The sequence below is a fragment of the Dehalococcoidia bacterium genome (assembly GCA_025054935.1).
Taxonomy (GTDB): Bacteria; Chloroflexota; Dehalococcoidia; order SpSt-223; family SpSt-223; genus JANWZD01.
Map to the genome: position 1 here is coordinate 245,408 of JANWZD010000002.1, position 115,343 is coordinate 360,750.

Here is a 115,343-nt window from a genome sequence, read left to right on the forward strand (position 1 = left end):
CGTCCGAGAGCTCGCCGCCCTCGCCGAGCGGCATGGGCTATGCCTGATCGACGACCTCGGCAGCGGCTGCCTGATCGACACGCGGCGGTACGGCCTTGCCGCTGAGCCGACCGTCCAGGAGAGTGTGGCGGCTGGCGCCGGGATCGTCTGCTTTTCCGGGGACAAGCTGCTCGGCGGGCCGCAGGCGGGGCTGATCGTCGGCCGGAAGGTCTGGGTCGAGCGGCTGCGGCGTCATCCCCTTGCCCGGGCGGTGCGCATCGACAAGATCACGCTCGCCGCACTCCTCGCGACCCTGCGCCACTATGTGCGCGGCGATGCGGAGGAGACGATCCCGGTGTGGCAAATGATCGCGGCTCCTCTCGAGACGCTCACTGAGCGGGCGCAGCGCCTCGCTGCCGCACTAGGGGGAAGCGTTGTGCCCGGGCGCTCGGCCGTGGGCGGCGGCAGCTTGCCGGGCCAGACGCTCGAAACACGGCTGGTCGCGCTGCCCGACCCTGACCCGCACGCGCTCGCAGCGCGGCTGCGCGCCGGCCGCCCCCCGGTCATCGGGCGCATCGAGGACGACCGTCTTCTCCTCGATCTTCGGACGGTGCTCAGTGCGCAAGAGCCCGCCCTGATTGCTGCAGTCCGCGCAGCGCGTCAGTCGTAGAGCCCCGCTGAGACAGCCCGCCGGCTGTCGGGCGGCTCGAGGGTTCCCTCTTCCTCGAGGGCGTCGAGAAGGCGCGCGGCGCGGTTGTAGCCGATCCGCAGGCGGCGTTGCAGAAAAGAAGCGGAAACGCGCCCGTGCTCTTCGACAAGACGGCGCGCCTCCTCAAGCAGCGGGTCGCGCTCTCCCTCGTCGAGCAGTTCCTCCGGCAGATTGACCAATTCGTCCACGTACTGGGGCGGGCGGGCTGCTTTCCACCAGGCGACGATCCGGTCGACCTCCGCGTCGGAGACATACACCCCTTGGAGGCGGACCGGCTTAAGCGCATCCGGCGGCGCGTAGAGCATATCTCCCCGGCCGAGCAGCTTTTCCGCGCCCACTTGGTCGAGGATCGTGCGCGAGTCGATTGAGGAGCTGACGGCGAAGGCGATCCGCGTCGGCACATTCGCCTTGATCAAGCCGGTGACAACATCGACCGAAGGACGCTGGGTCGCGATGATCAAGTGGATGCCGGTTGCGCGCGCGAGCTGCGCCAGCCGAACGATGATCCGCTCCACCTCTTCCGAGGCGACCATCATCAGGTCGGCGAGCTCGTCGATGATGACAACAAGATAGGGAATTGGCTGGGCCCCTTCCTTCACGCGCCGTTGGTTATAGCTTTCGATGTTCCGCGCGCCGGCGTCGGCGAACGCTTTGTAGCGTTCCTCCATCTCCTTCAGCACCCAGCGCAGAGCGCCCACTACCTTGGCCGGCTCGACAATCACGGGGGCGAGGAGGTGGGGGATGTCGTTGTAGCCGACCATCTCGACCCGCTTCGGGTCGACCATGATCATCCGCACCTCTTCCGGCGTAGCATGCATCAGCAGCGAGGCGATCATGGCGTTGACGCAGACCGACTTCCCGCTTCCGGTCGCCCCCGCGATCAGACAGTGCGGCATGCGGGTCAGGTCGGCGACGACCGGCTTGCCCGCGACATCCTGCCCAAGCGCAATTGCCAGCTTGGTCTTCATTCGCAGCCGCTGGAATTGCGGCGACTCAATAACGCGGCGCAGCGAAACGAGGGTCGAGGAGACATTCGGCACTTCGAGCCCGACGTAGGGCTTGCCGGGCACTGGCGCTTCGATCCGGACACTCGGGACAGCAAGCGCCAACGCGAGGTCGTTGGCAAGTCCGAGGATCCGGCTCACCTTCACCCGGACCCGGGAAACCTCCTCAATCCGCACTTTCGGGGCGCCGTTTTTGTCGTAGATCGGCCGTCCCTCCGCGTCGCGCTCCCGCACTTCGCGGGTACGGACTTCCCAGCCGGGTTCGACGGCGAACTGCGTCACGCTGGGGCCTTGGTTCACTTCGACCACCTTAGCGTCGACGCCGTACTCGGCGAGGGTAGTTTCGATCTGTTTCACCCGGCTTTCGATGTCCACAGGCGTGAAGTCAGTCTGCACAGGGGGGTCGAGCAGATCGAGCGGCGGCAGGGAGCCGGCGGGAGCAAACGCTGCTTCTATCTTTTGCGAAGACGGCTTTAGCGGCGGCGCAGGGACGATGGCCGCGGCTGGCGCGCGGGCAGGGAGCGGGGAAACACCGCTCTCCTCAGCAGGAGCGAGGGGAGGCGGCGCAGCTTGGGAGGAGGACGGCAGCCGCTGCCGCATCCGGCGCCACGCCTCCCCGCTGAGGTGTCTGCCGCGACGGAGGAGCGCCGGCGCGCGCTGGGCGAGCGCGCGCAGCCGCGAGCCGGCCGCCGTTACTGCTCCCCAAGCGCGTGCTGGCCAGCAGGCAGCCCAGGCGAGAACAAGCAGCGCCCCGAGGCGGAGGACAACGCCCAAATCGACGTCGCCGCCGCCGGCGAGCCAGCGCCCGACATGCCCCCCGCCGCTCACGGTGTCGAGGCGAACCGCGCCGAGCTGAAGAGCGGGGCGGGTGAGCCCCAGCACGCTATACGCCGCCACCCACAGCGCTATCGCGGCAATGCCAAAGCGAACCGGAAATGGAAACGGCCACACCGTTCCCGTCCAGAGGGCATAGGCGGCGAGCCCGAGGACACCGGCGACCAGCGGCAGGCCGAGGCCGAAGGCGGCGAAGAGCGCCTGCTGAAAGCGCGTCCCGACATCCGGCAGATACTGGCCGAAGAGGAACAGCACCGCGGTCGCCGTGAGGACGAGCGCTCCGCCGACCCAGCGGCGGAGCGGACCGAGCCGCAGCCGAAAACGAGGACGGGAGACGCGGGGCGGCGCGCGCCTTCCCTTACGCCGCGCGATCGCTTCCTCCCTTTGCCATCACACCTCGACCACGATGGGCAGGATCATCGGCCGCTGCCGCGTTTGCTCCCAGATAAAGCGCCCCAGCACCTCGCGCGCGCGCGACGTCACCGTCTTCCATTCCGAGCGATGCGGTTCGAACTCGTGCCGCAGTTCCTCGGCCACGACCTCGCGCGCTTTTTCGATCAGATTGGCGAGATTGCCGGGATAGACAAAGCCCCGCGACAGAATGTCAGGCTCGTCGACGAGACGCGATGTCTGGCGGTCAATCTCGAAGACGACGACGAGGATCCCGTCGGAGGCCAGCTGGCGCCGGTCGCGCAGGATTACGTTTGTCACGTCGCCGACCCCGAGGCCATCGACATACACCTCATTGATCGGCAGCCGGTCGACAACGGTCGCTCCCCGCTCGTCAATCTCCAGCACTTCTCCATCCTCGAGGATGAAGATCTGCTCGTCTTGGAGCCCGACCGCCTGCGCGAGCTTCGCGTGCTGTACCAGCATCCGATACTCGCCGTGGATAGGAACGAAGTACTTCGGGCGGGTCAGATTGAGCATCATCTTCAGCTCTTCCTGACTGGCATGGCCCTGGACGTGGATCTCACTGACCCGACTATAGAGAACTTCGGCCCCCTGCTTGAAGAGGTTATCGATCGTCCGGTTGATCAGGGTCTCGTTGCCGGGAATGGGGGTCGCCGAGATGATGACCGTATCCCCGGGCACGATCGTGATCAGCCGATGCTCGCGCGTTGCCATCCGCGCAAGGGAGGACATCGGCTCGCCTTGGCTGCCGGTCGTAATGATCGCCAGCTCGCGGCCGTGGTAGCGGCTGAGGTCTTCCGGCCGGATGAGGGTGCCGGGCGGCGCAGAGAGGTAGCCGAGCTCGAGCGCCATCTGAACATTCTGCTCCATGCTCCGGCCGATAACGGCGACCTTGCGGTTGGTCCGGACGGCGGCGTCGATCACCTGCTGGATGCGCGCGATAAGGGAGGCGAAGGTGGCGACGATGATCCGGCCGGGCGCTTCGTGAAACACGTTCAGGAGCGCGCGCGACACCACCTGCTCGGAAGGCGTATAGCCCGGCCGCTCGGCGTAGGTGGAGTCGGAGCACAGCACGAGCACCCCTTCGTCGCCGAGACGGGCGATCCGCGCAAAGTCTGCCGGCATGCCGTCGACCGGCGTATGGTCAAATTTGAAGTCGCCGGTGTGGACAATCAGGCCGAGCGGCGTCCGGATCGCTAGGCCGACCGAATCCGGAATGCTGTGGTTGACGCGGAACGGCTCGACTTGGCACTCGCCGAAGGTGATGCGGTCGCCGGGCCCATACTCGAACACCTGCACGTCGTCCTGGAGCCGGTGCTCGCGCAGCCTGACACGGATAAGGCCGGCCGCCAGCCGCGTCGCCCAGATTGGCGTGCCTCTGAGCCGCGGCAGCACGTAGGGGATCGCGCCGATGTGATCTTCGTGGCCGTGCGTGATCAGGATCGCCCGGAGGCGGTCGCGGTGCTCCTGCAGGTAGGCGGTGTCGGGGATGACGAGATCAATGCCGAGCATCTCCTCTTCGGGGAATTGCAGGCCGCAATCGACCACCAGGAGGTCGGTGCCGGTGTCGATCGCCATCATGTTCTTGCCAATCTCGCCGAGCCCGCCGAGGGGGATGAGTCGTAGCGCCCTCACTGTCTCTCTGCCTCCAGCTAGATACTGCGGAGTATAGCCCCGCTTGCCGTTTCATCAGCCGCGCCGTATCGTTCTGGTGTATCCAATTGCGGGAGAGCGGCGTGCGCATCGACTTGCACGTCCACACTGTTCGCGGCAGCTCGGACAGCGCGCTTCGGCTTGAGGAGTTGATCGAGCATGCGCGGCGGGCTGGGCTCGACGGCGTGGGGATCACCGAGCATAACACCTATTGGCGCGACCCGAGCTGGGATGAACAGGCGGCTCGGGCGGGGCTGACAATCTTCCACGGCATGGAGATCTCAACCGACTGCGGCCACATTCTCGCCTTCGGAATTGAGGGCTATGTCTCGGGCATTCACAAGGCGGCTGTGCTCCGCGAGGTTGCCGACCGCTGCGGAGCGGTCTTGATTGCGGCGCATCCCTTTCGCCGAATTTTCGAGCGAGGACCGCACGTCCACAACCTGCTGAAACTGCGCAATCCGACGATCGCCGAGGCGGCGGCGCATCCGGTCTTCCGGCTTGTCGACGCGATCGAGGTCGCCAATGGGGGAACGCTAGAAGAGGAGAATGCGTTCGCTGTCGAAGTTGCCCGCTATCTCGGCTTGCCGGTAACGGGCGGCAGTGATTCGCATTCGGCAAACAGCCTCGGCCATAAGGCAACCCTCTTTGATGACCCAATCCGGAGCATGCGAGACTTGATCGCGGCGATTAAGGAGGGACGTGGACGTCCCGTCGACCGGCTGCTGCTCGTGGGGGCGTAGCAGGGCACAAGATGGAGATCTTCGAGAGGCTGCTCGCCATCTTTCGGCCGCGCATGCCCGGGCCGGATGAGGTTGCTATCCGCTACACCCAAGCAATGCTGAACGGCGATGCCGAGACAGTGCTTCGGATGAGCGAAGGCGCAGGGCTTCAGTTGAGCCGCGAGACTGTCGCCAAATTTGCTGAGGCCAAGCTCGCGCGCTGGTTCGGCCGGCTGCGGGCGCTCGATGCGCCGCCCGCCGCTGTGCCGCCTCCGATCCCGCCGGTGCGCCGCTATGTGGTGGGGCGTGTCGCGCTGCCGGAGAACGCCACCCAAGACTTCCCGATCCTTGCTGTCGGACTCGTTCGCACCAAGCGGCGATGGGCGGTCGTCTCGGTGCGCCCCAATGCCGCCCTGTTCGACGACGGAACTGCCGACCCGCCTCTCCCCAGCGAGGTCATCCAGCTCGACGACGAACTCCTCACCGAGCGCGGCTAAAAGGACGCCGCCTCGAGAAGGCGAGGCGAGGGGGCGCATGGGCGCGTCGCCAGTTCACGCCAAGGTCGCCCCGGGTGCGGTTTGCTCGTGCTACGCCCTTGGGTGCCTGCGTGAGGGTCGCGCGCTGACTGCCCCGCCGGTGAGGGCGCGGCTCGCGTCCGAGACGCGCCGCGCTACCGGATCAGCCGCCGCCGCATCAGCACTATCGCAATGATGCTGAAACTGACAGCGGCAACGCCCAAGAAGGCGAGGTCGATGACCGCCTCCCCGCCGAGGCTCCCGCGGTTGAGCGAGCGGGAGAGGTTGGTCACATGCGTCATCGGGATGAACCAAGCGAGGATGCGCACCCAGTCGGGAAGGCGATCGAGGGGGAAGAAAACACCGCCGAAGAACAAGCTGGGCGTGAAGTAGAGGCTGAAAAAGTAGTTAAAGGCGTTGACCGACGGCGCGACCGCAGTAAAGCACAGCCCGATGGCGGCGAAAACAGCGCCTCCGAGGAACGCTACTGGGATCATGCCGAGCGCTGCCGGCGATTGGGCGAGCCCGAACGCGCCGACGGCGATCAGGAGGGCAGTCGCCGAGATCACGCCTCGCGTCGCTCCCCAGAGGATCTCGCCGACGACAATATCGTCGACAGAGAGCGGCGTCGCGAGGATGGCGTCGAACGTTTTCTGGGAGTCGAGCCGGAAGAAGGAGCCGAACGTCGTCTCAAACGTTGCGCCGAAGAACGCCGACTGGGCGATCAGGCCGGGAGCGAGAAAGACGATGTACTCTTCGCCTCCAAGGGCCACATACGCGCCCATGCCGAAGCCGAAGGCGAGGAGGGTGATGAACGCCTCGAGGAAGGGGGGCCAGCTTTCGGTGCGCCAGAGGCGGAGAAAGACGTCCCGGTTGCGCTGCCAGACACGCACGGCGCTGAGGGAGAGATCGAATTTGGAGATCATTCCTGCAAGCTCCGTCCTGCCAGCCGCAGAAAGACATCTTCAAGCGTCGCCGGCCGGCGGATTGCTTCCCGAACTGTGCCGCGAGGGTGCGGGAAGGGACCGTCCCGCTCGAAGACGTAGACAGCGTCGTCGGTCGCCTCATAGTCGGCTCCCCAGCCGGCGAGCTCCTCGAGAAGCGGGGGCTGCTCCTCGCGGTCGATCCGAAGCTCGAGAACGCTCTGGCCGACGTAGGTCTCGACGAGCGCGGTTGGTGTCCCTTCAGCGAGGATCGCGCCGCGATCCATGATGATCACGCGGTCAGCCAGCCGCGCCGCCTCCTCCATATAGTGCGTGGTCAGGATCATTGTCGCGCCGCTCTCCTTCAGTTGGCGGAGCTTTGTCCAGACGAGGTGGCGTGCCTGGGGGTCAAGCCCGGTCGTCGGCTCATCGAGGAGCAGCAGCCGGGGACGGTTGATCAGGGCGCGCGCGATCGTGAGGCGGCGCTGCATCCCGCCGGAGAGAGTTGCGACCGAGGCGTTCGCTTTTTCCGTCAACTGGAAAAGCGCGAGCGCCTCGTCCGCGCGCTGCTCCGCCACCTTTTTCGGGAGGTTGTAGTAGCGGGCGTAGGCAAGCAGGTTCTGGCGAACGGAAAGGTCGGGGTCGAGGTTGCTCTCCTGCGGCACGACCCCGATCCGCGACTTCACGTGGCGCGGGTGCGTCCGGACATCAAACCCGTCGACGATCAGTTCTCCCGCCGTGACCGGCGACGCGCAGGCGATCATCCGGATCGTGCTCGACTTGCCGGCGCCGTTGGGACCAAGAAACGCAACACACGCTCCCTCGTACACCGTGAAGTCGATGCCGTTGACGGCGATGAAGTCGCCAAACTGCTTGGTCAGGCGCCGCGCAATCACCATCGGCTTGCCCATGGAAACGGAGAGCACGCTCTGACTATAGCTGACCGCGGCGCGGGCGACCGGCAGCGTTCGCCTCGGTCGGCGGCGCTTCTGGCCGGAGAGACGGCGTGGAGAGCGCCTCCTGGGCGCAGCCCATCGGCTCCGCAGCGGAGGCTGCGGCCCGGCGCTGTTCGGCGAGAGGCTATACTTGGCCAAGAAGTGGAATGGAGACCTTAATGATTTCAGACCGTGATCAGGCGTTCATTCGTGAACGGTTTGCGAACGAACTGGTCGACCCCGTGCAGATCGACCTGTTCATTCGACCGGAGACCGGCCTGTATATTCCCGGGCGGCAGCCGACGACGTCGCGCGAAACGCGTCAGCTCCTCGAAGAAGTGGCCGCCCTGTCAGATAAGATCACCCTCAACGTGATCGACGTCACGACCGACCCTGCTGCAGCTGCTGCCGCCGACGTGACCGGCGTGCCCGCAATTATCATTCGTGGCCCGGCCGACGGTCGCGTGCGGATGCTCGGTCTTCCTGCCGGCTACGAATTTGCCACCCTCCTTGAGACCATCATCACGGTCTCATCGGGCAAGACCGGCATCGACGAGAAGGTGATTGAGATCCTCGACGAGATTGCAGACCCAGTCGATATTCAGGTCTTTGTCACCCCGACCTGACCGCACTGCCCGCGCACAGCGTCGTTGGCGCTGAAACTGGCGGCTTCCTCGTCGAAGGTCCGAGCGAGCGTGATCGAGGCAAACGAGTTTCCTGACCTTTCGCGCAAATACCGCGTTTCGGCCGTGCCGCAGACGGTCTTCACCTCGTCTGCCTCACCTGAGCCGCGCATTCTGATCGGCGGCGGCCCGCCGGAGCGGTTCCTCGGCGAACTGTTTGTCGCTGCGCGCGTCCCCCCGGAAAAGCTGGCGGTCGATGAGACCCCGTCTGCAGAGGGGCCGGCCTAAGCGGTGAGGAGGAGAGCGCTCGCTCCTAGTGCGCGCTCGGCCGCCGCGCATTCGGAGCGGAGCGCCGGGATTAGGCGATAATCCGAAAGTTTTGGAAGTCGCCGCGATACGGCTCCCAAAGCACCTGGACGTCTTCGACGCGGGCAGCGGGCGGCCCGTGCTTGCACCACTCGATCATGCGGAGGACAGCGGCCCGGTCTCCCTCGAAAATCGCCTCGACCCGCCCGTCGGGGATGTTCCGCACCATCCCCGTTACTCCTGCTTTGATCGCTTCCTGCCGGGTCGACTCCCGGAACATCACCCCTTGGACCCGGCCGGAGATGAGAACGTAGGCGCGGGCTGGGCTCATCACTCCAACCCATAGCGGCGGAGGTCGTCGTCGGTCAGGCCAAAGTGATGCGCAAGCTCGTGGATCACCGTCGTCTGCACCTCAGCGCGAATCGCCCAGTCGGAGGCGCACGCCGCTTCGAGAGGCCCTTGATAGATGGTGATTTTGTCCGGCACGGTCAGCCCGTAGTCGCTTGTTCGGCATGTCAGCGGCGTCCCTTGGTAAAGGCCGAAGAGCATGTCGTCCGGACCGAGGCCCGCGGCCTCGAGGTCTTCCGGGCTCGGCCAATCCTCGATGGTGATCGCGACGTTGTTGAGACGCTCGCGGATTGTCGGCGGGAGTTCGCGCACCGCCCGCGAGACGAGCCGCTCGAACCGGCGGCGAGACATCTTCCGGGGCATAGCAAAAGTATAGCCAGCTCTATCCGCGCTTGCGGAAGACGACCTCGTAGCTGAAATGGTTCGCGGAGTTGCGCAGCTGGCCGTTGCAGTAGAGCGACTGGCGCTCCTCTTCTGTCTGCGCGAAGAGGACGGTTTCCATGTTGACGGCATAGTCCGACGTCGTGTCTCGGCCGTGCTCATCTTTGATGACCCACGCCGTCCAGTTGCCGCGGTAGAAGTAGGCTTCCACTTTTCCGGGGCCCTTTTCGCCTGTTCGGTAGGTGATGGTCGTCGGTCCGGAGTCGGTACGGATGGTCACCCCGCTGATCGGCGCGCCGCTCGCGTCCAGCGTCGTGAAGTAGCCGATCCCATTGCCGGAGTTCTCGCAGGCGGTCAACTGATGCAGTTTGACAAGGATCCACTGCGCGCCGGGCGTCTCCCGGAGGTACGCCGGGGTCATCCGCGTCACCGGGTCGAGCTGACGCGGATACGGCGAGCTGCTGGTCGCGGCAGCGGTAGGGGTGGCTGCTGCCGGGGCAGGGGTAGGCGAACGCGCCGGAGCCGCTGCCGGGGGGCTGGTCGGCGTGGCGGTCGGGCTGGCTGGCGCGGCGAGAACCGGCGGGCCGCCAGTCGAACCGGGCGGCTCGGGCTGCAGCGCCGCTTCCGGGAATAGCCCGGCATCCTTAGCCACATCGCCTCCGTTGGCAACGAGCACCTCGCCCCGGCGCGCCCAAGGGACGTCTTCCTTCCACTGCTGGATGACGACGCGTTGAGCGCGCAGGACATATGCATTGCCGACGTCTTCGATCTTCGAGGTCGGCAAGCCGTTCATCATGATGGGATCGCCCGGGACGGCGAAATAGCGGGCTCGGATCGCCGGGTTTTCGTCAAGCAGCGCGAGGCGCCCGCGCACGATCTCGTCCCACGACTTGCCCGTTTCGTCCAGACGGATCGGGTTGGGCACTGTCTTGACCGTCCGCAGCCACGGGTCCTTCCCCGCGTCCGACATTTTGTCGAAGACGTTGACGAACAGCACCGCGTTCTGCTCGGGCCGCCATTGAAAGACGACCTTCTGCATCGCCTGGCTGACAAAGCCATCCCAGATGAAGCGGCGCGAAATGGGGTAGCCGAGCGCGTTGGGTCCGCCGAGCCGGCGATACTCCGACCAGAATGGGATGTTGTCATTGTCAGTGATCGAGAAGCCGGTGCCGCCGGCCCCAGCGCGGCCGTTGGCTTGGGTATAGAAGTGACCGTTAGGAATGGGGTAGTCGAGAGGGGCTTGCCCCGCAGCAGGAAGCGTGGCGAGCGCTCCCACCATTAGAGCGACAAGGAAGGCGATTACCCCTGCGGAGACGCGACGCATAGCCCCTCACCGCCGGCGGCGCCGTGATGATCGCTGGGCGTGAGCCGGCGCAGCGCCGGGGATGGTAGGAAACCAGGCGGCCGAATTCAAGCAGCTTGACGCGCGCTCCCGGCCGGGCATCGAACATGACGCGTGCGGGCAGGCGGCGCTCGAGTAGGAAGCGCCGTTCCTGCCGACCCGTTCTGCGGTCGGCGAGCTTCCGCGTTGTGCTCGCAGTAGGCGGCGAAGGCGCGCCGACGGAGGACCGGCGTCCCCTTGCTTGGCCGAAGGGAGGCGCCGGCCTCGCGACGATGGCGGCTCGCTGCGCTCGCTAATCCTCGCCTTGTGCCTTCGTCCAGCCCGGCTCGCCGTCGATCTCCTCAAGTTTCTCGATATGCATCCACCGATGCTTGGAGCCGACCCGAGTGATGAGGTCGAGGATGTCGGCGTCGCCGACTGTCAGCCCGTCCTTGGCAAGGAAGCGGCACCGCCAGTGATCGACGGCGTCTGTGATTGCGCCCATGGCGGGATAGACCTTGGTGCCGCGGTTGGAAATCATCTTGAGGAAGAAGGAAGTTCCCTGCGCGAGGTCCTCGATACTGCGGCCGAGCTCTTCGGCGTGCAGCGGGCTCTCGACGAAGATATCAACCCCGGCGAGCCGCCGGTGCTGGGGCCGCACCATCACCGGGTCTTTCGTCACCTCGGGCAGTTTGATCGGCTTGTATTCCCGGACTTTCCAATTCTTCGGCTTGCGCCCGAGGTTGCGGATGATTTCGTCGGTGTACTCGGTCGTTGTCGCCATCAGCTCATCGCCGACGACGTCGCGCGGCATCTTCTTGCCGTCTTCAAGCGTGACCAGCACGGCGTTCTCGATAAGCGCCGCCGCCTCAAACTCGCCGATGTGGCGCAGCATCATCACCGCCGAAAGGATGACGGCGGTTGGGTTGATGACGTTCTTCCCCGCGTATTTCGGCGCTGAGCCGTGCACCGCCTCGAAGATAGCGACGTCATTGCCGATGTTCGCTGACGGCGCGAACCCGAGGCCGCCGATCAGGGCGGAGGAGAGGTCGCTGATAATGTCGCCGTTCATGTTCGTCGTCACAATGACGTCGAACTGCTCAGGCTTCCTCACCAGCTGATGCGCGGTGTTGTCGATGATGAGGTGCCACGCCTCGATATCGGGATACTCCTTTGCGACCTCCTCGTGCACCCGCTTGAGCATCCCTTCCGTCATCTTCATGATGTTTGATTTCGTCGCCGCAACGACCGATTTGCGTCCCTCGGCGCGGGCGAACTCAAAAGCGAAGCGGACGACTTTCTCGCAGCCCTTGCGCGAAATCAGCTTCAGGCATTGGGCAACGCCGGGGGTCTGCATGTGCTCAATCCCGGCGTAGAGATCTTCGATATTCTCGCGAATAACGACGAGGTCGATGCCGCGGCCGGAATAGGGCGTGCGCACGCCCGGCAGCTCGCGCGCCGGCCGGATGTTGGCGTAGGTCTCGTACAGTTTCCGCAGCGTGACGTTCGCACTCTTCTCGCCATAGCCGACCGGGGTGCTGAGGGGCCCCTTGAGGACAACGCGGGTCTTCGCGATCGACTCCATCGTGTCCGGGCGCACGCCGGAGGCAAGCCCTTCCTTGAAGACCCGCTCGCCGGCATGGCGCTCTTCCCACTCGATCGGCGCGCCGGTCGCCTCAATGATCCGAATGGCGGAGTTGATGCATTCCGGGCCGATCCCGTCGCCCGGGATCACGGTCACCAGCTTTTTCCCCGAAGGAGTGATAAAGACCACCGTCGCTCTCCTTGCTGTGATTGTGGCGCCTATCGTACCGCCGGCGGGCGCCCTCCCGGCGCGATCGCCAACTTCAGCTCTCCGGCATCGAAGCGCCGCATTGCTTCCGCGGTCTCTTCAAGCGGCAGCCGGTCGCTCACGAGGGGAGCGACGCGGATCGCCCCGCTCGTCAGCAGCTGGAGCGCCTGACGCACTGTGCGCGGCGTGTGATGGAAAACCCCCCGGACGGTAAGAGCATCATAATGAACTCGGGCGAGGTCGAGCGCTGCCGTTGCGCCCGCGGGAGAGCCGCCAAAGAGCACAACCCGGCCGCCCGGCTGGGCGATCGCGACCGCCTGCTCGATCAGCGCGGGGATGCCCGTGATCTCGATCACGACGTCTGGCCGGCCAACTTCTGTGAGGAGACGGCGCACCCAGTCCTCCTCCGCCGCTTGAAGCGTCTCCGTCGCGCCGAGCTCCTTAGCGAGGGCAAGCCGGTGCGGCTTGCGGCCGACAGCGACCACTCTGCCTGCGCCGCGATGGCGCAGTAGCTGAACGAAGAGCAGGCCGATCGGTCCGGTCCCGCCAATGATGGCGACAGTCTCGCCCGGGGCGACCGCCGCTTCATCCGCCCCGTGGACGACGCAGGCGAGCGGTTCGAGGAAGGCGAGCGTCTCATCAGGAACGCCCGGCGGAGCGCGGAAGAAGTTGTGGCGGACGATCGGTGAAGAGAGCAGCACATAGTCGGCAAAGGCGCCGCGAAGGAGCAGGTCCGGCAGCTTGCGGCAGAGCGGGGTTCGGCCGGCGCGGCAGAACTCGCACTGGTCGCAGGGCGCCGAGTTCGCCGCCACCACCCGCTCGCCAAGAGCGACGCTCGTCACCCCCTCGCCGAGCGCGGCGACATAGCCGACGAACTCGTGGCCGAGTGGCCATGGCGGCCGGAAAAGGCGATGCCCCTGCCGATACGATTTCAGTTCTGTGCCGCAGGTGAGGGCGGTCGTCACCTCGACCACTACCTCCCCCGGCCCAGGGCGGGGCACGGGCAAGGTTTGAATGGCAACGCGCCGGGGCGCCAGCAGCACGGCCGCCCGCATCGTCTCCGGGAGCGTCATGAGCGCATCTCGATCACCGCCTTCAGCCCGGGGCCTGGGTGGGCGGTCATTTGGAAGGCGGCAAGCGCCTGCTCCATCGGAAAACGATGCGTGATCAGCTCCGGACCCCGCACGCGCCCGCTCCGCAGATACTCAAACGCGATCCGTGTCTCGTGCGGGCCGGCGGAGTAGCTCGCGCCGATGGTGTGCTCGTTGAACCAGAGCCGATGCGGCTCGATGGGCAGCTGAACTCCCGGGGCGCAAGGCGCGAAAAGCATGAGGTACCCGCCCGGCTCCAACAGTTCTAAACCTGCGAGTGCGGGGCCAAGACCGGAGGGGCCGACGAAGACGATGTCGGCGAGCCGGCCGTCGTTCACCGCTGCCAGCTGCTCCGGCGCGGGGCCGGCCGAAGGGTCGATAACGGCGTCGGCGCCGTAGGCAGGCATCCGCTCGCGCCGCACCGCAATCGGGTCGGAGACGACGATGCGGCTCGCGCCAGCAAGCCGGCACAGCTGGGTGAGCAGGATGCCGTTCACCCCTGCTCCGATAATCGCGACGCGGTCGCCGGGGCGGACATTGGCGCGCGCAACGGCGCGGATGGCGCAGGCGACCGGTTCGATGAGGACGGCGCTCTCAGAGGGCATGTCGTCGGGCAGGGGGAGAACGTCGAGCTCGACATTCGGCGCAGGCACGCGCACGTATTCGGCCATCCCGCCCGGATAGAGGCGGGTCTGTTTGAAGCGCGGGCAGCTCGACCAGTTGCCGCGCCGGCAGCGCGGACAGACCATGCACGGCACATGGTGATGGATGAACACGCGGTCGCCGGGGCGGAAGCGGTCAACGCCGGCGCCGACTTCGACGACCTCCCCCACCGGCTCATGCCCCGGCGTGAGGGGCGCGCGCGGCGTGAGATACCACTCCATCACGTCGGAGCCGCAGACCCCGCACAATTCGATCTTGACGATGATCTCACCGGGACCGGGCACCGGCTCCGGCATGTCGATCACGGTGATATCACTGTTCGACCGGTATTGAACCGCTCGCACGGGCTCCCCAGACGCGAAAGCGGGGCGCCGGGCGCGCCCCGTTGGAAGAGTATACCGATCTTGTCGACGGCGCGGACGCTATTCGATGCGGTAGGCGCTGTCGAGATTGATCTGGTTCTGCTGGTTGTCCGGAATGCCTTTGATCTTCGGCGAATGGACATGGTACGAAGCGCCGTTATAGGTGAACAGCAACCAGAGGTCCTCGCGTTCGATCTGGGCAGCCCGGCGATACAGTTCAGCGCGCTTGACCGGGTCGCGCTCGACGAGAGCGGCGTCAAACGTTTGGTCCCAGAGCGGGTTGCAGTAGAAATATTGGTCGCGGGCGATCCCCGGCGGTCGGTTGCAGCCGACCGTTCCCCGGTAGGCGCTGAACCAGCCGTTCCGGTCGCCCACCCCAGCAGAGACAATGTCTCCCTTCGGCTGGCGGCCGTTCACCTTGTCGGTGAAGACACCCAGTTCGAGGCTGTTGATCTCGATCTCAACCCCGATCTCGCGGAGGAACCCTTGGACGGCGAGCGGCACCTCGGCAGGCTGCGCCGCTGGCGTGAAATCGAGCCCGCCGGTCAGCCGGAACCCGTTGGGATAGCCTGCCTCGGCGAGGAGCCGCCGTGCCTTGGCCGGGTCGTAGGGCCAGGGGGGCAGATCGGGGTTCCAGTATTGGCTGTCCGGCGTTCCGCCTTGCCCGGTCGGCTTGTTGAAGCCCTTGAAGATCTGCTGGGTCATCGCCTCGCGGTTGATGGCGTAGTTGAGCGCTTCACGCACCCGCTTATCCGCAAGCGGCGAGCCCTTCGCCTCGGCGACGCCTTGGGGGATCTTCATCGACGCGTTCGTGTTCAGGTAGGCAATCACGACCATGCCGGCGTTGCGCAGCTGCTCTGCCTGTTCGCCGGTGAAGTTGCGGAGCAGCCCGCCATCAAGCTCGCCAGTGCGCAGGCCGTTGATCAGCTGGGAGTTCTCGACGATATTGCGGAAGATCAGCTCGCGGTTTTCAACCTTCCGAAAGGCATGAGGCGTTGACCGGACCCGATAGTGGACGACCGCACCCGGCTGGAATTGGACCACCTCGTACGGTCCGGAGCCCATCGGCCGCGTCGCGTAGCCGGTGTCGCCGATCTCTTGATGCACTTTCTTCGACATGGCGTAGGCGAGCGGGCCAGCGGCGGGGATGCTGAGGTCGATCGAGCGGGTCGTAATTTGGAGGGTGGTGGGGTTGAGCGCTTGGACGCCGCTAACCGCCGTCAGGAGGGTGCGCAGGGTCCATCCCTGCTGCTTGAGCGCAAGGTCAATGGTGTACGCCAGGTCCTCTGCCGTAACGGGGTCGCCGTTCCAGAAGCGGACATCGTCGCGCAGGGTGAACGTCCAGACGGTGCCGTCGGCGTTCAATTCCCACTTTGTCGCCAACCAGGGGCGCACCTCGAAGTTCGGGCCAAAGGCGGTGAGAGAGTCATAAATCGGAAGATAGAACCACGGGTTCGACGAGAAGCCGGCGGGAGAGAGAGTATCGCTGAAGCGGTTAATCCCGAACGTCAGGACCTGATTTTCGGATCGGCGCTCGGTTGGCGCTGTCGTGGCGGGGGCAGTGCCGGCGGTGGGAGCGGCCGGCGTACAGGCCGCAACCATCACGAGGAGGAGCGCGAGCGACGCGGCGCGGTGAAGCATCTGGTGCCCTCCGTTTCGACGAGAATGATGAGAAGAGCCTAAACAAACGCTGCGGAAGGATCCAGATTTCTTCCGCAGCGTCGCAATTTCTGCCGAAACGGCAGCTGCCTAGCGGTTTTCCTCCTTCGGCCGCATCGGCTTGCGAGCGGTGACCAGCATATTGGCGCCGGCGCGAACGTGGCGCGTCACCTCTTCGAGGCCAATATCTTTGAGATACTGCTCGAAGTTCAGGTCGAGATAGCTGAGCATAAACGGCTCGCTGTTGCGCTTGACAGCGTTCTGCCGACGGATGAGATCCCCTTCGCTCTCTGCCGGCGGCCAGTCGAACCAGCTGATGAGGTGCCCGGGCTTGGAGAGGCGGACCATCTCGGCGATAAACGCCTTCGCGTGGTAGTTCGGCATCTCGTGGAGGCAGTAGCTCTCGTTGACGACGTCGAAGCTCTCATCCGCGAAGTAGCGCATGTCGCCGCCGTCCATGTGGTAGAAGAAGATGTTCTTCATCCCCAGCTGTTCGGCCTTGCGGCGCGCCCAGCGGAGCATTGAGGGCGACAGGTCGACGCCGATCACCTCTGCTTCCGGCCACAGTTCGGCCATGACGAAGGTGGTGGTTCCCGTGCCGCAGCCCACATCGAGCGCCCGCTGCGGCTTGATGTCGCCGTAGACGCGCTTCAGCCAGAACTTCACCGTCTCTGGCTCGGTGAAGTAGAACTTCGTCTTCGATCCCCAATGCGTAATCCACGACGCAAACGCCGGGTGGAGCGTCGCCGGCTGCGGATAGGTGTGGACCGGCTTCATGAAGTAGTAGGCCGGGTACTTTGCCGGTTCGGTCGCCCCGGGCGGCATCAGGTCGGTTGCGTCGAAGGGCCCATCGAGCTTTTCGTAGAACTCGAGCTCAATCCGCTTCTTCCAAGCGGAGAGGGTGGGGAAATATTTCGAGAGCCAGAGCCCGAAGGTCATTGGCGGGCCGGCATAGCCCGGGGTGCCCTCGGGCGGACGGCCGATCACCTCAAGCGAGCTTGGCCGGCGTGGACGTGATTGGGTCTGCGTCATCGTCTTCCTCCTAGACTTTCCAGCCCCACGTGATCCAGGGGGTCGGGCTTCCACCGCGGTTCTTTCGTTCCCGACTCGGCTCTTCCACGCGCCCAAACCCCGCTTCGCGGCACATGGCGACGAGGTCGCGCAGCGCGGCTTGACGCCAGTACGGCTCGCCGTTGTGCTCGGTCTGCCAGTCGGAGGTGAAGGCGCGGTACAGTTCGTGCTCGCGGTACGGCGGGGTATCGGCGATCTGGAAGAGGCCGCCCGGCTTCAGGATCCGGTAGCCCTCGCGGATGATCGCCATTGCCGCCTCATCGGGAACTTCATGGAACAGGATCGTCGAGGTCACGACATCGAAGAAGTTGTCGGGGAAGTCGGTGTGCTCGGCGGCCTGCTGGCTGAGATGGAGCGCGATCCCGCGCGCTTCTGCCTGCTTGTGGGCGTATTTCAGCAGCGGCGCCGAGAGATCGATGCCGTACACCTCGGCGTCGGGGAAGCGCTCCTTGATGGGGTAGGTCGAATGGCCGACCCCGCAGCCGAGGTCGAGGATGCGCTCATACTTCCCTTCTGGGATCGCCATCGCCGCGCCCACCTTCAGTTCGGAGCGCGCGTCTCGCTCGCCGTGATAGGCAACTTGCCCAATCTCGAGAACAAAGGGAATGAGCGGCTCGCGGTGCTGGCCGCCCGGCTGGATGTGGTAGTCAATCTCGTAGTAGGGAGGAGGGACGAGGTCGGGATTGAGCCGCAGCGTCCCGCGGGGATTGGGAACCGGCTCATCGAGCCAGGCGAGCAGCTCTTTTTCGTGCGGCAGGACCGCCTCGAAGAGCCGGGTCCACATCAGCTCTTGGGTTTGGCGGGCGATAAACTTCTCGGCGCGGTATTCGAAGAGCGGCGAGACGATCGCGGCGACGTCAGCGAAGGTCTTCGGCTCAGGGGCGCCGCTCGCTTTGCGCTCTTCGACGACTTGGCGGTAGTACTTCGCGACCTTCCCGCCGATCGCCTGCTGCGAATAGGTCTTCGCATTCCGAATGAAATCCAGCGTTGCGCGGTCGGGCTGGTCGAGGAGAACGCCATCCTTGGCAATCGTCAGCATTGTGCACGCTCCCACTCGGATCCTGGGATCCGATGTATTGTACGACAGAGTTCTGGCCGGTCTTGGCGCGCCATCTCAGACGACTACCCCTGGTCCCGGCACGGCCGCGAGCCGGGCAGCCGCTGCAGCAGCGTCGCTTCCTGAGCGGATCGCATCGACAACCCCTCGCCCTTTGTAAGAGGTGCCGGCGAGGACGATGCCGGGGAGAGCAGCGGCGCGCTGCGCTGCCTTCGCAACGCGCTCAAGATGGCCGAGGGTGTAGCGCGGCAGCGCAGGCGACCAGCGTCGGCCGGCGACAAAGAGCGGCTCGGCTTGGATTTTCAGCACCGTCCGGATTTCGTCGAGACCGAGCGCAATCAATTCGTCGTCGCTGCACTGTTCGACAACCCGGTCGTCGCTAATGAAGGCGCGCAGCAGCGCATAGCCTTCGGGGGCGTGCCCTTCCCACCGGATCGAGTCCCACGTCATCGAGTTGACGGGGCCGCGCTCGCGGCTGTGCTTGACGTAGCCGGTGCCGGCCAAGATTTTGGGCGCTTCTTCCGCCCGGAAGGCGTAGGAGAAGGTCGCCATCGAGCGGAAACTGACGCTCGCGAGCGTCTCGGCAAGCTCGCGGTCGAGGGGGCGCACGCTGTCGGCTGCTTGAAACGCCGGCGCGGTGATCACGACGACGTCTGCCGGCAGACGCTCCACGCCCTCCGCGCCGCGGGCGATCACCTCGTAGCCTGCTGGCCGCCGTTCGACCGCCTCGACCGCCATCCCAGTCCGTAGGGTGACAGCCGGGCGCTCGCGCAGGCGGGCGACAAGGCGGTCGATGATGGCGTCCATCCCTTGCCGCGGCGCGACAAGGGTGACATCGGCTTTGCCGAGGTCATCGAGCAGCGCTTTCTGCTTCCGTGCGCCGATACTGACGCTGCCGTACTTGCGCTCGAAGGCGACGAGCGCGGGCGCCGCTGCCGGCGCAGAGAGGCTCTCTCCTTCACCTCCTGCGATCCCTCCCATCAGCGGCTCGAGCACATTCCACCACGCTTCATCGCCGAAGCGCCGCCGGAGGAAGGCGGCCATCGACTCTTCGGGGCCATCAGTTCGGGGGGGGATGAACGGCTCCAGCATCGCCCGCAGCGCACCGAGCGGGGAGAGCACCCCCTCAGCAAGCAGCAATCCCGGGCGCAGGGGAAGGATGTCGGTCACCCCCTGAGTGATGGGATGCAGCTTCCCCTTGTAGAAGATTGAGCTTCCGCCATGCGCGCGCCCCGGCGACTGCAGATCTCCTGCCAGTCCCAGCTCGGCGCACAGCTGATACCCTTCGGGCGCCGCGCCGACGAAACCTTCGGGGCCGGCCTCGATAATGAATCCGTCACGCCGGATCGTGAAAAACTTGCCTCCGAGCCGATCCTCCCGCTCGAGAACGGTGATGGACGCCGCCACCGCCTCGCGGCGGAGCGCCTCTTCCAGCCGGTACGCGGTCGTCAGCCCGGTGAGCCCTCCGCCAATAACGACAATCCGACGCGCCTCGCTGGGAAGGGTCAACTGCATGCACCTCCGAGGAAGTCACCGGTATAAATACTTGATCGCCGAAATAGTTGCACATGTCAAGGGCTGAATGGCCAGGCCATCCGGCCCCAGCCGGGCCGGCCAGCAGCCACCGATGGTCCTGACTGTTGCTCGCCGGGAAGAGCCAACCGCCGCGGCATCAGAGCGGGAGCCGGGAGTCGAGCGCTTCTTGGAGGCCTTCGCCGACGAGATTGACGGCGACGACGGTGGCGAAGATAAGCACTCCCGGCAAGATGGCAACATGGGGAGCGACAAAGAAGAACTGCCGTCCTGTCGCGAGCATCGCGCCCCAGTCGGGCTGCGGCGGCTGCGTGCCGAGGCCGAGGAAGGAAAGGCTCGCTGTCGCAATCAGCTTCGCCCCGATGTCGAGCGTGCCAGCCACGATAATGAGGGCAAGGCAGTTCGGCAGAACGTGGCGGAACACGATCCGGGGTGTGCTCAGCCCCAGCGCTTCGGCGGCCTGAATGAACTCTCGTTCTCGCAGAGAGAGAACATGCCCGCGGACGAGCCGAGCGTAGAGGGGGATACCGACGATGGCGACGGCGATCATGGCGTTGGTCAGGCCAGGACCTGCGGCCGCGACGATCGCGATCGCGAGGAGGACGCCGGGAAACGCCATCACGATGTCGATCAGGTGGGTGGCGATCGAATCGACCCAGCCGCCAAAGTAGCCCGCCGCCAGCCCGATCAGCACTCCCGGCACGAGGGAGAGGAGCGCTGCTCCCACGCCGGCCATGAGCGAGGTCCGGCCGCCCCAGATCAACCGGCTGAGGACGTCTCGCCCCAGTTCGTCGCTCCCGAGGAGGTATCCCGGTGATCCAATCGGGCGGAGCCGGTTGATCGTCTGCAGCTCGGTCGGGATCGGGTTGGCAAGCGGGAGCAGCGGCGCGGCCAGCGCGGCGAGCGCGATGACAAGAAGCAGCGCCGCGCCGGCAAGGGCAAGGGGGTGGCGCCGGAAGCGCCGCCAGACGCGCGAGCGCTCGCGTCCCGGCCTTGCGAGCGCCCCGGCGGGCTCAAACTGGACCGGAGTGACGAGCGGCTTAGCGTCCGCCATACCGGATCCGCGGGTCGATCCGCGCGTAGAGCAGGTCGACCAGAAAGTTGATCAGGACGAAGATCAAGGCGGTGAAGACGATCCCTCCTTGAACGAGAGGGTAATCGCGGCTGTTGATGCCGTTGACGATGAGCAGGCCGAGCCCGGGCCACGCGAAGACATACTCAACCAGCACGGCGCCGCCCAGCAAATAACCGGCCTGCGCGCCGACGATTGTGACGACGGGGATCAGCGCGTTCTTGAGGGCGTGCCGGATCAGCACCGCATATTCCGACAGCCCCTTCGCCCGGGCAGTGCGAATGTAGTCCTGCTGCAGGACCTCGACCATGCTCATGCGTGTGACCCGCGCGATAAAGGCGAGCGAGGGCAAGGCGAGCGTCACTGCTGGCAAAACAAGGAAGGGAAGGATGTCAAACGGCCCCTGCCGAACCGGCGGCGCCATGCCCTGCGGCGGAAACCAGCGGAGCTGGACGGCAAAGATGACGATCAGCACCAGGCCGGTCCAGAAGACCGGCAAGCCGACGCCGCAGAGCGCGAAGAACATCACGAGCCGATCGAGCAGCGACCGCGGGCGCGTTGCCGCGAGAATGCCGGCAAGAACTCCCACCGTCGTCGCGAGGGTGAGGCTGGCGGCCGCCAAGATCAGGGTATTGCCGAAGCGGTTCAGCACCTCGCTCAAAACAGGGCGCCGCAGGAAGATCGACTCGCCAAGGTCGCCTTGCACAAGGCGGCCGAGCCAGCGGACGTACTGAACGACGAGCGGGTCATCCAGTCCGTAGTAGGCCCGGATCGATCGCAGCACGTCCTCTGTCGCGTTCGGCCCGGCGAGCAGGGCTGCGGGGTCGCCCGGCACGAAACGCATCACCACGAACACAATCGTGGCGACGCCGAGCGCGACCGGCACGACCGCCAACAGCCGACGGATGACAAATGCTGATGCCACGCACGCCCTTAGGCGAGATAGAGGAGGTTCCAGTCGACCTCGACGTTATCTCGCATGACGAAGCCGTTTACCTCCGCCGCATGATACCAGAGCGCAATTTCGTGGTCGACGAAGACCCACGGCATATCGTTCATCAAGATGCGCTGCGCTTCGTGGCAGGCATTGCGGCGAACGGTCGGGTTGCTCTCTCGGCGGACCGTCGTCGCCAGTTCGTCGAACCGCTCATTGCGGTAGAACGCGGTGTTCAGCCCCTGCGGCGGGAAGTTGATCGAATTGAAGAGGCTGTTCAGGTAATTGTCGGGGTCGAACGTGACCGAGGAGATCCCCCGCGCGCTCATCTGGTAGTCGCCGGCGTTCCAGCGCTGGACATAGGCGGCGAATTCCTGGACTTCGAGCGTCACGCGAATCCCCACCGCCGCCAGCTTGCTTTGGATGAACTCGGCCATCGGCACTGGCTGCTGCATGCCGGTGCCTCCGGACGGAATAAGGAACCGCACCTCGAGGGTGTCGTACCCCGCCTGCCGGAGCAGCTGCCGCGCCCGGTCTGGGTCGTTGTCGTTCGCCGGCAGGTCAGGAGCGACCCATTCGCCGAAGGCCGGAGAGAAGGGGCCCCGCGCAGGCTGCCCCGTTCCCCGAAGCACATCGCGGGTGAGGGCCGTCCGGTCAAGGGCGAGGCTGACCGCGAGGCGAACGCGCGGGTCGGTAAATGGCTGAAACCGTTGGTTCAGCTGTATCGCCCAGTGCTGGCGGCTTACCCGCTGCTGCACCCGCAGCCGGCTATCGCCTCGGACGAGGTCCACTGAGTCCGGCGGCAGGTCGACGGTGAAGTTGACCTGCCCGGTCTGCAGGGCGAGCAGCCGCGCTTGGGCATCGGGGATGGCGCGCACAATCAGCTGGTCGGCATAGGCGGTCTGCCCCCAGTATTCGGGGTTCCGCTCGAGCGTCACCTGCTGTCCTTTCTGCCAAGAGACAAATCGGAACGGGCCCGTGCCGACCGGCCGGTCCGCCACTCCTCGGCCAAGCTCCTGCAGCGCCTTCGGGCTGATCATGTAGCTGGGGTTCGTTGTCAGATAGTTCATCAGCGGCGCGTAGCGCTGCCGGAGGTTGAGCCGGATCGTGTACTCGTCGACGATGTCGACGCTCGCGATCGGCGTGAGGAAAAGCCGGTAGAACAGCCAGTTGCCATCCCGGTTGTTCGGATGGTTGGGGTCGATCTGGCGGTCGAGGTTGAACTTCGCCGCTTCTGCGTTGAAGGGGGTTCCGTCATGGAACTTGACGCCCCGACGGAGCGAGAGGGTCCAGCTCATGCCGTCGGCTGCCTGTTCCCACCGCTCGGCGAGCGCGGGGAGGATCTCCGTCTTATCGGGAGACTCGCGGACGAGGGGGTCGTAGATCGCGTAGGCGATCCGGCGGGTGTAGTTGTCAGCGACCGCATGGGCGTCGAGGGTCAGCGGATCGATCGGGCTACCGTAGACGATCACGCCGCCGCGGCGCGGGCCCGCAGGAGCTTGCGTGGTGCCCGGCTGCCCCGTGGGCGCCCCGGCGCAGGCAGCAAGCAGGCCGGAGCCTGCCATTGCGGCTGACGCTGCCAAAAAGGTTCGACGCGAAATCGCTTCCATCCGAACCCCTCCTCGTTGGTAAGCAGTGACGATCGTGCGCAAGGGCAGACCGCTTGTCAAATATTCTGTGCATCCCCCCAGCGCGGCGGACGCCGCTCAGGATACCGCTGCTGCCTGACTGACAGGCGGAAGCCCGCTCGCGTTCCCGCGGTGAACGGCGTCAATCACCTCTTGGCAGCGGAGCGAATCGACGAGGTTCGGATGCTGGTCGCTGCCGTTCTCGATCGCGTCGATCAGCTTATGGACGAGCAGTCCGAAGCGGGGAACTGCCGAGCGCGCCGCCATCTCCGGGAAGACCGGCTCGGGCGTTTTAACCGGCTGAAGCGCGCGGTCGTGAGGTCCAGCGATGTGCACGTTCAGGTCGTTGTCGACCATGATCGAGCTGTCGCTGCCATAGATCTGGAGCCGGAACCCCGAGCCGGCGCGGTTGCCAAAGCCGAGCTGGATCGTGACGACGGCGCCGTTCTCGAGCGTGCCGAGGAGCGCGAAGGCGTCGTCGGCCGTCGCCTTCTTGATTCCTCCCTGCTCGTCGAGGCAGTCGGGGTTCCAGGTGCGCAGTTGGCCGGTCGCCGTTGCCCACTCTCCGAACCAGTAGCGAACAAGGTCGATGTAGTGGCTGCCCATTGCGCCGAGGTAGCCGCCGCCGAGCGCTGCGTCGTTCAGCCAGGTCCACGGGCGCGGCGGCATCCCTGCCGGCCAGCCGGCCCACTGCTCGATAGAGATGTGGCGGACCTGCCCGAGAAATCCCTCATCGACGAGCTGCTTGATGTACATCGTGTGGGGGAAGAACCGCATCGTAAACGCGGAGATGTGGGCGACGCCGTGGCGCTCAGCGGCGTCGAGCATCTCGCGCGCTTGCTGGGCGTTGACCGCTGCCGGCTTCTCGCAGAGGATATGTTTCCCTGCCTCGGCGGCGGCGACGGTCATGGGGTGGTGGAGGTAGACGGGCGCGCCGATATAGACGATATCGATCTCGGGAAGCGCCACCATCGCGCGGTAGTCGTCGAAGGCGAGCGGAGCGCCGAACTGGGCGGCCGCAGCCTTGGCCCGTTCCAGCCGAGCGCTGCAGATTGCGTACAGCTCGACATCCGGGTAGCTTGCGAAGGTGGGAAGCGGGCTTTGGGCGGCCCAAGCGGTGCCGATCGCGCCGACTTTATAGCGCTTCTTCGCCACGATGCCTCCTTAGAGAGAAAGAACGCCGGAAGCGGCGGCTCCCGGCGTCGAGCGCGTGACGGGGGATGGTTAGGACGCGGCCGCCGGCTCTTGCGGTGCCGCCTTGCGGGCGGGCTTGCGGGCGACGACAAGCATGTTCGCCCCGGCGCGCACCGGCCGGTGGACATCCTCAAGGCCGAGTTCGACGAGGTACTGCTCCAGCCGCAGGTCCAGATACTGCAGCATAAACGGCTCCGACCCGCGCTTCGCGATCTCCTCGCGGCGGGCGAGGTCGCCCGGCGTTTCCGCGGGCGGCCAGTCGAAGAAGGTGATGAGATGGCCGGGTTTTGCGAGCCGGATCATCTCTTTGACGACGGCGCGGCTGTGGTACGTCGGCATCTCGTGGAGACAGTAGCTCTCATTGACGACGTCGAAGTAGTCGTCCGGGTAGTAAGAGCAGTCGCCGGCGTCCATGTGATAGAAGAAGATGTTGTTGACGCCCCGCTCTTGGGCGAGTTTGCGCGCATAGCGGATGTTCGAGGGCGAGAGGTCGATCCCGATGACTTCGCATTCCGGCCACAGTTCGGCCATGACGAACGTCGTCGCGCCGATGCCGCAGGCGAGATCAATCGCGCGCTGCGGCTTGAGGTCGCCATACACCTTCTTCAGCCAGTACTTGATCGTCTCGGGCTGGGTGAAGTAGAAGGTCGTCCGCTTTTGAAACTCGCCGTGGTACGGCCCGAAGGCGGGGTCGAGACCGCCCGGTGTCGGGAAGGTGTGGACCGGCTTCATGAAGAAGTAGGCAGGGTACTTCGCCGGCTGGGTCGCGCCCGGAGGCATCAGGTCGGTCGCGTCGAACGGTCCGTCCATCTGCTCGAGCATGCGGAACTTGATCTTCTGCTTGATCTTGTGAATGGCCGGGAAGTACTTGGAAAGCCACAGTTCGAAAGTCATCGGCGGGCCGGCATACGCTGGGGCGCCGGGAGGGGGCGAGCCGATTACCGCCATCTTCTCTTCAAGGGTCGGTTTCTGGGTTGTGGTCACGCTCCGCTCCTCCGATAGTATCCGGGACATTGTACAACCTGCTGAAAGGAACGGGAAGGCCCGCGCCATTCCGGCGACGGGCCGGTTTCAGAAGGCGGGAAGGCTTACTTGATCTTGTAGGCGCTGTCGAAGTTGTAGATGACGAAATTGACGGGCTTCCAGCCCTTCACCTTGGGCGTCGTGACGTGGAAGGTCGGCTGGATGAGCAGATAGAGCATCGGCACGTCTTCCTTCCAGATCCGGTTCGCTTGGAGGAAGAGCTGGCGGCGCTTAGCAGGGTCGACCTCGGTGACAGCCTGGGCCATCAGCCGGTCCCATTCCGGGTTGCAGTACCACTGGCCGTTCGGGATCGGCTTGCCGCACCCCCAGAAAGAGCGGATGCCGCTGGCGAAGCCGGTGCTGTCGGTGTTCCCCTGCGCCCACAGGTCGGGGATCAGCCCGCCTTGGCCGCGCACTTTCGCAAGGATGACTGACCACTCCTGGGAGTGGATCTCGAACTCGACCCCGACATCCCGCAAGTAGCTCTGGACGGCAAGCAGCGGCTCGACGGGAGATTGCGCCGGAGCGTTGTCGATGCCGTAGGGGAGCCGGAAGCCGTTCGGGTAGCCCGCTTCGGCGAGCAGGCGCCGCGCCATCGCCGGATCATAGGGAATGACGGTGTTCGTCGGGTCCCAATAGGGGCTGGACGGGATGGAATACTGCTGCGGTGACGGCTTCGCGTAGCCGCGGAACAGGTTGTCGGCCATCGCCTGCTTATCGACGGCGTAGTTGAAGGCGAGTCGCACGCGCTTGTCTTTCAGCGGCGTGTCGCGCTGCTCGTAGGCGACCTGCGGGAAGGTGATCGACCAGTTCGTCGACTCGTCGGCGAAGATGACCATGTTCAGCCGCTTCAGCTGGTCGATCTGCTCGGCGGTGAAGCTAGTGAAGGTAATGATGTCGAACTCGCCGGTGCGCAGACCGTTGATCTTCTGCGAGTTTTCAATGATCGCCTTGAAGTAGAGCTCATCCGCCACCGGGGCGCGGAAGGCGTGCTTGACTGGGCGCTTCTTGTAGCGGATCGTATCGCCCGGCACCCATTCGACCAGTTCATAGGGACCGCTGCCCATCGGACGCTGCGAGAAGCCCTCAAAGCCGACGCGCTCGTAGTAATGTTTCGGGATGACGTAAGCGTAGGCCGACCCTGCCACCACGCTCGCGTCCGGCGCCGATAGCTCCAGCTCGACGGTCGTCGCGTTCAGCGCGGTTGCCCGGACGACCGTGTTGAAGAACGACACCTTCGCCGGCCAGCGTTGCTCTGTGTACAGGTTGTAGCTGAACGCCACATCCTCCGCAGTCAGTTTGGCGCCATCCGGCCAGTTCATGTCGTCACGGACAGTGAGCGTCCATTTCCGGCCGTCAGGCGCGAGGTCCCACTTTGTCAGCACAGCCGGCTTCACTTCGAAGTTGTCGCCGAACACTACCATCGAGTCGTAGAGCGGCGAGTAATACCAGTAGCCCGAGCTTCCCGCTGCGGGGGTGAGGTTTGAGACGAGGCTTCCTAGGATGATGTTCAGCCGCTGCTGCTCGGCGCGCTCCTCGCCAGTGGCAGGGGAAGCCGGAGCCCCAGTCGGCGCTGGCGCGCATGCTGAAATGACCAAGACCGCAATAAAGCCGAGGCGCGAAACGAGCGAACGCAATGGACCCCCCATCTGACGCGTCTTCGAGCACGCGGTCTCATCGACCCCGTTGATGAATGTGCAGTCTATCTATCTGCGATCGTGCCGTCAAGATTTTACTTGGCGTCCTGTATACAGTTTCTGACGGAATGCTTCCTCTCGGTGCACGGGAGCCGCCAGTCTCTTCGTACTGCGGCGCAGGGGAGCGCTCAGTCGGTGAACTGCTGCACGACGAGGATTCCCGACGGTCCGGCAGCGACCCCGAAGCCGGCTCGGCGGTAGCGCGGGGAGAGGATGTTCGCGCGGTGAGAGGGGCTCGCCATCAGCACCTCGTGCGCGCTGCGCGCGGTCGGCGCGAAGGCGAGGTTTTCGCCGCTCGTCCCAACGCGGACCCCAGCACGCTGCAGCCGCTCGGCCGGTGTTGAGCCGTCGGGACCGGTGTGCGAGAGGAGGCCCGCTGCGTAGAGCGTCTGGGCGTAGGCGCGCGCCAAGTCGCGCAGGCGCGCGTCAGGAATAAGGGGAGCGAGCGCGTGTTTCTGCCGCTCGGCATTCACGAGGGCGAGGAGCTCCTCTTCGGCCTGGGGGTCGATCGTGGCGCGGGCCGGGAAGAGAAGCGGGAGTGCTCCATCGGTCACCCCCACCGGCGCGGGGATGCCAAGCCGGCTGACCAGCCCGGCGGCCCAGGGCTCAACTTGCCGGACCCACGGCAGGACGAGCTTGCCCGCCTGCGACGCCTCGATCGCAGCGCGGGCAGGAGGAAAGATCGGCCAGATGCCGAGGGCAATGAGCACGATCGCGACGAGGAGCAGTCCCTTGACGGCGCCGGGGATGACGCCGGCTGCGATGTCGAGCCAAGTGAGGAAGAACGTCGAGGTGACGAGGCGACGAACCCGAGCGAGCCAGGGGAGGAGGATCAGCCCATAGCCCAGTTGAAAGGAGATAACGAGCGCTCCGAAGGTGAGCAGATTCACGACCCACGCTGGCTGTCCGAGGGGGGCTGCCGCCAGCGCTGCAAGCGGCGCAAACAGCAGAGCCGCCAGCCAGACCGATCCGGCAAGCCCGAGCAAGTCGCAGAGGCCGAGAAGAAACCCGCGGCGTAACCCCGTGAGCGCGCCGAGCGAGAGCGGGATGAGCAGTTGGAGGTCGACGAGGGTCACCGGCCGGGGATCTTCTCGAGCTTCGCGATGCTCTGCAAGAGCTTCCGGATGCCGACCTTCGGGTTGCGGAAGGCGACCGTCACTTCGAGGTCATCGCGGAGCGGTGCGAGCTGGATGACGGTTCCCTCGCCGAGCAGTGCTTGACGGACGCGGTCGCCCGGCTTGAAGGGCGGGGAACTGGCCGCCTTGCCGCGCCCCTGCGTCAGGCTGCCGGCGCGCACCAGCGGCAGACTGAACGCTGCGTGGCGGATGACGATCGTCTCCGGCTCGCGGGTCTCGGGCGGGATGTCGTCGAGAAAGCGCGACGGCGGCTGCGGGTCGTTTCGCCCCCAGAGGTTGCGCCGATAGGCGCGGAAGAGGTAGAGCCGCTCTTGGGCACGGGTGACGCCGACGTAGAGCAGCCGCCGTTCCTCCTCGATCTCCTCGAGGCTCTCCTGCTCAGCCTGGATCGCGCGGCTGTGGGGCAGGAGCCCCTCCTCGAGCCCGATGATGAAAACAACGGGAAATTCCAGCCCCTTGGCAGCGTGGAGCGTGATCAGCGTCACGGCGTCGGCAGAGCTGTCGGTCTGGTCGACCGCAGTCAGGAGGGCAACCTTCTCGAGGAAGGCAGTGAGCGCTTGGCGCGGCGGGAAGGACGCAAACTCGGAGGAAGCGGCGGCCAACTGGCGGATGTTTTCGAGCCGATCTGATCCTTCAGCGGTGGCCGGCGCGAGAAACTCGTAGTAGCCTGTGCGGCGTACCACCTCCTCGATCAGCTCGGGCAGGGGGCGCTCCTCACTCTCGGAGCGGAGCTCCTCGATCAGGGCGACAAAAGCGGCGATCGCGCCGCGCGCGCGTCCGCCGAGGTCATGGTCGCCCCGCTGGACTGCGGTGAGCGTTGTCCAGAGCGGCTGGCTGGCTGCCCGCGAGAGCCGCACGAGGTCATCGACCGTCTTCTGGCCGATCCCGCGCGGCGGCACATTGAGGATGCGGGTCAGCGACACGGCGTCGAGCGGGTTCTGGAGGATCCGCAAGTAGGCGAGGACGTCTTTCACCTCTTTGCGTTCGTAGAAGCGCGTTCCGCCCACCAGGCGATACGGGATGGCGTAGGCGTTGAAGCGCTCTTCAAGCGGCCGCGACTGTCCATTCGTCCGATACATCACCGCGAAATCGCGATACGACCGCTGCTCCTCGCGCATGAGGCGTTCGATCTCCCGCGCGACTTCGGTTGCCTCCTCTTCCTCGTTCGCCAGCTCCCGAACGACGATCTTTCGTCCTCTTCCCCGGTCCGCGACCAGCTCTTTCGGCTTGCGCTGCGTGTTGGCCGCGATGATTCCTGCGGCCGCGTCGAGGATGTATTGCGTCGAGCGATAGTTCTTTGTCAGGACGACAACTTTGGCATCGGGAAAGTCACGCTCAAAGTTGAGAATGTTGCGAATATCGGCGGAGCGGAACCGATAGATCGACTGATCGGGGTCGCCGACGACGGCGAGATTGCGATGTTTCGCGGCGAGGATCTTCACCAGTTCATATTGGGCGATGTTCGTATCTTGGAACTCATCCACCATCACGTGGAGGTAGCGTTCTTGATAGCGCTCGGCGACGGCAGGCACCAGACAGAAGAGGCGAACCGTCTCGGCGATCAGGTCGTCGAAATCAAGCCCGCGGCTCTCCCGAAGCCGCTCTTGGTAGAGGGCGTAAGCGCGATGAACAATTTCCTCGAAATAGGTGCGGGCGTAGCGCGCTGTCTCCTGGTCGGGCGGGAGAAGCTCCGCCTTCAGCCGGCTGATGGCGTTGAGCACCGCTTTTGGGTTGATCTGCCGCTCATCGAGCCGCAGCTCGGCGAGCACCCATTTCATGACGCGGAGCTGATCGTCATCGTCGAAGATATGAAAGTGCGGGTCGATCCCGATTGCTTTGCCCTCCGCGCGCAGGATCTGGGCGCAGAGCGCATGAAAGGTGCCCGCCGCCAGTTGGTCGGCGCGGTTGCCGACGAGGCGCTCGATCCGGTCGATCAGTTCGCGCGCCGCCTTGTTGGTAAAAGTGACCGCCATGATGCGGCGCGGGGAGACACCGATCGTTCGGATGAGATAGGCGACGCGGTGGCTGATGACCCGCGTCTTGCCGCTCCCGGGTCCGGCGAGGATGAGCAGCGGGCCACGGATAGTTGTGGTGGCGTCGCGCTGGTCGTCGTTCAGGCCGCGGAGGATCGGGTCCTCCCCGCTTGTCAGCGGCAGCGGGCGCTCTTCGGCACGGGGGCAGGCATCGCTCACAGTCGAACTGTAGTTCTCCCCTCGCTGCCCGTCAAGTTCTTGAGCGGGGGAGATCGAGGAGGGTGAAGTAGTTTGTTCTGCCTCGCGGTCCCGTCGGGGTGCCGCCGACGACAATGACGGAGTCGCCGGGCGAAGCGAGCCCTTCGGCCAGCAGCCGTTCCTGCAGTGCGGAAAGCGTCTCGTCCATCGTCGGCTTGAACGGCTGATAGATGGCGGTCACCCCCCACCACAGCGCCAGCGAACGGCGCACCTCCTCGCTCTCGGTCACGGCGATGATCGGGGTCGTTGGCCGGAAACTGGAGATCAGCCGCGCCGTGAAGCCGCTCCGGGTCATGGCGACGAGCGCGCGGGCGTGGATTCCGCTCGCGAGGACACACGCTGCCTGCGCGATCGCTTCAGAGCGCCCGCCGTGCGGCTCCAGTTGGGTCGGGCGCGTCACCTCGGCGGCCTCCGCGCTCGTGGCGATGCGGCTCATGGTCTCAACGGCGAGCACTGGATAGCGCCCGGTGGCAGTCTCGGCCGACAGCATGACGGCATCTGCGGAGTCGAAAATCGCGTTCGCGACGTCAGACACCTCGGCGCGCGTCGGGCGTTCCTGCACTGTCATCGATTCGAGCATCTGGGTGGCAACGATCACTGGCCGGCGGTGCGCGCGCGCTTGCCGCGTAATCCGCTTCTGGATCGCCGGCACCTGTTCCAACGGCACTTCGACGCCGAGGTCCCCGCGCGCCACCATCACGCCGTCGGAAACAGAGAGAATGCGGTCGAGGTGGTCGACCGCCTGCGGCTTCTCGATCTTGGCGATGACCGGCGTCTTGGCGCCGAGGGAACTGATGAACTGCTTCGCCTCGCGAACATCATCAGGACGCCGGACAAACGAGAGCGCAACGTAATCCACCCCGATCCGAAGCCCGTGCTGCAGGTCGTCGCGATCTTTCTGCGTCAACGCATGGGCCGACACTGTCACTCCCGGCAGATTGATCCCTTGGCGCTCCCGAAGGACACCGCCAGTGACGACCTGGGTCCGGACGGAGTCGTAGTCCACGTCGAGCACGACGAGGCTGATAGCGCCGTCGGAAAGGAGAATGCGGTCGCCCGGACGGACATCGGTGGGGAGGCTGAGATAGTTCGTCGAAATCATCTCCGGCGTGCCGAGCACCGGACGGGTCGTGATGATCAGCTCCTGCCCCGCGTGGAGCTCGATGGGCTGGCCGTCGACGTTGCGGCCGGTGCGGATCTTCGGTCCCTGCAGGTCGAGCAGGACCGCAACGTTGCGGCGGGCACGCGCGGCCGCCTCGCGGACGAGTTTCGTCAGCCGTTCACGCTCGCTCGGTGTGCTGTGCGAGCAGTTGAGCCGGGCGACGTCCATCCCGGCGATAACGAGCTGCTCGATCGTCGACGGCTCGCACGACGCCGGCCCGAGCGTCGCGACGATCTTGGTGCGGCGTGCCACGCGAGGCTACGATGACGCGCCGGCAGGGGCGCGGATCAAAGCAAGATCGAGATGCGCCGCAACGAGGTCGGCGACGAGCGGGACATTCGCTGGAACGCTGAAGCGCGACGTCGGGAACAGCTCTTCGAGTTGCTCCATGACAGCAAGGGTATCCTGCTTGACCATGATAAGCGGGACATCTTCTTCTTCGGCGCGTGCTAGCACGATCGGATTTGGCACGATATTGCCGGCCAGCACGAGACAGCGCGTATCGGTCTCGAGCGCCGCGAGGTGAATATCCGGCCGGCTGCCGTGAGCGATGACTGCTTTCCGGCGGAAGCGCTGGAAGTACTCCGACGCTTTGCCCAGGACGACCGTTCCGACCATGAAATGCTCGACGACCTCGCCGGCCCGGTGGTGACTGTTCATGATCTGGCCGCCAAGGTGGTCAGCGAGCTGCTGCACGGTCACCGCTGACAGCGTCTCCTCGAACGGGATCGCCCCGAGGAAACGCCCCCCGCGCGCCTGAAAGAACCGGCGGAAGCGCTCCTCGGCGCCGCTCCACCGCTGTCGGGGCACCGCGTTGATCACCACGCCGAGCAGCCGTTCGCCGACAGCCTCATGGGCGGCGAGCGCCTCGTCGACGACGGCATCGCTCTCGTAGCGCGCCACGACGATCACCGACGCCTCTAAGGCGTCGGCCAGTTCCCGCGCCGAGAGACCGAGCGCGCGCCCTTGGGCGGGGGCGGCGCCGCCCTCGACGATCACAACCTCCTTTCCCGCTCCGGCGTCGCGTGCGGCAGCGATCACTGCCTCGCGGTCGAACGGCTGGCCATCGAGCAGCTTGCCGAGTGCGGCGCCGCCGAGCGAGGCCCCTGCTGCCGGGTTGGCCACGCCGAGCAGTGTGCCGAGGAAGCGGGCATCCGGCGACGAGGCGGGCGGCGTGTCATCCGCCTCAAATGCTTTGAAGTAGCCGACACTGCGGCCGTCGCGCCGGAGGAGCTCCGCGAGCGCCGCTGCCAGCATGGTCTTGCCCGCCCGAGGGCGCGTGGAAACGATCACTAGTGAGTGCAAGTTGTGCCTCCGTACCGAACTCCGCGCTCGGGACGCTCAACGCGCGTCTAGCGCGGCGAACCGCGCCCGCTTCGATTATAGGACTACCGCGCTTCTGAGACGACGGCCGCGCCACGGCATTCCCCGCTCAGCGCGCTCTCCGTCATCCGGCAGGGAACGGGGCGTCGGCCGCGCCCGCTGCTTAGCGCAGGCCTTGGCGGCGGAGGAACGGTGGGATATCGATATCCTGAACGCCGGGGTCGATTGTGGGCAAGCTCGGCAATGTCCGCGGACGGTCGGCCGCCGGCTGGGGCTGGGAAACCGGCCGCCCCTGCGGCTGGTAGAGCGGCGGTTGCGCTTCGGCTTGGCGCGTCTGCAGGCGGGCATCGAACCCGGTGGCGACGACCGTGATCCGAACCGTCTGATCGAGCGTCGGGTCGAAGGTCATACCGAAAATGATGTTCGCGTCCGGGTCTGCCGCTTTGCTGATGATCTCCGCCGCTTCGTCCACCTCGTAGAGCGTGAGATCTTCTCCACCTGAGACAACGAACAGTACGCCCTTCGCGCCGTCGATCGACTGGTCGAGCAGCGGGCTATTGATCGCCATGCGGGCGGCGTCGGCGGCGCGGGTGTCGCCGTGCCCTTCCCCAATCCCCATTAGCGCCGAGCCCGCGTCTTTCATGATTGAGCGCACGTCAGCGAAGTCGACGTTGATCTCGCCGGGAACGGTGATCAGCTCCGAGATCCCTTGGATGCCTTGGCGCAGGACGTCATCCGCATATTTGAATGCGTCGCGGGCGCGCGCCTTCTTGTCGAGCACGGCTTTGAGCCGATCGTTCGGGATGACAATGATGGTATCGACCTTCTCCTTCAGGCGGAGAATGCCCTCCTCGGCGTACATCCGGCGCTTGTTGCCCTCCCAGCTGAAGGGACGGGTCACGACCGCAACCGTGAGGGCGCCGGCTTCGCGGGCGAGCTCGGCGACAACGGGAGCGGCGCCGGTTCCCGTGCCTCCGCCCATGCCCGCGGTAATGAACACCATGTCGGCGCCGCTGATGACCGAGAGGATCTCGTCGCGGCTTTCCTCAGCTGCCTTCATGCCCTGCTCCGGGTTGCCCCCGCAGCCAAGACCCTTCGTCAGCCGGTCGCCGATGCGGACCCGCGTTGGGGCTTCGGAGCGAATGAGGGCTTGGGCATCGGTGTTGATAGCGATGAATTCCACCCCCCGAATGCCCTCTTGAATCATGTGATCGACCGCGTTGCTGCCGGCGCCGCCCACGCCGATGACTTTGATGACGGCGACGTTTTCGTGCTCGGCCGAGTCGTACATGGACCCGTTCCTTTCTCTCCGGTACCCGGCCCCGTCAATTTCGCCCTCGGAGGGCCGGCTCGGATTGTGACATAGGCTCCTCGCCCATGCAAGCAAGAAAGCCAGCGATGGCTCCCTCGTTTGCTCGCTTCGGCGCAGGTTAGGAGGGGAGCAGTTCGCGTGCCCAGCCGATCAAGCGGCGGGCAAGCGCTGCTCCTCCTGACCGCCGCTTTGCCGGGTGAGCGGTCCGCGAGTCGACCTCGCTTGCTCGCAGCCCCCACAGCAGCAGCCCGACGCTCGTCGCGTAGGCAGGGTCGGAGACGGTATCAGTCAGCCCGCGAAGGCGGCGCGGCCGGCCCACGCGGACCGGCATCCGATAGGCCTCGCGCGCGAAGGCGTCGATCCCAACCAGATTGGCGCTTCCGCCCGTCAGGACGATGCCGGCCGGCAGCAAGCCGTCGTAGCCCGAGCGCTTCACGTCGGCGATGATCATCTGGAGGATGTCGTCAACGCGCGCTTCGACGATCTCGCAGAGGTGGCGGCGCGACTCCTGCCGTTTCTCCTCGGCGCCAAACGCCGGCAGATCGATCAGGTCATTGGGGGGAACGAGCCGGGGCTGTGCTTGGGCGTAGCGCGCTTTCAGCTCCTCCGCCACTTGGAACGAGGTGCGCAGCGTCACTGCGATGTCATTCGAGAGGTGCCAGCCGCCGACCGGAAGACAGGACGTATGCCATACCGCGCCGTCGACGAAGAGCGCTACGTCCGTCGTGCCGCCGCCGATATCGGCAAGGAGGACCCCCATCTCCTTCTCTTCCTCGCTCAGCACTGCCTCCGCCGAGGCGAGCGGCTGGAGCACGAGGTCGTCCACATCGACGCCGGCCAAGTTGACGCACTTTGTCAGGTTCTGGATCGATGTCGTCGCGCCAGAGATAAGGTGGGTCTCAACTTCGAGCCGAAACCCGTGCATGCCGATCGGGTTCTTCACCCCTTCTTGGCCGTCGACCGTATAGGAGCGCGGGATGATGTGGATCAGCTCGCGGTTGGAGGGGATCGGGATCGCGCGCGCCGACTCGATCACCCGCGTCGAGTCGTCCAGCGTGATCACCCGGTCGGGATGGGTGATGGCGATCACGCCGCGGTTGTTTTGCGAGCGGATGTGGTCGCCCGAGATGCCGACGTAGGCGGAGACGATCTTAAAACCGCTTGTTCGCTCCGCTTTCTCGATTGAGGCAACCACAGACCCCACGGTCGCGTCGAGGTCGACAATCGAACCTTTCTTCAGCCCCCGAGCCGGAGCAACCCCGACGCCCAGGATCTCTGTTTCCCCGCCGCGGCCCCGGCCACCAACAAGGGTACAGATTTTTGTCGTTCCGATGTCGATCGCCGCGATTACTCGGTCGTTTCCCACTGCCGCCTACCGGATGAATGGCCGGGCGCCGAAGCGGAGATCGACTGCGGTGAACGAGATCTTGCGGGCGCGGGCCGTCTCGACAATCGCTTTCAGCGTCGCGAGTTTGTACTCAAGGTCTTCGCCGTCCCCAAACCGGGCTTGCCAGCCTCCGTCGGTGATGACGAGCAGCCCTCCTCTCTCACTATACTCGAACCGCTTCGCTTTCACCCCCACCAGCGGCGGCAGCGCGCGGTCGAGCGCTACCGCCAGCTTGACGGGCTCAGGCGGGACGCGGGCGCCCGGCTTCAGCGGAGCACTGCTCCCAGAGATCACGACCGGAAGCGTCGGCGCTGCTTGGGGGATCACCTCAAGCACGACCCCTTCCTCGTCAATGAGATAGCGTGTGCTCCCTGCCTGCCAGATCGCCCACGGCGTCCGTTCTTCGAGCGTCAGTTCGATTTCCCCCGGCAGGCGGCGCGTTACGGTGACGCTCTTGATCCGCGGAAGAGCGGTCAGCGACTCGGCGATCGCGCGGTCCGACACTTCGAGCACATGCCGCCCCTCCAGGCGCGCTGCCGCGATCACGTCGCCGGGGGAGATCGTTTGAAGACCGCGAACGTGCACCTGAGAGACCCGGAACATCGGCTGATTATAGAGAGTAACGAGACCTGCAGCCACGAGAGGCGCCGCCAGCAGGGGGAGGACGCGTTGCCATGAGGGGAGGGGGATCGCCGCGAGCCGAAGGTATACCCGCCGCCAGAGCGCCCGCCGAGGAGAACGGCCGGCGACCCGACGGCGGCCGAAGGCCCAGCTGATACTGCTCTGGCGCACAGCGAAGTTCACCGCTCCGCCTCGCCCACAATCTGGATCTCCAACTCGAGGAAGACACCCCACTGCGCGAAGACCCGCTCACGGACGAGGTCAACGAGCGCAAGCACGTCGGCTGCGGTGGCACCGCCCAAGTTGAGCATGAAGTTCCCATGCAAGTCGGAGACGCGCACCGCCCCGACCTGCGCACCTTTCAGATTCGCCCGCTCGATCAGCCAGCCCGCCGCGGCTTCCGGCGGGTTCTTGAAAATTGAGCCCGCCCCGGCGCCGACGGGCTGCGTTCGGCGGCGGTACTGCGAGTATTGCGCGACGGCAGCGCGCAACGTAAGAGGATCGCCGCGGCGGAGCGCGAACTTGGCGGCAAGGACGACCGGCCGCGGACAGGAGGGGGCTGCCTCCTTGAGTAGGCTGGCGCGGTACGTCAGCCCCAGTTCCGCTGCCGGCCGCCACACCGGCACGTCGCTCGCCGGGTGGAGAAGAAGGGCGGCGGTCATGCTGCTCGCCATCTCACCGCCGTGCGCGCCGGCGTTGTTGACGACTGCGCCGCCGACAGTGCCGGGAATATCCACCGCCCATTCGAGCCCTGCCCAGCCCGCCAGCGCCGTTCGCCTCGCCAATGCCGCAAGCGGCATCCCCGCCTCGACCGTCAGCTCGAGCGTCTCAGCAGCCGGCTGTTCGTTAGCAAGAGCAAGCGCTTCCTCCAGCGAACGTTGGCGCGGCGGCCGACTGCCGGACGGCTCGCCCATCACTTGCCGAGCACGGCTCTCAATGACGACGCCCCGGACCCCGCCGTCGAGCACGAGGAGGTTGCTCCCTCCTCCGATCACGAGGACGGGGAGGTCCTCTTCCCACGCCGCCCGCACCGCGGCAATCAGCTGGGGGAGTGTCCGCGCTTGGACATAGGCGTCTGCCGGACCGCCGATGCGGAAGGTCGTGTGCTTCGCGAGCGGCTCGTCGAACCGCACCGGGACAACCCCGCGCAGCCGCGCCGCGAACGCAGTTCGCCGCTCGTTCATCTGGTGAGCCGTTCGAGCACAAGCCCGGCTGCCCGGGAGATATCGCCGGCGCCGATGAGCGCGAGCACATCGCCCGGCCGCAGTTCTGCCGCTACGGCTGCGGCCGACTCTTCGACTGACCCGGTTGCGCGCACGTCAGGATGCTGAATCGCCGCAGCGAGGTCCGCAGCGCGGATGCCCCACACATCGCGCTCGCGAGCGGGGTAGATATCGGCGATACGGACGAGGTCGGCCTCGCCGAAGGCGGTCGCAAACTCCGGCAAGAGCAGCTTCGTCCGGCTGAAGGTATGGGGCTGATGGAGGCAGACAATCCGCCGCCGCGGATAGGCCACGCGCAGCGCCGCGAGCGCAACCCGGATCTCCGTCGGATGATGGCTGTAATCATCGATCACGAGCACGCCGTTCGCTTCCCCCACCGGCTCCAGCCGCCGCTTGGCTCCTCGGAAGCGTTCCAGCGCCGCGGCCGCCGTCTCGACCGCAACCCCCGCTGCGCTTGTCGCCGCGAGCGCGCCGAGCGCGTTTTGCACATTATGCCGCCCCGGCACCGCGAGCCGAACCGTGAGCGCATGGTCGCCGGCAAGCCGAAACTGGCTGCTGCTCCCCTCGAGCGTAATCGCCTCTGCCCGCCACGTTCCCCCCGCGAGGCCATAGGTGTCGACGGCGCAGCCCGTCTCCTCCCAATGCCACCCGCGCAGCCACGGGTCATCCCAGCAGAGGATCAAGCGCGAGCGCACCTGGCGGGCGAACTGGCGGAAGGCGGCGCGGATTTCGGCAAGATCACGGTAGAGGTCGAGGTGGTCTGCTTCGACGTTCGTAATCACCGCGATCTCCGGAGCGAGATGGAGAAAGCTCCGGTCGTACTCGTCAGCCTCGGCGACCAGCCAGGGGCCGGCGCCTCTCCTCGCGTTCGTGTCGAGGCCGCGGATCACTCCTCCGACGAGGAAGGTCGGGTCCTCTCCCGCCTCAAGGAGAATGTGGGCGATCATCGCGCTGGTCGTCGTCTTGCCGTGCGTGCCGGCGACCGCAATCCCGCGCCGTCCTGCCATCAGCTGGCCGAGCAGCGCTCCCCGCTTGATAATCGGGATCCCAGCAGCGCGCGCCGCCTCGAGTTCCGGGTTGTCCGCCGGGATTGCGGCGCTCACCACTACCAGCTGGGCATCGCCGATATTGGCTGCCGCATGGCCTTCGTACAGCTGCGCGCCTCGCGCGGCGAGCCGTTTCGCAAGGGGCCCTAACGACAAATCTGACCCGCTGATGCGATGGCCATCCTCCTGCAGCACCGTTGCGAGGGCGCTCATCCCGATGCCCCCGATGCCGACAAAATGGATCCGGTCTGGCAGTTTCATTGCTTCCCCAGCTCAAGAACGAGACCCCCGAGCGCGGCGGCAGCATCGGGGCGGGCAAGCGCGCGGGCAGCGGTCGCCATCCTCGCGAGGCAGTCCGGCATCGCTGCCAGCGCGAGGACCGTAGCAGGGAGTTCGTCCGCCCGCTCATTGGGCAGAAGCACGCTTGCTCCTTTTCGCGCCAAGTATTCGGCGTTCTTGATCTGCGACGAGAACGGACCGGGCACGAGCAGGCTCCCCCGGCCGACGGCGGGATATTCGCCGAGGACTGAGGCACCAGCCCGCGAGACGATCAGGTCGGCGGCGGCGAGCGCGGCCGGCATCTCTGCCTCAAGATACGCCGCGGGATGGTAGCGAGTCTGCCAGTGGGGCGGGAGCGTCTTACGGGCGGCTGCCACGCGGTCGTAGTCCGCCTGGCCGGTAAGGTGGATGACCTGTCCTCGCTCGAGAAGTTGCTCCAAGCCGGCCAGCACCGCCTCGTTCAGCCGCCGCGCCCCAAGTGAGCCGCCGACGACCGTCACCGTGAAACCGTCTGGCGCGAGCCCCAACTCCCTGCGCGCGGCGGCCGCCTCGCGCGGCCGGAACCCTGGCCGAACAGGATAGCCGGTGACGACGACTTCTCTCGCAAGGAAAGCGCGCGCCTCGGGTGTCGAAGCGGCGACGACGGTGGCGACCCGGCTGAGGAAACGCACCGCCCAGCCCGGCACGACATCCGGCAGGTAGACAAGCGACGGGATGGCACGCAGCCGCGCTGCCAGCACCGCCGGCGCAGAAACATAGCCGCCGGTCGCCAGCACGACCGCAGGGCGAAACGATTCGAGCAGCCGGAGCGCTGCGCGAACCCCTGCCATGGTTGCGAAGAGACCGCGCGCCATTCCGACCGGGCTGCGCCCGCGCAGGGCGCCGACGGGCAAGGAGACGTAGCGCACCCCCGCGCGCTCGACGATCTCGCGCTCGAGGCTGCGTCCGCTGCCGGCCCACAGGGGCTCGATAGGGGCTCCTGCTGCACGCAGCCAGTCGAGGACGACGAGCGCGGGATAGAGATGTCCGCCCGTGCCCCCGCCGGTGAGGAGAAGCCGCATCGCGCTACCGCTCGACAGCAGGATGGCGCGGGCGTCCGGCCACGCGGGGAGGGGGAGGCGCGTCGGGCATCGGCAGCGCGGCCGCTTCTTCTGGTTCGGGTGGCGACGCTGTCCGCGAGATGTTAAGAAGGATGCCGACCGCGCAGAATGTCGCCATCAGCGCTGACCCGCCGTAGGAGATAAACGGCAGCGGGATCCCCGTGAATGGAATGGTGCGGGTGATCCCGCCGATATTAATGAAGGCCTGCAGACAGAGCCATGTCGTAATGCCGGCTGCAAGCAGGGCGCCAAACCGGTCGGGACAGCGGGCGGCGGTCCGGAAGCCGCGGATGCCGAAGAGGACGAAGAGCGAGATCACGACGACGGTTCCGATGAAGCCGAGTTCCTCAGCGATGATCGCGAAGATCGCGTCCGAGTGCGAACCGAAGACATAGAAAAATTTCTGCCGGCTCGAACCGAAGCCGAGCCCGGTCAGCCCGCCGCTGCCGATCGCGATCAGCGACTGGATGATATGGAAGCCGTTTCCAAGGGGGTCTTTCCAGGGGTCGAGGAACGCTTCGAGGCGGCTGCTACGGTAGCTTGCGGCGAGCAGGAGCGGCGTGAGGGCCGCGATCCCGCCGAAGATGGCGATCATGAAGGTAGACGGAGCGCCGGCGAGATAGAACAGGACAATCGCGGTTGCCACGATGACGACGGTCGTGCCGAGGTCCGGCTGCAGCAGGATTGGGACGACCATCGCTCCGACGATCAGGCCGAAGGGGATGAAGCCGCTGCCGAGGCGCTTGATCCGCTCAGGGTGGTCGGCCAGCCAGGCCGCGAGATAGAGGATCAGCGCCAGCTTGACAAACTCGCTCGGCTGCACCGCGGGAAGCGGTCCGACCTGGATCCAGCGTTGGGCGCCGTAGACATTCACTCCCACGCCCGGGATCAAGACGAGGAGGAGCGCCGCGATGCCGCTCAAGGCGATCGGGAACGCCAGCCGTCTCCAGAAGGTGAATGGAATGCGCCAGCAGACCACCATCAAGATCGCCCCCGGCACTGCGAAGATCAGCTGGCGCGCGATGAAGTAGGTAGGGTCGTTGTACTCTGCCATCGCGAGAGCGAAGGAGGCCGAGTACAGCGCCTGCAGGCCGACCATCACTAAGATTGCAACGACGCCGAGCAGCAGGTAATCGGCGCGCTGGCGGGTCATCGTTCCCTCGCCAGCCGCCAGACGAGCTGTCGGAACGCGTCGCCGCGCGCTTCGTAGTCGCGGAACTGGTCGAAGCTGGCGCAGGCGGGAGAGAGGAGCACGACATCGCCCGCCTGCGCGACAGCGACTGCTCGCTCCATCGCCTCCTCGAGCGTGGCGCGCTCATCGACCGCGGCGAGCCCAGCAGCGGCAAGCTGAGCGGAAAGCGCCGGACCGATTTCGCCGAACACGATCGCGCGCTTCACGCGCTGGGCAGCGACGGCGACCAGTTCGTCGAAGGGAAGGTTCTTCGAGCGTCCCCCGGCAAGCCAGATGATCGGGCGGTCGAACGTGCGAAGCGCCGCCACGGCGCGCGCCGGCGAGGTCGCGATGCTGTCATTGACGAACAGCACACCGCCGCGCTCGGCGACCGGTTCGAGCCGGTGCGGCACGCCGCTGAAGGCCCGCAGCGCCTCGCGGATGGCATCGTCAGGCGCTCCGGCGGCACGCGCGGCTGCTGCCGCGGCTAGCGCATTCGAGATATTATGTCGACCAGGCAGCCGCAGCTCCCCCGCCGCGACAATCTTCCGCGTCGTGCCGTCGGCGAGCCACAGCGCGCCGTCGGCAAGGAAGGCGCCCCGTTCCACGGGCTGCTCCAGCGAGAACCAGTGGACCTCGCTTGCTAGCCCCTCGGCAAACCGGACGACGTTTGGGTCGTCACGATTGAGGATCGCCACGTCGCCGGCGCGCTGGTAGCGGACAATGTTTCGCTTCGCCTCGTAGTACTCCTCGAGCGAGGCGTGTCGGTCGAGATGGTCGGGCGATAGCACCGTCACCACCGCGACAGCGGGGCTGCGGTCAAAGATTGCGAGCTGAAAGCTGGACAGTTCCATTACGACCACGTCTTCCGGCGCGATGTCGGGCAGGGCGCTGATGAGCGGAAGGCCGATGTTGCCGCCGACCCAGACCCGCTTCGGCCCCCGACGCAGAATTTCCCCGATCAAGGTCGTCGTCGTGGTCTTGCCGCTCGAGCCGGTCACCCCGATGATGGGAGCGGGGCACCGCTCCACCACCAGCAGCGGTTCCGACCGGAGCGGGATGCCGGCAGCCCGCGCCGCGGCCACCATCGGCGTCGTGAGGGGCACCCCCGGCGAAAGAAACAGGGCATCCGCCGTCAGCGCATCTTCGACCCGGTTCGCGCCGAGGACCAGCCGCACGGGCAAGTCGCCGACCTGACGGAGAGCGGCGCCGAGCGCAGCCGGACGGCGCAGGTCGCTGACAGTCACGCGCGCGCCGAGGCTCGCGAGGTAGCGGGTCAGCGCGGCGCCTTCGCGGCCGAGGCCGACGATGGTCACCGTTGCGCCTGCATACGGGTCGGTCATGAGGGCACCGTCAGCGCCAGAGCGATCCCGATCATTGCGCACAGCATGCCAACCAGCCAGTAGCGTGTCACGATTCGGGTTTCCGGCCACCCCAGCAGTTCGAAGTGATGGTGGAGCGGCGCCATTCTGAACAGCCGCTTGCCCTTCGTCAGCTTGAAGTAGCTGACTTGGAAGATGACCGAGAGGGTGGTGACGACGAAGGGCAGCCCAACGACCGGGAGCAGGAGCCACTGCCCGGTCATCAGAGCGACAACACCAAGCGTGCCGCCGAGCGCGAGCGAGCCGGTATCCCCCATGAACACCTGGGCGGGATGAGCGTTGAACCACAGAAAGGCCAAGATCGCTCCGGCAACGGTAAAGCAGAACGTGACGAGGTAGGACTGTCCCTGCAGGTACGCGATCACCCCGTAGGCAGCGAACGATTGCGCTGCGAGGCCGCCCGCCAGCCCGTCGAGCCCATCGGTCAGGTTGACGGCGTGGCTCGTTCCCATGATCACGAAGGCTGCTATCGGCAGATAGAGCAGCCCCAGCGAATAGCCGCCGACAAACGGGATGTTGATCTTGTCGAGCCGCAGCCCGAAGTGAAGCATCAGGGCCGCCGTCACCGAAATCAGCAACAGCCAGACAAATTTGAAGCGCGCTGTCAGCCCCGTCTTCTCTCCTCCTGCCAAATTGAGCAGGTCGTCGATCGCTCCGAGGATGCCGGAAGCGACGAGCACGCCGAGCGGCACCAGCATCGAGAGTCGGCCGATGAGGTTGAGCGGAACTGTCACGATGAAGACGGTAATGAAGATCAGCAGGCCGCCCATGGTGGGGGTGCCGGCCTTGACCGAGTGCGTCTTCGGCCCCTCGAGGCGGATCTGCTTGCCGATGCGGTGGCGGACTAAAAACCGGATCAGCGGCCGGCCCCACGCAAGCCCGATCAGGAATGCTAATGCCGCCACCGTCAGCGCGTAGGCCATGACGAGCGCCGTAACATCGCCGACCGGCACGAACTGCTCTGCTTCGAGCAGGGTCGCCTCGTGGAGCGGGAGATCAGCGCGCATCGCAGCGATCATCCATGACGACGGGTGAGCAGGACATCCCCTCGCCGACCAAGCGCACGCTGTGCCCGCCGCGGCGCCGTTCGGGGCCAGCGGGGGGCCTGAGCGGGAACGTGCCGGAAGAAGGCTGCCTCCCCGCTGGGATCATCCGAGCCCTCCGAGCTTGGGGTCGTCCGGCGGGATCCGATAATAGGCGAGGAGCCGCTCGACGATCGTCCTCGCCATCGGGGCCGCCACTTGCCCGCCCCACTGGCTGTCCTTCGGCCGGTCGACGCGGGTGAGAACGACGAACGGCGGGTTCTCTGCTGGAAAGACGACAAAGCTGGCAATCGTCTGGTCATCGGAATAGGCGCGCCCGGTGACGACCTGCGTCGTGCCGGTCTTTCCGGCCAGCCGGTAACCGGGGATGACCGCGCGGGTGGTGCCTTCGTTGACAACGTCGACCATCATCGTCCGGAGGGTTTTGGATGTCTCCTCTGAGATCACCCGCCGCACGACGACCGGCTCAAAGGTCCGGGTGCCGCTCGGGCCGACGATCTGCTTCACGACGTGGGGCTGCATCAGCTTCCCCCCATTCGCGATAGCGCTGACCGCCGTAATCAACTGGATCGGCGTGACATTAATCCCCTGACCGAAGCTGTTTGTCGCGAGGTCGAACGGCGACCAACCGGGGTCTTTCTGCGTCCGCGCCTGGCCGGACGCCTCGCCGCTGAGGTCGATGTTGGTCGGGCGGCCGAACCCGAAGTCATAGACGTAGCGGTAGAACCGCTCGCTCCCCAGCAGGTCAGAAAGCCACACCGCGCCGACATTGGCGCTTTTCACCAGCAGCCGCGTCATCGTCGTGGTGCCGTTCGCGGCGCCATCCCAGTTGACGATATCGCGGTCCCACTTGCGAACCCATCCGCGATCGACATAGGTCGTGGTCGGGGTGACCAGCTTCTCCTCGAGCGCCATCGCCATGGTGATGATTTTGAACACGGAACCGGGCTCGTACATGTCGGTAATCGCCCGGTTGCGGATGAGTTCGTGGATTTTGGGGTCGTTTAGGTTCGGTTTCGTCAGGTCGAAGCTCGGCCGCGTCGTCATCGCCAGGATTTCCCCTGTTTGCGGGTTCATGACGATGATTGTCACCCCCTCGGCTTTGTGCCGCGCCATTGCCGCGTCTGCCTCCTGCTCAATCAGCCGCTGGATGTACCGGTCGAGGGTGAGAACGACGTCGGACCCGTCGATCGCCTGCGTCATGCCGCGCATGCCGAGCGGAATTTCGGCGCCGGTCGTATCTCGCTCGTAGAGCACGCGGCCGGTTTCGCCGGCGAGAAAGCGGTTATAGTCGGCTTCGACGCCGGCAAGCCCGCGCTGGTCGCGCCCGACAATCCCGATCACCTGTGCCGCAAGGTTCCCCTCAGGGTAGACGCGAACGCTCTGCCGCTCGAGTTCGATCCCGCTGAAGCCGAGCGCCTCGATCTTCGGCCCGGTTGAATACGGGACCCCCTCGGCGAGCACGACTTTCCGGGGAGGAAGCTTCCTAGTCTGATCCTGCCGGTCTGCGGGGTCGGCAGGGAGCGGCGGGGCAGTGAGGGCGGCAACCAGCTTGTCGGCAGACTGGTTGACCAGCGGCGCAAGCGTATTGGCGATCCGGCCGATCTGCTCCGGCTTTACCTTCGATGGGTCGGCGAGCACACGCCAATTCGTCACGCTAGCGGCAAGAAGGTTGCCGTGGCGGTCGCGGATCGCGCCGCGATGCGGCTCGAGCTTCATCACGCCCCAGTGCTCGGCATTGGCCATGGCGCGGTAGCGCTCGTGCTCGACCAACTGGAGGTACCCGATCCGCGCTGTCAAAATAAGGGTGAGGACCGCGAACACCCCGCCGACCGTCATGAGGCGCCCGAGAGAGAGCCCGTTCATCGTGGGGCAAGCTCCCCTTGGCTGAGCGCGGCCAGCCAAGCGAGGAATCCTTGGATCCCCTCCGGCCGCTGAACTCGGACCGTTGGCGTCGGGGCTGGCGCCGGCGACCACGCGGCGAGATCTTTTGAGAGCGGCTTCACATCGACCGCGACGAAGATCGGCTTCTCGGCCGGCTGCATCTTCAGCGTCGTCCGCGCCTCCCGTTCAATCCGGTCAAGGGACTTGAGGCTCGCGATCTCCTGCTCCAGCTGCCAGTTGCTCTGCCGCCAGTGGTCGCGGATCTCCTCGAGACGCTGGATGTCATAGCCCACTGAGGCGACGCCGCTGGTCTGGATCAGCAAGAGGACACTCACGATCGAAACGAGCGCGGCCGCCATCATCAGGAGGCCCGGTAACCGGTTGAGCCGCAGCCGCTCCGCGTGGTGCGGCCGAAGCGCGCCGAGCAGCGAACTCATGCCGCCTCCAAGCGCTCCACGGCACGCAGCTTCGCGCTTCTAGCACGGGGATTGTGCGCGACTTCCGTCGCGCTCGGCGTCACCGGTCGCCGGGTGAGAAGGCGCAGGCGCGGCTGCTGACGGCACAGACACTGCGGAGTGCGGGGCGGGCAGCGACAGCCCTTCGCTTCTTCAGCAAACCGGCACTTCACTAGCCGATCTTCAAGGGAGTGAAAGCTGATGACAACAAGCCGTCCCGACGGCGCGAGCGCCTCGATCGCTGCCTCAAGCGCGCGTTCGAGCATGCCGAGCTCGTCGTTGACGGCGATCCGCAGTGCTTGGAACACCCGCGTCGCCGGGTGAATGCGCCCCCGGGGCCGGCCTGCTGCCTGCGCAACCACTGCCGCCAGCTGCCCGGTCGTTGCAATCGGACGGTGCCGGACGATCGCGCGGGCGATACGGCGCGAGGCGGGCTCTTCGCCGTAGCGCCAAAGGAGGTCGGCGAGTTCACGCTCCCCCAACCCGTTGACGAGGTCGGCCGCCGTTGTCTCGAGCGTCGGGTCAAGCCGCATGTCGAGCGGGTCATCGCGTTGGAACGACAGTCCCATTGCGGGGTCCGCAAGCTGCAGGGAGGAGACCCCAAGGTCGAGCAGGATGCCGTGCAAGGGCAGCAACCCGTGGTGCGCGGCGCGCTCGCGCAGGGCAGCGAAGTTCGCCCGTTCTACGATTGCCCGTTCCCCATAGGACGCGAGGCGCGCCCGAACGCGCTCGACTGCGTTGGGGTCGACATCCAAGGCGAGGAGACGGCCGTCCGGCGCGCTGGCGCGGAGGATCGCCTCGCTGTGGCCGCCAGCGCCGGCGGTTCCATCGAGATAGCGGCCGCCCGGTCGGACATTCAACAGGTCGATCGCCTCCTGCAGGAGCACGGGCTGATGCTCGACGCTCACCTCGCTCCCTCGCTGCAGCACTCTAGCAGACACCACCGTCCGCCTCTAGCTGTTTCCGCGGGACTTTCAGACTGCTCCGTGCAGCCGGACTGCTCAACGGATCGCTGTGCCCCTCAAGCGTAGCGCCGGCTGTCTGCGACCGCACGTATTCCGCTCTCGTGCGCGGCAGAAGAGCGCCCGCCGCGACAGCGGCGCGGCATCGGGGTCGGTCGCCCCGCCGGGAGAGGCGTCGACCGCGCGCATTGACAGGCGGGACACCACGCGATACGCTCCTAGCACCGGCACGGTACCGGTGTCCGGACCGCAGCCTGCGTGCGAATCCTTCCAAGGAGGCCGCTTGGATCGGCGACGACCGAGACGGCGACAATGGCCGACCGTCGCTTTTGTCGGCGCAGGCCGCACTGCTCACGCCCTCGCCCATGCGCTTGCGGCGGCTGGAGTGCCTATCGTCTCGGTCTCCAGCCGCTCGACCTCCTCCGCAGAAGCGCTCGCTCGCCAGCTGGCCGGGTGTGCTGCTGGGCCGCCCACCCAAGCGGAGCTGGTGCTGCTGACTGTCCCCGACGATGCTCTCGACGCTGTTGCGGCGCAGATCGCGTGGCGGCCGGGGCAGTTCGTTGTCCACTGCGCGGGTGCCTTCGGGCGCGATATTCTCGCTCCCGCGACCCGCGCCGGCGCGATTGCCGGGGTCTGGCATCCCCTCCAGAGCCTGGCGCGGCCTGGGGTCTCCCTCCGCGGCGCGCGGTTTGCGATCGATGCCCCGCCTCCGCTCGAAAGCCGGCTGATCGCGCTGACGGAAGCGGTGGGCGGCGTGCCGCTCGCCATTCCCTCGGAGGGGCGAGCGCTCTATCACCTTGGCGCCACGATCGTCTCGAATTACGCGGTAGCGTTGGTTGCGCTTGCGGCCGACCTGTGGACGGTCCTCGGCATCAGACGGTCAGAGGCAGTTGCTGCCTTGGCGCCGCTGCTTGCCGGTACGGCGGCCAACCTCGCGGAGATGGGCGTGCCGGCCGCCCTGACCGGTCCGGTCGCCCGCGGCGACCTTGCGACGGTTGAGCGTCACCTTGCGGCCTTGGAGCGCCACCGCCCGGATCTGCTCACGCTGTACCGCCGGCTCGGCCTTGCCGCGCTCGAGTTGGCGATCGAGCGCGGTCTTGCAGACGATCGGGCGGCAGCACTCAAAGCGCGCCTCGAGGACGACACGCTCGCGACTACCGCGGTCGGAAGAGGAGGGTGATCATGCAGCGGCTGACGATCCATGACTTGCGCGCGATGAAAGCCCGGGGCGAGCCGATCGCCATGCTGACTGCGTACGACTACCCCACCGCCAAGCTGCTCGACGAGGCGGGCGTGCCGGCGCTGCTGGTGGGCGACAGCCTGGGGATGGCTGTCCTCGGCTACGACTCGACGCTGCCGGTCACTTTGGAGGATGTGATCTACCATCTGCGGGCAGTGGTCCGCGGCGCGAGACGGGCGCTTATCATCGGCGACATGCCGTTCATGACCTATCAGGCTGACCCGGGCGAGGCGATGAAGAACGCGGGGCGGCTGCTCGCCGAGGGCGGCGCCGGCGCGGTCAAGGTGGAGGGCGGCCGGTGGATTGCGCCCACCGTTGCCCGCCTCGTCCAAGCTGGCATCCCGGTGATGGGCCATCTCGGGCTTACCCCGCAATCGGTGCATCAGCTGGGCGGCTATAAGGTGCAAGGCAAAAGCGATGATGACGCGGCGCGCATTCTGGCGGATGCGCAGGCCCTGCAGGAGGCGGGCGCGTTCGCGATTGTCCTCGAGTATGTTCCGGCAGACCTCGCGCGGGCGGTCACTGCCGCCTTGGACATTCCAACGATCGGCATTGGCGCGGGGCCGTTTTGTGACGGCCAAGTCCAAGTGATTACCGACTTGCTCGGTCTCGAGCCGGAGCACCCCCGCCGTCATGCCAAGGTGTATGCGCCGGTAGGAGAACTGATCCGCGATGCCGCCCGACGCTATGTCGACGAGGTGCAGCGCCGGCTCTTCCCGACCGACCGGGAAAGCTTCGGGCTCGCCCCGCGCGAGGCGGCGGCGCGATGATCGTTGCGCGAAGCTGCGCCGACCTGGCTGCCGCTCTCGCGGACGCGGCGCGGCCGATCGGCGTCGTCCCTACGATGGGTGCGCTGCACGAGGGACATCTCACCCTTGCCCGCCGCGCTCGGGCGGAGAACGCGACGGTCGTGGTGACGATCTTTGTCAACCCAACCCAATTCCTCCCCCATGAAGATTTCGACCGCTATCCGCGGCCGATCGAGCGCGACCTCGCGCTCTGCGCAAGCGTCGGGGTCGATATCGCCTTCACGCCTCCCGTCGAGGAGATGTATCCTCCGGGCTTCGCGACGACGGTGCTCGTCGAGGGGCCGAGCCGACGGTGGGAGGGAGAATACCGGCCGGGCCATTTCCGGGGGGTCGCGACAGTTGTCACGCGCCTGCTCAATCTGAGCCGTGCCGACCGCGCCTATTTTGGCGAAAAGGACTATCAGCAACTGCAGGTGGTGCGACGGCTTGTTGCTGACCTCGCCTTGCCCGTCGAGATTGTCGCGTGCGAAACCGTGCGCGATGCTGACGGGCTCGCGCTCTCCTCGCGCAACAGCTATCTTGCTCCGGAAGAGCGGCACCGCGCGCTTGCGCTCTCTCGTGCCTTGTTTGAAGCGGCTGCTCTGGCAGCGGCAGGCGAGCGTGAGGTGGCGGTGATCGAGCGGCGGATGCGTGAGGTGGCGGAGGGCGCGGGGCTTGTGGTGGACTATCTTGTTATCGTCGACCCCGACACCTTAGAGCCGCTCGCGACCCTCGACCGCCCGGCGCGCGCGCTTGGCGCGGTCCGGCTTGGCGCGGTCCGACTGATCGACAATCTGCCGATTGTGCCCGCCCCTGGGCTACGCCAAGCGTGAGAGATTCTTGGCGCGGAGGGTTCTGCCGGGCGAGCGGGCGCGCCCTGAGGCAGCGCCGACGCTCCGGGAAACCAAGGGAGGATCTCGGCGCCGCGCTGTGAGGAGGGGTGTCACCCTGCAGCGAGAAGCTGATAGGCTTCCTCCGAGATGAGACGAAGTGAGCACAGCAGGCAGGGAGCGACGGCTATCGGGGCGCGCGGCGCTTTCTCAGCTGCTGAGGGGAGAACGGAAGAGCCGGTGGCGGAGCACTTTGGGATCGACGGGCGCGCGCTGCGCGACAACGAGCAGACCCGCCGTCTCGCTGACATCTTCAAGGCGCTCGGTGACCCGACGCGGATCGCGCTTCTCCATCTGCTTTCTCGAGGGGAGCTGAACGTGAGCCAGCTAGCGCGGGCGGTCGGCGCGGAGGAGTCGATCTCGGCCATCTCGCATCATCTCCGCGTCTTGCGAGCGGCCAATCTCGTTCGGGACCGTCGAGAGGGGAAGCAGGTCTATTACCGCATCGCCGACCATCATATCGTCGGCCGCCTCAACGAACTGCTCGTCCGCACGCATGTCGTCAAGGAGCTGCCCCGCTAGCGCGTTGCCCGGCGGAGGGCGTCGAGGGCGCGCTCGACATCGGTTTCGTCGTTGAAGGCGTGAAAGCCGAGCCGGAGATAGCGGCCCCGCGCGCCGGTTTGAATGCCTTGGCGCGCTAGGGCGTCACGCAGCGCCTCGGGGTTCGCGGCGAGGATGCCGACGAGGTGGCTCGGCGCTTCGGTCGGCGCAAGGACAAGCCCGAGCTGGGCGGCACCGGCACGGAACTGGGCAGCCAGCGCGAGACAGCGCGCCTCGATAGCGGAGGCAGGAAGGCGCAGCAACAACTCGAGTGCCGCTTTCGCCCCGAGGAACGAGAACCACGCTGGGGAGAGATCGAGCTTGCGGGCGTCGGCGGGAAGCGCGTAGGGTCCGCCGGACAGCTGCGCGTAGGGGTCGACGGCAGTGCGCCAGCTCGGCGCAAGGGGGCGCAGCGCCGCGAGACGCTCCGGCGCAACATAGAGCCAGCACGCTCCGCGGGGTGAGAGCAGCCACTTGTAGCCGTGGGCGACGAGCGCATCCGGCCGAAGCGCCGCGACGTCGAACGCAAGCGCGCCGACTGCTTGCGTCGCGTCGACGAAGAAGAACGCGCCGACCTCGCGCGCTCGCTCTGCGACCGGCTCAAGCCAAACGCGGTAGCCGTTCGCGAACTGGACGGCGCTCACAGCGACGAGCACAGTACGGTGGTCGATCGCCGCAAGAAGCGCGTCGGTCGGCACCACCCCGTTGGTCGCCGGCACCGTTGCGATCTCGAAACCGCGCTCGGCGAGCGCCAGCCAAGGAAAGAGGTTGCTGCGAAATTCGCGTTCGCCAACCACCACCCGGCCGGGGGCGAGCGACGCGGCGACTGTCGCCGCCCCCTCCGAGGCCGAGCCGATGAGAGCGACCGCCGATGCCGGCGCATTGATCAGCTGGGCGAACAGTTCGCGCGTGCTCAGTCCGGCCGCGTCCCAGGCGCGCGACGAGAAGGTTCCTGCTTCCCACTCTGCGAGGGCGTGCCGGAGCGCGTCGGCCACCGGCCTCGCGCCGGGGGCGGCGCTCGCAGTGTTGAGGTAGACCGTCTGCTCCAGCGCTGGAAATTGGGCGCGGAAGGCGCGAAATGGGTCCTCTGTGCGGTTCACCCTCTCCCTCCGTCTCTACAGTGACAGAGAGCGGAGGGAGAGATCCAGCCGCTTACGCCGGTTTGCGCGCGGAGACCACCATTCCATCGGGGACGGTGAGGTGACGCGTCACGTCGACGAAGCCGACATCGGCGATTGCCTTCTCGACGTTGAGGTCCATATATTCCCCGAGGAACGGCTCAGCGCCGACAGTCTTCGCATGCAGCCGCTTCGCCTCGCGTCCTTCCTCAGTGTCGGGGTAGACCCCATCGAACATGCTCAGCATCCCGCCCGGCTTTGTCAGGCGATACAGTTCGCGCAGGATTTTCCGGGCGTCCTCAGCGTACATCTCGTGCAGCACGTAGGCGAAGTGAACGGCGTCAAACGACTCGCTCTCGAAGACCGTCTCTTGAGCGTTCTGCTGGTAGAACTTCACGTTCTTCAGCCCGCGCCGCGCGGCCCACTCCCGAGCAAAGCGGATATAGGGCGCGGAGAGGTCGATCCCGATCACCTCGGCCTCGGGGAACAGCTCTGCAAAGACGAAGGCGCTGGTGCCGGTGCCCGTCCCCGCGTCCAAGATCCGCCGCGGCGACCTCCCTGCATACAGCTTCGCCAGCTGCTCGCGGATCACCTCCTCGCGCGTGAACGTGTACTGCTCGCGCGAGATATAGGAGAGGCGGACGATCTTCGGGTTGGCAAAGCCGCCCGGCTGGAAGTGAACAGGCGTCCACCAATACTCAGGGATGCGGATGGGGGCAGGGGAGCCGGGGGGAACCACGTCCGAGCCGTCTTCGGGCCCGTCATACGCCGGCAGCGTCTCCACCCACTCCTCAAGCAGCCGGCGCGCTCGGACCGGGTCTTCGCGCGCCACTTGGAACAGCCAGCGCTCAAATGGCGTGGTCTCTTGGAAGATGTTCTCGCGCGTAATCGGGATTGGTTGGGGCTCACCGGTCTTCAGTTCGAGAACCACCTCTGCCTCCTTCCACGACAGTGTGGGCAAACACTCCTCATTTTAACAGATGCTGAAATGTTGGAGGAGCAACGCGCTACACCGAGACGGCCGGGTCGAGCGGCAGGTCGAGGGAGGGAGGAGGCGACAGCTCCGGCGGCGCGACGACCACCGGGGGGGTGAGCGGCGGCGGATCGACGAGCGCATGGCGCAGCACGTCGTCCATTGTCTCGACGAGGACAATCTCGAGTTCGTCGCGGACCCGCTTCGGGATTTCGTGAAGATCGCGCTGGTTGTCGGCGGGGATGAGGATCCGGCGGATACCGGCGCGGTGGGCGGCGAGCGCTTTCTCCTTCAAGCCGCCGATCGGCAGCACGCGTCCGCGGAGAGTGATTTCGCCCGTCATCGCGACGTCATTGCGGACCGCGCGCCCGGTGAGGGCAGAGATCAGCGCTGTTGCCATCGTGATGCCTGCTGAGGGGCCATCCTTCGGCGTTGCCCCTTCGGGAATGTGGATGTGCAGGTCGAGCTTCTCTTGGAAGGCGCGGTCGATCCGAAGGAGATCGGCGCGCGAGCGGGCGTAGGAGAGCGCAGCGCGCGCCGACTCCTGCATTACCTCCCCGAGCCGCCCGGTGATGGTCAGTTCGCCCTTGCCGGGCATCGTCGCCACTTCGACGGGGAGCACCTCGCCTCCGACCTCCGTGTAGGCGAGGCCAGTGGCGACCCCGACCTGGCTCTCCGCGAGATGGCGCGCGCGGAGATATTTCGGCGGGCCAAGATAGTCGGCGAGGTTCGTCGTCGTGATCCGCACCCGCGTTTCGGGCTGCTTCACGACCCGCGTCGCCACTTTTCGGCAGATCGCGGCAATCGACCGCTCCAGTTCGCGCACCCCTGCCTCGCGAGTGTAGCCTCGCACAATCGCGGCGACAGTCTTCTCGGGGATGACCACCTGGCGAGGCGTCAGCCCATGAAGCCGCACCTGCTTAGGGGTAAGGAAGCGCCGGCCGATCTGGACTTTCTCGTCCTCGGTATAGCCGTGGATCTCGATCACTTCCATCCGGTCGCGTAGGGGCCGCGGGATGTTGGCGAGGACATTCGCCGTCGTGATGAACATCACCTGCGAGAGGTCGTACGGCACTTCGAGGTAATGGTCGGTGAACTGGTTGTTCTGCTCCGGATCGAGCACTTCGAGAAGCGCCGCCGCAGGGTCTCCCCGGAAGTCGGAGGTCATCTTATCGACTTCGTCGAGCAGCAGGACCGGGTTGACGACGCCTGCGGTGCGCATCGCTTGCAGGATGCGCCCCGGCAGTGCTCCGACATAGGTGCGGCGATGTCCTCGGATCTCGGCTTCGTCGCGGACGCCGCCGAGCGAGATGCGGACGAATTTACGGTTCATCGAGCGGGCGATCGAGCGGCCGAGGCTGGTCTTGCCGACGCCCGGCGGCCCCGCGAAGCAGAGAATCGCGCCGCGCATCGCGCCGCCGCTCCGCTGAAGCAGCTGGCGGACAGCGAGGAACTCGACAATCCGCTCTTTCACCGCCTCAAGACCGTAGTGATCCTCGTCGAGGATGCGGCGCGCTTCATCCACATCGATCCGGTCGTCGGTTCGCTCGCGCCACGGCAGCGCGAGAACGAAGTCAAGGTAGGTGCGAATGACATTCGCCTCCGGGGACGACGAGGTCATCCGCTCGAGACGGTGCAGTTCGCGCTGCATCCGCTGCAGCACCAGCTCCGGCAGGCCTTTCTCCTCGAGGCGGCGTGCGAACTCGGCTACTTCTGAAGCGAGGTCGCTCCCCAGCTCCTCGTGGATCGCCTTGAGCTGCTCTTTCAGGTAATACTCGCGCTGGTTGCGGTCCATCTGCTGACGGACGCGGTTGCGGATTTCGTGGTCGAGCTGCGCCAGCTCGATCTGGGTGGCGAGAGCGACTGCAGCTGCCTCGAGCCGCTGTTTGTGATGCAGCAGTTCGAGGATGGTTTGCCGTGTCGCGAGGTCAACAGGCAGGTGGACAATCAGCAGGTCGGCCATCCGCCCAGCGCTCTCTGCGCGCTGGACTTGCTCGACCACGTCGCTCGCGATGCTCCGGGTCAGCTTGGCATAGCGCTCAAACTCCTCGGCGACATGCCGCATCAGCGAGGCAGCAGAAGGATCTCCCTGCTCCTGGAGGTCATGGCAGCGCGCTTGGATGGCGGACGACGAGGTGACAATGCGGTAGAGGCTGACGCGGCGGACCCCCTCGACGACGATCTGCGCTGTCCCGTCAGGCAGCCGGTTCACCTTGACCAGGTCAACCAAGGTGCCCACCTTGAAGAGGTCGTCCGCTTCCGGGTCTTCGATCTCAGCGTTGCGCTGCGCGGTAACAACGAAACGTCCCCCGCAGCGCGTGATCGCATCGTCGAGAGCGGCGAGCGACTTCGGCCGCCCGATCGTCAGGTTGACGATTGTCCGGGGGAAGACGACGACATTCTTCAGAGGAAGGACGGGATACTCTCCCCACCCTCGTGGGTCGCTACTCATAGACCTCCGCTCAGTCTCGGCCAAGCAATTGTAGTCAAGCTGCTCGGAGCAGTGCACTCGCCGGGCTTGACGGCGAGCGCTACGATCGCGACGGCAACAGGTATCGGCGATGGGGAGGGCTTGATGGGACGCCTAGACCTGAACGACCCCGAGACCAATCTGCGCGCCTTCGTTCGGGCTCGAGGAACGCTCGGCCCTGAGGTGGTGACCTACTGGTTCGCGGGCAACGTCTATAGCTTCATTCCCGGCGAGCGCAGCAGGCATCTCTTCGGATTTGAGGGGTTTAATATCGGTCGCGTCACCGCTGCCCCGGGAGGCTACTACCTCCTGACGCGGGAAGCGGTCTTCTACAAGGACCCGACAACCGGCGCGATCCTCGACCGCTGGACAAACCCCTGGACCGGCAAGGAAGTGGAGGTCGTTCACGTCTTGAACGACCCTGTCAACCAGCATCTGCAGCTGGAGGGCCCACGCGGCCGCTGGCACATCCCCGTCACAGAGATGGGCGATGATGTCTACATGAACACCGATATCTTTCTCCACTACCCGTCGCCGCTTCCGCGCTCGAAGTTCCCCCAATACTCCGCCAGCGACGAGTATCAAGCGGCCGAACTGTTTCAGTTCTATATGAAGCGACATGACCTCGAGGATGAGTCGCTGCTCTCAGTGCCGTCGCAATGCTCTTGGACGCGCCTAGGCCCGTGGCTGCCGTGGATGGAGATGGCGGACCGGCCGGGCATGGTGGTGTACCACTGCCGCGGCAAGAAGCTGGAAGGGGGCTACGCGCAATTGCCTGACTTTATCAAAGAGTACATCGCCGCCCATCATCCCGAGTACCAAGATGCGCCCCACGAATATACCCAGCCGAATGAAACGAGCTGGACGTACTTCCTGAAGCTGCTGCAGCGCCGCGGGCTCGCGTGAGCGGAGCTGTCTGCCCGGCCGCTCCCTGATGAAGCGCGCCGGCGCCCGCCGGGTGGAGCGGAAAGCCTTCACCGACCCCTCGCGTGCTGCGGGAGACCAGCGGGATGACAGAAAGGGCGCTCCGAAATGTCCCCGCTCCGGAGAGGAGCGCGCGAATGCCCGCGAGCTCCCACTGCCCGTCATGCGGCGCGACGCGGTCAGTACGCGGAGTGCCCCGTTACGAGGGGCCGTTTGAGGAGTTTCTCCTCGAGCGGGCGGCCGGCGATGAGCTGCTCTTCCACAAAGCGCGGCACGTCGTCCACGGTCAGCCCCTCATACCAGATCCCGTCCGGGTAGACGACGAGCACCGGGCCGCGCACGCCGGGCTGATTGCAGGTCATGATGGTCGTCTTGACCGCGCGCGCTAGCCCGCGCCGCGCGATCTCCTGCCGCAGCGCCTTGCGGAGCGCCGCCGCGCCCGCCCTTTCGCAGCCGCAGAAGTCGCCCGCCTCGTCGCAGGCGAGGATGTGGTAGCGCAGCGCTCGCAGGATGCGGTCAGACACCGGCTGGCTCCGCGGCGGCGACCTCACGCCAGATCAGGCGCTCCACTGGCTGGCCGCCGATCAGGTGGCGGTCGATGATTTCATCCACATCGTCAAGGGTGACGCGGCCGTACCAGATGCCGTCGGGGTAGACCATGACGACAGGCCCAGCAATGTGCTGGGCGATGCAGGCATTCGGGGAGAGCAGGATGTCGCGCCGACCGCGCGCCGCGAGCGCGGCCTTAAATCGCTCGTACAGCTCGCCGCCCCCAATCTCGCCGCAGTGCCGCCCGATATGGCCGTTGGCGTGCTCCGGCTGCTCCTTCATCCGCTCGCGCTCTTCTTCAGGCGTGAGGTGTGCGCCGTGACTGCGATGCTCCGCGGTTACCTTCGGCCAATGGCAGCTGTAGCCCGTGGTGCAGACGAAGACGTGCCGCATTGCCCCTCCTTCCTTACAAGTCTACGCGGACTGTTCTCGTGCGGCATATCGGAGGGCGACGCAGCCGCTGCCACCTGGCCAAGCGCGGTCCCGAAGCAGGCGGGAGAGCGGCGTCTCCGCGCTGCTCCCGCTGCCACTGCGGGACACGCGCCTAGCGCGCTGAGGAAGCAGCGGGACGAGGTCGAGCATGGGCGCCCGCCAAGCACTGCGCGGCCGCGGCCTCTACACCGGCGACCGGCGGAAGACGTCGCTGGGCCGATGGGACCCGCGCTCGGCCCCTGAGGGTTGCGGAAACGAGTGGGTGGTCGCTGCGACCAAGCGCGTGGAGGACGCGCCAGACGCCATTCCTTCTCCGACTGGCCGAGGCAGTTCAGCCGCGCCCGGCTCGCCGGCAGCGGTCCCTCTGCTGGTTCTACCACCGCTCTTGCTGAGCGCGAGAGCAGCAGCAGTCTTGATCGGCCTGGCCCGCAGGTCGCCGTGCGCCGCGCGAAACGGCCGTCGGCGAGCCGCGCCTGAACTTTCCCCCCGCGCTGTCCGCCCGGGGTTTTGCTGGGGAGCGCTAAGCGGGGGTGACCGACGCGACGGGATACTCCTCCTCGGCAAGCACGTCGCGGATGCGGTCGAGCGACACCTTCGATTCGTCGTAGCGCAGCAGCACCGTCTTGGCGGGGATATCCACCTTAACCAGCTCGATGCCCGGCTGGGCAGTGAGAGCTTGGGTAATGGCGCGCTCGCAGTGCTCACAGGAGATGTCAGGAACCGAGAGCACAACTGTTGACATGGCGTTTGCGTTCCTCCTAGGCCGGCCCTGTCAGCCGTCCCTCGCGTTCCAACTATACACCGGCCGCGCGGGAAAGAAAAGAGAATATCCCCCTGGGGAGGGGGTTGAAATGCCGATTTTTGAGCGTTATGCTTGGATATCCCTCCGGGGTGGGATGGGGGAAAGAGAAAATGAAGCCAGAGACCAAGACCAACATCATCCGTCGGCTGGCGACCATTGAAGGGCATCTTGCGGCCGTGCGCCGGATGGTGGAGAACGATGCCTACTGTATCGACATCCTGAAGCAGACCTACGCTATCCGCCGCGCCATCGAGAAGATGGAGGCGCAGCTGCTGGCCAACCATCTCCAGACCTGCGTTGTCTCCGGCATCGAAGAAGGGCGCAGCGAGCAGGTTGTCAACGAATTGATCGAACTGTTTGCCCTGAACGCGAAATGAGGACCCAATGACAGTCCAGTCGCATCCACCCGTTTCCGCCGCGTCGCGTGAGGCGCGCCTTGCGATTGCGGGCATGACCTGCGCTGCCTGCGCCCGGCGCATCGAGAAGTCGCTCAGCACGGTCAAGGGGGTCTCGGCCGCGAGCATCAATCTTGCGACGGAGCAGGCGACTGTCGTTTACGACCCCTCGCAGGTCTCCCGTGAGGACCTCAAGGCGGCAGTCGAGCGCGCCGGCTATCGCGTGCGCGACGAGACAGCGGAGATCACCCTGCCCATCACCGGTATGACCTGCGCCGCCTGCGTCCGCCGCGTCGAGAAGGCGCTGCGGCAGGTGGCGGGCGTCTCGGCAGCGACGGTCAATCTGGCAACGGAGAGGGCGACTGTCCGCTTTGACCCGGCGCGCGTCACTCGCTCGGCGCTTGTTGCCGCGGTCGAGCAGGCAGGCTACGGGGTCGCGGCCGAACCGGTCGAGCGGTCGCCCGAGACGGCTGGCGAGACGATCGATGAGGAGACGCACCGCCGCCAGCGCGAGCTGCGGCTGATGTTCGTCCAGTTCGCTGTCTCATTCGTGGTTGCGCTCCTGCTGATGGCGATGATGTTCGGCCCGCAGTGGTTCTACTTGCCGTGGTGGCGCTGGTCAATGGAAGACACCTTTCTTTTCCAGCTCGTCATCGCCACACCGGCGATGTTCTGGGCTGGCTGGCGCTTCTACGTCAGTGCCTTCCGGGCGGCGCGCCACCGCGAAGTGAACATGAACACGCTCGTGACGATCGGCACGCTGGCGGCGTGGGCCTACAGCGTCTTCGTCACCTTCTTCACTGATGTCATCCACAAGGCCGGGATCATGGCCGAGGTCTACTTCGACAGCGCCGTGATGATCATCTCGCTGATTACGCTCGGGAAGTACCTCGAAACGCGCGCCAAGGGCCAGACCGCCGGCGCGATCAAGCGGCTGCTCGGACTGCAGGCGAAGACAGCCCGCGTCATTCGCGATGGCGAAGAGGTTGCTGTTCCGATCGCCGAGGTGCGCGTCGGCGACCTGATTCGCGTTCGCCCCGGCGAGAAGGTGCCCGTAGACGGCGTTGTTGTCGAGGGACGCAGCTCGGTCGACGAGTCGATGCTGACCGGTGAGAGCATCCCCGTCGAGAAGAACGTCGGCGACACCGTTATCGGCGCAACGCTGAATACGACCGGCGCGTTCGTGTTTCGAGCGACGAAGGTCGGCAGCGACACGACACTCGCCCAGATCGTCAAGCTGGTCGAGCAGGCGCAAGGCTCGAAAGCGCCGATCCAGCGCCTCGCGGACGCGTTCGTCAGCTCCTTCGTGCCAGTGGTGCTGGTCGTCGCCGCGATCGTCTTCGCTGTCTGGTACTTTGTCGGCCCCTACCCGAGCTTCACGCTCGCGTTGGTGGCGACGGTCTCGGTGCTGATCATCGCCTGCCCCTGCGCGATGGGGCTGGCGACGCCGACGGCGATCATGGTCGGCACCGGCAAGGGGGCGGAGCACGGCGTGCTGATCCGCGGCGGCGAAGCGCTCGAGACGGCCCACAAAGTCACCGCGATCGTCCTTGACAAGACCGGCACGCTCACCCGCGGCAAGCCGACGGTGACCGATATCGTGCCGGCGGCCGGCCGCAGCGCGGAGGAGGTGCTCCGTCTCGCCGCGGTCGCCGAGATGGGCAGCGAGCATCCGCTGGCGCAGGCGATTGTCGACCGCGCGCGGGCAGCCGACCTCGATCTCCTCGCTGACGTCGACGACTTCGAGGCGCTCTCTGGCCGCGGCGTGAAGGCGACCGTCGCGGGGCGGCCCGTGCTGCTCGGCAACGCTGCCCTGATGGCCGAACACGGCGTTCCGCTCGGCGACCTCGAACGCGCTTGGACGGCGCTCGCCGAGGCGGGCAAAACGCCCGTCTATCTCGCTGTCGACGGCACAGCCGCCGGCGTCATCGCCGTCGCCGACACCATCAAGCCGGAGGCGCCGGAGGCGGTCGCTGCGCTCAAGGCGCTCGGGCTCGACGTCTGGATGCTGACGGGCGATAACCGGCTGACGGCCACGGCTGTCGCTGCGCAGCTCGGCATTGCCCAGGTGATGAGCGAGGTCTTGCCGGAGCAGAAGGCGGCGAAGGTCGCCGAACTGCAGGCCGCGGGCAAGGTGGTGGCGATGGTCGGCGACGGGATCAACGACGCGCCGGCGCTCGCCCAGGCCGACCTCGGCATCGCGATCGGCACGGGGACGGACGTCGCCATTGAGGCGAGCGATATCACCCTCGTCGGCGGCGACCTCCGGAGCGTGGTGACGGCGATTGCCCTCAGCCGCAAGACGATCGGCATCATCAAGAGTAATCTGTTTTGGGCGTTTGCCTACAACATCGTGCTCATTCCGGTGGCGGCCGGCGTCCTCTTCCCGTTCACCGGAGCGCTGCTCAACCCGGCGCTGGCGGCGGCGGCGATGGCGCTCTCGAGCGTCTCCGTTGTCACCAATTCACTGCGGCTGCGCACCTTCCGGCCGCCGGCGCGCGCGGAGGAGCTCCGCCATCCGTCGCTGCTCAGCCGTGTCCGCGACTACGGCTATCTGGCAGCGGTGGCCGTAGGCGCGCTTGTGCTCGCCGCGGGCGGCTTCCTCGCCGCCAAGAGCGCCGAGGCGGCAGCGATCGAGATCGTCGTCGAGGCGATCCGCACCGACGACCCAGCAGCGCCGTACGCGTTTGTGCCGAGCACGCTGCGCCTCGAGGCCGAGGAAGGTCAGCTCGTCCGAATCGTGTTCATCAATCGCGACACTCAGTTCCATGACTGGGATCTCGAGGGCATCCCGAACGCCCACGTCGGCGCGCGCGGCGGCCAGACGGTCGTCTGGACCTTCCGCGTCCGTGGGCACGGCGAGTTCCACGCCGAGTGTACCGTGCCGCTTCACGCCGAGTATGGGATGGTGCAGGACATCGAGATCGTGCCGCCCCGCCGGTGATGCGCGCGCTCGCTTCGGCTGTCGGGGCAGCGCTTGTCGCTCTCGCGGCGGCGGGCTGTTTCACCGGAACGGGAGCGGGCGTTCCGGCGCCGCCGGCTGTCCAGACCGCGGTGGCGCGGCCGGTTCCGGCGGAGCTTCTCGAGGGCGAGCGGCTGTTCGCCCAGCACTGCGCTGCCTGCCACGGTGAGAAGGCCCTTGGGACCTCGAAGGGGCCGCCGCTCCTCTCCCCAATCTATCTGCCGAACCATCACTCCGATGCGGCATTCCTCGCGGCGGTTCAGCGCGGCGTGGTTCCGCACCACTTCAATTTCGGACCGATGCCGCCGATCCCGGGCGTGTCGGCGGACGAGGTGGCAGCGATCACGCGCTACATTCGGTGGCTGCAGCGGGAGGCCGGCATTCAGCCGGGAGGCTGGCCATGACCAAGGTCCAGCGCTCACTTGCTGAGATGGAGGCCGTCGTTCTCGACCTCGGCGCGGCGAATCGAACGGAGTGCCCTCGCGCTTTAGACCGAGCCCAAGGCTGCGGGCAGCTGGCGCCTCCGTCAGCTTGCCGCTGCCTCTCGGCTACCGCGCTTCCCTACGGAGCATACCCACGCCGTGGGGGGCGGGCCCGAGGCGGCGCCCCAGCCAACTGGACGGGGACAGCCGCGCCCGGCGCAGGTCCCGCAGCGGCCGTCCCTTGGGTGGGCGCCGCCTCGCTGCCTGATCCCCGGCCGTTGACCGACGACCGGCTCGCCCGTGTGCGGTGAAGCCAAATTCGGCGTGCTGACGGTCACAGACCTGCTGCGGCGGATTGCCTCGCATGCCCGCCAGCACACGCGGCGCGGTCGGCAAGCCATGGCGTCCTCGGCAAGCCGAGATACGCCGGACCGGCAGCGCCGTGAGCTCAAAGGAGGCCACATGGAGAGGGCTCCGTCTTCAGCAGGGACGTCGACCCGAAGACGGCTGCCGCGACGCGTGTCTCTCGCGGGAAGGCCTGCGCTTCTGCGCCTCGGGCTGCAGACAGCTGTTCGAGCGCAAGCTGGAGAAAGACTCAGCGACGATCAGCGCTCGCCCGCGCTAGTCGCGGTAGGCGAGGCGGTAGAGATAGTAGTAGCGGCCGACGAGCCGGACATAGCTCGAGGTCTCGCGATAGGGAATGCGCTCGACGAAGAGATCGGGGTCGAAAGCGAGATTGCCGTTTGTCCAGCGGGGGATCACGCCGGGACCAGCGTTGTAGGCCCCCATCGCGAAGTAGGCGTTGCCGGCAAAGCGGCGGAGCTGCTCGCCGAAATAGTAGGCCCCGAACTCGATCGAGGTCTCTGGCCGATAGAGGTCGGCCACCGTGAAGTCGGCGCGGCCGAGCGCACGGGCGATCCCCTCGCCGGTGGCAGGCATCACCTGGGTCAGCCCGCGAGCGCCGGCGACGGAGCGGGCGTAGCGGTCGTAGACGCTCTCCTGGCGGATGAGCGCCAAGAGCAGCGCGGGGTCAACGCCGTGGCGGCGCGCTGACTCCTCGACCAGCGACCGGTAGGGGGTGGGCAGGACAAGCCGGAGCAGCTTCCGCGGCACGCCGGCAAGCGATTTGGCGGGTGAGAGGGCAACAAGCTGCTCGCCGGCGAAGGCGGTGGCGCGGGCGAGGTCGCGCTCCTCAAGCCAAAGCGCGAGCTGATAGAGCGCGAGCGGGTCGCGGCGCAGGTCAGCGGCAAGGTCGCGGAACTCTTCGGTCGCTTCACGGTAGAAGCCGGCGCGCAGCAGCTCCTCGCCGCGCTGGAAGGCGGGCTCGGCGAGCAGCGCCGGTCCGGGGCGCCGCATCTCGACCGTGACTGTGATGCCGGCGAGCGCGCTGACCCAGCGGTCGAGCTCGAGGAGGTCGTTCGGGGTGTCCGTCGCGAATGCTGCGCCGGGCGGCGCTGCCGCGCTCGGCACGCTCTCCCCGAGCCGAAGTGCCCGCGCGCGCAGTCCCGGCAGGTCGACCGGGGCAGCCTGCTCCGCGGCACGCCACGCGCTCTCCGCGGCGGCGCGGTCTCCTCGCGCTGCCGCCAGCTTGCCCAGCCAGAGCTGCGCTGCGGCTGCGATCTCGGGACGGGCCGCGCGCGCCGCGTCGGTCAGCAGGGCTTCCGCTGCCGCGAGGTCGTTCAGTTCGATGTGGACAAGCGCGAGCCGGAGCCGCGCCTCGTCGCGGCGGCTGCTGCCGGGGATCCCCTCGATCAGGCGGCGGTAGAACGGCACCGCCGCCTGGCTGCGGCCGATCGCCTCATACATTAGGCCGGCTTGGAAGAGCGCTTCGTCGGCGCTGCGCTGTCCTGGGTAGGCCGTAGCGGCGCGGTCGAAGTCGGCGGCGGCGCGGTCGGGCGCTCCCAAATAGCGGTAGGCGAGCCCGCGGTGAAGCAGGGCGTCGGCGGCGTTCGGCGAGGCGGGCTCGCGGGCGAGAAAGTCGGTCAGGGCGGCAACCGCCTCCGACTCTCGGTCGGCGTGGTAGAGGATCAGCCCGCGCAGGTACGGTCCCGGGTCGACTCCCAGCCGCGCTCCCTCCCGCAGCGCCGCCGCCGCCCAGCCGGTATGGGGGAACGCCTGCATCACTTCGAGATACAGAGCTGCGGCATCGCTTGTCCGTCCGATGCGGACGAGGGCGCCAGCGTGGCGGTAGCGCACTTCCGCCTTGTACGCATCGGTCTGAGCGAGGGGGGCGACCCGTTGCCACGTCAGCGCGACACTCGCGTGGTCACCGAGCTTGGCATAGGAGTCGGCCAGCTTCTCGAGCGCGTCGATCGTCGCAAGGCGAGCGAGCCCGGCGCTTGCGGCGAGGTTCAGTTCGACGATCGCCTCGGCGTGACGCCCAAGCGCCGCCAGCGATTTCCCGATCTCGAGCGCGAGATAGCCGTCGAGAGCGGTGGGCGATTCGCGATATTCGCGGAAGAGGCGGATTGCCTCTTGATGGTTGCCGAGGATCTGGTGCGCCTTCGCGCGGATGCCCGTTGCAGCGAGCCGGCGCGGGTCGTCGGGGTAGCGCTCGACGAAGGTGTCGAGAGCGGCGATTGCCTCGGCATCGCGGTCGTCGAGGTAGAGCGCTTCGCCCAGAAGGAAGCGCGCGGTCCGGCTGGCCGGCTCGCTCTCGGGCCGTTCGAGAACGGCGCGATACCGCTCAATCGCAGCGGCGTAGCGGCCCTCGCGCTGGAGCGCGATCCCCTCGTTCAGCAGCCGCTCGGCCTCGAGGTCGCGGGTTTCGGCGGGGCCTCCAAGCGCCGTCAGCTGCTCGACGAACCAGCCGGTGGCGAGCGGCGTCGGCGGCGCGCCGACGAGCAGCGCTACCGCAGTGGTGGGGACAAGCGCAAAGAAAACAAGGGGGGATCGAAACCGCAGGCGTCGGAGCGCAGCTCGCAGCACAACTCTCCATGTCAGAGCCGGCCCATCACGCGGCGCTGACGCCGAGGAGTATACCGGGCGGCCAAGCATCGCTCAACGGGGAGGCACGGTAATGGTAGGCTTTTCGGGGGTGGAATGCGAGTGATGGTGCTTTCGCCGAGGGACCGCTCGCCGCGATTGCCGTGAGCGAACAGGTCGCCCGCCTGACCGAGATCGCGCTCGACGACCTCGTCGAGGCGGTTGGCTGGCTGGGCCGAGGCGTGCTGCGTCCTGTCGTCCGGCTTGCTGGGCGGCGCCCCGCTCGCCAGTTCGCCGAAGAGGTAGCAGCGTTTGACCAGCAGGTTGCGCGCGACGGCCTCGTCGCGGCCGCGCGGTCGCTCTTGGCGCGTCACGTCGGTTCACTGCAGGTCCGCCGCCTTGCCGCGTTCCCCGCTCAAGGACCGGTCTTGATCGTCGCCAATCATCCAGGTTTGACCGATGCGCTCGCCCTGATCGTAGCGATGGGCGACGACGCGCTCATCCTCGTTGCGGCGGACCGCCCCTTCTTTCGCGCCCTTCCTCACACGCTGCCGTCGCTCCTCCTCGTGCCGGATGACGGCAGCGGACGGATCGGCGCCTTCCGAGCAGTCGCCCGTCGCCTCGCGGAAGGCCGGCGCGTGGCAACGTTCCCCAGCGGGACGATCGACCCGGACCCGCTGCTTCACGCCGACGCGTTCAGCAGGACAGCCGGCTGGTCACGGCAGCTCACTGCTCTCCGCCTTCGGCTGCCCGCCCTCTCGATTGTGCCGGTTGCTATCGGCGGCGTGCTCACCCGAGGCGCGCTGCGCCATCCGTTGGCGCGGCTCTATCGACCAGGGCCGCAACGCGAGCGCGCTGCCGCAATGCTGCAGGTGGTCGACCCGAGGCTACGACCGGCGGCCGTCCGTCTCGTCGTTGGGCCGCCGCTAGCAGGAACGGAGCCGGAGCAGGTTGCGCAAGCCTACAGCGAGCTCGCCTCGGCGCTCCGCGCCGAACGAGACTGGAGCGAGGCGCTCGGGTCGAAGAGCCAGCCGGCCGCGTCGCGGTGACGGACGGCAAGCCCAAGCTGACCGGCGGCGAGCTGGCGCTTTCGCTCGCGCAGCCACGCTTCGATGCGGTCGCTCGGCGGTGCGCCGGCGAGAGCAGCTTGATGGAAGGCAAGCATCGCTTCGAGCACCACCCGCTCCTCCTCGCGGTAGCCCTCCGGCTGCGGAGTGATCCGCCACCACGACGCGCCGCTTCTCGCGACGCGTCCGCCGAACGCCTGGATCGCCGACCCGAGACGACGGCCGGCGGCGCTGTGCACTGTTCCGTCGCGGCTGTCCATCGACGCATGATAGCGGGCTTCAATTTCACGGTCGAGCCGCGGCTCGATGACCGGTGTCCAGCGCGTCCGGCCGTCAAAGGTGAGCGTGAACCAGAAGACCGCATCCGGCGCGCCGAGCGCCTGCAGCTGAGGGACGGCGGTGCTGAGATTGAGCAAGTCGAGCGTGTGGTGGGCGAGAACGAGATCAAACGCGCCCGGCGCGGTGCGCGCCGCTTCCTCGAGCGACTGGCGGAGGAACGTCACCGTCACACCGCGCGCAGCGAGGTCGGCGCGGCGCGGCGCGAAGAGACGGGTACCGCGCGCGACCGCTTCCTCATCCTCATCGATAGCGACGATTGCGGCCTCTCTCCCGTCCCCAACCAGCCCCCACCGCAGCAATCGGTCGACCATTGTTCCGATCCCGGCGCCGACCTCGATGATCCGCCATGCGGGACGCTCGCGGAGCGTGCGGCGTACCCACGCGAGAACTCGTCGGTTCAGGGAGCGGTCGTCGAGCGCGACTTTTGCCGCAAGGTAGGCGTAGTGGTCTATTGCTGCCTCTCCCGCTGCAGACTGATGACCAGGGCGACGATCAGCAGGATCTCGATGATTTTGTCGATATAGCCGATGGCGCCGAGCGGCGCGGCCGGGTTCTTTTCGCCGAGCGCCACCCAAGCGAGGATCGTCACTCCGGTATACCCGATGAACAGAAAGTGCAGAAGCGGACGGCGCGCTGCGCCCAGCGGCACATTGGTGAGGTAGGCGAACGTGAGCGCGAGGTAGCCGACGCCGTTCAGAAAGAAGGCAACATCGAATCGCCCCATCATGAACAGGAGCGAGAAGTGGATAAGCGCGGTGGCAAGGGCGAGGAGCGTGATGGCAAGGCGCAGGGGCGAGATCGGCATGGTCCCCCTCCTAGTGACAAGCGGCGAGAAAGGCGCGCGCGTCCTCCATCGACTGTTTCCACGTCGGATGCCGATTGTAGCGGTCGAGGGCGGCGAGGCTCATGGCGAGCCGGCGCTCGCGGTCGAGAAGCGCGCGAAGCGCTGCGGCGACCCCGCCGACATCCGCGGGGTCGACAAGGAAGCCGTTCTCTCCGCTGGTGACGAACTCGCTTGCGCCTCCGGCCCACGAGACAATCGCCGGAAGCCCAAACCCCATCGCTTCGAGAGCGGCAATGCCGAACCCTTCGTGCCACGACGGCTGAGCGAAGACGTCCGACTTCCTGAGGATCTGAATGAGCGCGCTGTCTGCGAGCCTGCCGCTGAACTGGACTGCCTCTTCCACGCCGAGCGCGCGTGCCTGCCGGCGCAGTGCCGCCGCATAACGCGGGGCGACGACCCCGCCGACGATCGTCAGCTGCCACGCTCCCGGAGGAAGCTGCGCCGCCGCGCAGATCAAGGTCTCGACGTTCTTCCGGGGCTCAAGGTTGCCTACGGTGACAATCCGCAGCGGCCTGGGGTGCCGCGCGCGCGCGACGACATCCTCGGCCGCGAGAGCGCCGAGCCGGTCGCGTCCCGGAAACGCGAGGTGGCAGGGGAGGGCGCTCCCGCGCAGCGCGAGCACGGATGCCATGGTCGCGCGCGAGTTGACGATCGCGCCGGTGAGGCTGAGGAGGTAGCGCCGTTCGAAGAGAGCGCCGAGCCGATCGCGGGGAAACTCCGAAACCCGAAGATGATGGACGATCGCGATGATCGGCCGGCGGAGCCGTCGGGCAATCGCGGCATTCGCCCAGCAGAGAGAAAGGTGGCAGAGTTCATCCTCCAAGATGAGGTCTGGGGAGAACCGAGCAAGCCGCGACGCAAGAGGGAAGAAGTTGTCGAGAAGAGCGGCGGGGAAGGGACGACGCCGCAGTGAGACGACGATCACCTCGTCGCCAGCGTCGCGGAGGGCGCGGACCAGCATCCGGTCATAGAGATAGCCGCCCGATCGCTGCCCGAGCGAACCGTACACGATCAGCGCGACCCGCATTCGTTCGCTACGGGGAACGTGCGATCCGGAACGACGCCCACGCGTTTTCGTTTTCCCACAGCCGCACTTCGATCGCCGAAAGCGCTGCCGAGGAGAGACCGTCGTCGAGCGCTTTGCAGAGAATGCGGGCGAAATGCTCCAAGCTCGGATTGCGCCCCTCGAACTCAGGGAGATCATTGAGCATGCGGTCGCGATACTGGCTGATCAGCCGGTCGAGAAGCGACTCGACGGCGACGATGTCAACGAGGTAGCCGTGCTGATCGAGCGCCTCTCCCTCTAGACGGGCCTCGAGGACGTAATGGTGGGAATGCGGGGCGTTCTCGGGTCCCCAGTCTCCCCCGATAAGGAAATGCTGACTGATGAAGTCGCGCCGGACAGCAAGTCGATACATTAGTCGTCCGCTCCGTAGGTGATAAGCGCCTGCAGGATAGTCGGGTCGCCGGCATCGAGGCGGCGGTAGAGCGAAGGAGCGTCCTCGATCGGCACTCGGTCGGTGATAAGGGAGGAGGGGCGGATCTCGCGGATCAGCTGCCACGTGACGGCGGTGCGGCGAGCGCGGTCCCACCGGCCGGCGAGCGCCGGGGCGAGGGTGCTCACTTGGCTGGAGACGATGGTGATCCGGTCGCGATGGAAGCGCCCGCCGAGGTCGATCGGCGCGCGCTTCGTCCCGTACCACGACCCGACGATGATGCGCCCGGCAAAACCGACAGCCGCGAGCGCAAGGTCGAGTGCCTCCGGCCGACCGCTCAGCTCGATGGCGAGGTCAGCCTTCGTCGAACCGAGACGGGCAAGGGCCGCCTCGAGATCCGCGGGGCTCCCCGCCCAATGCGCTCCGAGCGCAAGCGCGCGCGCCCGCCGCGCTTCGATCGGGTCGATGACGAGGAGGTCGCCGAGCGGAAAGCGGGCCAAGAGGGCTGTCACCAGCAAGCCGACGACGCCTTGGCCGATGACAACCGCCTTCTCTCCCAGCAGCGGCCGCGCATCGAGGACGAGTGTCGCCGCTGTCTCGAGCGAGGGGTAGAGCGCGGCGTCGTCGGTGGCGACCTCGTCCGGAATAGGCAGGAGGTCTCCTTCAGCGACAAGCGCCTCTGCGGCGTGGGGGGCGAAGGCAAAAACGCGGCGGCCGACAAGGCGCGGGTCGGCGAGCGGGCCCGCTGCAATGACGCGGCCGACGAAGGCATAGCCGTACTGCAACGGAAAGCGGGGCGCAACCTGCAGGGCCGCAATCCGCTCGTCGGCCAGCAGCGTGTCGGGCAGCTCACCGCGATAGACCAGCAATTCCGTGCCGGCGCTGACCGCCGACCGGAGCGCCCGGACAAGCACCTGGTTATCCTGAGGGAAGACGCGGTCGCGACGGCGAACCTCAGCCTGCCGCGGTCCGACGAACCACAGTTCAGCGACTGTCATCGCGGGAGCGATCCGAGGTCGCCGCGGATCAGCACGTCGTCGTCGCAGACCTCCACCGCGACATTGCGCAGGCGGAGCGGCGCGGGACCGTCGAAAGGAATGAGCGCCTCGACTGCGCGCAATCCCCCGACAAGCACTGGCGCCACCGTGATGATTACCTGATCGACGAGATTGGCGAGGAGAAAGCTGGTGATGATGCGGCTGCCGCCTTCGACCATGAGCGTTCGCACGCCCAAGGCGCCAAGCTGCTCGAGGAGCGCCCGGAGATTGACCCAGCCGTTGTCAGTGGCCGGCAGGCGAAACGTTTGCGCGCCCGCTTCCTCCAGCTCGATCACTCGGCGGGCATCGGCAGCGGCGGTCGTGGCAAGCCACGGCCGCCGCTCGTTCCGGAAGATATTGGCGGAGATAGGGACGCGCAGTTGGCTATCGACGACGACCACCTGAGGATCGCGGCCGGGCACAAGCCGGACCGTCAGCTGCGGGTCATCATCAACGACAGTGCCGACCCCGACCAGGATCGCGTCGTGCAGCGCCCGCAGCTGGTGGGTGAAGCGCGCGGAGCGCTCGTTGCTCAGCTGCAGCCGCTCGCCCCGCCGCGTCGTGATGCTGCCGTCGACGCTTTGGGCGTAGGTGAGCGTGACGAAGGGCCGGCCCGTCGTGCGGTACTGCTCTGGGGCGCGATCGAGGGCAGCGCGGACGTGTTCAATCACCGACATTCCAGCAGCGCGACGCATTCAGGTGCGACGGAAAATATTACCGACTAGCCTCACCACAAACAATGCGGCGCGTCGGCATTGGTATACTCCGGCCATGCTGCGTGCCGCTCCCGGCTTCCGCGCGCTTGACCATCCGCCCCTCTTTCGGACAGCGCGCCAGCGTGATCGCGCGGCGGCGGCCGCGCTCCTCGGCGGGGCTGCGCTCTGGATCGCGCTCCCCTTTCCGCTTGCCGGCGCAGGAGGGCTCCTCTTCGTGCTCGGGGCGATGCTTCGCCTCGATTGGGCGCTGCTTGCCGTCGTCGTCGCCTGCCCGTTTTACCTGCCGGTCGACGCGAACCCGGTTCCGGCCAAGCCGGTCGGCAGCTATCGCTTCAGCCCGGCGGAGGTCGCGCTGGTCGCTTGTGTCATCGCGTGGGCCGCGACAAGTGCCCTCCGTCCGGCGCGCATTCTCGAGCGGTGGCGAGAGATGGGCGGAGCGCTTTTTCCTGCCACGCTCTTTGTGGTCGCCGGGGTGCTCTCCGCTCTTGCGGCCGTGAACCGCCACGAGGCGCTTCGGGAACTCCGCGTGGTCATCGTGGAGCCCGTGCTGTTCGGAGTGATGATCATGACCAGCCTCGACCGGCGTGCCGTCGAGCGGCTGGTCATTGCCGGCGTTGCGCTTGGGGTCGCCGTCGCGGCGTATGCGTTCTACCACTACCTTGCCATCGGCATCGTTGAGGCGACGGGCGGCGTCCGCCGGGTCCTCGCTGTCTACCATTCTCCGAACCAGCTGGCGCTCCTCCTCGACCGGCTTGCGCCGATGGCGGTTGCTCTCGCCGTGCCGCGAGCCGGCGAACCGCTCCGCCATTGGGCGCGGCGCGGCGTGCCGGCGCTCGTTGCGGCGGGGGCAATGGCGGGGGCGCTCGTCCTCACCTTCTCGCGCGGCGCATGGTTGGCGGTCGCTGCGGCGACGCTCGCGCTTCTCGCCTTCCGCAGCTGGCGGCTCGCTGTGCCGGCCGCGCTTGGTGCGGTCGCGGGCGCTGTCGTGGTCGCGAGCGTCATGGCGCCCGGGCGGCTGCTCTCTGAACACACGTCGCTCCAGCGCCCGCTCCTCTGGGGAGCAGCATGGCGCATGGCGCTCGACCATCCGCTGCTTGGCGTCGGGCCCGACAATTTCCTCTCCGCCTATCGCGACCGCGGCTACATGCCGGCTGAGGGATGGCGCGAGCCGAACATCTCTCATCCGCACAATCTGCTCCTCGATGCTTGGTTGCGCACCGGCGTGCTGGGGCTAGCCGCCCTGACGCTAGCGCTCTTCGGCTTCTGGCGCGGCGCAGCACGGGTGTTACGATTCCGCGCGGCTCCGGGATGGTCGAGCGCGTTGGCGCTGGCCGGCGGCATGCTTGCGGCGCTCCTGCATGGCATGATTGACAACGGCTACTTTCTGCCGGATCTCGCGTTTCTGTTCTGGCTCGCCGTTGGGGGAATGGCTGTCCTCGCGCGGGAACAGGCAGCTCAGGAGGGTCGATGCGGATCGTGATCAGCGGCGGGGCGGGCTTTATTGGGTCGCACCTCGCCGACCTGTGCCTAGCGCGCGGTCACTCGGTCGTGGTCATCGACAATCTCATCACCGGACGGCGCGCGAATATCGAGCACTTGCTCGGGCGGCCGGACTTCCAGTTCCTCGAACGCGATGTCAACGACGAGCATCCTGACATCGAGGGCGATCTCTATCTCCACCTCGCGAGCCCGGCAAGCCCGGTGGGCTACAGCCGCTACCCGATCGAGACGATGCTGACCAACTCGCTCGGCACCCAGCGTCTTCTCGACCTCGCCCGCCGTGATGGCGCCCGGTTCCTGTTCGCCTCGACCTCCGAAGCGTATGGCGACCCGCTCGTTCATCCGCAACCAGAAACGTACTGGGGGAATGTCAATCCGGTGGGACCGCGCGCCTGTTATGACGAGTCGAAGCGGTACGGTGAGGCGCTGACGATCACCTATGTCCGACAGTATCAGCTCGATGCGCGCATTGTTCGGATTTTCAATACCTACGGGCCGCGCAATGACCCGAACGATGGCCGGATTGTGCCGAATTTCATCACCCAAGCGCTGCGCGGGGAGCCGATCACGGTCTACGGCTCCGGCCTGCAGACGCGCTCCTTCTGCTATGTCACCGACCTTGTCGACGGGATCTGGCGCGCAGCGACCCTTCCCGGCTTGGCAGGCGAGGTGATCAATCTCGGCAATCCGCTCGAATACGCCGTCATCGACCTTGCCCGGCTGATCAAGGAGCTTGCTGCCTCTCCCTCGGCGATTGTCCACCTTCCGGCGCGCGAGGAGGAGATCGCGCGCCGGCGTCCGGATATCACCAAGGCCGGGCGGCTCCTCGGCTGGACGCCACGCGTCGGGATTGAGGACGGGTTGCGGCAGACGATCGAGTGGTTTCGGCTTGAGCTTGGCCTTCTGGCTTCGCGTGACCGGGTCGTTGAGCCGGCGTGACCTCGACCGTCCGCTCTGCTCGGCCGCCGCGCGCTCCGTGGCTGCGCGCGCTTCTCGATGAACTGAGCGACCTTCTTACTCCGCCGTGGGAGCGCGGCCTGCTCTCCCCGCGGGCGGCGCTTGCGGTGGGAGGCGCCGCTCTGCTCCTCGCTTTCCTGATTGCGACCCAGCCCCTCCGCTATGTGGCCGGTGGCCTCGCGGCGGGCGTCTTTTTCGTGCTCGCGCTCGTCCGGCCCGAGGTCGGGCTTGGGCTGATCCTGTTCAGCATTCCCTTCGGAGCGCTTGCTGAGGTTGTGGTGGGCGGCATCGCGCTGACGGTGACCCAGCCTCTTATCGCGCTCGTCGTGCTGGCGTGGGTGCTTCGCGTCGCCGCTGCCCGCCGCGCCGACTTCCGCTGGTCGCCGATGATCATCCCCTTTGTGATCTACCTCCTCCTCTTCGCCCAGTCGGTTGCGCTGGCGGAAGGGCTGTTGCTGGCGGTGAAGGAGTATGCGAAGTTTGTGGAAGCGTTTCTGCTGCTGATCGTGACGGTCAATGTCGTGCGCACCCAGCGGCAGGTGATCTTTCTCGTCAGCTGCCTGATCGCGGCAGGGGCGCTCGCGGCGACTCAGGGGTGGTATCAGTTTTTCCTCCGTCGCGGGCCAGAAGGCTTTCTCGTTGCGGAGCGGTTCATCCGCGCTCATGGCGAGTTCGGCCAGCCGAACCCCTATGCCGGCTTCCTAAACCTCGGGCTGCCGATCATCTTCGCCATTCTGCTGGTTGCGGTAACCCAGCAGCGGGAGCGCGCCGCTGCTGCGGGTAGGGGCGGCACGATCGTGCTCGGCCTCCCGCTGCTCTTCGCAGCCGGAGCGGGGGTCCTCATGACCGGCGCTGAGGCGATGTCGTTTTCGCGCGCGGGCTGGCTCGCGCTCGCTGCTGCCGTGGTAGCGATCCTCGCGACCCGGAGCCGCCGGACGTTTCTGCTGCTACTCGGAGGCGTGACGGCAGGGCTCGTCATCTGGCTGTTCGGGGCGCTCGATCTCCTGCCTCCTGTCGTCCTCGAGCGGCTGCGACCGATCGCAGACACCTTCAGTGTCTTCGACATCTCAGAAGTCGAACTGACCGCCGAAAACTGGTCGGTCGTGGAGCGGATGGCAACGTGGCAAGCGGCGGCGGACATGTTCGCCACGAACATCTGGTATGGCATCGGGCCGGGCAACTTTCAACGGCTGTGGCCGGAGTTTGGAGCGCTTGAGTGGGTGCTGCGCGGAACAAATCCGCCGCATGCGCACAATTACTACCTGAACGCCCTGGCTGAGAGTGGGATCGTCGGGTTGACCGCCTATCTTCTCCTGATAGTGTCCGCATTCGCCTATACTACGGTCCGCATTCGCGGCGCGCAGCGCCGTGGCGCCTGGGCCGGTCACCCGTACGCTCATCCGCTCGCCTTGGCGCTCGGGATGCTCGGGGTGCTGATCGCGATTTCGGTGCATCATCTCTTCGATAGCGTGTTTGTCCGCGGGATGACCGCGCAAGTTGGCCTGATGCTCGGGCTGGTCGAGGCGGGATGGCAGGTGAGCAGCGGCACCCAGGGCGAGGGAGCATGACAACCCGTCCCCAAGGAATGGAGCCGGAGACGCTGCCCTCCCTCTCGGCGCTGAGCGCCTCGCCGGCAACAGAAGGGAGCGCCGAGCCGAGCGGAGACCCCTCGCTCTGGCGGCGCGTCCTTAATCTGCGCACCTTGGTCTCGTTCCTCATCGCCGGAGCGATCCTCTGGTTTCTCTTCACCCGCCTCAACCTCAATGTCGGCGAGATTTGGGCCCAGATCCGGCAGGCGAATCCGGCGTACTTTGTTCTTGCGCTGGTCGTCTACTACCTCGGCTTCCCGCTCCGTGCGGTGCGGTGGCGGATGCTCCTCGAAAATGTGGAAGCAAGCGACGCCAAGGCGGCACGCGCCGTCACCCACCCGCGCATTCCGCGCTTGAGCGAGATTTTGCTCCTTGGCTGGTTCGCCAACTGCCTCGTTCCGGCCAAGATCGGCGATTTTTACCGCGCCTATCTCCTCAAGGACGCCTGCGGGGTCAGCTTCGCTCGAACGACCGGGACCTTGGTGGCGGAGCGCGCGATCGATTTGGTGGTGCTCTTCACGCTGCTGCTCTTCTCCGCAATCGGCGTCATTCAGGGGATGTCGGCGGAGCGCGCGCTCGTGACGGAGCACATTCTGCTGGTCGGGTTTGTGCTGGTTGTCCTGCTCCTCGGCGCGCTGATCACGCTCCGTCTCGTCGGCCAGCGCACCGAGCGGCTGCTGCCGAAGCGGCTTGCTGGGCTGTGGTACCGCTTTCGTCTCGGCGTCCTCGGCAGCTTCCGGGTTCGGCAAGTGCCGCTCATCGCCGCGCTCACCATCACCATCTGGCTGACAGAAGCGGGCCGGCTGTTCTTTGTCACCCAATCGCTCGGCATTCCCCTCGGTCTCGCTGTCATCATTTTCGTGGCGCTTGCGAACTCGCTGCTGACGGCCGTTCCCGCAACCCCGGGCGGGCTCGGGGTCGTCGAGGCTGGCGTGATTACGCTGTTTGCGCTGATCGGCGTGGCCGATGACACGGCCGCTGCCATCACGCTGCTGGACCGAACGATTTCCTACTGGAGCCTTATCGCGGTCGGGTTCGTTGTCTACCTCTTGGCGTTCCGCCATCGCCGCTAGATGATCGTTGCGATCGACTACACCCCGGCGCTCCGCCAGCGCGCGGGGATCGGCCGCTTCGTTCGCGAACTCGTCGCTGCGGTACTCCGCGCGAGAGCAGAGATTGAGATCCGGCTGGTGGTCTCGCGCGATAGTCCCGGCGCGACGCCGCCGGCCATTCCCGTCGTTCGGCTTCCCTTCTCCGAGAAACTCAGTCTTTTCCTCTGGAACGTGCTCGGTCTTCCCCTGCCGATCGAGCGCTTCACCGGGCCGATCGACGTCTTTCATGGAACGAACTTTCTGCTCCCCGCGCTCCGCCGCGCTAAAGGGGTGGTAACGGTCCATGACCTGACGTTCCTGATCCACCCGGAGTTTGCCGATGCCCGCAACGTCCGCTTTCTGCGCCGCGCCGTGCCGCACAGCATCCGGCGGGCGGCAGCAATTTGCGCGGACTCGTCGGCGACGAAGGAGGACCTCCAGCGGCTGCTCGGGCTTCCCGGCGGCCGGATCACGGTCGTGCGGGGCGGGGTGGACCAGCGCTTTCGTCCCGCTGCCCCTGAGGAGCTTGTTCGTCTCCGCGGGCGGTATCCGGTCGAGCGGCCGTACCTGTTCGCCCTTGGCACCCGCGAGCCGCGCAAAAATCTCGCCGGCCTGCTCGACGCGTTCCGGATCGTCCGCGACCGCGGGATCGAGGTGCGGCTGCTCATTGCCGGCCCTGCAGGGTGGCGGGAGGAAGCCTTCGCCGCCCATCTTGACGCCTCGCCCTATGCGGGCGAGGTCCTCGCGCTCGGCTTTGTGCCGGACGACGACCTGCCGGCGCTTCTCACTGGGTGCGCCTGCTTCGTCTACCCCAGCTTCTACGAAGGGTTTGGACTTCCGGTCGCAGAAGCGCTCGCCTGCGGCGCGCCGGTCGTTTGTTCCAACACGAGCTCGCTTCCCGAGGTGGCTGGCGCGGCGGCGCTCCTTGTGCCGCCGGGGGACCCCCAAGCGATTGCAGATGCGATCTGCGCCGTCCTTCGCGATCAGGCGCTCGCTGAGCGCCTGCGCGCTGCCGGTCCTCCCCAAGCGGCGCAGTTCGACTGGGAGCTGTCGGCGCGCGCCCAGATCGCGGTCTATCGGCAGGCCGCAGGATGAAGGTCGGGCTGAGCGGCGAGTTTATCAACCGCCCTTGGACGGGGACCGGCCAATATTCGGTTCGTCTCGCCGAGTGGCTGGCGCGCAGCGGAGTGCTGCTCACTGTTCTGGGACGGGGAAGCAGCGGCGCGCTCGCGAAACTGGCGTGGGAATATGTCGGCGTGCTGCGGGCCGCGCGCGCGGCCGGCGTTCAACTGCTGCATGTGCCGTATCTCGGTCCGCCTTTGCGGTCGCCGTTTCCCTTGGTGGTGACTGTCCACGATCTGATTATGCTGGCGCTGCCGGAGCATCGCGGCCCGCTCCCCTACCGGGTCTATACGCATCTTGCGTTGGCGGGTGCGCGCCGCGCGGACCTCATCCTCGCGGACTCGGAAACGACGCGGCGCGATCTCGAACGGTTCGGGGGCATCCCCGCTAGCCGGGTTGAGGTTGTTCCCCTCGGGCACGACGAGCGCCTTGCCGCTCCTGCTTCGCCGCGCGAACTCGCTGCCTACCGGTCTGCCGCGCGGCTGCCGGAGCGATTTGTGCTCTATCTCGGCGGGTTCGACGCACGAAAGAATGTGCCGCTGCTCCTTCGCGCGGCTGCGCGGGCAGGGGAGTGGCCGCTCGTGATCGCGGGAGAGCCGCCGCCGCCTCGGCCGCCCCTTTATCCCGACGTGCGGGCGGAGGCGGCTCCCCTCGGCGACCGTCTCCGCTGGCTTGGCCGGGTCGCGGAAGAAGAGAAGCGGCTGCTCTATCAGGCGGCAACGGTGTTCTGCTATCCGAGCCGCTACGAGGGGTTCGGCTTGCCTGTGCTTGAGGCGATGGCCGCCGGGACGCCGGTGATCTGCGCCGACGCGACGAGCGTCGCCGAAGTTGCCGGCGATGCCTGCGAACTCGTTCCGCCTGACGATGAGGAAGCGCTTGCGAGCGCTCTTGCCCGGTTGATGGCAGACGAGCAGCGGCGCGCGGAGCTGCGAGCGCGCGGCCGCGAGCGGGCGCGGCTGTTCACGTGGGAGCGCACCGCGCGGGCGACAGCGCGGGCGTACTCCCGTGTCCTCGACCGATGAGCTCCCTCTGATACGATAGTCGCCGCCGGAGGAGCGCATGAAAGCAGTCGTGATCGAGCAGTACGGCGGTCCCGAGGTGATGCGCTGGGGCGACGCTGACCGGCCGTCGCTTGGCGCGGGCGAGATCCTCGTGCGCGTTCGGGCGGCCGGCGTCAACCAGGCGGATCTAACCGCACGCGCCAACCGCTATCCAGAGCGGACGCCCGTGCCGGGGATCTACTTCTACCCTTTTCGCTCGCTGCCGGCTATTCCCGGCATCGAAATCGCGGGGGAGGTTGTCGAACTGGGGCCAGGGGTGACGCGCTGGAATATCGGCGACCGTGTCTGCGGCATCGCGGGCTCCGGCGGCTATGCTGAATACGCGCGGATGCTCGACTGGGTCGCGATGCCCATCCCGGCCGGGCTCGATTTCGTTGCCGGAGCAGCGATCCCCGTCGCCTTTCTCACGAGCTGGTTAGCGCTCAGCGAGTTGATAAACCTCCGCCGCGGAGAAACGCTTCTTGTCCATGCTGTCGGCGCCGGGGTCGGGCAGGCGCTGGTGCAACTCGGCAAGCTGATCGGCGCTCGCGTTATCGGCACCGAGATCGTGGCCGAGAAGATCGCGCGCGCGAAGGCGCTCGGGCTCGATGCCGGCTGCAATTCGCGCGAGGAGGATTTTGTCGCCTGGGCGCTTCGCGAGACTGAGGGGCGGGGAGTTGATGCCGTTGTCGATACGCTCGGGGGGCCCGTCTTCGCGGCGAGCTTGCGGGCACTCGCGCTGAATGGGCGCATTGTCCCTCTCTCGACGACCCTCGGCGCAACCCCCGAGATCGAACTGGGGCAGCTCATCGGCAAGCATCTCGCCGTCTTCGGCATGTCGACTGCGGCGATGCTGACGCCGGATCGGGTCCGACGCTTCCAGCGAGAGGTGCTGTCTGCCTTTCCGGCGCTTCTCACTCCGGTGGTCGACCGGACCTTCCCGATGGCCGAAGCGGCGGAGGCGCACCGCTACCTCGCTGCGGGCGCCCATTTCGGCAAGGTCGTCCTCACCCTCCCATGACCCGGCGGACCCGCATTCGCTGCGGCGAACTGATCGCCTTCGACGGCGCTGAGCATCGCCTTCTGCGCAATGTCGATCTCGTTGTCCGCGACGACCGGGTGGAGTCGATCGGGAATGCGGCGGGCCCGTTTGATGCTGAGATCGATGCGAGTCACCGGCTGGTGTCGCCGGGGTTTGTCAACCTCCATCTCCACTCGGGGTCGACGGTGGCGACGCGGCTTGTCACCGAGCGGCGCTACCCCTCGCTGTTTAATGCCGGCTATCTGGCGTTCAGCCCGAGGAAAGGCGCCACCCCGATTGGCGCTGGGGAGCGCGCCGAAATCGGGGGACGAGCGACTGCGGTAGAACTGCTGAAGTCGGGCTGCACGACTGTCGTCGACCTCGGCCAAGGCTGCGACCCCGAGGCGATGGCAACAATCTTCGGCGAGCTCGGCATCCGTGCCTACCTCGCGCCCGGGTTCCGCTCTGGCGCGCATGTCTTTGTCGACGGCCGTCTCGAGATCGAGTGGTTCCCCGACGAGGGGCTGGCCGCCCTGCGGGCAGCGGTGGCGTTTATCGAACGGCACGCCGGGCGCTTCAACGGCCGAATCCAAGGAATGCTCTTCCCCTACCAAGGCGACACCTGCACCGACCGGCTCCTTCAGGAGACGAAGGCGGCGGCCCGAGCGCTCGGGGTGAAGATGCAGATGCACGCCGCCCAAAGCCTCTATGAACTCCACGAGATGCTCCGGCGCACCGGGAAGACGACCATCCAGCATTTCGCTGAAATCGGCTTTCTCGGCCCCGACCTGATCCTCGCCCATTGCCCTTTCATCACCGGCCATCCGTCGACCGGGCTGCCGGGGGACGAAGACCTGCGCCTCCTCGGGGCGTTTGGGGTCGCCGTCTGCCACAGTCCCACCACCCTCTTTCGGCGCGGCCATCTCCTCCGTTCTTTCGACCGCTACCGAGCGGCGGGCGTCACCCTTGCGCTCGGCACCGACCACTATCCCCGCGACATGATGCATGAGATGCGCCTCGCTTCTCTGATGGGAAAAGTCGCGGAGAACGACCCTGGCGCGGCGGATTCACTCGCCGTTTTCAATGCAGCGACCATCGGCGGTGCCACCGCCCTGGGCCGCCCCGATCTGGGACGGCTATACCCGGGCGCTAAGGCAGACCTCCTCGTCATCGATCTTCGCCGGATCGGCGCCGCCCCGCTGCGGGATCCTGTTCAGGATCTTGTGCTGACGGGGATACCCTCCGACATCAAACTGGTGATGATCGACGGCCGCGTCGTCTGCGAGAACGGCGTCGTCCCCGGTATCGATGAGGATCGGCTTGTCGCCGAACTCCAAGCGAATGCCGAGGCGATCTTCGCGACGATCCCCAACTGGCACCCGACTGGCGGAACAGTGGAGGAGGTCGCGCCGCGTTTCCTCAAGCCGATGGACGTCTATCGGTATACGCCGCCGGCCTGAGGCTCGAGCGCGAAACGGCGGGCGCGCGCGGAGCGCGCATTCTCGCCGAGGCCTCGCCCGGTGAGCGCGCCGCGCCTTTACCGGCGCCGAAAGACAATGGTCATGATCTGCCGCGCGTCTGGCCCCTGACAGATGCTGTTGCTCTGCACATCGACAGGACCGCCGATTTGGGTCTCTCCGTCCCAGAGCGTGACCGTCCACGTCTGGTCGATGGGACGCGGCTGCAGCGTGAAGTCCGTCCAGCCGGGGTCGTATTGACCGGGCGCACCAGTGCGCGCCGAGGGGATCGGCGCCCCCGTGTGCCCTGCCCACGTGACGCGGGCGATAAGCCCGTTCACCGGATTGCCCGCAGCATCCCGAACTTGGATCCGGATCTGCGTCAGCGCGCAGTTCGGCAGATAGGAGATGCTCTCCACCGCGTAGGGCAGCGCGCTCGCGGGGGTCGGCGTGGCAGCAGGGGCGGCTGTCGGGGTCGGGCTGGCGTGGGACGCAGCGAGGTTGACGACCGGCAAAGCCGCCGGCTTGTAGTTGTACGGCTGCGGACCGATCGCCTCGCCGGGAAGGATCCCTGCCTCCTTGGCCACATCGCCGCCGTTCGCCAGCACCACTTGGCCCGCGCGTGCCCAAGGCACGTCGATCTTCCACTGCTGGAACACTGTCCGCTGCGCGCGTACCACGATGACGTTGCTGAATTCCTGCACCCCCATCGGCAAGCCATACTGGGTGACAGGGTCAGGCGCGGCGAGATAGGCGCTCCTGAGGGCGGGGTAGGGGTTGAGGATCGCGAGGTGGTTTTGGACGATCGCCGGCCACTCCTTGCCCTGATCAGACTGCCAGTCGTTTGATTTCGGGACGTTGCGCACCGTCAGCAGCCAGTCATCCTTGCCGGCCCGCGACAATTGGTCGAACACGTTGATGAAGACCACGGCGCCGCCTTGGTCGGGACGGTACTGGAAGATCACTTTTTGGAACGCTTGGCTGACAAAGCCGTCCCACAGAAAGCGATGGGAGACAGGGTAGCCGACGGCATTCACCCCGCCATAGCGCTGGAACCACGTCCAGAACGGCACCCCATCAGCGTCGGTGACGGTATAGCCGTAGACGCCGCCCGCGTCGCGACCGTTCGCTTGGCTGTAGAACCAGCCGCCTTCCACGGGATAGTCGTTGCGGCCCTCGGTGCCCGGAGGACGAGTAGGCGGAAGGGGGGTGGCTGTCGCCGCTTGGCCGGGAGGAGAGGTTGTCCGGCCGCCCGGCTGCGGAGCGCTTGCAGGCTGCTGAAGCGTCGCCGGCGCGTCGCCGTCTTCAATCAGGAACACGGCATCGAGAAAGGCTTGGTTCCGACCGCCGCCGCCGTTTTCCACCTTGATGAAGACGGTCATGCGGTCGCCGGCGGCTGCGGCGCGGACGACTGGCGCGTCACCGATCTCGATCGTCGCCCACTTTTCTCCCGCGTAGCGCGTTCCCCACACCACGGTCGGCGCGCGCGGGTCGGTGCCGCCGGTCGGGTCGAGCCCAATCGTTCGAACCATCGGGCCGCCGCCGTTCACTTTCGCCGCCGTTGCCAGCCACGCCTTGTAATACTTGCCGGGGGTGACGCTGCGCCGCTGATAGATCCCCGCGACAAAGGAGGAGCCATCCGACCAGAGCGTCTGCGAGGTGGCGCCCTCGATCTTTTCGACGAAGGCCGGGCTGAGTGCGGCCGTATCCCGGAATGAGAGCGAGCCGCTCAGGACGAACGGCGTCCACCCCTTTCCCACTTCTCCCCCCTCATAGGGGTCGAACCCTTGCTCAAAGCTGTAATTGACAATCAGGTTGCGCGGCGACTGCGCCCCTGCCGGGAGCGTCGCGGCGAACCCGACCGCAACGGCGAGAAGGAGAACGGCTGCTCGCACAAACACCCTCCAGGCGCGAATGGTGCGACAGGTGGGGATTATGGCAGCCACCCAAGCAAGGTACAAGCAGGCTGGCTCGCTCGGAAAGGGTGGTATACTGACTGCGTACGCGTGTCGGTGCGTCAGCGTCTTTCGCACCACCAGCCTAGCATTCAGAGGATTGTTCATGCTGCTCAAAGTCGCGCTGCACGCGCACACGGTGCGCAGCGACGGCACGCTCACCCCGAACGAACTGCTGCGACGCTATGCGGAGCATGGGTTTGATGTCGTCGCCATCACCGACCATGATATGGAGCTGACCGAGGAGGAGCTGGCGCGGCTGACAGTCCCTGACGGGCTGCTCGTGCTGCGCGGGAGCGAGGTCTCTTACCAGCAGCTGTATTGGCAGCATGTCGGCCATATTTGGGGCGAGACGAAACTGCTTCGCATCCTCAACCACCCGCGCCGCTATGGGATGACCGCTGAGCAGGTGGCGCGCGCGGTCAAGGAGCACCGCTTCGACGCTTTTGAGATCACCAACCACGGCGTCTACTGCCCCCAATATGAAAGCCTGCTTCTTCCTCGGGTGGCGACCGATGATTGCCACTATCCCGAGATGATGAACCGCGCTTGGATGCTCGTTGAGGTCAAGGAGCGAAGCGGAGACGCCGTGATCGACGCCATCCTCCGGGGCGACGCCGACGTCGTCATCCGAGATGGCCCCAAACCTGCACCGCGACAGGCGTGATCCGAACGGTCGGATTGACCGCGATCTCCGGCATCATGCGGTACTGGGGATACTTCTCCCGCAGCAGGCGCAACGCGGCCTCCCGCTCTTCCCCCTCGCGAACGAGCGAGGCGATCCCCCGGATCTGGACATATCCCAGCTGGGACCAATCCTCTGCCCACCGGTCGATCACGACCCCGACATTCGGCCGGGCGATCAGGTTCCGAACCCGTTTCAGCCGCTCGACAGGAACGCGCTTCGGCTTCGCATCGAGCGGCATCCAGAGTGCCCCCTGATAAAGGACGTAGCAGAAGGGGACGAGATAGGGGAAGCCGTCGTCGCCGATCGTCGCCAAGCGGCCAACCCGCGCGGTCGCGACGAAGCGCTCAGCCTCCTGCGGGATCATGCTGGAGCGAGCGGTCGGACCGCCGCCCCGAGGCGGACAGTCGCTGGGGGTGGTGAGCTGCTCGGCGCGCAGCGGAGCCAGAGAGCAGCTCCGCTGCGGACACAGCCTCGCAGCGGCCAGACCTGCCCTTCGGCTCTCTCGGCGCGGCGCACCTTCAGCACCGTCGGCACGACGGGGAGCCCGGTCGCACTGGCAGTGAAGCCGACGCCAGGCTTGGACGGCCGCATCGGGCGGCCGACCGTCAGCGCGCCTTCCGCAAATCCCGCCGCGAAGAGAGCCTCGAGACGAGCGAGGGTACGCCTCGGCGCGCGCCTGCGCCTGACCGGAGAGGCATTGCCGGACAGGATCGCCCCGCAGTTGCGCCAAGCCGTACCAATCGGGCCGGCAGCCGGCGCAATCGCGGTCGTGCACCGGAGGGCTGGAGAGAGCGACGTCAGCATGAGCGGGGTATCGGGATACCGCCAATGGTTGGCCGCAAGGATGAGCGGCCTGCGCGCCCCAGCCCGTCGTTCGCTTCCGCAGCCATCGACGCGGGAGAAGCGCCGAGGAGGAGATACGACGCCGCGCAGGGCGAACTCGCGCGCTACTCGCAGCCGCGGCGGCGGCGCAGAAGGAGAGTGCAGCCACCGAGCCGTGCCTCGACAGGCGAGGGCCGCCTGCGCTCGGCACGGAGGCGTGAGCACGCCCTCGGTGCGTCTAGGATCCGTTGCCCGCGGCTGCAGGGGGGTCGCCTGCGCCTCAGGCAATCCCACGGCGAGGGCGCCGAGCGTGGGACGCCCGACCACGCGCTCGGCCTGCGCGCCGCTCTTCCCGATCATGACAACGCGCAATCGTCCCGCGCTTGAGCAGCGTTCCTTCTCCTCTTCATGCACATCAGGCAGGAGCGCCGGCGCGCTGCTGAGCGCTGCAATTGGAAAGCGCCGCCCTCGCGGACGGCGCCGGCGCTCGGCAGCGGCGATGCGGGCTACACGGTGCTCACGGGCTTGATCGCGTTCGTTCGGGCGCGAGCGGCTTCCCGGTCGGTGAAGTAGAGGGCATTGATCTCAATAAACTGCCGCTGATCTTCGGGAACTTCATCCTCAGCGAAGATCGCCGTCACGGGGCAGGCCGGCTCGCAGGCGCCGCAGTCGATACATTCTTCCGGGTGGATATACAGCTGCCGATCGACCCCCTCTTCGTAGTAGATACAATCAACCGGACACACTTCGAGACAGGACTTGTCGAGAGTGTCGATACAGTTCTCCGTAATGACGTACGTCATTTCGCCTCCGAATTCACCCATTGCCCGTCTCAGCCGATAGTGCCTAACAGCAAGGGGATACTGCGAGAGATGCGCAACCGTATCGTACTCGATTGGCACGAGCCCGTCGAGGGCAGGGAGCCAAGGAGAAGGGAGGAGGCATGGCCGACCCGCGCGCGCGCCCGCTCGGCAGCAAGACCCTGCTGACCGTCTCGGACGGCACGCTTCGGATCGGTCCGGAGCGGCTGTTCAAGGGCGTTCCGCTTGCGCAGAGCGCGCCGCTGCTGCATTCCCGCGACGAGAGCGGGCAAGCGCTCCTGCCGATGCGGTCGCTCGTCATCCGGGGGAGCGGACGCCTGATTGTGGTTGATACCGGCTTGGGTCTCCACTCTCCGCTCCGGCCTGCGCCCGGCACGCTCCTGCTCGAGCTTGCCGCCGCGGGGATACGTCCCGACGAGGTGACGGATGTCATCATCAGTCATGCCCACGGCGATCACATTGGGTGGGCGACGATCGAGGAGGAGCGAGGCCGGCGCACCACCTTTCCCAACGCTCGCTATTGGATGTCGGAGACCGAGTTCCGACACTGGACTGAACCGGCCCAGCTGAACGCGGCCGCCGCCGTTCGCGTGCAGCTGCCCGTCATTGCGGCGTCCGGCCAGTTAGAGCTGGTTGAGGGGGAGGCGGAGATCGCGCCAGGCATTCGGCTCGTGCCGACACCCGGGCATACGCCGGGGCATTGCAGCGTGCTGATCACCGATGGGGCTGATGCCGCTCTCTTCACCGGCGATATCTCTCATCATCCGCTGCACTTCGAGAAGCTGAACTGGAACAGCGAATTCGACACCGATCCCGTCCTCGCCTACCGCACACGAGTGCGTGTCCTCGAGCAGGCAGCAGCTGACCGGCTGCTGCTCATCTCCTATCACCATCCGACGCCGTTCGGTCAGGCGGTCTACAACGGCGCCGCCTTCCGCTGGCAGCCAGTTTGAGCGGGCGAAGGATCCGCGGTGAGGCGCCGGAGGGAGACGAGCGGACTACGCCCCCGGAATGTAGCGGAGCAGGAGCGTCTCCTTCATCGCTCGTTCGAGGGCTGCGGCGATCGTCTCGGCGGTGTACTGCGCGGCGGGGACGCGCCGCGCGGGGACGCAGGTTTCGAGAGAATCCCCTCGGAACGGCCACGGCGCGAGCGAAAACAGTCCCGGCGCGAGCGGATAAAGCATGATGTCGCGCTCGCCGTCCTCCGCCGGCGCCGGCGGCAGCTGCTGCGGGCGCGGAGCGGCAGCGAGCGAAGAGAGCGAGAGGATATCCCACACTTGGAGAAGCCGATACAGCCTCCACAGTTCGGGGTCGATGGCAGAAATGCCCAAGCGTTCGCGGAGCCGGTCGCGAAGCCGCGCCTGCTCTCCGAGAAACTGAATCACGGCGCGCTCATCTTCCTCGCTCGCGAGTTCTTTTCTGCCGATGCCCGGCACTAGGCCGAAGCGGCCGTTATACAGCCCTTCGGCATGGAGGCTGACGAGCATCCCGGGAAGGTCGCCTGCCTCGGCCGCGATGGCGATCCCGCGCCGAAAGATCGCAAGGTGCGCCCCGACCGGCATCTGGTAGAACCGATAGGGAAGCCCGGTCGCGCTGTCGATCTGCGGCGCGGCATCCCACGGCTGCCACCCTGCATCGTGAAGGCGCGCTGCCGTAACGGCAGGCATGGGAACCGCTTGAAACGGCGGCGCTCCCCACGCCGCGGCGAGTTCCCCGCAGTGGAGCGCATGGTCATGCTGGAAGATAAGGCGGACCTCATCGCCAAGGTGCTGAACAATCATCTCGCTCTCCTTCCGGGAGGATACTGTTCCGAGCGCTTGACGACAGGGCCGACGCCGTCCTAGTCTCCTTTTCGAGGTTTCGAAGATGGCTGAACGTTCTCTCACAGTTCAGGAGGCTGAGGACCGCTTCATCCTGCACTGGGGCGAGATGGCCCAAGCGTGGGGCATCAATAAGACCATGGGGCAGGTCCATGGGCTGCTCTTCGTCACCGGCCGGGAATGGAGCGCCGAGGAGATCGTGGAGCGGCTTCAGGTCAGCCGCGGCAACGTCTCGGTAACGCTCCGGAATCTCGTCGATTGGGGGCTGGTGCGGCGGTTTCACAAGCCGGGCGAACGGCGGGAGTATTTCGCGTCGATCACCGATATCCATAAGATTTTCCAGATCATCCTCGCGGAGCGGAAGCGGCGCGAGTTCGACCCGACGCTGCGCGAGGTCGAAGCCCTCGTTCGCGATGTGAGCCACGACGCTGAAGGCGATGCCTTTCGAGCGCGCCTTGCCGACCTCCTCCATCTCCTTCGAACGCTCGACCTTGCGTTCGCCTGCTTTGTCGGCGGCGACCTCGAAAGCGCGGCCAACCTGCTCAAGGAAGAGATCGAACCGGCGCGCCGCTGAGCGCCTCCGGCGCGCCGCACTCGCCTGCTGGCCGCCCCCGAAAAGGAGGACATGGCGCACGCGAGTGCTGCTCCCTCCCGCGGCAGGGGTGTGTTCCCGCGGTCAGCGCGTGAGAAAGTCGGTTACAACGCGGCAGAATTCTTCCGGCCGCTGCATCATCGTCAGCGCGCCGGCGCCGCGGAAGACGTACGTTTCCGCCTGCTTGAACAGCGGGCGCAACTGCTCTTGGCGGTCAACGAACAGGTCGGTCTCGCCGCTCATCAGCAGGGTCGGCGCGGTGATGCGGGGGATGCGGGTGCGGACGTCTTGGGTGAAAACCGCGAGATAGGCGAAGTAGAAGTTCGGCCCCGCCTTCAGGGTGTCGACGACCGAACGGTGGATCTGCTCGAGGGTTGCCCACTCTTTCATGCCTGCCGAGACGCGCTGCCAAGCGCGAAGGAGATGCGACCCATCCGCCTCAATCGGTGCCGGCTGAGCGCTGGTCGCGATCTTCTGCGGCCGCACTTCAGGATCGTAGTCGGGGCACCCCGAAAGCACGAGCTTGATCACGCGGTCGGGATAGGTCGCCGCGAACTCGACCGCGATAGAGGCGCCGGTGTGATGCCCCAGAAGGTGGGTGCGGGGGATGCCGAGACTGTCGAGGAACTCCGCAAGGGCGCGGGCATAGCCCTCGATCCCGGGAGGCTCGCTCGGTTTGTCTGAATCCCCAAACCCCGGGGTGTCGGGGGCGATCACGCGAAACCGCTCCGCGAGGCAGGGGAACACCTCCGTGTACATCCTGCTGGAGTCGGCGGTCTGGTGGAGGAGGACCAGCGGCTCACCGCTCCCCTGCTCGAGATAGTGCACCTGGCCCAGCGAGGTATCGGCATAGCCGCGCAGCATGAGCGCCTCCATCACGATCAGTCTCAAGTCGGCAGCGCCATTGTAGCCGGCTGCGCTCGTTGACGTGCCTTGTAGCCGGCTGCGCTCGTTGACGTGCCGCGAAGGAGCCCCCTAGAATTGTTTTACCCCGGTGGCAGGTGAGCCAGATCTACGTCGCGTTTGACCTTGAGCTGACTGGGCTTGACACTCGCGACGAGATCATCGAAATCGCCGCTGTCAAGTTCGACCGCCGTCGCGAATTCGGCCGCTTTCAGACGCTTGTCCGCCCGACGGTCGCCCTCCCGCTGCATGTCGAGCGCATGACAGGGCTGCGCCGAGGTGACCTCGCGCGCGCTCCGTCCTTCGCTGAGGTGAGGGAGCGCTTCGTTCAGTTCGTCGGCGCTGCTCCCCTCGTCGGGCAGAGCGCGCCGCGCGACGTTGCGATCCTGGCGCGTCACGGTCTCGCGCTGTCCAATCCCGTCTTTGACACCTTTGAGCTGGCGAGCATCCTGCTGCCCGACCTGCCGAGCTACTCACTCTCGGCCATCGCCGGTCGGCTCGGCATTCCTATCCCGAAAGCGCATCGCGCCCTGCCCGACGCGCTTGTCGCAAAAGAGGTCTTTCTCGCTCTCCTCGAGATCGGGGCACAGCTTGATCTTCGAACCCTGAGCGAGATCGTCCAGTTGACCCGCCTGACAGAATGGCCGCTGCGGCTTGTTTTTCAGGATCTCGAGCGCGAGCGCCGCCGCGACCAGCAGGGGGTCTCCTTGGCGGCAGTGCTGGAAAGCAAGGGCGCGCTCGATCTGACGAATGTCGACTTCCTCAGCCGCGGAGAGCGCGACGCGCCGATCGAGCCGATGCCGGGTCCTGCGGATAAGGAACCTCTTTCCGAGGTGCTCGACCCTCAGCGCGCTCCCGCAGGAACGGCGCTGGAGTATCGTCCCGAACAGATCGCGATGCTCCAGTCGGTCAGCGCCGTCTTGGAGAACGGCGGTCGTCTCATTGTCGAGGCTGGGACCGGCACCGGCAAATCGCTCGCCTATCTGCTCCCGAGCGCCGAGTGGGCCATCCGGAACGGGGGACAGGTGGTCGTTTCGACGAAAACCTTGACCTTGCAGGACCAGCTCGTGAAGCAAGATATCCCGCGGGTTGAGGCGCTCCTCGCCGAGCGTGACCGGCGGAGCGGAGGGCCGGTCCGGCGGCTCCAGACCGCGGTCGTGAAAGGGAGGACGAACTATCTCTGCCTGCGGCGGTGGGGAGAGTTGCGGCGCGCTCAGGCTGCGCTCACTCTCGACGAAGTGAAGGTGCTCTGCCGAATTCTCGTCTGGCTGCCCCAAACCCCAACGGGCGACCGCGCCGAGCTGAATCTCTCGCCGGGAGAACAGAGCGTCTGGAGCCGGATCTCGGCTCAGACCGACGACTGCCTCATCGGGACGTGCACTTTTCAGAAGCGGGGTACCTGCTTCCTGTACCGCGCCCGGCGGCACGCCGAGCACGCCCATCTCATCGTTGTCAATCATGCCCTGCTTCTCTCTGACCTCGAGGCCAACGGCAGCATCCTTCCGCCCGCCAGCCATCTCATCATCGACGAAGCGCATCATCTCGAAGACGAGGCGACACGCCAGTTCGGCTTCGCCGTTTCGCGGCGCGACCTCCTCCGCCACCTCGACAGCGTGGCCGAGCGGCGCGGCCGCGACCGCTGGCTGGGGCTTGCTGCCACGGTACCGGCAGCAGTGCGCGCCGCCGCGCCCCCTCCCTCGATCGCGGCTGGGGTTGCGACCCTCATCGCCGAACTGAGCGAACGGGCAGACACCTGCCGCGCCTCCGTTGAGGCGCTGGCGGCCGCCGTCGCAGCGTTTGCCAAAACGCCGGGCGAGGACGGCGATACGCGCCGCCGGCTGACGGAGAGCGCCCGCGCTGACCCGCGCTGGCAGGAGGTGGTTGCAGCCTGGGAGCCGCTCGCCCGCGAACTGCGCGGCCTCGGCGGCGCGCTCAGCCGCCTGCAGGCGGTGCTCGCTCCGCTGAGCGCGGGAAAGGAAGACCCGTTTGCCGACCTCCTGCTCGAGGTGATGGCGCAACTTCGCCTCAATGCTGAGCTGAACGATCGGCTCAGCCGGATTATCCCTGCGAGCGACCCCGCGCTTGTAACATGGGTCGAGACGGCGGCGGGAGAGCAGGTACTGTGCGCCGCGCCGCTCGAGGTGGCGGAACTGCTGGCAAACAAGCTGTTTGCAAAGCGGGAGAGCGTCGTTCTCACCAGCGCCACGCTCAGCGCAGACAACAGCTTCGCCTTTCTCCGGCAGCGGCTTGGGCTCGACCGCGCCACAGAGGTGCAGCTCGGCTCGCCGTTCAACTTCGCCGAGCGTGCCCGGGTTCTGGTCCCAAGTGACCCGGAGTTTCCCGAGCCGAACCAGCGCGGCTACGATACCGCTGTCGCGGACGTTCTCGTGCGGACCGCAATCGCCTCCGAAGGCCGGATGCTGGCGTTATTCACCTCAAATGCCGCGCTGCGCCGCATCCGCAGCTTGGTCCGCCCCGCGCTCGAGAAGGAGAACATCGTGGTGCTCGGCCAGAATGTCGACGGCGCGCGCACCCAGCTGCTCAACACGCTGCGAGAACATCCGCGAACCGTGATCTTAGGGACTGCCTCGTTCTGGGAGGGGATCGACATTCCCGGCGATGCCCTCAGCGTTCTCGTCATTGCGCGGCTGCCGTTCGGCGTGCCGAGCGACCCGCTCTTTGCGGCCCGTCAGGAGAGTTTTGCCGACGGCTTTACCGAATTTGCCGTCCCCCACGCGATCTTGCGCTTCCGCCAAGGCTTCGGCCGGCTGATTCGGAGCAAACACGACCGGGGAGTCGCTATCGTCTTGGACCGCCGCATCTGCACGAAGGCGTACGGCGCCGCTTTTCGGCGGTCCCTTCCCTGCCCGGTCGAGCTGATCCCGGCTGCCGAGATCCCGGCCCGCACGCTCGCCTTTCTCCAGTCGTGCTCACCATGACCTGCCGAAGCTGCGGGGCGACCAATCCGCCTGAGGCGGTAACATGCCGAGTGTGCGGCCGCCCGCCGGCAGCCGACCCGGCGACCTTCGCCCTGCCGACCGAGGAGCGCGTGCCGCCCCCTCGCGTGCTTCGCGCTCCGCCAGAGCGGCCGAGGCGCGCGGCCCCGCCGACCTCCACCCTTGCCGTCGCCGCGCTCGCGGCCGGGATCGCCTGTTGGCTCATCGTGCCGATTGTGGGAGCAGTCGTTGCCTTGGTCTGCGGTCACCTCGCCCTGCGCGAGATCGCCGCTCACCAGCCTCCTCTACGCGGCCGCGAGCTCGCCGTTGCCGGGCTCGTCCTCGCCTATGTCCAGCTCGCGGCTGTGGCGCTGATCGGGCTGGGGGTGTGCGTTTTTTTTGCGGTTACCTTGCTCTTGGTGCAGGGGGTCGGGGTCTAGCGCGTTCCTGCCGCTGACGGCGGCGCGCCTGAAGCGCGGCTTAGGAGGAGGCGAGAGCGGGACGCGCGCTCGCGCCAGAGACAGCTGGCACCTCGAAATAGGTGACGCTCGGCTCCTTGCCGTACCGCGCTGCCATCCGCTGGCGCCACTCCTCGGTGTAATACGCTTCCGCCGCTTCTCGGCTTTCCCAGATATAGAAGCCGCCCCAGGTGCTGCCGTCCGGGCTGCGGAGAAACGCCTTGTGAATGAACCCGGGCTCTTTTTCAAAGACAGGGGCGATCGCCTCCCAGCGCGCCCGACACTCCTCGTACGTCAGCGGCGCCTCGGCGGGGAACTGAACCAGCGCACCGTACATCACTCCTCCCGCAGCGAACGACCCGTCGCTCCGCCCTCCGGAGACCCTCGTCCGCTCTTGCGGTTAACAATAGCAGCGTTGTGCGGCTGCTGGCGGCGCCTGGGCTCGCCTTCTGCCATCGCGCGCAATGCTCCCGGGAGAAACGCCGGCGGCCCGCTTGCCCTCTTTCCCTCTCATTCTTCTTGCGGCCAACGTGCGCGGACGGCATAGTACGAGGCGCGCGACCGACGCGCAGTGGAGGCAGTGCTGATCGCCCGCAGCATACAGGTTGGACGCTATCAGTTGCATCATCTGATCGGCGCCGGGAGGCATGGGAGCGTCTACCGCGCGAGCTTGATCGGCGACACTGCCGAAGTCGCCCTCCGCCTGCTCGATGGCCGGCTGGCTGCCGACCCCCAGTTCCGAGCGCGGCTGGATACCTTCGCGGGGTCGCTTGCGGCGCTCGATCACCCGGCGCTGGATTCGGTCGTGGACTGGGGCGTCGAAGACGGCCAGCCCTTTCTCGTGACGCGCCTCGAACGCGGAACGCCCCTCGACCGCATCGACTTCCTAGCGCTGGAGCCTGCCGCCGCCGTCAGGGCGATCGTCGGCGCATTCGAGGCGGTCGCCCACCTCCACCGCCGTGGGATAGTGCACGGCGACCTCCGCCCTGCCAACCTCGCCCTGCGCGAAGATGGGACGCTCGGCATCATGGACGCCGCACTCGCCCGCTGGCTCGGCGCCGCGCCTTCTCCCGCCTGCCCGTATCTCAGCCCGGAGTGCGCCGCCGGCGCGCCCATCACCGCCGCCGCCGACTGCTACGCCCTCGGGGTCGTTCTCTATCAGCTGGTGACAGGAGTTCTTCCGGCGGCGCCGCTCGCGCCCCCGTCGGCGGTGCGTGCCGGCGTTCCGGCGGCGCTCGACCCCGTCGTCCTGCGCCTCCTCCATCCGCTCCCGGAGGCGCGCTTCCCCTCGGCGGAGGCGGCGGCTGACGCACTTCGGCCGTTCGCTGCTGCTTCCCCTGGAGCCGCAGCGCAGGATGCGCAGCCCCGCCGTGCTCCCCTCGCTCTCCCCCTCCGCCAGCTGCGCGGCTGGGTCGGGAAGCCACCCCGCCCGCCGCTCGCGGCGACGCTGCTTACCGCCCTCGTCATCGGCATGCTTGCCGCCGCCACGGCGGTTGGAGCCCGCTCTGCACCGGGACGTCCCGGGCCTCTCGACACGTTCCTGCCTGCCGCCACCGTCGCGCTCGAGCCGCCGGCAACCGCAACTCCGCCTACGCCAACGCTGCCCGTCGTAGCCGCGCTGCCGCCGCCGGTGGTCATCACCCCGTTCACCTCGCTTGGGGGCGCCGCTGCTGTCAGCCGCGCTCTCACTGGCAGCGCCGCGATCACTGGCTCCGGCGCGGTGTCGGGCGCTGGTGCGGTCACCGGCGGAACCGCGCTCACGGGAGCGGCGCAGAGTTCGCGGCCGAGCGCCACTCCCACCCCGCCTCCGCCGGCCTACAGCAGCCCCGACTCTCTCTTATACGTCGTGTCGCCGCGGCAAGGCGTGCCGGAGTCCTACGTGCCCGCCGATTTGGTACCGATCGATGGGCTTGTCAGGACCACGAAGGCGAACGTTCGGCTGCGCCGGATTGCGCTCGATGCGTTTCGTCGCCTCGTCGAGGGGATGCGCGCTGCAGGGTTGGAGCCGGTCGTCGCCGAGGGGTACCTGTCGCCCGCAGAGCAGCGCGACAGCTTCGCCAAGCTGGTGGCACAGCACGGGCAGTCCGGAGCGGAGCGGCTTCGGCCGAAGCCGGGCTTCGACGAACATCAGCTCGGCACCGTCGTCGATTTCGTCAGCCCCTCCCAGGGGCTCCAGCTTGACGACCGCTTCAATGACAGCCCCGAGGGGCGGTGGCTGCTCGCGAACGCGCCCAAGTACGGCTTTCTCCAGAGCGCTCCACCGGGGAAAGAGGCCGTTCTCGGCGTCAAGGGGAGGCCGTGGCAGTATCGCTACGTCGGCGAGTTGGCATACGACATCGCCTCGCGCAATCTGACACTCGAGGAATATTTGGCAGCGCGCCGCTAGCTCGCGTGGGAGACGCTCGCTCGCGGCGGCAGGATCGACCGGCCGGCAGCCCAGAGCAGATTGTTGTAGCCTGCGTACTTGCCCGAGGTCAGCCACGGGTCGATCGTGTCGCGGTAGCACAGCAGAAATGTCAGATTGGCAAGAAACACCTTCGGCGCCAGAAGGACGAGGTCGCGCACGAGCCGCTTGTACTCGGCGGATTTTGCGGCAGGGTCCGGATGGTCGTTGATCGCTCTCAGCCGGTCGACGATCGTTTTGTCGCGGATGTAGCGTCCGCCGTGCATCCCCCGCGGCGGGTCATATTCATGCGCGATGTTGTAGTGCGGCTCGGCGATCCCGTGGCTTGTTTCGGGAATGAGCCAGAGCGGCTTCATCTGGCCGGGGGGAACGCTTGCCTGCGGGATGAGGGTGACCCGGAGGCCGATAGCAGTGAGGGCGTCGACGACAATGGCCGCGAGCTGCCGGCTCTCGGGGTCGTCTCCGACAGCGAACTCGATCTCCGTGCCTTCCGCGCCCGCTTCGCGCACCAGCGCTCGCGCTCGCTCGGGGTCATAGGCATACGGCCAGTCGTCCGGCGCGTAGTCGCCGGCGATGTCGAGGACCGGTCCTCGGCTCGGGCGCGCGAGCCCGTCATACACCTCGCGAAGAATGCGCTCGTAGGGGATAGCGGTCAGGATCGCCTGACGCAGGCGCTGGTTGTCAAGCGGCGGCGATTTCCAATCGATATCGATCTGGGCGTGGTTTGTTTTAGCGATGACCGGAACGACGCCAGGAAGACGCTCGAGTCGCCGGAACTCTGCGGGGTAGAGGCCGGCGATAAGGTTCACGGCGCCCGCTTCAAACTGGGCGATTGCCTCCTCGCGGCTGGCGACAGCGGCGTAGACGATCCGGTCGATGCCCGGGCGTCCCCCCCAGTAGTCATCCCGCGCCACCCCGACCAGTTCGTGCGCATCCTGTCGCTCGAGACGGAAGGGGCCGAACCCGCACGGCGTCCGGGCGAGGAAGTCGCTCGCCCAGGGGTCGGACTCGGAGGCGTGACGCCGCGCTTCGGTCGCGTCAAAAATGCAGTTGGTCGCGAACGCCCAAAACTTCGGCCAACTCGGCTTCGGCGCCGGCAGCCGGAAGACGACGGTGTAGCGGTCGGCGGCGATGACGCCGTCGCTGCTGGGCAGCCCGCCAACAACACGGCTGCGCCACAGCCCCACTCCGCGCAGGGCATAGGCGCGGTCCCAGCTCCACTTGACGTCGTCGGCCGTTAGTTCATTCCCGAAGTGGCTGATGACGCCGCGGCGAAGCTGCACCGTCCACTCGGTCGCATCGGCGTTGGACTCCCACCGCTCAGCAAGGAACCCCACCATCTGCTCAAAATCTGCGCGGTATTGCCCATCAGCGTCGCGGACGATCCGCGGCAGAGCGAGCGCATCAAAGAAGCTCATCGCGATGTGATACGCCGGCGGCGGGCGATCGGTATCGCCGAGGCGCGGGGTGTCGGAGTCGAAGCTGACCCAAGCGCGGCTGACAGGCATGACCACCGTCTTCGCGTCGGGCAGGAATGTCGAGGCCATCGGGGCTCCCTCGTTAGAGTGCGGCCTGCGGCGAGACCGCCGACCAAAATGACTGGAGCGATTGGGCGCGGTCGAGGGCATCGACGGCATCGGCAAGGCGGAGCGGCCGCCGATAGCGAGGCTGCCCAGACCAGCGGAAGCAGTCGGCGAGCTTGGCAAGGACTCGCTCTCGGGTGATCTCGGCGGTGAGCGCGCCCGGCGGCTCCTCCACGACAGCTTCGAGGAGCACGCCGTCGGTGGTAAGCGCAAGGAGCCGGAGCGGGGTGATCGCCTCTGGCGGCACGTCGGGGGCGACCGCCAGCTCAATCCGCTCCATCAGGTCCCACACTTCCGGCTCGACCGGCGCGGTCATCTCGAGGGCGGCGAGGCCGATCCAGCCGTCACGGAGGGTACGCGCCAGAAGGTAGGGGAGGCGGCGCGGCGGCTCGCGCCCTGTGAGGGCGGGGCGGAGGGCAGGGTCGCTCTGACGCACGACACGCGCGCTCCCCTCGAGCACAACTTGCGCGATCCGCTCGGCCGGGATGCGTCTTGCGACCAGCCGGACGGCAGCCTCGATGGCAGCAGCGGCGGCAGGGTCGACAGGATACGGCCGGATGGCGACCTGCTCAAGCCGCCATGAAGCGCCAAGTCCCTCAAGGACAGCCTCGCGGTCGAAATGTCCCCCTTCGACGAGGTGGGCATAGCCGCCGGGCCCCTCGATCGAACGGCGCGGTCCCCGCACGCCGCCGGCGGCAAGGCGAGCAGCTTGGACCGCTGCCTGCGCGCCCAGCCCCGGCACGAGGGGGCCCATGTCGCCCCCCTCATCCGGCGGAAGGAGCGCTTGGCTGAGCGCCAATCCGAATGCAGAGAGGATCGCGTCAAAATCAAGCGCAAACAGCACCGCCCCCGTTGCGACGCCGCCGAGGGCGGCGACTGCCGCCGTTCGCGAGAGCAGCGGGGTTGACGTCGCTGCCGCAGCGATGCGGCATGCCACTTCGACCCCGATCGCGATGGCCGGGAGGAGCAGCTTCGGGTCGCGAAGCCGGAGTTCATCGCTGACGGCAAGCGCCGCCGCGACTGGGCCGGGCAGCGGAGCGACCGCTCCCGGCGCAAACCAGGGGTCGAAGGCAAAGGCGTGGATCAGCGCCGCGTTCACCAGCGCCGCTTCAGCAGGGGCAAGCTTGTAGCGTAGGCCGATAAGATGCCCCCGTTCGGCAGCGCGGCGTGCGGCGAGCGCGTCGACCAGCGCCCGCACCGCCTCGCAGCGCAATCCGGCATAGCCAGCGGCGAGGGAGTCGATCAGCAGCAGCTTAGCGTGATCGAGGACCTCTTCTGGCAGCGGCTGTGCTGCCGCGGCGAGAATGAAGGCGGCGAGCGGTTCGGCGAGATCATGCGCGGGAGAAGCAGGCGGAAGCGTCAGCGCCAGCGGGGGCACTCGCTCGCGCTGAACGCGGATCACGACATTCAGTTCAGCGGCGCGCTCGCGGGCCGCAGGAGTGACGACAACGCCGGGCGGAACGACAATGGAACGGCCGTTCTTCGCCGCATGCTCGACATCGCGCACAGAGACGATGCGGCGGCGACGTTCTTCTCCCGTCACGCTTCTCCTTATTGCCGAGCATCGGCCCGGCCGGCCTATGATAGCACTACCGAGCGCGCCGGCCGCTCGCGCGCTTCGGGAGGGACGAAGTGATCCTCGACACGCAGATCCACTTCTGGGAGGCCGAGCGGCCTGACCGGCCTTGGCGCCCCGACCGGACGCCGAGCCTGCCCTTCCCCTTCGGCCCGGAACACTTTCTTCCCCTGATGGATGCTGCCGGCGTCGACCGTGCCATCATCGTTCCGCCGGGGATTATGGGCAGCGACAATCGGTATGCCCTCGAGGTCGCCGCCCGCTTTCCGAACCGGTTTGCCGTGATGGGCCTTATCGATGCCCAAGCGCCCGACATCGACCAGCGCGTCGCCCGCTGGCGGCTTCAGCCCGGCATGCTCGGCATCCGTATCCACCTCCACGCTGCGGAGCGCGCCACTTGGCCCCATGAGTGGGCGCTTGATCCCTTTTGGGACGCCTGCGAGCGCTACCGCGTTCCGGTCGCGGTCTTCGTCGCCGGGGACGTCGAAGTGCTCCGCCCGATCCTTGAGCGCTTTCCCACGCTTAAGCTGATCGTCGACCATCTCGGCCTGCCGCAGATCGATGTCAGCAGCGTCCATCCAAACCTGCCAGCCCTGCTCGCCCTCGAACGCTTTCCGAACGTCGCCGTCAAGCTGTCCACGCTGCCCTCTCGGTCGAAGCGCGGGTACCCCTTTCCCGACGTTCATGACCTGGTGCGCGCGGTGATCGAGACGTTCGGCCCGCGGCGCTGCTTTTTCGGCTCCGACCATACGCAGCAGCTGGCCCGGAAGAGGGCGACCTATCACGAGGAGGTTGATCTGTTTCGGGTCGCGCTGCCCTTTCTCTCAGACGAAGACCGAACGTGGATCCTCGGCCGCGCGGCCGCAGACTATCTTGGGTGGCCGCCGGACGTGCCGTCAACGGCGCTCGCTCGCGGCGGCGATTTGACCTGCTGAGGTCTTCCCGGCGCTTCGTGGGAAGCAGCTCTCTCCTCAGACCCGGTCAGCGTCGCGAGCAGCTGGCGGAGGTCGGCGATCCGATACGGCTTTGCCAACACCCCGCAGATGCCGGCGCGCGCCGCGTCTCGCAGGTCGATCTCGGCTCCCCAACCAGTTGCCAGCGCAATGCGGACGTGGGGGAACTGCTGCCGGAGACGCTCGGCCAGTTCCCATCCGTTCATGCCGGTGCCGAGACCGAGGTCGGTAATGACGAGGTCGGCCGGCCCCTGCTCCAGCAGACGCAGTGCCTCTTCCCCGGAATGCGCAACGAGAACGTCATGCCCTTCTTTCTCCAGCATCAGCGCGAGCATTCGGGCCAGTGCCGGGTCGTCATCGACGGCAAGCACCCGCAGGAACTGCGGCGGCGCCGCGACGTGGCGCGGCGAGGGAGCGGCACCTTCTCCGCGCGCGCCGGGGAAAACGAGATGAAACGCCGTTCCCCGTCCGGGCGCGGAGTCGACCGCGATGCGGCCTCCGTGGCGTTCGACCGTGGTATAGACGATAGATAAGCCGAGCCCCGAGCCGCGTTCCCCTTTGGTGGTGAAGAACGGCTCGAAGATCCGCGATTGGACCTCAGCGCTCATCCCGATGCCGTCATCGGCAACGACCACGTGCACCTCGTTCTCGCGCCGTTCGGCGACGAGGCGGATTGTTCCGCCGGAAGGGAGGGCGTCAACCGCATTGAAGACAAGATTGGTGAATGCCTCGCGGAGGCTTTCCGCCCAGCCGTCGATCACGGTGTCGCCGGCGGTTTCAACGTAGAGGTCGATCGGCCGTCCTTCCTGCTGAGAGGCGTCTCGCCAGCGCGGCGCGGTCAGCTTGGCGACTTCGCGGAGCAATTCGGCGAGGTCGATCGCCGCCATCGGCGCGGTATCCGGCCGAGCGCGCGCAAAGGCTTGAAGCCGGCGGACGACATCCGCGCCGTCGAGCGCCGCTTGGATGATGATGCCGAGCGACTCGCGGAACCGCGTGAAGTCGGGGGTCGGCTCGTCGAGGGCACGCAGTGCCAGTTCGCCATGCCCCGAGATCAGGCCAAGATATTGATTTAGGTCGTGGGCGACCCCGCTGGCCATCTGGCCGAGCGCACGGAGTTTCTCTGCTTGGCCGATCGCCGTCAGCTGACGCTCCGCGACCTTCCGCTCTGAGATGTCGGCAACAGTTGCGAGGAGGAAGGAGGGGTCGTGCGGCCTCTTCTGGGCTCTGCTTATCGTGACATGCCCCCACCGCTCAATGCCCGGCTCACTCACAAAGCGGAGGTCGCCGCTCGCCGTCGTGGCGCGCCCGGCGATCACCGCCTCGATCTCCTCGACCCGCTGTTCCCGGACTGTTTGGTCGATCAGCGACAGAAACGGGGTGCCTGCAACGTGATCGCGCGCGAGAAAGCGGCACAGGCGGTCATTGCTCGCGACGATCGTTCCCGCGGCGTCAAGGATCGCCATGCCGATTGCAGCGTGCTGAAAGAGTGCTAGGAACCGCTGCTCTGACTGTTCGAGTGCTTCAAGAGCGCGGCGGGTGGCGGTTGTTTCGATGAGTGTGGTGACAATTTGGCTGAGGCTGCCGTCAGGGTGAACGAGGGCGCGGGAGAAGGCATCGATCATCAGCGGCTGCCCGTCAGCCGTAAGACATTCGATAGTCGCTTCACTGGCGGCAAGCGAGGCGCCCCGGACAGCGTCCCAGGGGGGCTTTCCCAGGGGCTGCCAGCGCTCGGCGTACTGCGCGAAGTGATAGGCGAGAGCGTCGGGGGTCGTCACGCCTGCCATGCGCACGGCCGCTTGATTCGCGGCGAGAAGCGCTCCGTCAGCGCTGTGGATAAGCACTCCGCAGGCAAGCGACTCGAGCAGCACGCGGCGCAAGTCATGCTCGTCCGTGATATCGACCAGAACACCGAGCGCGCCAACAATCTCTCCCCCGACGCGAACGGGCGCTGCCGAGACGCGAAGAATGCGGTGGTCGGGGTCGAGGATCAGCTCGAGATCGCGTGTCTCGCGCCCTTCCTCGAGCGCTTGGCGGAGAGGTGTTTCGCCGAGGGTCAGCTGCCGATAGGGAGCGGCAGCGTGGAGAAGGCTTGGCGCGGTGGAGGGGCGTCCTGTCGGCAGGAGGGGAAGAGCATCGCCACAAACGCGGGCGAGCGCGCGGTTCGCGATCCTTGGGCGGTCTCCGCGAGGGACGAAGATCACCCCTGCAGCGAGCAGGTCGAGGAGGGTGCGCAAAATCTGCTCAGCCGCGTCGGCATCCGGCCTCGCCTGAGTTTCGCGTTCGATCAGCACCCCGGCCGCAGCGAGTGCGGCAGCATCCAGCAGCGCGCGCTGCTCCGCGCTGAGCGGCGCGGTCCGCTCCACCTGCAGCTGCCCAATCACGCCTTCCCTGCCGCGCAGCGGGATCACGGTCGCCGGAGAGAGTGCTGCATGACCGGCACTTGCCACCCGCTCGCCACGCGCGTCGTACAGTTCGACCCGAGCCGCAAGCTGCCGCGCGATGAGACCGACGAGAGCGCGCGCCCGTTCGTCCCACGTTGCCGTCTCCCAGGCGCCTTCGCCAAACACGCCAAGCTCGGACTCACTTCTCACCGCGTCCTCCGGGCCGTCGCTGTCGGGCGTTGTCGCGACTGGTCATGGCCTGTCGACTGTCTATCACACTGTATCGCATATCCACATAGTTTTCTATCGCTCATCTGTCGGACTGGCGCCAGCGGCACTGGGCAGAGGGACACCCGGACCGGCACAAGGCAGCCTGTTCTCATCGGAGCGCCTGTTTCCCCCAAGCACGTACAATAACGATAACGATCGGTGGCGCCTCGCCGCGCCCGCCGTGTGGAGCGTGTTGTGACGCTTGTTCTCTGCTCGCGCTGCCTGCAAACCAAGCCTGCGCTGGCGGCGAAGCCGCCGGGGAAGTACGGCGCGCTCGTGCAACAGCAAGTCTGCCAAGAATGCTGGAACGAGTGGATGACCATCATGCCGCGCTTCATTAACCACTACGGTTTGAATCTCGGCCTGCCGGAAGATCGTCAACAGTTGCAGCAGGCAATGGCCGAGTACCTGAACCTCCCCGTCTAGGCCGGCTATCTGCTAGCAGCGCTCCGTGGTGATACCTAAACTCGCGCCTTGTGACGGACTCGTCTGCGCCCAGCGCCGAGCTGACCCTGCCCGATTGGCTCGATCCCGCGGCCGTCGTCATCGGCGACCCTCCCCCTTTGCCGGCGTGGCTCGACAGCCCGAACGCGGTTGACGAAGCGCGCACGCTCGAAGAGGCGGCCGCGGTTGTCAACGCGAGTGCCGTTCCTTGCTCAGGCGCAGCGGGCGCTTCGGAACTGCTTCCCCCGGCAGGGCCCGATTTGCAGGAGCGAAAAAACTCCCGTTCGCAGCCGCAGCGCCTATCGGTTCCTCCTCAGACAGCCGCTTCTCCGGACCGGCAGCGCCTCGTCCGGCCGCCGCTTGGTCAAGCGCTGGCCGCGCTTGCTCTCGCAGCCGGCCTTCTCTGCGCCGTGCTGTTCCTTCCCCCTCCCTTCGAAGAGCTGCCGAGCAGCGAGGTGGTGCGTGCTTTCAGCGCCGTGGACCGCCTTCGCCCCGGTCAGCCGGTGCTGCTCGTGCTCGATTATCCCCCTGAACGCGCCAGTGCGCTTGCGCCGCTCGAAGCGTCGGTGGTCCGCCATGCGGCAAGCCGCGGGGCTGTTCTTATCGTGGTCGCTCCTGACCGTCAGCGCATGGAGCAGGTGAGCGCCCTCGCGCCGGGCGCGCTGAGCGCACGCCTGCCCGAGCCGGTCACCCCGCTCGAGCTAAGCCAGCGGCTGGGGCAGCGGGACCGCCGACTGGGCGGCCTCCTCGACCCAGCCGACCGCGTTGCTATCGGGGATCGGCCGGTCGCTCTCGTTGTCGTGGTCGGAGAGCAGCAGGCAGCAGCGAACTGGCTGGCAAACCTGAGAACGGGCCCTGCGCTTCCCGCTCTCGCGATCATCGCTGGGGAGACGTCCAGCCTCGCTCCGCTCCGAGCGTCCGGCCAGGTGCAGGGGGTGCTCCGCGGGGAGCGTGACCTGCGGAGCTATGGGGCGCTTGCCGGCGATGGGGTCCCGCCTGCGCAGGTCGGCGCGATCGCTGCTGGTCCCGCCACGGTCGCGGGCATGCTCCTTGCGAGCGCAGCGCTTGTGCGGCTGGCACGGCGAGCGCTCCGGCGCTGACAGTCTCTGCGGACTGTAAACCGAGGAATTTCGGACTAGGAATTTTATCCCTGACGGACGGCGCTGTCGCGCGGAAGGTCACTCCGCTGCTCGCTCAGCAGCTGACGGGGAGTGCTCGCCGGAGACGGAGATCAGTCTCCGGCTGCCCAGGGGCAGGCGCGGCACCATGATGAGAGGCAGACATCGAGCGCCCAGTCGGCAGCCATCCGGACCCCAGGGCGCTTTGCACAGCGGAGGTCTGCCTTATCTCCCTTCAGGACTTCCCTCATTCGGTCGCGGGCGGTCTCGAGATCCCACACTTCGCCTTGAACTGTCAGGTTGGGGCAGACGATGGTGCGGCGACGGCGGGGGGTCGGGGCGTTCGGTCCCGGGAGTGCAGTGACCACCGGCAGCGTGACAGGCGGCTTGCGTACGGGAATGCCGGCGGTCAGGGAGCTCTTTCCGTAGACACGTTGCACGAATACCTCCACGCTCTGACGGCGGGGCGAGCCCGCTGATCCTCTGCCTCGGCCCCCTGACCGGAATTCCCTCGCTCGCGCCCTCTCAGCACGAGTGTTTCGTATCCGGTTCGCGGGCGTCCCGAAGCCGTGCGAAGGATAGTCCGCAGTCCCAGATGAATCCTAGTGGTTTTTCCACGAACTTTTCCCCAAGCTCTCCCCGGATTCTCCGGAGTTTTCCGGGAGGGGCCTAGCTGACGGGAACTGTTCGGGCGCGGTAGTCAGGGAGCGGCAAAACGGTGCAGGTCCACTCATTGGCGGCGAGCGCTTCGACCGCAGCACGGACGGTGTCGAGAGAGGTGAAGCAGGGAATGCGGCGCTCCGCGGCGGCGCGGCGGATCTCGAACCCGTCGCGCAAGGGGGTAGGACGCCCCGTCACCGTGTTGATCACTCCGTGGACGGTCCCGTCGCGGATGACATCAACGCAGTTCGGGTGGCCCTCGGAGAGCTTCTTGGGGACCTCGACGACAGGAATATTGAGCGCGCGCAGCAGTTCGGCGGTGCCTTCCGTCGCGAAGAAGCGGCAGCCAGCGGCAGCGAGCTGACGGATGAGCGGCACAGCGTCCGGCTTATCGCGGTCGGCGATGGAGAGCAGGAGAGCGCTTCCTGGGGTGATGCGCAGTCCTGCCGCAATCACCGTCTTGACGAGCGCAGCCGCCAAGGTGCGGTCGATGCCCATCACTTCGCCCGTGGACTTCATTTCGGGGCCGAGGAAGGTGTCGACACCCGCGAGCTTCGACATCGAGAAGACCGGCGCTTTGATCGCGACGAGCGGCTGCACGGGCCACAAGCCGCCGCGGTATCCCTGCTCTGCCAGTGTTCGCCCGAGCATGATCTCGGTCGCCAGTTTGACGATCGGCACGCCCGTCGCCTTGGCGAGGTAGGGCACGGTGCGGCTGGCGCGCGGGTTCACTTCCAGCACATACACTTGGCCGGGCGCGCCGTCTGTCCAGCCCTCGGGACGGACGACGACGAACTGCGCGTTCATCAGTCCCCGCACGCCGAGACCGAGCGCGATCTTCGTGCTGTACTCAACGATGCGCTCGATCTCTTCCGGATGGAGATGAGGCGGCGGGTAGATCGCCATCGAATCGCCGCTATGCACCCCCGCCCGCTCGATATGCTCCATCACGCCGGGGATCAGCACCTCAACGCCATCGCAGATGGCGTCGATTTCGACTTCCTTGCCCTCCAGATATTTGTCGATCAGGACCGGGTGCGACCCCGACTGCTCGAACGCCGGTCCGAGACGGCGCACCAGTTCGCTCGGGGTCTGGACGATCTCCATCGCTCGTCCTCCCAGCACATAGCTTGGCCGGATGAGGACGGGATAGCCGATCGTCTGGGCGACGTCGAGCGCCTGCTCGACCGAGCGCACAGCAGCTCCCGGCGGCTGGGGGATCCCAAGCGCGCTCAGAAACTCCTCGAAGCGGCGCCGATCTTCGGCGAGGTCGATCGCTTCGGCGCTCGAGCCGAGCAGCGGAACCCCCGCGCGGTGAAGCGGCCCCGCGAGATTGATCGCCGTCTGCCCGCCAAACTGGACAATCGCCGGGATCGGCTGGTCGGGGCTGCCCTCGTTCTCGAGTACATCGCGCACCGCTTCCTCGTCGAGCGGCTCGAAGTAGAGGCGGTCGGACGTGTCGAAGTCGGTAGAGACTGTCTCAGGGTTCGAGTTGATCATGACGCTGCGGTAGCCCGCTTCGCGCAGTGCCCAGGCCGAGTGGACCGAGCAGTAATCGAACTCAATTCCCTGCCCAATCCGGATCGGGCCGCTGCCGATGACCGCGGCCGCCGGCCCGGGCTCGGGAAGCGCCTCGTTCTCGTCGTCGATCGCGCTGTAGAAGTAAGGAGTGGCGGCCTCGAATTCGGCCGCGCAGGTGTCGACCATCTTATACACCGGGCGGATCCCCCACTGGCGGCGCAGGGCGCGCACCTGTTCGGGGTGCTGGACATCCGCCAGTGCGGCGATCTGGCTGTCGCTCATGCCGGCGGCCTTCGCCTCGCGCAGCAGCGACGACGACAGCGGCTCAGCGAGCAACCGTTGCTCGAGCTGGACGAGCCGCCGCAGTTTGGCGAGAAACCACGGGTCGATCTTGGTCGCGGCGAACAGCTCTTCGATCGTGTGCCCGCGCCGGAGCGCCGCCATCACGGCCCACAGCCGCAAGTCATTCGGGTAGAGGGGAAATGCCGCCAGCGGATAGCCGCCGCTCGCTTGGAGGCGGCGATACTCTGCCGCCCACGCCGGGTCCTCCCATTGGAGTGTCCGCCCGCCGAATTCGAGAGAGCGCACCGCCTTGTTCAGCGCCGCCTCGAACGACCGCCCAATCGCCATCACCTCGCCCGTCGCCTTCATCTGCGTGCCGATCACCCGGTCGCCCGAGGCGAACTTGTCGAACGGCCAGCGCGGAATTTTGACGACGCAGTAGTCCAAGGCCGGCTCGAAGGCCGCCGTCGTCTTGCGCGTCACCGCGTTCGGGATCTCATCGAGACGCTTGCCGATCGCGATCTTGGCGGAGACGCGAGCGATGGGATAGCCCGTCGCTTTGCTCGCCAGCGCCGATGAGCGGCTGACGCGAGGGTTGACCTCGATGACGTAATAGTCCGGCAAAGGGGCCGCGTCTGGCGCAGGACCGCTCGTTCGGGGAGCGGGAGGCTCGCCGACGGGGCGCACCCACGCCGACTCGCGCGGCCGCAGCGCAAACTGGATGTTGCATCCCCCTTCGATCCCCAGCGCCCGGATGATTTTTAGGCTTGCGCTCCGGAGCATTTGATGCTCTTTGTCGGTCAGGGTTTGGCTTGGGGCAACGACAATGGAGTCGCCGGTGTGCACCCCCATCGGGTCGAGGTTCTCCATGTTGCAGACGATGATGCAGGTGTCGGCTCCGTCGCGCATCACCTCGTATTCGAGCTCTTTCCAGCCGAGCAAGCTGGTTTCGACCAGCACCTGATGAATGGGGCTCGCCGCGAGGCCGCCTTTAACAATCCGCTCGAACTCCTCCGGCGTTGTCGCGATCCCGCCTCCGGTGCCTCCGAGCGTAAAGGCGGGGCGGATGATGAGCGGCAGCGGGTGCTCGGCCGCAAACGCGGCGGCTTCCTCCCAACTGGTGCAGGTACGGCTCGCCGGAACCGGCTCTCCAATCGACCGGAGGAGGTCTTTGAACAGCTGACGATCTTCGGCGGCTTTGATCGCTGAGAGCGGCGTGCCGAGAATGCGCACGCCGTAGCGGTCGAGGATGCCGCGCTCGGCCAGTTCGACCGCCAGATTAAGCCCCGTTTGGCCGCCAAGCGAGGGCAGGAGGCCGTCTGGCCGCTCCCGAGCGATGATCCGCTCGAGAAAGTCGGCCGTCAGCGGCTCGATGTACACGATATCGGCGACATCCTCGTCAGTCATGATCGTCGCCGGGTTCGAATTGACGAGGACGGTCTCTATTCCCTCTTCTCGCAGCGCCCGGCACGCCTGAGTGCCGGCATAGTCGAATTCGGCAGCCTGTCCGATCACGATCGGGCCTGAGCCAATGACAAGCACTTTTCGTGGTGGGGTCATCGTTTCATCCCAACGAGCGCCAAGAAGCGGTCGAACGTCTCGCGGTTGTCCCAGGGTCCGGGCGACGCTTCGGCGTGATATTGGATCGAGATCACGGGCAGGTCGCGGTGCGTTAGCCCTTCCACGGTGTGGTCGTTGAGATTGATCTGGCTCACTTCCGCGCCGCCTCGGAGAGTGTCGGGGTCGACGGCGTACCCATGGTTTTGGGCAGTGATGGTCACCTTGCCCGTGATCAGGTCCTTCACCGGATGGTTTCCGCCGCGATGACCGAATTTCAGCTTGAACGTCTTCGCGCCAAGAGCGCGGGCAAGCATCTGATGGCCGAGGCAGATGCCGAAGATCGGCGCCCGTCCGAGGAGCGCCCGCACCTCGCGCACGATCGCATCCAGCTGGAGCGGGTCGCCCGGACCAGGCGAGAGCACAATGCCGTCCGGCTGCAGCGCGAGGATGTCCTCTGCAGAGGTCGCAGCGGGAACGACGGTAGTCCGACAGCCGCGAGCGCGGAGCAGACGCTCGATATTGAACTTGACCCCCAGATCAACAATGACGATGTGCGGCCCGCTGCGGTCGTTGCTGAAATACGGCGTCTCGGTCGTCACCAGCCGCACAAAATCCAGCGTGTCGTATCGCTGCGCCTGCTTCAGGCGCTCGAGCACCGTTCCTGCTCCTTCATCGACGGCGAGTGCGCCCATCATCACCCCGCGGCTGCGCAGCCGCCGCGTCAGCGCCCGCGTGTCGATCCCCGCAATCCCCGGCACGTTCTGCGCCGTCAGGTATTCCGAGAGCGTGGCGACGGCGCGGTCGTGGCTCGGCTCATCGCACGCTTCCCGCACCACGAACCCTGCCACTTGGATGCGGCGCGACTCGATATCGTCGCGATTGACCCCGTAGTTCCCGATGAGGGGATAGGTCATCAGGACGATCTGCCCTGCGTAGGAAGGGTCGGTCAGGATCTCCTGATAGCCGAACATCGAGGTGTTGAAGACGACCTCGCCGACAGCGCTTGTCGGCGCGCCGATACTGCGGCCGCGAAAGATCGTGCCGTCCTCCAAGACGAGGATGGCCGGAACTGCGGTGTCAGCCACGATAGACCACCTTTCCGCCCACGATGGTCAGCACCACGCGGCCGGGCAGCGGAATGCCGTCGAGGGGGGAGTTCTTGCCTTTGGAGAGAAACTGCTCGGCGTCGACTGTCCACGGCAGCGCCGGATGGAACACGGTCAAATCGGCGGTGCCTCCGACCACGATCGTGCCCGGCGATGCCCGGCCGTTGAGATCGCCCAGCACGCGAAGCGGCCCGACGGTGAGCGCTTCGATCACGCGATGCAGCGACAGCGTGCCGCACTCGACCAAGGTGAGCACTGCGCCGAGGGCCGTCTCAAGTCCGGAAATGCCGAACGCGGCCTCGTCGTAGTCGCACAACTTGTCGACGGCGGCGTGCGGGGCATGGTCGGTTGCGATCGCGTCGATCGTCCCGTCGGCGAGCCCCTCAATCAGCGCCTCGACGTCGTCACGCGTGCGCAGCGGGGGATTCACCTTCGTTCGCGTATCATACGCGGCGCGCCGCGCAAGCCGAGTGTGGCCGGTCGCCGGCCACCGCAGCCCCTCGCCGAGCAGCCATTCCTCGGTCATCGTCAGGTGGTGGGGCGTCACCTCGGCGGTGACCGAGACCCCGCTCCGCTTCGCCTGCCGGATCAGGTCGACGCTGCGCGCCGTCGACACGTGAGCGATGTGCAGCCGACCCCCGGTCAGCGCCGCCAGTTCGAGGTCGCGCGCGAGGACGATCGTCTCTGCTGCCGCCGGCCAGCCCCTGAGGCCGAGCCGGGCGGCGACCGCACCTTCATTCGCGGGTGCGCCGCCGGTGAGCGTGAGATCTTCGCAGTGATCGATGACCGGCCGCCCCGTGATGCGGCTGTATTCGAGCGCATAGCGCATCAGCGCCGAGGTCGCGACCGGCCGGCCGTCGTCGGAAAACGCGACTGCGCCCGCCTCCGCCAGCTCGGCCAGCTCTGCAAGCTCCTTACCCGCTTGGCCTTTGGTCACCGCGCCGATCGGGAGAACGCGCACCGGCGACTCTGCTGCTGCCGTCCGCAGGACATACTCGACCACGCTCCGGGTGTCGATGACCGGGTCGGTGTTCGGCATGCAGCAGATGGTGGTGAAGCCGCCGGCCGCTGCCGCTCGGCCGCCGCTGGCGATGGTCTCTTTGTGAGTCTGGCCGGGGTCGCGGAGATGGCAGTGGAGGTCGATAAATCCGGGAGCGATGATCAGCCCGCGCGCATCGATCGTCTCTGCCCCCGCGCTGGGGCGCGCGGCGCCGAGCGCGGCAACGACGCCGTCGCGGATCAGCACGTCGGTCACCGTCTCGGTCCCGCTGGCGGGGTCGATTACCCGCCCTCCGGAGAGAAGGATCTCGCTCATGCCCGCCTCGTCGCCGCCTCGGGCGTTCGGCTCGCCGGCGCGCCGCCGCTCAGGAGATGCAGCACAGCCATCCGAACCGCGACGCCGTTAGTCACTTGGTCTTCAATGGCCGAGCGCTGTCCGTGCGCAGTTGCGGTATCGATCTCCACCCCCTCGTTCATCGGGCCGGGATGGAGCACGAGCACATCGGGCTGGGCGCGCGCCAGCCGCGCGTCGTTGATCTGGTAGAGCCGGCTGTATTCCCGAAGTGAGGGGAGCCGGCCGGCAGCCATGCGCTCGCGCTGGAGGCGGAGCGCCATCACGACCTCTGCGCCTTCGATGGCGCGGTCGAGATTGTGCTCGACGCGCACCGGCGCGGGCAGCCCCGCGGGGAGAGCGGAGGGAAGCAGCGTCGGGGGGCCGCACACGGTGACGACCGCGCCCATCGTCGTCAGCCCCCACAAGTTCGAGCGCGCCACTCTGCTGTGCAGAATGTCCCCCACAATGACCACCCGCACGCCGTCAACTCTGCCGAAAGCATCGCGAATGGTGAGCAGGTCGAGGAGCGCTTGGGTGGGGTGCGCGTGCCAGCCGTCGCCCGCATTGATCACCGAGCCGCGCACATGAGCAGCCGCGAGATGGGCTGCCCCAGCGGCGGGATGGCGCAGAACGATGATGTCGGCTCCCGCCGCATCGAGGGTGCGCACCGTGTTGACGAGCGATTCCCCTTTCTGCACCGAACTGCCGGCCGCGCTTACGTTGACGACATCGGCGTTCAGCCGCTTGCCCGCGATCTCGAAGGAGACGCGCGTCCGCGTGCTCTCCTCAAAGAAGAGGTTGACGATCGTCCGGCCGGTGAGCGCGGGGGTCTTCGGCGTCGCGCGCCGCAGGATTTCGCGCATCGCTTCGGCGGTGGCGAGATATGTCTCGATCTCGGCCCGGTCAAAATCGTCGAGGTCGAGGAGGTGCCGGCGCGGCCCCTCCGGAAGCGGACGCGGCGGCCACGGGAAGGGCGCAGGGGGGCTCATGGCATCCTCCGTTCGATCACGACTTCATCAACGCCGTCGATTTCAGTCAGGTGGACGCGAATTTGCTCATCGCGAGCAGTTGGAATGTTCTTGCCCACGTAGTCTGCACGGATAGGCAGCTCGCGGTGCCCGCGGTCGATCAGAACGGCGAGCTGGATCGCTCGCGGACGGCCATAGTCCATGAGCGCATCTAGCGCGGCGCGGGTGGTCCGCCCCGTGAACAGCACGTCGTCAACAAGGACAACAACCCGGTTGCCGAGGTCGGGCAGCGCGCTCGGACCGATCACCGGACGGAGGGGGCGCTCTTTCAGGTCATCGCGATAGAGGGTGACATCGAGCTGGCCGGCGGGGACAGGATGGCCTTCTAGCCGCGCGATTTGGCTCGCTAACCGTTCAGCAAGGGGAACGCCGCGGGTATAGACGCCGACGAGGACAAGCGCGGCAGCGCCGCGGTTCCGCTCGAGAATTTCGTGGGCGATGCGGGTAAGTGCCCGCCGAATCTCTTCTGCCCCCAGCAGGACGCGCCGTTCGAGAACGCTCATGGTTCTCCGCGCGGGGGAGCGAAAGACACCACGCGCTTTGCGGGGGAGGCTGAGACGCCCAGCACTGCTGCACGCTCCCTTATCGGCCTCACAGGACCGATTTCAAGGAAGTCATTTGAAGTCTAGGGGGACCAGCTCGCCCGATGCAAGCCGTTTGCTGCTCAGCCGGTGGCCGTGATACAGTGACGTGATCGGAGGATAGACAGAAAGCATGGGAAAGCGCGTTTTGGTCGCCATGAGCGGCGGCGTCGATTCGTCGGTTACGGCGGCGCTCCTCCTGCGCGAGGGATACGACGTCGTCGGCGTGACCATGCGCCTCTGGACCAAAGAGCGTCCAGACGCCCCGCCTCATCATCGGGGCTGCTGCTCGATCGAGGAAACCGACGACGCTCGCCGTGTTGCCGGAATCCTCGGCTTCCCGTATTACGTGCTGAACTTCGAGCGGGAGTTCGAGCGGCGCGTTGTCGACTATTTTGTCGGCGAATATGCCCGCGGCCGAACGCCAAATCCGTGCTTGGCGTGCAACCAGTTTCTCAAATTCGATGCCCTTCTCCGGCGCGCCGTTGCGCTCGGCTGCGACTACCTCGCCACCGGCCACTATGCTCGGATTGAGCGCGGGCCGACACGCTACCATCTCCGCAAAGCGCTCGACCTGAGCAAGGACCAGTCGTACGTGCTCTACACGCTGGGCCAGACCGAACTCGAGCGGCTGCTCTTCCCGCTGGGCCGCTTTACCAAGGCGCAGGTACGGGCACTCGCGGCAGCGCTTGGGCTCCCAGTTGCGGCAAAGCCTGACAGCCAAGAGATCTGCTTTCTCCAAGGGCAAGACTACCGAGCCTTCCTGCGCGAGCGGCTCGGCGACCAGCAGCCGGGCGACCTCGTCGATGAAGAGGGACGCGTTCTCGGGCGTCACCAAGGTGCAGCAGGGTTCACCGTTGGGCAGCGGCGAGGGCTCGGGCTCGCTCTCGCAGAACCGCGCTACGTGCTTGCCGTCGATGCCAGCGCGAACCGGGTCGTGGTTGGGCGGGAGGAGCGGCTGTACCGTCGCGTCCTCTGGGCGGGCGCTGTCCACTGGGTGGCGGGAGAGGCGCCCGCTGCCCCCGTCCGCGTTGCGGCGAAGGTGCGCTACCGCACCCCGGAAGCTCCGGCGACGGTCTTCCCGGAAGGAGCGAGGGCGCGGGTCGAGTTCGATCAGCCGCAGCGGGCAATCTCGCCCGGCCAAGCCGTAGTCTTTTACGATGGAGATGAGGTGATCGGAGGCGGAACGATCGAAGCAGTCGAATAGAAGTGGGGGCCGGGCAATCGAGCGTCTGACGCTGTGATATACTCGCGGCACCAGCCCACGGGAGGATCGCCGCTTGGAAACAGCGCGCGACGTATCGATCATCATTCTCGCGGTGTTTGCCATCATCCAAGCGATCGCCATCTCAGCGCTCGCGATTGTGACCCTCATCCTTGTCCGGACAATTCAACGGAAGATCGTGCCTGTCCTTGATCGCGTACCGCCGCTGATGGATCGTCTTACGCCGATCGTGGAGAGCATCCCGCCCATTATCGAGACGGCACAGCGCTCCGCCCATTCCCTCGAGCGAGCTGCTCGCCAAGTAGAGGTGACAGCGGCCTTCTCGAGTGAAAAAGCGGTCAAACCGGTCATCGCGATTGCGAGCTTCCTCGCGGGCGCGCGCGCCACGCTCAAAGCAATCGTGGCTATTGTCACAGGAGGGCGAATCTATGGCTAAGCAGCAGAACGGAACCTCAGGAGAGACCCCGAAAAAGAAGGGGCACCCCTTCCGCAACGGTTTTCTGCTCGGCACCGTGGTTGGTGTCGGGCTCGGCCTCCTCTACGCTCCTCGACCCGGCCGCAAGACGCGCGAGGCGCTCCGAGAGCGGATGGATCGCTTCCCCGAGGAATTCGACGAATTTCAGACCACGGTCCGCGAAGCGCTGATCGACCTGAACACCGTCTTCAAGAACTGGCGCGCTGCCAAGCAGCAGCAGCTGCGGGCGGCGTTCGGCCGCGGCCGTGAGGCGGCTGAGGCGGCGCGGGCCGATCTCCAGCGCGAATATGCTCAGCGCGTCGCGGGCGGGCCGCCGCCCGGGGTCGCCGGCGGACCGCCGCCCGGCGTTGCAGGCGGGCCTCCCGCTGGGGCGCCGACAGGGCGGCCTTCCGGCAATGGCGCAGAGGGAGAGAGCCGCAACGGCGCCAGTTCCTGAAAGGCACGATGCCCCGCCTCAAGGCGGGGCATCAGGATTCATGCTCCAAAGCGGCGGAGAGGGAGGGATTCGAACCCTCGAGGGCTTTCGCCCTACGCGATTTCCAGTCGCGCGCTCTAGACCAGACTAAGCGACCTCTCCACAAACAGAGACGGGGCAAGATGGCGGAGAGAGTGGGATTCGAACCCACGAGGCTCAGCGCCTACTCGTTTTCGAGACGAGCTCCTTCAGCCACTCGGACATCTCTCCGCGCCAATTATAGCCGCTCGGCTGCGGTCGGTGCCCCAGCGTCGCGGCTCGAGAGCGCTTTCTCCCCCTTGCTGTGGCAAGCGCTCTCTGCCCACCGAGGCGGGAGGCCAACGGCAGCGCGCCCAGCACGGCGAGGAAGAGGCCCACTCACAGCAGCGACGCCGCCTCAGAAGGAGCCTGGAGCGATCAGCCAGCGCGTGCTTGCATAGAAAAGAATGCCCGCTACCTCGCGTGCCGCTTGGTAGGCGATCGTCTCGCGTCGGTACACCCGATCATCCGAGCAGGCAGTTTCCACAATAAAGCCGCGGTCGCGAAACAGCCATCCTGCTCGCGGGAGATGATACGGGTCAGAGACGACGATCAGGCGCTGCCAGCCGTAATTGTTCGCCAGCTGCCGGACAAAGATCGCACTCTCCTCAGTGCTCCGAGCGCGATCCTCAATGAAGATCCGCTCGATCGGCACGCCGGCGGCGATCGCCACTTGGGCAATGACAGCGCCTTCGGCAGGAGGGTGGGCACCGACCGCGCCGCTCCCGACAAGATAGGGCGCTTTGCCCTCGCGCCAGAGCGCGGCGCCGCGCAAGGCGCGCTCGCGCAGGGCAGGAGAGGGCCTGCCCCCGGACCAGACGCTCGCTCCGAGCACGACGATTGCGTCAGCGGGTGCAGGGTCTCCGCAGGGGGTCGCCGCGATCGCCCCGGCAGCGGTGCCGAGTGAGGCGCAGAGCAGAAGAGGAAGGGCAGCCGGGATGATCGTGCGGCGGAGCATACTTGAATAGTAAACGCCGTTGACCCTCCCGCTCTTTGACGTCCGAAGCGGCAGCCGCTAGCATCGGCATGTGAGCCGTCCTCCCTTCCGAAATGGCCGCTGGCGCGCTGCCGTCATCGGCAAGCCGATTGGGCACTCGCTTTCTCCCGCCATCCAGAATGCTGCCTTTCAGGCGAGCGGCTTCCCGGCGTGGTACGAGGCGATTGAGGTCGACCCTGAAGATGTGCCTGCCTTGCTCGCGCTCGTGCGGGGCCCGCAGTGGCTTGGCGTGAATGTCACCATTCCCCACAAGGAAGCGGTCGCGCGGCTCATTGATGAGCGAAGTCATGAGGCAGCGCGCGCGGGCGCAGTGAACACGGTCGTCCGGGTCGGCGAAACGCTGGTCGGCCATAACACCGATATCGCCGGCTTTCTGCGCGCGCTCCGCGAGGACGCCCGCTTTGACCCGCGGGGATGCGCGGCCGTCGTTCTCGGCGCGGGCGGAGCGGCGCGCGCCTGTGCCGTCGCCCTTGCCGATGCAGGAGCGCGGCGCATTGTCATCGTCAATCGCGACCAGAGCCGGGCGGAGCGCCTCGCCGCCGACCTTGGAGCGGACCGCATTGAAGCTGCGCGCGGCGAGGAGGCGGCAGACGCTTGCCGCGCTGCGGATCTGCTCGTTAATGCCACCTCCGTCGGTATGCGCGGCGGTCCGGCGCCGGAGGCGCTTCCTCTGCCGGCTGGTTGGCTCCCGCGAGACGGTCTCGTGTACGATTTGGTGTACCGCCCGACGGAAACGCCGCTGCTGCGCGCTGCCATCGCCAGCGGGCTGCCGGTGCTGGGAGGGCTGGCGATGCTGGTCTATCAAGGCGCAGCGGCCTTCGAACTGTGGACTGGAATAGCCGCGCCCGTCGAGCGGATGCGTGAAGCTGCTGCAGCGAAAGTAGAGGAGGCGTCGGCGTGCTCCGATTCCTGACCGCCGGAGAGTCTCACGGCCCCGCGCTGACCGTTATCATCGATGGCCTGCCGGCGGGGATCCCGCTTGATGAAGAATGGATCGCGCGCGACCTTGCCCGGCGGCAATGGGGCCACGGCCGCGGCCAGCGGCAGAAGATCGAACGGGATCGCGCCGTCATTGAGGGAGGCGTCCGGTTTGGCGAAACGCTCGGCAGTCCAATCGCGCTCCGCATAGAGAACAAAGATTGGGAGAACTGGCGGACGAAGATGAGCGTCTCGCCAGTGGAGGAGGCGGTCCCGCCGGTGACGCGGCTGCGGCCCGGCCACGCCGACCTCCCCGGCGCGATGAAATACCAGACCGATGACGTCCGCAATGTCCTCGAACGAGCGAGCGCACGCGAGACCGCCGCTCGCGTTGCGGCGGGAGCAGTCGCTCGCCGCTTCCTCGACGAGTTCGGCGTCACCGTCCGCTCGCACACGGTCGCCATCGGGGGCGTGACCAATCCGATGATGGACGGCGACGAACGCGACATCGATTGGGACGCGGTTGAAGAGTCGCCGGTCCGCTGCGCCGACCCGGTGGTCGGGAAGCGCATGATCGAGGTCATTGACGAGGCGCGGATGGATGGCGACACCGTCGGCGGCATCTTCGAGGTGATCGCCACGGGCGTGCCGATCGGGCTCGGCTCGCATGTGCAGTGGGACCGCAAGCTGTCTGCCAAGATCGGGCAGGCGATGCTTTCGATCAACGCCGTGAAAGGCGTTGAAATCGGCGGCGGTTTTCGGCTGGCACATCTGCGTGGCTCCCAGGTTCATGACGTCATTCGGTTCAACGACGACCCGACGGCCATGTTCAACTGGAGCCACACTACTAATCGCGCGGGCGGGATTGTCGGCGGGATGACCAACGGCGAGGCGATCATCGTCCGCGTCGCGCTCAAACCGATCTCCACCCTCGCGAAGCCGCTTCCCTCGGTCGACCTCCGCACGGGCGAACCGGTGACCGCGCACTATGAGCGGAGCGACGTCTGCGTGGTGCCGGCGGCAGGGGTGATCGGCGAAGCGATGCTCTGTCTGGTGCTGGCAGAAACCTACCTCGAGAAGTTTGGCGGCGACCATCTTGCCGAGACTCGCCGCAACTTCGAAGCGTACGTCCGGGCGATCCAAAAGAAGAGCGCAGGCGACGCCATCGCGCGCGACTCGAGGTTAGAACCAGTCCTGTGAGCGTCCAAGACCTTCTAGGTCTCAATGTCAGCCGCGTCGAACACATCCGCGAGAGGATGCCCGCGCTCGGGCTGAAGCGGGCAGAACTGTTCGTTTTCTCCCGCGAAGAGCTTCCGGAGGTGCGGCGCGCGCTGGAGGAGCAGGGAGCACGGTTCTCCGTGCATACGCCGGTGCCGCGGCCGCGTGACTATCCTTACCCGCTCACATGGACATTCCTGAACTATGCTGACGCGGAACGACGCGACCTCTACTTCTCCCTAGTGCAGGAAACGGTTGAATGCGCGGCCGACCTCGGCGCGGAGTACGTCGTCGTTCACTATCCCGGTCCGATCACGAAGGCCTGCGAAGAGATCGGTCTCGCCCGGCTTTTTGAGATTGCGAACGAAAGCGCCGACCGGCTCGCCGAGCTGAGCGCGCGCACGGGCGTGCCGATC

100 protein-coding genes, 2 tRNA genes and 2 pseudogenes (2 of these 104 running past the window's edge) are annotated in these 115,343 nt (G+C 66.7%); 37 read left to right on the plus strand and 67 right to left on the minus strand.

All coding sequences use genetic code 11. The features are described from left to right. Positions 1–649: the 3' portion of an L-seryl-tRNA(Sec) selenium transferase gene (gene selA, locus NZ773_03935; GenBank protein MCS6801078.1), read on the plus strand. The gene continues 713 nt to the left of window position 1, outside the view; only the last 649 of its 1,362 coding nucleotides appear in the window; its start codon lies beyond the left edge, outside the window; it ends in the stop codon at positions 647–649. Here selA and NZ773_03940 read toward each other — a convergent pair. Together NZ773_03940 and NZ773_03945 are read right to left on the minus strand one after the other, a co-directional pair. Continuing rightward, positions 640–2,781, minus strand: coding sequence for a DNA translocase FtsK (locus tag NZ773_03940; protein ID MCS6801079.1), 2,142 nt, complete (start codon positions 2,779–2,781; stop codon positions 640–642). The genes selA and NZ773_03940 overlap by 10 nt on opposite strands. Before the next feature lie 135 nt (positions 2,782–2,916). Then, complete coding sequence (locus tag NZ773_03945; GenBank protein ID MCS6801080.1) at positions 2,917–4,575, minus strand: ribonuclease J; 1,659 nt, start codon at positions 4,573–4,575, stop codon at positions 2,917–2,919. Positions 4,576–4,676: 101 nt separating this feature from the next. Between NZ773_03945 and NZ773_03950 the strand changes: the two genes are divergently transcribed. After that, positions 4,677–5,336 (plus strand): PHP domain-containing protein, encoded by a 660-nt coding sequence (locus NZ773_03950; protein ID MCS6801081.1) that lies wholly within the window; start codon positions 4,677–4,679, stop codon positions 5,334–5,336. 11 nt (positions 5,337–5,347) lie between these two features. Further along, complete coding sequence (locus NZ773_03955; GenBank protein MCS6801082.1) at positions 5,348–5,812, plus strand: hypothetical protein; 465 nt, start codon at positions 5,348–5,350, stop codon at positions 5,810–5,812. Between the two features lie 173 nt (positions 5,813–5,985). Here NZ773_03955 and NZ773_03960 read toward each other — a convergent pair whose 3' ends face one another. Further along, positions 5,986–6,756, minus strand: a complete 771-nt coding sequence (locus NZ773_03960) for an ABC transporter permease (protein MCS6801083.1) — start codon at positions 6,754–6,756, stop codon at positions 5,986–5,988. Beyond that, positions 6,753–7,679, minus strand: a complete 927-nt coding sequence (locus NZ773_03965) for an ABC transporter ATP-binding protein (protein MCS6801084.1) — start codon at positions 7,677–7,679, stop codon at positions 6,753–6,755. The genes NZ773_03960 and NZ773_03965 overlap by 4 nt, the downstream gene beginning before the upstream one ends. Positions 7,680–7,867: 188 nt before the next feature. Here NZ773_03965 and NZ773_03970 point away from each other — a divergent pair, with 188 nt between their 5' ends. Together NZ773_03970 and NZ773_03975 are read left to right on the plus strand one after the other, a co-directional pair. Continuing rightward, positions 7,868–8,314 carry a hypothetical protein gene (locus tag NZ773_03970; GenBank protein ID MCS6801085.1) on the plus strand — a complete coding sequence of 149 codons (447 nt, stop codon included), beginning with the start codon at positions 7,868–7,870 and terminating at the stop codon, positions 8,312–8,314. 15 nt (positions 8,315–8,329) lie between these two features. Then, positions 8,330–8,599 (plus strand): annotated as a pseudogene (locus tag NZ773_03975) (hypothetical protein). 70 nt (positions 8,600–8,669) lie between these two features. On the opposite strand, the gene NZ773_03980 reads toward NZ773_03975, so the two are convergent. From NZ773_03980 to rsmH, 32 genes are all read right to left on the minus strand, one after another. Then, positions 8,670–8,948: an acylphosphatase gene (locus NZ773_03980; protein MCS6801086.1), complete on the minus strand. Its 279-nt coding sequence runs from the start codon at positions 8,946–8,948 to the stop codon at positions 8,670–8,672. Next, complete coding sequence (locus tag NZ773_03985; protein MCS6801087.1) at positions 8,948–9,328, minus strand: metallopeptidase family protein; 381 nt, start codon at positions 9,326–9,328, stop codon at positions 8,948–8,950. The genes NZ773_03980 and NZ773_03985 overlap by 1 nt, the downstream gene beginning before the upstream one ends. Positions 9,329–9,347: 19 nt before the next feature. Further along, positions 9,348–10,670, minus strand: a complete 1,323-nt coding sequence (locus NZ773_03990) for a hypothetical protein (GenBank protein MCS6801088.1) — start codon at positions 10,668–10,670, stop codon at positions 9,348–9,350. Between the two features lie 310 nt (positions 10,671–10,980). Beyond that, positions 10,981–12,441, minus strand: coding sequence for an NADP-dependent isocitrate dehydrogenase (locus NZ773_03995; protein ID MCS6801089.1), 1,461 nt, complete (start codon positions 12,439–12,441; stop codon positions 10,981–10,983). 29 nt (positions 12,442–12,470) lie between these two features. Beyond that, entirely contained in the window at positions 12,471–13,532 is a 1,062-nt protein-coding gene (locus NZ773_04000; protein MCS6801090.1) for a zinc-binding dehydrogenase, read from the minus strand. After that, positions 13,529–14,557 carry an alcohol dehydrogenase catalytic domain-containing protein gene (locus NZ773_04005; GenBank protein MCS6801091.1) on the minus strand — a complete coding sequence of 343 codons (1,029 nt, stop codon included), beginning with the start codon at positions 14,555–14,557 and terminating at the stop codon, positions 13,529–13,531. The genes NZ773_04000 and NZ773_04005 overlap by 4 nt, the downstream gene beginning before the upstream one ends. Before the next feature lie 78 nt (positions 14,558–14,635). Beyond that, positions 14,636–16,216 carry an ABC transporter substrate-binding protein gene (locus NZ773_04010; GenBank protein MCS6801092.1) on the minus strand — a complete coding sequence of 527 codons (1,581 nt, stop codon included), beginning with the start codon at positions 16,214–16,216 and terminating at the stop codon, positions 14,636–14,638. Positions 16,217–16,324: 108 nt separating this feature from the next. Continuing rightward, the gene (locus NZ773_04015) at positions 16,325–17,266 is read right to left on the minus strand and encodes a class I SAM-dependent methyltransferase (protein ID MCS6801093.1); all 942 of its coding nucleotides are present in this window, start codon (positions 17,264–17,266) and stop codon (positions 16,325–16,327) included. 10 nt (positions 17,267–17,276) lie between these two features. Further along, positions 17,277–18,344, minus strand: a complete 1,068-nt coding sequence (locus NZ773_04020) for a class I SAM-dependent methyltransferase (protein MCS6801094.1) — start codon at positions 18,342–18,344, stop codon at positions 17,277–17,279. A gap of 75 nt (positions 18,345–18,419) precedes the next feature. Further along, complete coding sequence (hemG, locus tag NZ773_04025) at positions 18,420–19,877, minus strand: protoporphyrinogen oxidase (GenBank protein ID MCS6801095.1); 1,458 nt, start codon at positions 19,875–19,877, stop codon at positions 18,420–18,422. A gap of 157 nt (positions 19,878–20,034) precedes the next feature. Further along, complete coding sequence (locus NZ773_04030; GenBank protein MCS6801096.1) at positions 20,035–20,949, minus strand: ABC transporter permease; 915 nt, start codon at positions 20,947–20,949, stop codon at positions 20,035–20,037. Further along, on the minus strand, positions 20,936–21,892 hold the full coding sequence (locus NZ773_04035) for an ABC transporter permease (protein MCS6801097.1): 957 nt from the start codon (positions 21,890–21,892) through the stop codon (positions 20,936–20,938). Before NZ773_04035 ends, NZ773_04030 begins: the two co-directional genes overlap by 14 nt. A gap of 8 nt (positions 21,893–21,900) precedes the next feature. Continuing rightward, the gene (locus NZ773_04040) at positions 21,901–23,511 is read right to left on the minus strand and encodes an ABC transporter substrate-binding protein (protein ID MCS6801098.1); all 1,611 of its coding nucleotides are present in this window, start codon (positions 23,509–23,511) and stop codon (positions 21,901–21,903) included. 96 nt (positions 23,512–23,607) lie between these two features. Continuing rightward, positions 23,608–24,684, minus strand: a complete 1,077-nt coding sequence (locus NZ773_04045; GenBank protein MCS6801099.1) for a Gfo/Idh/MocA family oxidoreductase — start codon at positions 24,682–24,684, stop codon at positions 23,608–23,610. Between the two features lie 69 nt (positions 24,685–24,753). Next, complete coding sequence (locus tag NZ773_04050; GenBank protein ID MCS6801100.1) at positions 24,754–25,707, minus strand: class I SAM-dependent methyltransferase; 954 nt, start codon at positions 25,705–25,707, stop codon at positions 24,754–24,756. Positions 25,708–25,811: 104 nt separating this feature from the next. Then, positions 25,812–27,395 carry an ABC transporter substrate-binding protein gene (locus NZ773_04055; protein ID MCS6801101.1) on the minus strand — a complete coding sequence of 528 codons (1,584 nt, stop codon included), beginning with the start codon at positions 27,393–27,395 and terminating at the stop codon, positions 25,812–25,814. A 176-nt stretch (positions 27,396–27,571) separates the two neighbouring features. Further along, positions 27,572–28,519 carry a CAP domain-containing protein gene (locus NZ773_04060; protein MCS6801102.1) on the minus strand — a complete coding sequence of 316 codons (948 nt, stop codon included), beginning with the start codon at positions 28,517–28,519 and terminating at the stop codon, positions 27,572–27,574. Next, a complete protein-coding gene (locus NZ773_04065; GenBank protein ID MCS6801103.1) occupies positions 28,516–30,771 on the minus strand; it encodes a UvrD-helicase domain-containing protein in 2,256 nt (751 codons plus the stop codon). The genes NZ773_04060 and NZ773_04065 overlap by 4 nt, the downstream gene beginning before the upstream one ends. 31 nt (positions 30,772–30,802) lie before the next feature. Next, positions 30,803–32,224, minus strand: a complete 1,422-nt coding sequence (gene pyk, locus NZ773_04070; GenBank protein ID MCS6801104.1) for a pyruvate kinase — start codon at positions 32,222–32,224, stop codon at positions 30,803–30,805. Between the two features lie 6 nt (positions 32,225–32,230). After that, complete coding sequence (locus NZ773_04075) at positions 32,231–33,265, minus strand: DRTGG domain-containing protein (GenBank protein ID MCS6801105.1); 1,035 nt, start codon at positions 33,263–33,265, stop codon at positions 32,231–32,233. A 193-nt stretch (positions 33,266–33,458) separates the two neighbouring features. Further along, the gene (gene ftsZ / locus NZ773_04080) at positions 33,459–34,586 is read right to left on the minus strand and encodes a cell division protein FtsZ (GenBank protein ID MCS6801106.1); all 1,128 of its coding nucleotides are present in this window, start codon (positions 34,584–34,586) and stop codon (positions 33,459–33,461) included. Between the two features lie 139 nt (positions 34,587–34,725). After that, positions 34,726–35,973: a cell division protein FtsA gene (gene ftsA, locus NZ773_04085; protein MCS6801107.1), complete on the minus strand. Its 1,248-nt coding sequence runs from the start codon at positions 35,971–35,973 to the stop codon at positions 34,726–34,728. Between the two features lie 6 nt (positions 35,974–35,979). Beyond that, positions 35,980–36,597, minus strand: coding sequence for an FtsQ-type POTRA domain-containing protein (locus NZ773_04090; protein MCS6801108.1), 618 nt, complete (start codon positions 36,595–36,597; stop codon positions 35,980–35,982). A 197-nt stretch (positions 36,598–36,794) separates the two neighbouring features. Then, positions 36,795–37,799: a UDP-N-acetylmuramate dehydrogenase gene (gene murB, locus NZ773_04095; protein MCS6801109.1), complete on the minus strand. Its 1,005-nt coding sequence runs from the start codon at positions 37,797–37,799 to the stop codon at positions 36,795–36,797. Beyond that, complete coding sequence (murC, locus tag NZ773_04100; protein MCS6801110.1) at positions 37,796–39,145, minus strand: UDP-N-acetylmuramate--L-alanine ligase; 1,350 nt, start codon at positions 39,143–39,145, stop codon at positions 37,796–37,798. The genes murB and murC overlap by 4 nt, the downstream gene beginning before the upstream one ends. Next, complete coding sequence (locus tag NZ773_04105) at positions 39,142–40,224, minus strand: UDP-N-acetylglucosamine--N-acetylmuramyl-(pentapeptide) pyrophosphoryl-undecaprenol N-acetylglucosamine transferase (protein ID MCS6801111.1); 1,083 nt, start codon at positions 40,222–40,224, stop codon at positions 39,142–39,144. The genes murC and NZ773_04105 overlap by 4 nt, the downstream gene beginning before the upstream one ends. A gap of 4 nt (positions 40,225–40,228) precedes the next feature. Continuing rightward, positions 40,229–41,416, minus strand: coding sequence for a putative lipid II flippase FtsW (gene ftsW / locus NZ773_04110; GenBank protein ID MCS6801112.1), 1,188 nt, complete (start codon positions 41,414–41,416; stop codon positions 40,229–40,231). After that, on the minus strand, positions 41,413–42,777 hold the full coding sequence (murD, locus tag NZ773_04115) for a UDP-N-acetylmuramoyl-L-alanine--D-glutamate ligase (GenBank protein ID MCS6801113.1): 1,365 nt from the start codon (positions 42,775–42,777) through the stop codon (positions 41,413–41,415). Before murD ends, ftsW begins: the two co-directional genes overlap by 4 nt. Beyond that, positions 42,774–43,823 carry a phospho-N-acetylmuramoyl-pentapeptide-transferase gene (gene mraY / locus NZ773_04120; GenBank protein ID MCS6801114.1) on the minus strand — a complete coding sequence of 350 codons (1,050 nt, stop codon included), beginning with the start codon at positions 43,821–43,823 and terminating at the stop codon, positions 42,774–42,776. The genes murD and mraY overlap by 4 nt, the downstream gene beginning before the upstream one ends. 141 nt (positions 43,824–43,964) lie before the next feature. Beyond that, the gene (locus NZ773_04125; protein MCS6801115.1) at positions 43,965–45,725 is read right to left on the minus strand and encodes a penicillin-binding protein 2; all 1,761 of its coding nucleotides are present in this window, start codon (positions 45,723–45,725) and stop codon (positions 43,965–43,967) included. Next, a complete protein-coding gene (locus tag NZ773_04130) occupies positions 45,722–46,180 on the minus strand; it encodes a hypothetical protein (protein ID MCS6801116.1) in 459 nt (152 codons plus the stop codon). Before NZ773_04130 ends, NZ773_04125 begins: the two co-directional genes overlap by 4 nt. After that, a complete protein-coding gene (gene rsmH / locus NZ773_04135) occupies positions 46,177–47,106 on the minus strand; it encodes a 16S rRNA (cytosine(1402)-N(4))-methyltransferase RsmH (GenBank protein ID MCS6801117.1) in 930 nt (309 codons plus the stop codon). The genes NZ773_04130 and rsmH overlap by 4 nt, the downstream gene beginning before the upstream one ends. 337 nt (positions 47,107–47,443) lie before the next feature. Between rsmH and NZ773_04140 the strand changes: the two genes are divergently transcribed. The 4 genes from NZ773_04140 (at position 47,444) to NZ773_04155 (ending at position 50,600) form a co-directional block, all read left to right on the plus strand. Then, complete coding sequence (locus NZ773_04140; protein MCS6801118.1) at positions 47,444–48,340, plus strand: DUF2520 domain-containing protein; 897 nt, start codon at positions 47,444–47,446, stop codon at positions 48,338–48,340. Between the two features lie 2 nt (positions 48,341–48,342). Continuing rightward, positions 48,343–49,170, plus strand: coding sequence for a 3-methyl-2-oxobutanoate hydroxymethyltransferase (panB, locus tag NZ773_04145; protein MCS6801119.1), 828 nt, complete (start codon positions 48,343–48,345; stop codon positions 49,168–49,170). Further along, a complete protein-coding gene (gene panC, locus NZ773_04150; protein ID MCS6801120.1) occupies positions 49,167–50,021 on the plus strand; it encodes a pantoate--beta-alanine ligase in 855 nt (284 codons plus the stop codon). The genes panB and panC overlap by 4 nt, the downstream gene beginning before the upstream one ends. 237 nt (positions 50,022–50,258) lie before the next feature. Continuing rightward, the gene (locus NZ773_04155; GenBank protein ID MCS6801121.1) at positions 50,259–50,600 is read left to right on the plus strand and encodes a metalloregulator ArsR/SmtB family transcription factor; all 342 of its coding nucleotides are present in this window, start codon (positions 50,259–50,261) and stop codon (positions 50,598–50,600) included. Here the strand turns inward: NZ773_04155 and NZ773_04160 are convergent. From NZ773_04160 to lon, 3 genes are all read right to left on the minus strand, one after another. After that, positions 50,597–51,718, minus strand: coding sequence for an aminotransferase class V-fold PLP-dependent enzyme (locus NZ773_04160; GenBank protein ID MCS6801122.1), 1,122 nt, complete (start codon positions 51,716–51,718; stop codon positions 50,597–50,599). The two genes, NZ773_04155 and NZ773_04160, sit on opposite strands and share 4 nt — an antisense overlap. A 52-nt stretch (positions 51,719–51,770) precedes the next feature. Continuing rightward, positions 51,771–52,667: a class I SAM-dependent methyltransferase gene (locus NZ773_04165; GenBank protein ID MCS6801123.1), complete on the minus strand. Its 897-nt coding sequence runs from the start codon at positions 52,665–52,667 to the stop codon at positions 51,771–51,773. 76 nt (positions 52,668–52,743) lie between these two features. Then, positions 52,744–55,161 (minus strand): endopeptidase La, encoded by a 2,418-nt coding sequence (lon, locus tag NZ773_04170; GenBank protein MCS6801124.1) that lies wholly within the window; start codon positions 55,159–55,161, stop codon positions 52,744–52,746. 123 nt (positions 55,162–55,284) lie between these two features. Between lon and NZ773_04175 the strand changes: the two genes are divergently transcribed. Then, positions 55,285–56,085, plus strand: coding sequence for a DUF1838 domain-containing protein (locus NZ773_04175; protein ID MCS6801125.1), 801 nt, complete (start codon positions 55,285–55,287; stop codon positions 56,083–56,085). 197 nt (positions 56,086–56,282) lie between these two features. On the opposite strand, the gene NZ773_04180 is transcribed toward NZ773_04175, so the two are convergent. The 3 genes from NZ773_04180 to NZ773_04190 form a co-directional block, all read right to left on the minus strand. Further along, the gene (locus tag NZ773_04180; protein ID MCS6801126.1) at positions 56,283–56,627 is read right to left on the minus strand and encodes a (2Fe-2S) ferredoxin domain-containing protein; all 345 of its coding nucleotides are present in this window, start codon (positions 56,625–56,627) and stop codon (positions 56,283–56,285) included. Next, on the minus strand, positions 56,620–57,045 hold the full coding sequence (locus NZ773_04185; GenBank protein ID MCS6801127.1) for a (2Fe-2S) ferredoxin domain-containing protein: 426 nt from the start codon (positions 57,043–57,045) through the stop codon (positions 56,620–56,622). The genes NZ773_04180 and NZ773_04185 overlap by 8 nt, the downstream gene beginning before the upstream one ends. Positions 57,046–57,604: 559 nt before the next feature. Next, positions 57,605–57,826 (minus strand): heavy-metal-associated domain-containing protein, encoded by a 222-nt coding sequence (locus NZ773_04190; protein MCS6801128.1) that lies wholly within the window; start codon positions 57,824–57,826, stop codon positions 57,605–57,607. Between the two features lie 170 nt (positions 57,827–57,996). Between NZ773_04190 and NZ773_04195 the strand changes: the two genes are divergently transcribed. The 3 genes and pseudogenes from NZ773_04195 (at position 57,997) to NZ773_04205 (ending at position 61,647) form a co-directional block, all read left to right on the plus strand. Continuing rightward, on the plus strand, positions 57,997–58,263 hold the full coding sequence (locus tag NZ773_04195) for a metal-sensitive transcriptional regulator (GenBank protein MCS6801129.1): 267 nt from the start codon (positions 57,997–57,999) through the stop codon (positions 58,261–58,263). A gap of 7 nt (positions 58,264–58,270) precedes the next feature. Then, positions 58,271–60,772: pseudogene (locus tag NZ773_04200) on the plus strand (heavy metal translocating P-type ATPase). A gap of 452 nt (positions 60,773–61,224) precedes the next feature. Further along, the gene (locus NZ773_04205) at positions 61,225–61,647 is read left to right on the plus strand and encodes a cytochrome c (protein ID MCS6801130.1); all 423 of its coding nucleotides are present in this window, start codon (positions 61,225–61,227) and stop codon (positions 61,645–61,647) included. Between the two features lie 639 nt (positions 61,648–62,286). Here NZ773_04205 and NZ773_04210 read toward each other — a convergent pair. Then, positions 62,287–64,593, minus strand: a complete 2,307-nt coding sequence (locus NZ773_04210; protein MCS6801131.1) for a tetratricopeptide repeat protein — start codon at positions 64,591–64,593, stop codon at positions 62,287–62,289. Positions 64,594–64,754: 161 nt separating this feature from the next. On the opposite strand from NZ773_04210, the gene NZ773_04215 reads away from it, so the two are divergent. Next, positions 64,755–65,639, plus strand: coding sequence for a 1-acyl-sn-glycerol-3-phosphate acyltransferase (locus NZ773_04215; protein MCS6801132.1), 885 nt, complete (start codon positions 64,755–64,757; stop codon positions 65,637–65,639). Here the strand turns inward: NZ773_04215 and NZ773_04220 are convergent. The 6 genes from NZ773_04220 to NZ773_04245 form a co-directional block, all read right to left on the minus strand. Continuing rightward, complete coding sequence (locus NZ773_04220; GenBank protein MCS6801133.1) at positions 65,552–66,307, minus strand: hypothetical protein; 756 nt, start codon at positions 66,305–66,307, stop codon at positions 65,552–65,554. The genes NZ773_04215 and NZ773_04220 overlap by 88 nt on opposite strands. 137 nt (positions 66,308–66,444) lie before the next feature. Beyond that, positions 66,445–66,801 (minus strand): hypothetical protein, encoded by a 357-nt coding sequence (locus NZ773_04225; GenBank protein ID MCS6801134.1) that lies wholly within the window; start codon positions 66,799–66,801, stop codon positions 66,445–66,447. Between the two features lie 10 nt (positions 66,802–66,811). Further along, positions 66,812–67,867 carry a glycosyltransferase family 4 protein gene (locus NZ773_04230; protein ID MCS6801135.1) on the minus strand — a complete coding sequence of 352 codons (1,056 nt, stop codon included), beginning with the start codon at positions 67,865–67,867 and terminating at the stop codon, positions 66,812–66,814. 7 nt (positions 67,868–67,874) lie between these two features. After that, entirely contained in the window at positions 67,875–68,258 is a 384-nt protein-coding gene (locus NZ773_04235; GenBank protein MCS6801136.1) for a 6-carboxytetrahydropterin synthase, read from the minus strand. Then, positions 68,258–69,274: a zinc-binding dehydrogenase gene (locus NZ773_04240; protein ID MCS6801137.1), complete on the minus strand. Its 1,017-nt coding sequence runs from the start codon at positions 69,272–69,274 to the stop codon at positions 68,258–68,260. The genes NZ773_04235 and NZ773_04240 overlap by 1 nt, the downstream gene beginning before the upstream one ends. Then, complete coding sequence (locus NZ773_04245) at positions 69,271–69,984, minus strand: RibD family protein (GenBank protein MCS6801138.1); 714 nt, start codon at positions 69,982–69,984, stop codon at positions 69,271–69,273. Before NZ773_04245 ends, NZ773_04240 begins: the two co-directional genes overlap by 4 nt. Before the next feature lie 100 nt (positions 69,985–70,084). Here NZ773_04245 and NZ773_04250 point away from each other — a divergent pair, with 100 nt between their 5' ends. From NZ773_04250 to NZ773_04285, 8 genes are read left to right on the plus strand one after another with little or no spacing between them, the layout of a single operon-like run. Continuing rightward, on the plus strand, positions 70,085–71,509 hold the full coding sequence (locus NZ773_04250; GenBank protein MCS6801139.1) for an O-antigen ligase family protein: 1,425 nt from the start codon (positions 70,085–70,087) through the stop codon (positions 71,507–71,509). Then, complete coding sequence (locus NZ773_04255; protein MCS6801140.1) at positions 71,497–72,468, plus strand: SDR family oxidoreductase; 972 nt, start codon at positions 71,497–71,499, stop codon at positions 72,466–72,468. The genes NZ773_04250 and NZ773_04255 overlap by 13 nt, the downstream gene beginning before the upstream one ends. Then, complete coding sequence (locus NZ773_04260) at positions 72,465–74,054, plus strand: O-antigen ligase family protein (GenBank protein ID MCS6801141.1); 1,590 nt, start codon at positions 72,465–72,467, stop codon at positions 74,052–74,054. Before NZ773_04255 ends, NZ773_04260 begins: the two co-directional genes overlap by 4 nt. Then, positions 74,051–75,148 carry a flippase-like domain-containing protein gene (locus NZ773_04265; protein ID MCS6801142.1) on the plus strand — a complete coding sequence of 366 codons (1,098 nt, stop codon included), beginning with the start codon at positions 74,051–74,053 and terminating at the stop codon, positions 75,146–75,148. The genes NZ773_04260 and NZ773_04265 overlap by 4 nt, the downstream gene beginning before the upstream one ends. Next, positions 75,149–76,261 (plus strand): glycosyltransferase family 4 protein, encoded by a 1,113-nt coding sequence (locus NZ773_04270; GenBank protein MCS6801143.1) that lies wholly within the window; start codon positions 75,149–75,151, stop codon positions 76,259–76,261. Further along, entirely contained in the window at positions 76,258–77,310 is a 1,053-nt protein-coding gene (locus NZ773_04275; GenBank protein ID MCS6801144.1) for a glycosyltransferase family 4 protein, read from the plus strand. The genes NZ773_04270 and NZ773_04275 overlap by 4 nt, the downstream gene beginning before the upstream one ends. Positions 77,311–77,347: 37 nt before the next feature. After that, positions 77,348–78,349, plus strand: coding sequence for an NAD(P)H-quinone oxidoreductase (locus NZ773_04280; GenBank protein ID MCS6801145.1), 1,002 nt, complete (start codon positions 77,348–77,350; stop codon positions 78,347–78,349). Beyond that, positions 78,346–79,809 carry an amidohydrolase family protein gene (locus NZ773_04285; GenBank protein ID MCS6801146.1) on the plus strand — a complete coding sequence of 488 codons (1,464 nt, stop codon included), beginning with the start codon at positions 78,346–78,348 and terminating at the stop codon, positions 79,807–79,809. Before NZ773_04280 ends, NZ773_04285 begins: the two co-directional genes overlap by 4 nt. Before the next feature lie 77 nt (positions 79,810–79,886). Here NZ773_04285 and NZ773_04290 read toward each other — a convergent pair whose 3' ends face one another. Next, a complete protein-coding gene (locus NZ773_04290) occupies positions 79,887–81,752 on the minus strand; it encodes a hypothetical protein (protein MCS6801147.1) in 1,866 nt (621 codons plus the stop codon). A 115-nt stretch (positions 81,753–81,867) separates the two neighbouring features. On the opposite strand from NZ773_04290, the gene NZ773_04295 reads away from it, so the two are divergent. Continuing rightward, positions 81,868–82,428, plus strand: coding sequence for a PHP domain-containing protein (locus NZ773_04295; protein ID MCS6801148.1), 561 nt, complete (start codon positions 81,868–81,870; stop codon positions 82,426–82,428). On the opposite strand, the gene NZ773_04300 is transcribed toward NZ773_04295, so the two are convergent. Both NZ773_04300 and NZ773_04305 read right to left on the minus strand, forming a co-directional pair. Continuing rightward, entirely contained in the window at positions 82,388–82,813 is a 426-nt protein-coding gene (locus tag NZ773_04300) for a TIGR03668 family PPOX class F420-dependent oxidoreductase (protein ID MCS6801149.1), read from the minus strand. The genes NZ773_04295 and NZ773_04300 overlap by 41 nt on opposite strands. 964 nt (positions 82,814–83,777) lie before the next feature. Continuing rightward, complete coding sequence (locus tag NZ773_04305) at positions 83,778–84,074, minus strand: ferredoxin family protein (GenBank protein MCS6801150.1); 297 nt, start codon at positions 84,072–84,074, stop codon at positions 83,778–83,780. Positions 84,075–84,214: 140 nt separating this feature from the next. Between NZ773_04305 and NZ773_04310 the strand changes: the two genes are divergently transcribed. Continuing rightward, complete coding sequence (locus NZ773_04310) at positions 84,215–85,045, plus strand: MBL fold metallo-hydrolase (GenBank protein MCS6801151.1); 831 nt, start codon at positions 84,215–84,217, stop codon at positions 85,043–85,045. Positions 85,046–85,090: 45 nt separating this feature from the next. Here the strand turns inward: NZ773_04310 and NZ773_04315 are convergent, their stop codons facing one another. Then, the gene (locus NZ773_04315) at positions 85,091–85,873 is read right to left on the minus strand and encodes a DUF3891 family protein (protein ID MCS6801152.1); all 783 of its coding nucleotides are present in this window, start codon (positions 85,871–85,873) and stop codon (positions 85,091–85,093) included. A gap of 85 nt (positions 85,874–85,958) precedes the next feature. Between NZ773_04315 and NZ773_04320 the strand changes: the two genes are divergently transcribed. Next, positions 85,959–86,486: a MarR family transcriptional regulator gene (locus NZ773_04320; protein MCS6801153.1), complete on the plus strand. Its 528-nt coding sequence runs from the start codon at positions 85,959–85,961 to the stop codon at positions 86,484–86,486. Positions 86,487–86,588: 102 nt separating this feature from the next. On the opposite strand, the gene NZ773_04325 is transcribed toward NZ773_04320, so the two are convergent. Next, positions 86,589–87,395 (minus strand): alpha/beta hydrolase, encoded by an 807-nt coding sequence (locus tag NZ773_04325; GenBank protein MCS6801154.1) that lies wholly within the window; start codon positions 87,393–87,395, stop codon positions 86,589–86,591. 110 nt (positions 87,396–87,505) lie between these two features. Between NZ773_04325 and NZ773_04330 the strand changes: the two genes are divergently transcribed. After that, entirely contained in the window at positions 87,506–90,346 is a 2,841-nt protein-coding gene (locus NZ773_04330; GenBank protein MCS6801155.1) for an exonuclease domain-containing protein, read from the plus strand. Further along, positions 90,343–90,783 carry a DUF4190 domain-containing protein gene (locus tag NZ773_04335; protein ID MCS6801156.1) on the plus strand — a complete coding sequence of 147 codons (441 nt, stop codon included), beginning with the start codon at positions 90,343–90,345 and terminating at the stop codon, positions 90,781–90,783. The genes NZ773_04330 and NZ773_04335 overlap by 4 nt, the downstream gene beginning before the upstream one ends. A gap of 40 nt (positions 90,784–90,823) precedes the next feature. Here NZ773_04335 and NZ773_04340 read toward each other — a convergent pair whose 3' ends face one another. Continuing rightward, complete coding sequence (locus NZ773_04340; GenBank protein ID MCS6801157.1) at positions 90,824–91,138, minus strand: YdhR family protein; 315 nt, start codon at positions 91,136–91,138, stop codon at positions 90,824–90,826. A gap of 243 nt (positions 91,139–91,381) precedes the next feature. Between NZ773_04340 and NZ773_04345 the strand changes: the two genes are divergently transcribed. Further along, positions 91,382–93,187, plus strand: coding sequence for a D-alanyl-D-alanine carboxypeptidase family protein (locus tag NZ773_04345; GenBank protein ID MCS6801158.1), 1,806 nt, complete (start codon positions 91,382–91,384; stop codon positions 93,185–93,187). Here the strand turns inward: NZ773_04345 and NZ773_04350 are convergent. Together NZ773_04350 and NZ773_04355 are read right to left on the minus strand one after the other, a co-directional pair. Then, the gene (locus NZ773_04350; protein ID MCS6801159.1) at positions 93,184–94,752 is read right to left on the minus strand and encodes an ABC transporter substrate-binding protein; all 1,569 of its coding nucleotides are present in this window, start codon (positions 94,750–94,752) and stop codon (positions 93,184–93,186) included. The two genes, NZ773_04345 and NZ773_04350, sit on opposite strands and share 4 nt — an antisense overlap. A gap of 13 nt (positions 94,753–94,765) precedes the next feature. Then, a complete protein-coding gene (locus NZ773_04355) occupies positions 94,766–96,331 on the minus strand; it encodes an MmgE/PrpD family protein (protein ID MCS6801160.1) in 1,566 nt (521 codons plus the stop codon). 89 nt (positions 96,332–96,420) lie between these two features. On the opposite strand from NZ773_04355, the gene NZ773_04360 reads away from it, so the two are divergent. Beyond that, positions 96,421–97,299 (plus strand): amidohydrolase, encoded by an 879-nt coding sequence (locus NZ773_04360; GenBank protein ID MCS6801161.1) that lies wholly within the window; start codon positions 96,421–96,423, stop codon positions 97,297–97,299. Here NZ773_04360 and NZ773_04365 read toward each other — a convergent pair. Beyond that, positions 97,233–99,908 (minus strand): ATP-binding protein, encoded by a 2,676-nt coding sequence (locus NZ773_04365; protein ID MCS6801162.1) that lies wholly within the window; start codon positions 99,906–99,908, stop codon positions 97,233–97,235. The two genes, NZ773_04360 and NZ773_04365, sit on opposite strands and share 67 nt — an antisense overlap. Before the next feature lie 255 nt (positions 99,909–100,163). On the opposite strand from NZ773_04365, the gene NZ773_04370 reads away from it, so the two are divergent. Continuing rightward, complete coding sequence (locus NZ773_04370; protein ID MCS6801163.1) at positions 100,164–100,394, plus strand: Fe(2+)-trafficking protein; 231 nt, start codon at positions 100,164–100,166, stop codon at positions 100,392–100,394. A 50-nt stretch (positions 100,395–100,444) separates the two neighbouring features. Beyond that, positions 100,445–101,512, plus strand: a complete 1,068-nt coding sequence (locus NZ773_04375) for a hypothetical protein (GenBank protein ID MCS6801164.1) — start codon at positions 100,445–100,447, stop codon at positions 101,510–101,512. A 131-nt stretch (positions 101,513–101,643) separates the two neighbouring features. Here the strand turns inward: NZ773_04375 and NZ773_04380 are convergent, their stop codons facing one another. The 6 genes from NZ773_04380 to pyrR all read right to left on the minus strand — a co-directional run bounded on the left by NZ773_04380 (position 101,644) and on the right by pyrR (position 109,523). Further along, positions 101,644–101,970 (minus strand): hypothetical protein, encoded by a 327-nt coding sequence (locus NZ773_04380; GenBank protein ID MCS6801165.1) that lies wholly within the window; start codon positions 101,968–101,970, stop codon positions 101,644–101,646. A 229-nt stretch (positions 101,971–102,199) separates the two neighbouring features. Beyond that, positions 102,200–105,553 carry a carbamoyl-phosphate synthase large subunit gene (gene carB / locus NZ773_04385; protein MCS6801166.1) on the minus strand — a complete coding sequence of 1,118 codons (3,354 nt, stop codon included), beginning with the start codon at positions 105,551–105,553 and terminating at the stop codon, positions 102,200–102,202. Continuing rightward, complete coding sequence (gene carA, locus NZ773_04390; protein MCS6801167.1) at positions 105,550–106,638, minus strand: glutamine-hydrolyzing carbamoyl-phosphate synthase small subunit; 1,089 nt, start codon at positions 106,636–106,638, stop codon at positions 105,550–105,552. Before carA ends, carB begins: the two co-directional genes overlap by 4 nt. After that, positions 106,631–107,974 (minus strand): dihydroorotase, encoded by a 1,344-nt coding sequence (locus NZ773_04395; GenBank protein MCS6801168.1) that lies wholly within the window; start codon positions 107,972–107,974, stop codon positions 106,631–106,633. Before NZ773_04395 ends, carA begins: the two co-directional genes overlap by 8 nt. Further along, entirely contained in the window at positions 107,971–108,981 is a 1,011-nt protein-coding gene (locus tag NZ773_04400) for an aspartate carbamoyltransferase catalytic subunit (GenBank protein MCS6801169.1), read from the minus strand. The genes NZ773_04395 and NZ773_04400 overlap by 4 nt, the downstream gene beginning before the upstream one ends. Continuing rightward, complete coding sequence (gene pyrR, locus NZ773_04405) at positions 108,978–109,523, minus strand: bifunctional pyr operon transcriptional regulator/uracil phosphoribosyltransferase PyrR (protein ID MCS6801170.1); 546 nt, start codon at positions 109,521–109,523, stop codon at positions 108,978–108,980. Before pyrR ends, NZ773_04400 begins: the two co-directional genes overlap by 4 nt. A 211-nt stretch (positions 109,524–109,734) precedes the next feature. Here pyrR and mnmA point away from each other — a divergent pair, with 211 nt between their 5' ends. From mnmA to NZ773_04420, 3 genes are all read left to right on the plus strand, one after another. Beyond that, entirely contained in the window at positions 109,735–110,808 is a 1,074-nt protein-coding gene (mnmA, locus tag NZ773_04410) for a tRNA 2-thiouridine(34) synthase MnmA (protein MCS6801171.1), read from the plus strand. Between the two features lie 73 nt (positions 110,809–110,881). Continuing rightward, on the plus strand, positions 110,882–111,262 hold the full coding sequence (locus NZ773_04415) for a hypothetical protein (GenBank protein MCS6801172.1): 381 nt from the start codon (positions 110,882–110,884) through the stop codon (positions 111,260–111,262). Beyond that, positions 111,255–111,737, plus strand: coding sequence for a YtxH domain-containing protein (locus NZ773_04420; GenBank protein MCS6801173.1), 483 nt, complete (start codon positions 111,255–111,257; stop codon positions 111,735–111,737). The genes NZ773_04415 and NZ773_04420 overlap by 8 nt, the downstream gene beginning before the upstream one ends. A gap of 54 nt (positions 111,738–111,791) precedes the next feature. Here NZ773_04420 and NZ773_04425 read toward each other — a convergent pair. The 3 genes from NZ773_04425 to NZ773_04435 form a co-directional block, all read right to left on the minus strand. Next, positions 111,792–111,878: transfer RNA gene (locus NZ773_04425), tRNA-Ser, on the minus strand. 21 nt (positions 111,879–111,899) lie between these two features. Continuing rightward, positions 111,900–111,986 (minus strand) — tRNA-Ser (locus tag NZ773_04430). Between the two features lie 166 nt (positions 111,987–112,152). Next, complete coding sequence (locus NZ773_04435) at positions 112,153–112,752, minus strand: YdcF family protein (protein MCS6801174.1); 600 nt, start codon at positions 112,750–112,752, stop codon at positions 112,153–112,155. Positions 112,753–112,822: 70 nt separating this feature from the next. Here NZ773_04435 and NZ773_04440 point away from each other — a divergent pair, with 70 nt between their 5' ends. The 3 genes in view from NZ773_04440 to NZ773_04450 are tightly spaced (each overlapping or abutting the next) and all read left to right on the plus strand, a layout consistent with a single transcriptional unit that may run on beyond the window. Next, complete coding sequence (locus NZ773_04440; GenBank protein MCS6801175.1) at positions 112,823–113,704, plus strand: shikimate dehydrogenase; 882 nt, start codon at positions 112,823–112,825, stop codon at positions 113,702–113,704. Beyond that, positions 113,689–114,909: a chorismate synthase gene (gene aroC / locus NZ773_04445; protein ID MCS6801176.1), complete on the plus strand. Its 1,221-nt coding sequence runs from the start codon at positions 113,689–113,691 to the stop codon at positions 114,907–114,909. Before NZ773_04440 ends, aroC begins: the two co-directional genes overlap by 16 nt. After that, positions 114,906–115,343 carry the 5' portion of a sugar phosphate isomerase/epimerase gene (locus NZ773_04450; GenBank protein MCS6801177.1) on the plus strand. Its footprint extends 423 nt past the window's final position, so only the first 438 of its 861 coding nucleotides appear in the window; it begins with the start codon at positions 114,906–114,908; its stop codon lies beyond the right edge, outside the window. Before aroC ends, NZ773_04450 begins: the two co-directional genes overlap by 4 nt.

What these genes read in the sequence shown, in the direction of transcription:
- NZ773_03980 (MCS6801086.1), bottom strand. Translation starts at nt 8,948, where the DNA reads ATGAGCCCAGCCCGCGCCTACGTTCTCATCTCCGGCCGGGTCCAAGGG.
- NZ773_03960 (MCS6801083.1), bottom strand. Translation starts at nt 6,756, where the DNA reads ATGATCTCCAAATTCGATCTCTCCCTCAGCGCCGTGCGTGTCTGGCAG.
- NZ773_04320 (MCS6801153.1), top strand. Translation starts at nt 85,959, where the DNA reads ATGGCTGAACGTTCTCTCACAGTTCAGGAGGCTGAGGACCGCTTCATC.
- NZ773_04295 (MCS6801148.1), top strand. Translation starts at nt 81,868, where the DNA reads ATGCTGCTCAAAGTCGCGCTGCACGCGCACACGGTGCGCAGCGACGGC.
- NZ773_04190 (MCS6801128.1), bottom strand. Translation starts at nt 57,826, where the DNA reads ATGTCAACAGTTGTGCTCTCGGTTCCTGACATCTCCTGTGAGCACTGC.
- NZ773_04020 (MCS6801094.1), bottom strand. Translation starts at nt 18,344, where the DNA reads ATGCTGACGATTGCCAAGGATGGCGTTCTCCTCGACCAGCCCGACCGC.
- carB (MCS6801166.1), bottom strand. Translation starts at nt 105,553, where the DNA reads ATGACCCCACCACGAAAAGTGCTTGTCATTGGCTCAGGCCCGATCGTG.
- NZ773_04235 (MCS6801136.1), bottom strand. Translation starts at nt 68,258, where the DNA reads ATGTATCGACTTGCTGTCCGGCGCGACTTCATCAGTCAGCATTTCCTT.
- NZ773_03985 (MCS6801087.1), bottom strand. Translation starts at nt 9,328, where the DNA reads ATGCCCCGGAAGATGTCTCGCCGCCGGTTCGAGCGGCTCGTCTCGCGG.
- NZ773_04220 (MCS6801133.1), bottom strand. Translation starts at nt 66,307, where the DNA reads ATGGTCGACCGATTGCTGCGGTGGGGGCTGGTTGGGGACGGGAGAGAG.
- NZ773_04055 (MCS6801101.1), bottom strand. Translation starts at nt 27,395, where the DNA reads ATGGGGGGTCCATTGCGTTCGCTCGTTTCGCGCCTCGGCTTTATTGCG.
- lon (MCS6801124.1), bottom strand. Translation starts at nt 55,161, where the DNA reads ATGAGTAGCGACCCACGAGGGTGGGGAGAGTATCCCGTCCTTCCTCTG.
- NZ773_04305 (MCS6801150.1), bottom strand. Translation starts at nt 84,074, where the DNA reads ATGACGTACGTCATTACGGAGAACTGTATCGACACTCTCGACAAGTCC.
- NZ773_04350 (MCS6801159.1), bottom strand. Translation starts at nt 94,752, where the DNA reads ATGGCCTCGACATTCCTGCCCGACGCGAAGACGGTGGTCATGCCTGTC.
- NZ773_03990 (MCS6801088.1), bottom strand. Translation starts at nt 10,670, where the DNA reads ATGCGTCGCGTCTCCGCAGGGGTAATCGCCTTCCTTGTCGCTCTAATG.
- NZ773_04030 (MCS6801096.1), bottom strand. Translation starts at nt 20,949, where the DNA reads ATGGCGGACGCTAAGCCGCTCGTCACTCCGGTCCAGTTTGAGCCCGCC.
- NZ773_04265 (MCS6801142.1), top strand. Translation starts at nt 74,051, where the DNA reads ATGACAACCCGTCCCCAAGGAATGGAGCCGGAGACGCTGCCCTCCCTC.
- NZ773_04000 (MCS6801090.1), bottom strand. Translation starts at nt 13,532, where the DNA reads ATGACGCTCCCGGAGACGATGCGGGCGGCCGTGCTGCTGGCGCCCCGG.
- ftsZ (MCS6801106.1), bottom strand. Translation starts at nt 34,586, where the DNA reads ATGTACGACTCGGCCGAGCACGAAAACGTCGCCGTCATCAAAGTCATC.
- NZ773_04040 (MCS6801098.1), bottom strand. Translation starts at nt 23,511, where the DNA reads ATGGAAGCGATTTCGCGTCGAACCTTTTTGGCAGCGTCAGCCGCAATG.
- NZ773_04185 (MCS6801127.1), bottom strand. Translation starts at nt 57,045, where the DNA reads ATGCGGCACGTCTTCGTCTGCACCACGGGCTACAGCTGCCATTGGCCG.
- NZ773_04090 (MCS6801108.1), bottom strand. Translation starts at nt 36,597, where the DNA reads ATGTTCCGGGTCTCTCAGGTGCACGTTCGCGGTCTTCAAACGATCTCC.
- panB (MCS6801119.1), top strand. Translation starts at nt 48,343, where the DNA reads ATGCAGCGGCTGACGATCCATGACTTGCGCGCGATGAAAGCCCGGGGC.
- NZ773_04285 (MCS6801146.1), top strand. Translation starts at nt 78,346, where the DNA reads ATGACCCGGCGGACCCGCATTCGCTGCGGCGAACTGATCGCCTTCGAC.
- NZ773_04230 (MCS6801135.1), bottom strand. Translation starts at nt 67,867, where the DNA reads ATGCGGGTCGCGCTGATCGTGTACGGTTCGCTCGGGCAGCGATCGGGC.
- NZ773_04130 (MCS6801116.1), bottom strand. Translation starts at nt 46,180, where the DNA reads ATGAGTTCGCTGCTCGGCGCGCTTCGGCCGCACCACGCGGAGCGGCTG.
- NZ773_03970 (MCS6801085.1), top strand. Translation starts at nt 7,868, where the DNA reads ATGATTTCAGACCGTGATCAGGCGTTCATTCGTGAACGGTTTGCGAAC.
- NZ773_04400 (MCS6801169.1), bottom strand. Translation starts at nt 108,981, where the DNA reads ATGAGCCCCCCTGCGCCCTTCCCGTGGCCGCCGCGTCCGCTTCCGGAG.
- NZ773_04255 (MCS6801140.1), top strand. Translation starts at nt 71,497, where the DNA reads ATGCGGATCGTGATCAGCGGCGGGGCGGGCTTTATTGGGTCGCACCTC.
- mraY (MCS6801114.1), bottom strand. Translation starts at nt 43,823, where the DNA reads ATGCGCGCTGATCTCCCGCTCCACGAGGCGACCCTGCTCGAAGCAGAG.
- mnmA (MCS6801171.1), top strand. Translation starts at nt 109,735, where the DNA reads ATGGGAAAGCGCGTTTTGGTCGCCATGAGCGGCGGCGTCGATTCGTCG.
- NZ773_04125 (MCS6801115.1), bottom strand. Translation starts at nt 45,725, where the DNA reads ATGAACGGGCTCTCTCTCGGGCGCCTCATGACGGTCGGCGGGGTGTTC.
- NZ773_04205 (MCS6801130.1), top strand. Translation starts at nt 61,225, where the DNA reads ATGCGCGCGCTCGCTTCGGCTGTCGGGGCAGCGCTTGTCGCTCTCGCG.
- NZ773_04340 (MCS6801157.1), bottom strand. Translation starts at nt 91,138, where the DNA reads ATGTACGGTGCGCTGGTTCAGTTCCCCGCCGAGGCGCCGCTGACGTAC.
- murD (MCS6801113.1), bottom strand. Translation starts at nt 42,777, where the DNA reads ATGACCGACCCGTATGCAGGCGCAACGGTGACCATCGTCGGCCTCGGC.
- NZ773_04105 (MCS6801111.1), bottom strand. Translation starts at nt 40,224, where the DNA reads ATGCGGCTTCTCCTCACCGGCGGGGGCACGGGCGGACATCTCTATCCC.
- NZ773_03955 (MCS6801082.1), top strand. Translation starts at nt 5,348, where the DNA reads ATGGAGATCTTCGAGAGGCTGCTCGCCATCTTTCGGCCGCGCATGCCC.
- NZ773_04240 (MCS6801137.1), bottom strand. Translation starts at nt 69,274, where the DNA reads ATGACAGTCGCTGAACTGTGGTTCGTCGGACCGCGGCAGGCTGAGGTT.
- panC (MCS6801120.1), top strand. Translation starts at nt 49,167, where the DNA reads ATGATCGTTGCGCGAAGCTGCGCCGACCTGGCTGCCGCTCTCGCGGAC.
- NZ773_04225 (MCS6801134.1), bottom strand. Translation starts at nt 66,801, where the DNA reads ATGCCGATCTCGCCCCTGCGCCTTGCCATCACGCTCCTCGCCCTTGCC.
- NZ773_04270 (MCS6801143.1), top strand. Translation starts at nt 75,149, where the DNA reads ATGATCGTTGCGATCGACTACACCCCGGCGCTCCGCCAGCGCGCGGGG.
- NZ773_04395 (MCS6801168.1), bottom strand. Translation starts at nt 107,974, where the DNA reads ATGAGCGAGATCCTTCTCTCCGGAGGGCGGGTAATCGACCCCGCCAGC.
- pyrR (MCS6801170.1), bottom strand. Translation starts at nt 109,523, where the DNA reads ATGAGCGTTCTCGAACGGCGCGTCCTGCTGGGGGCAGAAGAGATTCGG.
- NZ773_04335 (MCS6801156.1), top strand. Translation starts at nt 90,343, where the DNA reads ATGACCTGCCGAAGCTGCGGGGCGACCAATCCGCCTGAGGCGGTAACA.
- NZ773_04300 (MCS6801149.1), bottom strand. Translation starts at nt 82,813, where the DNA reads ATGATCCCGCAGGAGGCTGAGCGCTTCGTCGCGACCGCGCGGGTTGGC.
- NZ773_04310 (MCS6801151.1), top strand. Translation starts at nt 84,215, where the DNA reads ATGGCCGACCCGCGCGCGCGCCCGCTCGGCAGCAAGACCCTGCTGACC.
- NZ773_04195 (MCS6801129.1), top strand. Translation starts at nt 57,997, where the DNA reads ATGAAGCCAGAGACCAAGACCAACATCATCCGTCGGCTGGCGACCATT.
- NZ773_04175 (MCS6801125.1), top strand. Translation starts at nt 55,285, where the DNA reads ATGGGACGCCTAGACCTGAACGACCCCGAGACCAATCTGCGCGCCTTC.
- NZ773_04015 (MCS6801093.1), bottom strand. Translation starts at nt 17,266, where the DNA reads ATGACGCAGACCCAATCACGTCCACGCCGGCCAAGCTCGCTTGAGGTG.
- NZ773_04275 (MCS6801144.1), top strand. Translation starts at nt 76,258, where the DNA reads ATGAAGGTCGGGCTGAGCGGCGAGTTTATCAACCGCCCTTGGACGGGG.
- NZ773_04315 (MCS6801152.1), bottom strand. Translation starts at nt 85,873, where the DNA reads ATGATTGTTCAGCACCTTGGCGATGAGGTCCGCCTTATCTTCCAGCAT.
- NZ773_04250 (MCS6801139.1), top strand. Translation starts at nt 70,085, where the DNA reads ATGCTGCGTGCCGCTCCCGGCTTCCGCGCGCTTGACCATCCGCCCCTC.
- ftsW (MCS6801112.1), bottom strand. Translation starts at nt 41,416, where the DNA reads ATGACCCGCCAGCGCGCCGATTACCTGCTGCTCGGCGTCGTTGCAATC.
- NZ773_04435 (MCS6801174.1), bottom strand. Translation starts at nt 112,752, where the DNA reads ATGCTCCGCCGCACGATCATCCCGGCTGCCCTTCCTCTTCTGCTCTGC.
- murC (MCS6801110.1), bottom strand. Translation starts at nt 39,145, where the DNA reads ATGAAACTGCCAGACCGGATCCATTTTGTCGGCATCGGGGGCATCGGG.
- NZ773_04280 (MCS6801145.1), top strand. Translation starts at nt 77,348, where the DNA reads ATGAAAGCAGTCGTGATCGAGCAGTACGGCGGTCCCGAGGTGATGCGC.
- hemG (MCS6801095.1), bottom strand. Translation starts at nt 19,877, where the DNA reads ATGCAGTTGACCCTTCCCAGCGAGGCGCGTCGGATTGTCGTTATTGGC.
- murB (MCS6801109.1), bottom strand. Translation starts at nt 37,799, where the DNA reads ATGAACGAGCGGCGAACTGCGTTCGCGGCGCGGCTGCGCGGGGTTGTC.
- NZ773_04010 (MCS6801092.1), bottom strand. Translation starts at nt 16,216, where the DNA reads ATGCTTCACCGCGCCGCGTCGCTCGCGCTCCTCCTCGTGATGGTTGCG.
- NZ773_04420 (MCS6801173.1), top strand. Translation starts at nt 111,255, where the DNA reads ATGGCTAAGCAGCAGAACGGAACCTCAGGAGAGACCCCGAAAAAGAAG.